Below are 113,842 nucleotides of genomic sequence, written 5' to 3'. Positions count from 1 at the left end.
CGAGCGCGGGCAGCCCCACGCCTGCGGCGGCGCTGGGGCGTAACCCAGTGGGCATCGGCACCACTTGTGCTCACACCTCCCTCCGACGCCGCGTCGTCCTCATGATCGGCCATGACACCCTACCTAGCCGCAACCGGCCATGAGCCGATCCGCGCGCCGACGGAGCAGTCGGGGCGGCTGCGCGCCGGCGATCGCCGCGCGGCTGTCCGGCGCCGACCCGCTAGGTGGCCTGCAACGTCAGCGGCGGGCCTGGATCGGGCGACAGCGGCACGTTCTCGCGCTGCATGAGCCAGCCGGCGATGTTGTGGAACAGCGGGGCCGCCGAGTGGCCCGGCGTGCCGTCGGCGTTGCGCTCCGGGTTGTCCATCATGATGCCGATGACATACCTGGGGTTGTCGACGGTGGCCATTCCGGCGAACGTGATCCAGTAGACGTTGTCGAAGTAGCAGCCGCAGGCCGGGTTGATCTGTTGCGCGGTGCCCGTCTTGCCGGCCATCTGATAGCCCGTCACCGCTCCCGCGGCCCCGGTGCCCTGCTGGTAACCCATCGGGTCCTTTTGCACGACGGCACGCAGCATGTTGCGCACGGTCTGCGCCGTCTGCGGCGACACCACTCGCACGCCTTCCGGGCGCGGCTCTTCGGTGCGCGTGCCGTCGGGGGCGATGGTGGCCTTGATGATCCGCGGCGGTATCCGCAGGCCGTCGTTCGCGATCGTCTGGTACATCCCGGTCATCTGCAACAGCGTCATCGAAAGACCTTGCCCGATGGGCAGGTTCGAGAAGGTGCTACCCGACCACTGGTCGATCGGGGGCACCAGTCCGGCGCTTTCACCCGGCAGGCCGACGTTGGTGCGTTGCCCCAGACCGAACTTGCGGACCATGTCGTAGAAGCGCTCCGGCCCGACGCGCTGCGCGAGCATCAAAGTGCCGACGTTGGAGGACTTTCCGAACACGCCGGTGGTGGTGTACGGCATCACTCCGTGCTCCCACGCGTCGTGGATGGACACCCCGCCCATCTGGATGGTGCCGGGAACCTGCAACACCTCGTCGGGATTGGTCAGCCCGTACTCGATGACCGACGACGCGGTGATCACCTTGTTCACCGAGCCGGGCTCGAACGGCGAGGACACCGCCAGGTTGCCCAGCTGCTTATCGCCCTGACGCCCGATGTCCTGGGAGGGGTCAAAGGTGTTGTCGTTGGCCATGGCCAGCACTTCACCGGTCTTGGCGTCGAGCACGACGGCCGAAACATTATGCGCGCCAGACACATTCTTGGCCTGCTGCACCTGCTGCTGCACGTAGAACTGGATGTCGTCGTCCAGGGTCAGCTGGACCATCGAGCCGTTGACCGCCCGGTGCCGATTGCGGTAGCTGCCCGGGATGACCACACCGTCGGAGCCGCGGTCGTAGGTGACCGAGCCGTCGGTGCCGGACAACACCGAATCCATCGCCTCTTCCAGACCCAGCAGGCCGTGACCGTCCCAGTCGATGCCGCCGACGATGTTGGCCGCCAGCGATCCGCCCGGATACTGGCGCAGATCCTGGCGTTCGGAACCGACCTCGGGATACTTGTCCGAGATCGCGCTGGCGACAGCGGGATCGACGGCGCGCGCCAGATAGACGAAGTTGTCGTCGGTTTGCAGCTTCTTCAAGACGGTCGCCGAGTCCGGTTTGTTGCCCAGCCGGCTGGACACCTCTTTGGCGATATCGCGCAACCGCTGCTGCGGATCCGGGGCGGTCGAGTTCTTGGCCCTGGCTTCCTCTAGTTGCTTGCGGATCCGTTTCGGCTGAAACGTCAGCGCCCGCGACTCGATGGTGAAGGCAAGCTGGTCCTTTTGGCGGTCGATGATGCTGCCGCGCACCGCTTTTTCCACATCGGTGACCTTGAGCTGACCGGCGGCCTGGGCGCGCAGCGACGACGCGTTGGTCACCTGCAGGACGAACAATTGGGCGGCGGCCATCAGCATCAACACCAGGATGACCACGTTGCCCGCGCGATGCCGGAAGACGAACGACCCGCCGCGGCTGGTCAATTCCACGATCTGGCGGGTGCGGCGCTGCCGCGCCGAGTGCCCGGCCGCCGCCTCGGACCGTTGTGCCGCCCCGGCGGCTTTGGCTTGCTTGGCCTTCCGGAACCGCTTCGGCTCGCGAACGTCCGTTTTCTGCGGCTTCACGCGCCGCTTCGGTTGCCGTACGCCCTTGGCCTGCACGTCCTTACGGGGACCACGTGTCGGCCGTGCGGACTGCGACCGTCGTGCCCGCGGGGAGTCACCGCGGCTCACCTGGGCCCACCTGGCGGCGCGACGACCGCGGCACCGGGCAGGCCGTTAGCCGGCCCGGTCGGGGCCACCGGTTGGGCCGGCGCCGCCGGACGGCCCAGCTGCAACGGGACCGGGATCTCAGCGGGCAACGGCGCGGGCACCTGGCCCGGAGCCGGAATCGGCAGCCCGCCCAAGGGAATCGGTACCTCGGCCGGGGCTGGCGGAGTCGCGGGTCCGCCCGGCGTGGGCAACCCCGGAGTCGGCAATCCCGGAGTCGGCAACCCCGGCAGCGCGCCGGGAGCGCGTCCGGTGACCGGGCCGGTCGCCGGTGCAGCGGGCAGGCCGGGCAGTGCACCCGTCGCCGGTCCGCCTGGCATGCCGGGCAGCGTACCCGGCACCGGCAGCCCGGGGGCGGCAGGCGCGCCGGGCACTGGGGGCGCCACAGGCGGCAGGTGCTGCCCGCCCACCGTCGACGCGCCGTCGGGGGCGCGCAGCAGCGCTTCGGGCCCGGACCTGGCCGGGGCGGGGCCACCGGGGGCCGGCCCGACCAGAGTCGAGACCTCCGGGGGCGCGGCCGCCGGCTTGGGGGGTTGCGGCATTTCGTCGGGAAGCTTGCTGTTCAGCGGCGGCGGCGGAACGCCGTCGGCCGGCTTGGGTGTGCCGACCACCACCCAGTTCCCGGACGGGTCCTGGACCAGGTGTGCGGTGTCCCTGCTCGGGATCATGCCCTGCTTGCGGGCCGCCTCCGCCAGCGCCGGGGCGGCCTCCGCCTCGCGCACGTCGCGCTCGAGCGCTTCCTTCTGCTGCTGCAGCAACCGGGTCCGCTCCCGGGCGTGGCTCAACTTGTAGGAACGCTCGGCGGAGTCGGTGGACAGCCACAGCGTGAGCCCGAGGCCGATGCCCAGCGCACCGATGATCAGGACGACGAACGGAACCTTGCTGGCCAACGTCCGCGGCCGCAGGTCGATCGACGCCAGCCGGGCGGCCAACCGTTCGGTCAGGCGGGGACGAACCACCTTGGGCGCCTTGGCTTTCCGCGCCTTTGCCCGCGCCTTGGCCTGGCTGGTGCTCTTGGGGCGGGCCTGGCGGTCGACGGGCCTTGCCATCGGGCTGGTCTGCGGTCCGGACTTGGGCGCGCGCGTTTCGCGGGCGGGCGCCGAGCTCCGGCCGCTGCGGGTGCGCCGCGCCGATCCCGATTCGGCCGCGGGACGAGTGCTGCGCCGGGCAGAACCGTCGCGTGCGCCCCGACGGTCGCTGCCACCGCGCCGTTTCGACGTCTCGCGTTCCGCTCTCATGCCTCGCCTTTCCCGCTAACCTGCCCTGACTTCGTTCGGTGCAGAGCCCGCAACCGCACTGCGGCACTGCGTGGATTGCGTTCGACCTCGGCGGCGTCGGCGCGTTCGGCGCCGTGCGTCAAAGACCGGAAGCGCGGCTCATGGCCGGGAAGCTCGACCGGCAGGTCCACCGGGGTGCGCGACGCGACCGCCTGGGCGAAGAGCCGCTTGACGATCCGGTCCTCCAGCGACTGGTAGGCCAGCACCACGATGCGACCGCCGACGTCCAGCGCGTCCAGGGCGGCAGGGAGGGCGCGGCGCAGGGTGTCCAGTTCGTCGTTGACCGCGACCCGCAGCGCCTGGAAGGTGCGCTTGGCCGGATGTCCGCCGGTGCGCCGGGCGGCGGCCGGAATCGCTTCGTACAGCAGGGCCACCAGGTCCGACGTCGACGTGAACGGCTGACGGGAACGCCGGCGCACGATGTGCGCGGCGATGCGACGTGCGAACCGCTCTTCGCCGTAGCGGTGCAGAATGTTCGCCAGCTCCGCCTCGTCGTAGGTGTTGACGATGTCGGCCGCGGTCAGCGGCGACGAGGGGTCCATCCGCATGTCCAGCGGCGCGTCCTGGGCGTAGGCGAAGCCCCGCTCCGCGCGATCCAGCTGCATGGACGACACCCCGAGGTCGAATAGCATTCCATCCACCGATTCGGTTGCCGCATAACCGGATTCGTCCAGCGCCGTGGCGATCCCGTCGTAGCGCGCGTGCACCGGCGTGACCCGGTCGGCAAAGCGCGCCAGCCGGGCCCGGGCGATGCCCAGCGCGCTGGGGTCGCGGTCGAGTCCGATCAGCCGCAGCCCCGGCAGGTCGGTGAGGAATCGTTCCGCATGCCCTCCGGCGCCGAGGGTGGCGTCGAGCAGCGTCGCCCCAGACCCGTCGGGGCGGTGACGGGTCAGCGCGGGGGTGAGCAGTTCGACGCAGCGATCCAGCAGGACGGGGACATGCCCGTGGTCGTCGGAACTCGAATTCTCTGCCACCGCAACGCCTCCACGGATCTGCCGGCACGGGTGCTCGGGAAGGCGGGCGGCCCCTGCATCGAGGTCTCTGACCGAAGTCGCGAACCTGGCGTTGGGGAAGTACGCCAGGGTCGGTTCGGGCAGAGGCCACGTTGCACGGGCATGCGCCTCAGATGATGTCGCCGAGTGCTTCATCGCTGGCCGCGGAGAAGTTCTCTTCGTGGGTCTGCTGGTAGTCCTGCCAGGCCTGGGCATCCCAGATCTCGAGGTTGTCGATCGCGCCGATGACCACGCAGTCCTTCGAAAGGTTCGCGTAGCGCCGGTGATCGGCCGATAACGTGATCCGGCCCTGCGCGTCGGGATGCTGCTCGTCGGTGCCTGCCGCGAGGTTGCGGAGGAACGCCCGGGCCTCGGGGTTGCTCCGCGAGGCCTTGCTCGCGCGGCGGGCCAATTGCTCGAATTCCGCCCGCGGATAGACGGCGAGGCTGTGGTCCTGACTCTTGGTGACCATCAACCCCCCTGCCAGCGCGTCGCGAAACTTGGCGGGCAGCGTCAGCCGCCCCTTGTCGTCGAGTTTGGGCGTGTAGGTGCCGAGAAACACCAGCTCACCTCCCCTTTGGGGTCACCCAAACGCTGCAGCCACCATACCCCACAATCCCCCACTCTGCCCCATTCTTGAGGCGTCGTCGTGGCGTTTCCGGGGTTATTCGACGTCAGGACGCTGTCAATGCGCCGCATGAGGTGTGTCGAGGGCATGCACGGGCTTGCTCGAGGGCATCGGGTGAAGGGCGCTTACCAGGCAAAACACGCCAAGTGGGGCGTCGTGGGGGACTCTAGTGGGCCGCGGTGGGGCACGACTGCCACGACGCGCCTCGGTTAGGGCTCGATTGGGCTGCGAAACGGCATCGACGGTTGATGGTCAAGCGGGGAAGGGTCGACGCCACCGAATACTGGAGAAACAAAACGGGGCAGCCGATGGCTACCCCGAGTGCGTGGCTGCGCCTAGTTGTCGAAGCGGCGGCGGAACCGGTCCTCCATGCGGCTGGTGAACGAACCGCCGCCCTTGTTGCGGCGCTGACGCAGTGAGGTGGGCGCCGGCCCGGAATGATCGGTCCTGCCGGACAACCGTGGACCGGTGATCGCGAAGATCACTCCGCCGAACATGACGATGAACCCGAAGACGCTGAGAATCGGGAAGTTTCCGATCATCGTTGCCTTGAACGCCACCCCGGAGACCAGCATCGCCAAACCGATGACGAACAGTGCCACGCCCTGCAGCCGCCGACGGGCGGTAGGTGCACGAAACCCTCCACCGCGAACACTTGACGCGAATTTGGGGTCCTCGGCGTAGAGCGCGCTCTCGATCTGATCGAGCATCCGCTGCTCATGATCGGAGAGTGGCATTCGTCCCTCCTTGCCGACGGTGTGGCACGTGGCTATCGGTGTAACACGCGGATGCCCGTTGGGAGGGCATTAATTCAATGATACGAGGTCGATCTGCCCCATACCACTGGTTCGCCGCCGATTCTATCCCGCCCGCCTGACGGCGCTCGGCCAGACCGCAACGGCCGTGCGCTACAACCGGCTTCCCGAACCGGGACGGCGCACCGGTCCGGTGCCACGACCGCCCGCCCGGCCGTCGCAGCCGGGTCCGATAATGGGCAAAGAGACACCGGCCACAGCGACCACATGATGCCGACACCGCTTCCTAGGCCCGACGACGGATGAGGAGGACACCGCGAGTTGGCGATATTCCTCATCGATCTGCTTCCCAACGACATGGAGCGTCGCCTGGGTGATGCCCTGGCGGTGTACGTCGATGCGATGCGCTACCCGCGGGGCACCGAGAATCAGCGCGCCGCGATGTGGCTCGAGCACATCCGGCGGCGGGGCTGGCAGGGCGCCGGCGTCGTCGAAACCCGGGAAGCCGAAGACGCAGGCGCACAACCGCCCTCGGCGGAGGACTTGGCCAGCGCCCCGCTGCTCGGCGTGGCCTACGGCTACCCCGGTGCGCCCGGGCAATGGTGGCAGCAGCAGGTCGTGCTGGGCATGCAGCGCGGCGGCTCGCCGCCCCAGGAGATCTCCCGGCTGATGGACAGTTACTTCGAGTTGACCGAGCTGCACATCCATCCCCGCGCTCAGGGCCGCGGCCTGGGCGAGGCGTTGGCCCGACGGCTGCTGGCGGGTCGCGCCGAACAGAATGTGCTGCTCTCCACGCCGGAAACCAATGGTGAGCCCAACCGCGCCTGGCGGTTGTACCGGCGCCTGGGCTTCACCGATGTCATCCGCGGCTACCACTTCGCCGGCGACCCGCGGGCGTTCGCGATCCTGGGCCGCAAGCTCCCTCTGTAACACCCCAACTCGGCACACATCGGACGACTCCACTAACTGGCACATCGGATCTGGCACGATGACCTGGTGCGAGCCAGCTCTCCCCCGTCCAGCAGCCGAGGATCCCGAGCGTTTCGAGCTCGGCGGCGCCGCCTGACGGCCTTCGCGATGTTGCTGCTGCTGGTGCCGCTGGCCACCGGGTGCCTGCGGGTCAGGGCCTCGCTCACCATCTCCCCCGACGACCTGGTGTCCGGCGAGATCGTCGCCGCCGCCAAGCCCAAGACCTCCAAGGACACCGGTCCACAACTCGACAGCAACAACCTGCCGTTCAGCCAGAAGGTGGCGGTGTCGAACTACGACAGCGACGGCTACGTCGGCTCGCAGGCGGTGTTCTCCGATCTGACGTTCGCGGAGTTGCCGCAGCTGGCCAACATGAACTCCGACGCCTCCGGGGTGAACCTGACACTGCGTCGCAACGGCAACCTGGTGCTCCTGGAGGGCCGGGCGGACCTGACCTCGCTGACCGACCCCGAGGCCGACGTGGAGCTTACCGTGGCCTTCCCCGGCGTGGTGACCTCCACCAACGGCGATCGAGTCGAACCCGAGGTGGTGGCGTGGAAGCTCAAACCGGGCGTGGTGAGCACCATGACCGCCCAGGCCCGCTACACCGACCCCAACACCCGGTCCTTCACCGGAGCGGTGGTGTGGCTGTGCATCGCGTCGTTCGCGGCCGCGGGCGTGGTGGGGCTGTTGGCGTGGGTCAGCCGGGATCGCTCACCGCGGTTGACCGCGCCGCGCGACCAACCGCCGCCAAGCTAGCTGTACTGCCCGGCCGGTGACCAATAGGCGAGCATCTCAGCGAACGTCTGGAAGGCCGGCCCGGAATTCCCATAGGTCGCCTCGAGATGGATGCTCAGCGGGAAGCCGAGCCCGGCGACCCCGTCGATGACGCGTTTATAGAGGTCGACCATCTGCTGGCGCTTCTGCGCGGGTTCGCCCGCGGCCAGCTTCTTGACGAACTCCTGCTCGGCCGCCACCGCCGGATTGCCCGGGTCCTGAATGAGCCAATTGATCAGTCCGACCCGGCTCTCCATCTTCGGCACGAAGCCGAAAGACAGCAGGATCTCCGGCCGGTGGTCTGTCGTTTTCGCGAACTCGGTCAAAAAGCCCACGATCGCGTCGGAGTACAGCAGCTGGGTCATGCCGTAGGTGGCGCCCTGGTCGCACTTGAAGTTGAACCTGCCCTGTTCGCCGTCCCGGGTGGGGATCAGGATGACACCGCGGTTGGTCACCAGCTCGCGGTAGATCGACAGGGCGTCCGTGGGGGCCACGCCGGAGCCCTCGCCGTCGTTCATGGTGCGCGGAACGCCGACGAAGACAACGCCTTCCATGCCGGCAGACGTCAGCTCGGACAGCCGCGCCCGCAGCGACGGCTCGTCCATGAAGGCGGTGACCTGCGTGCACAGGCCCTTGATGCCGGGCAGTTCCGGTTTGACGACCGACCAGAAGTCCAGCACGTCCAACTTGGGTTTCATCTGAATGGGCCGGTCGTCGTCCTCGGCGATGATCCCCGGAATCATCACGTGCCGGATCCGGCCGTCGAGGCCGGACTCGGCGGAATTCCGCACCACTTTCTGCGCCTCTTCGAGTGCCCGCTCCCGACCTTCGTCGGCGTTCGGCGGCACCAGCTCGAGCGCAATGGTGTTGAGGGTCACGCGGCTTCTCTCCATCTGACGACTCCCGGGGGGCGCCCTGCGGGACGCGCGGATTCCGCGCGAGCCCCAGCGCACCCGCCAGCATAGGGGCGGGTTAGTGAGGCAGGCGAAGCAACTGGGTCCGGTGGCCCGGGTCATGTGCGGGGTGACACCGGTGGGGCGGCGAATACACTGGTCGGGCCTGGAACACCCAGTCAGCCGAGCAGAAAGGGGTGCCGCGCTGAGCCTAGGAGCTTCAGAAGCAGCGGCAACCGTCGAGTTGACCGGGGCCATCACCGACCAATTGCGGCGGTACATGCATGACCGGCGCACCGAGACCGCGTACATCGGTGAGGATTACAGCGGTCTGATTGCCGCGCTGGAAGATTTCGTGCTCAACGGGGGCAAGCGGCTACGGCCCTTGTTCGCCTATTGGGGGTGGCGCGCCGTGACCACCGAAGCCCCCGATGAGCAAGTGCTGCTGCTGTTTTCCGCTCTCGAGCTGCTGCACGCCTGCGCGCTGGTGCACGACGACGTGATCGACGACTCCTCTACCCGCCGCGGCCGGCCGACCACGCACGTGCAGTTCGCGAAGCTCCATCGCGACCGGCACTGGCAGGGCTCCCCGGAGCAGTTCGGCATATCGGCCGCCATCCTGCTCGGCGATCTCGCGCTGGCGTGGGCCGACGACATCGTCTTCGGTGTCGACTTGACGCCCCAGGCCCAAAAGCGGGTGCGGCGGGTGTGGGCCAACATCCGCACCGAGGTGCTCGGCGGGCAGTACCTCGACATCGTCGCCGAGGCCAGCGCGGCCGCCTCGATCGCCTCGGCAATGAACGTCGACACCTTCAAAACGGCCTGCTACACGGTGTCTCGGCCGCTTCAGCTCGGGGCGGCCGCCGCGGCCGACCGGCCCGACGTCCACGACGCCTTCAGCCAATTCGGGACGGACCTGGGGGTGGCGTTTCAGCTGCGCGACGACGTCCTGGGGGTTTTCGGCGACCCGGCCGTCACCGGCAAACCGTCCGGGGACGATCTGAGATCGGGCAAGCGCACCGTGCTGCTGGCCGAGGCGGTGGAGCTGGCGGAGAAGTCAGACCCGTTGGCGGCCAACCTGTTACGGACCTCGGTTGGGGCCCGATTGACCGACGCGCAGGTGGATCAGCTGCGCGACGTCATCGAGGCGGTGGGCGCCCTGGCCGCGGCCGAACAACGAATCGCCGCGCTGACCCAGCGGGCGCTGGCCACCCTGGCGGCCGCGCCCATCAACACCGCGGCCAAAGCGGGGCTGTCCGAATTGGCCAAGCTGGCCACGAACCGGTCGGCCTGAACCGGTGACGACGCCCACGGACACCCCTGCAGCGGATTCGCCGGCCGCCAAACCCGCTCGGGGAGAATGGTTTTCACAGCTGAAGGCATTCGTCGCCGCCGCCGACTCCGGACCGGCGAAGCTGGGCTTGCTGGGATCGGTGCTGATCACCCTGGGCGGATTGGGCGCCGGCAGCACCCGGCAGCACGATCCGCTGCTCGAGTCGATGCACATGTCCTGGTTGCGTTTTGGCCACGGCCTGGTGCTGTCGTCGATCGTGTTATGGACCGGCGTCGGCCTGATGCTGATCGCGTGGCTGAGCCTGGGCCGTCGGGTGCTGGGCGGCGAGGCGAGCGAGTTCGTCATGAAAGCCACGACCGGCTTCTGGCTGGCGCCGCTGCTGGTGTCGGTGCCCGTCTTCAGCCGGGACACCTACTCGTATCTGGCGCAGGGCGCACTGCTGCGCGACGGCCTGGATCCGTACGCGGTCGGTCCCGTCGCCAACCCGAACAGCTTGCTGGACAACGTCAGTCCCATCTGGTCGATCACGACCGCGCCCTATGGCCCCGTGTTCATCCTGGTGGCGAAGATCATCACCATCATCGTGGGCAACAACGTGGTGGCGGGCACCGCGTTGCTGCGGCTGTGCATGCTGCCCGGGCTGCTGTTGCTGGTCTGGGCGACGCCCCGCGTGGCGCGCCATCTGGGCGCCGACGGTCCGACGGCGCTGTGGATCTGTGTGCTCAACCCGCTGGTGCTCATCCATCTGATGGGCGGGGTGCACAACGAGATGTTGATGGTGGGCTTGATGGCCGCCGGTGTCGCGCTGACGTTCGGTGGCCGCCACGTTGCCGGCATCACGCTCATCACGGTCGCCATCGCGGTCAAAGCCACCGCGGGCATTGCGCTGCCGTTTTTGGTGTGGGTGTGGATGCGGCATCTGCGCGATCGGCGGGGATATCGGCCAATGCCAGCGTTTTTCGCCGCGACGGCGTTATCGCTGTTGATCTTCGCCGTCGTCTTCGCGATCGTGTCGGCAGTCGCCGGCGTCGGTCTGGGATGGCTGACCGCGCTGGCCGGATCGGTGAAGATCATCAACTGGCTGACGGTGCCGACCGCGGCCGCCAACCTGATCCACGCGATCGGCAGCGGGTTCTTCCCGGTGAGCTTCTATCCGATCCTTCGGGTCACCCGGCTGGTCGGCATCGCGGTCATCGCTATTTCGCTGCCGCTGCTGTGGTGGCGCTTCCGCCGCGACGACCGGGCCGCGCTGACCGGCATCGCGTGGTCGATGCTGATCGTGGTGCTGTTCGTGCCGGCCGCCCTGCCCTGGTACTACTCGTGGCCGCTGGCGATCGTGGCCCCGCTCGCGCAGTCGCGACGGGCGGTCGCGATCATCGGCGGCTTGTCGACCTGGGTGATGGTGATCTTCAAACCCGATGGCTCGCACGGCATGTACTCGTGGCTGCACTTCTCGCTGGCCACCGCCTGCGCGCTGATCGCGTGGTACAGCCTGTACCGGGCTCGCGCACAACAGGACGAAGGAGCCGACGTCACGGTCGGATGAGCGATCGGGCTCAGTAGGCCATCGCCTGCGCCCGGCGCACGACCTCTCGCGCCTGGTGGGCGTGCAGGGCGTCGACGGGACGGGCGTTGTTGAGGGCATCCCGGCTGCCGTCGCGGGTGACCGTCAGCGAGGGGTCCCTGGTGAACAACCAGCGCACGATCTCCGTGTCGTGATAGCCGCCGTCGTGCAGGATCGTCAACAAACCCGGCAGGCTCTTGACCACCTCACCGGATTTGGTGAAGAACAGCTGCGGGACCACGAGGCCCTCGTCGCGCCGGACCGCAACCAGGTGCCCATCCCGAAGTTGCTGATGCACCTTGGTGACCGGCACCCCCATCAATTCGGCGACCCGCTTCAAATCGTAAATCGGCTCGTCGGGCTCCAGCACATCGTCGCCGGCAGGAATACTGCTCATCCGGGCAAGTGTATGCCTAGATGCCGGCCTTGAGCCCGTGTTCTGCCGGGCAATCCCGGGGGCGCACATACGATGGCCCCGTGGCCAAAGCTGAACCGCCCGGCCCGTCCCCGCGAGCGGGTCAGACCCCCGCCTCCGGCCGGGCGGGCCCGCACCGTCACCCGCGCGAAGGCGGGCCGGCCGACCCGTTGGACAGCGCTTTGCTGGACGGCCGCTACCGGGTTCAGTCCCGGATCGCCAGCGGCGGCACGTCCACGGTGTATCGCGGCCTGGACACCCGGCTCGACCGGCCCGTCGCGGTGAAGGTGATGGATTCCCGCTACGCCGGCGACGCGCAATTCCTGACCCGGTTTCAGCGCGAGGCCCAAACCGTGGCCAGGCTCAAGGATCCCGGGCTGGTGGCGGTCTACGACCAGGGCCTGGACGGCCGACACCCGTTTCTGGTGATGGAGCTCATCGAGGGTGGCACGCTGCGGGAGTTGCTGGGCGAACGCGGGCCCATGCCGCCGTACGCCGTGGCGGCGGTGCTTCGTCCGGTGCTCGGCGGGCTGGCCGCCGCGCACCGGGCCGGCCTGGTGCATCGCGACGTCAAGCCCGAGAACGTGCTGATCTCCGACGACGGCGAGGTCAAGATCGCCGACTTCGGGTTGGTCCGGGCCGTCGCGGCGGCCGGAATCACCTCTAGCAGCGTGATTTTGGGCACCGCGGCCTACCTGTCGCCCGAGCAGGTGCGCGACGGCGACGCCAGTCCGCGCAGCGACGTCTACTCCGCGGGGATCATGACCTATGAGCTGCTGACCGGACGCACGCCGTTCACCGGCGATTCGGCCTTGTCGCTTGCCTACCAGCGGCTGGACAGCGACGTGCCGGCGCCCAGCGCGGCCATCGACGGTGTGCCCGCGCAGTTCGACGAGTTCGTGGGGCGTGCGACGGCCCGCGACCCGGCCGAGCGCTATGCCGACGCGGTCGAGATGCGGGCCGACCTCGAGGCGATCGCCGAAGAGCTTGCGCTGCCCGACTTCTCCGTGCCGGCGCCTCAAAACTCCGCACAACACCGGTCGGCGGCGCTGCAGCGCAGCCGGGCCACCCAGCGCCCGGCCACTGCGCCGCAGCCCGGGCCGCAGCCGGTGCGTCAACCCACTCGCCAGATGACGCGGGGTCCCGAGGATTGGTCGGAGCCGGAACTGCAGACCGGCGATGAGCCCGACGAAGACTACGAATACGAGCCTGTCACAGGCGAATTCGCGGGAATCCCGATCAGCGAATTCGTGTGGGCGCGCCAGCACGGCCGGCGCATGGTGCTGGTCTGGGTGGCGCTGGTGCTGGCGATCACCGGGTTGGCCGCCGCTGCGGCGTGGACCATCGGGAGCAACCTCAACGGACTGGTGGCCGGGTAGGGGGCCCGGCCAACACCTCTGCAGGAAGTCAGTCGCGCAGCATCTCGGCGACGAGGAAGGCCAACTCCAGCGATTGCTGGGTGTTCAGCCTTGGGTCGCAAGCGGTTTCGTAACGTCCGACCAAGTCGTTGTCCGAAATGTCTTGCGCCCCACCAAGACACTCGGTGACGTTCTCGCCGGTGATCTCGACGTGGATACCGCCCGGGTGGGTGCCCAGCGCGCGGTGCACCTCGAAGAAGCCCTGCACCTCGTCGACGATGCGGTCGAAGTGGCGGGTTTTGTAGCCGTTGGACGACTCGTGGGTGTTGCCGTGCATCGGGTCGCACTGCCAGATCACCTGGTGACCGGTGGCCTGGACCTTCTCCACGATCGGGGGCAGCAGGTCGCGAACCTTGTTGTTGCCCATCCGGCTCACCAAGGTCAGCCGGCCGGGCTTGTTGTGCGGGTCGAGCCGCTCGACGTATTCGACGGCCAGTTCCGGGGTGATCGTCGGGCCGATCTTGACGCCGATCGGGTTGGCGATCACCTCGGCGAAGGCGACGTGGGCTCCGTCGAGCTGGCGGGTGCGCTCGCCGATCCACACGGTGTGCGCCGACAGGTCGTACAGCTGCGCTTCGCCGCCGTCGCTCTCGGAAAGGCGCAGCATGGATCGCTCGTAGTCGAGCACCAAAGCCTCGTGGCTGGCGTAGATCTCGGCGGTCTGCAGGTTGCGGTCGGCCACCCCGCAGGCGCTCATGAAGCGCAGGCCGCGGTCGATCTCGGTGGCCAGCGCCTCGTACCGGGCGCCGGCCGGCGACGTCCGCACGAATTCCCGGTTCCAGTCGTGCACCGAATGCAGCGAGGCCAATCCCGAGGACGTCAGCGCCCGAACCAGGTTCATCGCCGCACTGGCGTTGGCGTAGGCGCGCACGAGTCGCGACGGGTCGTGCTCGCGCACGGCGGCGTCCGGGGCGAAGCCGTTGATCATGTCGCCCCGGTAAGACTTCAGACCCAGCGCGTCGATGTCGGCCGATCGCGGCTTGGCGTACTGCCCCGCGATGCGGGCCACCTTGACCACCGGCATGCTCGAGCCGTAGGTCAGGACCACCGCCATCTGCAGCAGGGTGCGCACGTTGGCGCGAATGTGGGGTTCGGTGTTCTCGGTGAACGTCTCCGCGCAGTCGCCGCCCTGCAGCAGGAACGCCTCGCCCCGCGCAACCTGGGCGAGCTGCTCCTGCAACCGGACGATCTCCGACGGCACCGTCACCGGCGGCACGCTTTCCAGGACAGTGCGCATCGCCGTCGCCTGCTCGGCAGGCCAGCTGGGCTGCTGGGCGGCCGGTTTGGCCAGCGCGGCGTCCAACCGGGCCCGCAGATCGGTCGGCAGCGGCGGCAAGGGCGGCAGCTGATCGATCGGTATGTCGACGGTCCAGTTCATCGGTCCATCTTAGCGGGGGTGCGGGCGCCCCCGGTCGGGGCTGATCTGCGCGAACGCGACTCGGCCCGCGGTCTTAGTCGCCGGCTGTGATGAGCCGGTACCTGCGCAGCTGATCCCGCGCGTCGACCAGCGCGTCGTGCGCATCGGATGACCGTGGCGGCATCCGCGGGCTGCCCCGGTCTTCCCATAGCTGCCGCAGTTCGCGGGTGAAGCGGGGGATGGACCGCGGCAACTCCGGCATGGTCCCCCACAACTGGCACAGGGCCACATGGTCGTAGGCCGCCACCCACGCCCACAGCTCGATCGGCTCGGGGGCGGTCCCCTCAGAATCCACGCCGAAGAAGGCCTCCAGGTCTTCCCGGATCTGCCGGCGAGAGCGCCACTGCTGCGAGGCCGGCGGCGGCAACTTGGGCAGCACGTTGGCACGCACCCAGGGCCCGGCTCGCTCGGGGTCGAATTCCGTGGACACCGCGTAGTACTCCCGGCCGTCTTCCGCGGCCACGCCGATCGAGATCAGCTCGATGGTGCGGCCGTCCTCGATGAACTCGGTGTCGTAGAAATACCGCACCCGGGGAAGCCTAGCTGGACGTTGCCGACGGCGAGCGCCGCAACGGCGCGTGCAAGAGCCGGTCCGTTCGGCTCAGGCCGCGAGCTACCGACTGATCAGGATGGGCCCGGTGGGCGCCGGCGCGGGGTGGACCTCGTGGTCGAGCCTCGCGTCGACGGTGCGTTCGTCGGGCAACCGCGGTGTGCCGGCGATCGCGCACTGCAAGTACAGCTTGGCCCGCACTACGGGGCGGCGCAGCGTCCGCTCGCGTTGCAGCGCGCGGCGCATCTTGTCCGGCCGCGTGGAGTACCGCCAGCGAGCCCACGGGGCGTGCGGGCGCGACAGCCGGATGGCGCCGATGACCAGCAGGACGACCAGGAACATGCCCAGCAGACCGGTCCACACCTTGCCCTTGAGCACCACCACGACCGCCATCGGCAGCGTCAACGCCATCGCGCTGCCCACCACGGCCCGCAGCACGGTCGAGTCGGCGCCGTGCCAGATCGGCAGGAAGAACATCAGCGGGTGCAGTCCCATGATCAACAGCCCGGCGACCGCCACCGCGGCGAACACCGCGTCCACCGAGGTCCGGCCGTCCTCGGACCAGTAGACGTCGGACAGATGCAGGATCAGCGCGTACTCGTCCAGGACCAGAGCGGCCCCGATCCCGAAAAGCGTTGCGGCAAGGATGAACTCGGGCTCATGCCCATCGATGGACAAGGTGACCAGCATCAAGCCGGAGAGCAGGGTCAGCACGACCCCGAAGGTCACGTGGTGGATGTGCACTCCCCCGACGTGGACGTTGCGCGGGTGCCACCACCGGGTGGGGCGTCCGGTGGCGGCGCGGTGGCGGATGAAACGCACGAAGGTGCGCGTGACGAAAAAGGTCAGGATGAAGGCGACCAGGCAGCACAGCAGGGGCAGGTGGCCACTGTCGTGAACATCATGGGCGAACCATCGGGTCACCTCGGTCACGAACGAATGGAGCACTATTGAAACCTACGCCTGTCTGCGTCCGAGTCGTGGGACCCGCCCTGCACCAGGCGGGTCGGGCCCCGCGCACCCATTACGCTGTTGTGCGACATGAGTACACGGCAGGCGCCCGGCGTGGGCAATCGACCCGGGTGGGTGCTGTGGCCGCTGGCGTGGCTGGCGGCCGCCGCGGGGCTGGGTTACGCCGCGTGGCAGCTGTTCGGGCACACGCCCTATCGCATCGACATCGACGTCTATCAGATGGGCGCCCGGGCCTGGATGGACGGCCACCCGTTGTACCGCGGCGAGGTGCTGTTCCACACGCCGATCGTGGATCTGCCGTTCACCTATCCGCCGCTGGCGGCCATCGCGTTCTGCCCGTTCGCCTGGATGCACATGCCCACCGCCAGCGTCGCGATCACCGCTTTGACGCTGGTGCTGCTCATCGTGTCGACCGTGCTGGTGCTGGCCCGCCTGGGCGTGTGGAGCGCGTCGGCGGCGCTGCCCGGCCCGGCCTGGCTGCGCAGGTTGTGGCTGGGCATCGTTGCCGCGGCGGCGGCGTCTATCTGGCTGGAACCGATCAGCTCGAACTTCGCCTACGGCCAGATCAACGTCGTGTTGATGACGCTGGTGATCGCCGATTGCTTCCCGCGGCGCACGCCGTGGCCGCGCGGTCTGCTGCTGGGCCTGGGCATGGCGTTGAAGCTGACCCCGGCCGTGTTCCTGCTGTATTTCCTGCTGCGGCGGGACAACCGCGCGGCGCTGACCGCGCTGGCGTCGTTTGTGGGGGCGACGCTGCTCGGCTTCGTCCTGGCCTGGAACGACTCCTGGGAGTACTGGACGCATACCGTGCATCACACCGACCGGATCGGTTCCGCGTCGCTGAACACCGACCAGAACATCGCCGGTGCCCTGGCCCGACTGGGGCTGGGAGACCAGGAACGGTCCCTGCTCTGGGTGGCCGCGTCGCTGCTGGTGCTCGCGATGACGGTCTGGGCGATGCGGCGGGCGCTGCGCGCCGATGAGCCCACGCTTGCGGTGGTATGCGTCGCGCTGTTCGGGTTGGTGGTGTCGCCGGTGTCCTGGTCGCACCACTGGGTCTGGGTGCTGCCGGCGGTGCTGGTGACCGGCGTCGTGGGCTGGCGGCGCCGCAACGCGGCGCTGGTGGTGGTCAGCGCTGTCGGAGTGGCGCTGATGCGCTGGTCGCCGATCGACCTGATGCCCAAGCATCACGAGGCCAGCGCGGCATGGTGGCGTCAGCTGGCCGGAATGTCATACGTATGGTGGGCGCTGGCCGTCGTCGTCACGGTCGGAGTCACCGTCGCCGCCCGCGGGGGCGCGCGGGATGCGGCCCCGCAGGAGTTGACGCCGGTTACCGCGGCCGGCTAACCGGCGGCGGTCTCGGGAATCCGCACGGCCTCCCCGTTGTCCGCGTCGCCGCTACCGCCCTTTTTCAGGCTCGCCGCGTAGATGTCGACGTATTCCTGGCCGGACAACCCCATCAGCTCGTAGATCACCTCGTCGGTCACGGCCCGCTCGATGAAGCGGTTGCCGGCCAGCCCGTCGAACCGGGAGAAGTCCATCGGCTTGCCGAAGCGGACGGTGACCCGGCCGAACCGCAGCATGTTCGTCCCCGGCGGGTTGACGACGTTGGTGCCGATCATCGCGACCGGGATCACCGGAACGCCGGTCTCCAGGGCCAGCCGCGCCAGCCCCGTCTTGCCCTTGTACAGCCGCCCGTCCGGCGAGCGCGTGCCCTCGGGATACATGCCCAGCAACTTGCCCTGGCTCAGCACCTGCTTGGCGGTGTTCAGCGCGGCCTGGGCGCTGTCGGCATCGGTGCGATCGATCGGCACCTGACCGACGGCGGTGAAGAACCAACGCTGGAACAAGCCCTTCAGACCGGTGCCGGTGAAATACTCCGACTTGGCCAGGAAGGTGATTCGGCGCCGCACCACCAGCGGAAGGTAGAAGCTGTCCATCACCGCCAAGTGGTTGCTGGCCAGTATCACCGGCCCCGAACTCGGAACGTGTTCTAACCCTTCAACTTTCGGCCGCCCCAGGAGTGACAGCAGCGGGCCGAGGAGCACGTACTTGAATAGCCAGTACCACATGGCGCTCCCTCTCGGCTGCAGGCGCTGATGTTCTGCGCCAACTGTACCCATCCCCATCGGCAGGGACCACCTGCGACGCAGCCCGCTCACTCCTCGAGCGTGACCGGGATGGGCTGATAACGGGTTCTCGGCATGGCGTCGTTGGCGTCCCCCGGCGGGGCGGGGCCGCCGCCGGGGGGACCGTTCGGCGGCTGCGGCGTCGGTTTGGCGGTCCGGTCGATGTCGTTGACGATGTCGCGGACCACCTCGAGCAGGGCGACGCTGTGGTCGGCGATCGCGGTGAGCAGCGGGTGCTGCTCGCCGGTTGCCAACGCGGCCAGCGCGCACACCGGGCACCAGATCTGCTGACACTTGCCGGTGCCGACGCCCGCGCCGGCCGTCAGCGCCGCCGCCGCGCGCACCGCGGGGTCGATGCCGTCCAGGATTGTCTGGGCGAGCCTGCGCAGTTCCGGACCGATGTCGGAATGAGCCCCACTCACTTAGGCCACACCTCCGGATCTGGTCGAAAACGCACCGTCAACTCGCTACCCCGCAGATGTGCGTCCAAGACGGTGCATCGCCGAAGTACTGATGCCAACTTAACCCTGCGCCGCAATCCCCCGGCGCTGATGATCAGATCATCGTCGACGCGGCCTAACGTCAGGGCTGACGGATCGAGTTGCGGCAACGCCAGCCGCATTCGGTAGACGGACCCTAGCCCCGTGCCGGACTCGAGGTCGACAGTGGGCCGCAGCGGACCCGGCGGCGCCGTGCCGCCCCGGCGCCGCGCGGCATCGAGCAGCCCACTCAGCGCCTTGGCACCGATCGGTTCACCGGACAGGTGCGGGGTCATCACCAGCGCCACCTCACCGATGGTGGCGTCGAGCTCGTCGAGCACGCCCTGCTGCTCGACGATGCGCTCGGTATACCAGTAGAAGGCCGGGTGTTCGGGCAGGTTGCGGTACTCGTACGAGTCGTCTTGCAACAGAACCTGGTTGACGATCAGCTCTTCGACGCGCACCCCCATCAGGGCCAGTGAGCCCAGGGTTCGGGCCGCCTCGGCCGCGACCACCCGCTCGGGGGTCAGCACCAGGTGCGCGCTGACCAGATCGCCATCGGTGAGCAACGTGCTGAGCGATTCCACATGAGAGCTGATCCGCTCCAGCAGTTCGACCACCGCGGCGGACCGGGTGTCGTCGGCGCCGACGGACAGCCGGCGATGTCGCGGCCACGCCCGCTCGACATACAGCCCGAAGGTGGCGGGCAGGGTCAACATCCGCAGGGCATCGGCGGTCGACGCGCAGTCGACCACCACGCGGTCCCATTCTCCCGAGCGGGCCAGCTCGCCGACGGCATGCAGACCGAGCACTTCCTGAACACCCGGTAACGCCGAAAGCTCCTCGGGCGCAATGGTATCCAGCTCCGAATCGGGAAGGCGCCGGTCCAGCGCGGCGACCACCTCGTGCCACCGGGCCTCGAGCAGCGCCAGCGTGTCCAACGCCAGTGCGTCGAGGAACCCGCCGCCGGCCTCCGCGTCATCGGCGAGCACCCGAACCGCTTCGCCCTGGCTCGGCGGGACGGCGATGCCCAGGACGTCACCCAGCGAGTGCGCCTGGTCGGTGGAGACCACAAGCACTCGCTGCCCGGCGCTCGCCGCACCCACGGCGGTGGCGCAAGCCAGGGTGGATTTCCCTACCCCGCCTTTGCCGACGAAAAGGCTGATCCGGGCCGGGGCGGGCGCTCCGAATTCAGTGGACTCACTCAGCCTCGACTCGTTTCTTCAGATCCTTCAGCGCGGTGTCGGTCAACCGGCGCTCGGCCTTGCGCTTGAGCAGGCCGATCATCGGCATGGCCAGGTCAACGGATAGTTCATAGGTGACTTCGGTACCAGATCCTTTGGCCGCCAACCGATATGAGCCTTCAAGGGAACGCAGCAGCGAGCTCGACACCAGCGTCCAGCTCACGGACTGGCGGTCTTTGGGCCACTTGTAGGACATCACCATCGTGTCCTTGATCACCGTGGCGTCCATGACGATCCGCGCGACTTTGGGGTAGCCGTCGGCGTCCTTCTCCTGAACCTCGGCTTCCTTGTACTCTGAGATCCACTGCGGATAGGAATCGATATCCGCGATCACCTGCATGACGGTGCCCGGGTCGGCTTCGATATAGATGGTTTGCGTCGTCTTCTCCGCCACCTGGTTGCTGCCCTCTCTCCCGCGAACGGATCGACCCCTCCGATGGTGGGGGACCCCTCGGGTCTCGGTCCGACACGGTACTCTCTGCGCGGACCCGACCCGGCTAAACTACCGGAGAAACTCCGACCGGACGTGACCGTTCCAGTGTCGCCTTGACCTCGAACGCCATTTTCTTGCCCGCCACCCGACGGCGGTGCGTCATCTTCGACAAGTTCATCTTGGCGAGCTGCCAGGCCGCCACCCCGGTGGGTTCGGCGTGCAGGAAATAGTGCAGCACGACGCCGTCCAGCGACGGCTCCAGCCAGATCTCCATGGTCCCGGTCAGCGCGCCGGTGACCGCCCACCGGATGCCCTTTTCCCCGCGCTCCTCGACGACCTGCAGCCGCAGGTCCGGCCACCAGCGGCGCCAGTTCGACCGATGGGCGACCGCGGCCCCGACCCGCGCGCCGTCGGCGGCGACAAACGTCTCATCCGCGATCTGGATGCTGTTCATGACCACAGCTTCACACACCGGCCCGCGGTGCCCCGCCGAGGGCGCTCGGGACGTCATAGCGGGCAATGGCCGTGCTGGGTCAACGCGCGGATTAGGCTGGTCGGCAGCAACCCGGCTCCCGGGAATCTTCACGAGGTCAATCGAGGTCATAAGAGTGCGTGAGTACAGCGTCCCCGCCCGCTTTTCCGTCGGCGAACAGGACAACATCGCCGCGATGGTCTTCGAACACGAGCGCGACGACCCCAACTTCGTCATCTACCAGCGTCAAGTCGAGGGTGAGTGGACCGACGTCACCTGCGCCGAGGCGGCTGACCAGATCCGCTCCGCCGCACTTGGTTTGATCTCCCTGGGCGTGCAGGCCGGCGACCGGGTGTCCATCTTCTCGGCCACCCGCTACGAATGGGCGATCCTCGACCTGGCGATCCTGGCGGTGGGCGCGGTCACCGTGCCCATCTACGAGACGTCGTCGGCCGAGCAGGTCCGCTGGGTGCTGCAGGACTCCGAGGCGGTACTGGCGTTCGCCGAGACCGACGAGCACGCCGCGATGGTCACGGAGCTGACCGCCGAACTGCCCGCGCTACGCCGGGTGCTGCACATCGACGGTTCGGGCCCCAGGGCGCTCGACCAGCTGGTGGAGGCCGGCGCATCGGTGGAACCGGCCGAGCTGACCGCACGCCTCGAGGCACTGCGGGCCAAGGACCCGGCGACCCTCATCTACACGTCGGGCACCACCGGGCGGCCCAAGGGCTGCCAGCTGACGCACTCGAATCTGCTGTACGAAAGCCGCGGCGCCAAGGAGAGCCTGCCGACCTTGCTCGACGAGGGACAGCGGCTGCTGGTCTTTTTGCCCCTGGCGCACGTGTTGGCGCGCTCACTGACGTTGTCCGCGTTCGCCAACAAGGTCACCGTCGGCTTCACCAGCGACATCAAGAACCTGGTGCCGCTGTTCGCGGTGTTCAAGCCGACGGTGGTGGTTTCGGTGCCGCGGGTGTTCGAGAAGGTCTACAACACCGCCGAGCAGAACGCCTCCAACGACGGCAAGGGCCGCATCTTCGCGACGGCCGTGCAGACCGCCGTCGACTGGAGCGAAGCGCAGGACCGCGGCCGCCGCGGGCTCGCGCTGCGCGCGAAGCACGCCGTGTTCGACCGGCTGGTGTACAACAAATTGCGCGCCGCGCTGGGCGGCGACTGCCACGCGGCCGTCTCCGGCGGCGCGCCGCTGGGCTCGCGGCTGGGGCACTTCTATCGCGGCGTGGGCCTGACCATCCACGAGGGTTACGGCCTGACCGAGACCAGCTCGGCGATCACCGTCAACCAGGTCGGCAATGTCAAGATCGGCACCGTCGGAACGTTGGTGCCCGGCAACAGCATGCGCATCGCCGACGACGGCGAGCTCTTGGTGCGCGGCGGTGTGGTGTTCAGCGGCTACTGGCGCAACGAGCAGGCCACCGAAGACGCGTTCAGCGACGGCTGGTTCCGGACCGGCGATCTGGGCGTGCTCGACGAAGACGGCTTCTTGAAGATCACCGGGCGCAAGAAGGAGATCATCGTGACCGCCGGGGGCAAGAACGTCGCGCCGGCCGTTCTGGAGGACCGGCTGCGGGCGCATCCGTTGATCAGCCAGGCGATGGTCGTCGGGGACAACAAGCCGTTCGTCGGCGCGTTGATCACCATCGACCCGGAAGCGTTCGACGGCTGGAAGCAGCGCAACCAGAAGGGGGCCGGCGCGTCGGTGAGCGATCTGACCACCGATCCCGACCTGGTCGCCGAGGTGGACGCGGCGATCAAGGACGCCAATCAGGCGGTGTCGCACGCCGAGTCGATTCGCAAGTTCCGCATCCTGCCGGTCGACTTCACCGAGGACACCGGCGAACTCACGCCGACGATGAAGGTCAAGCGCAACGTGGTCGCCGAGAAGTTCGCCTCCGACATCGAGGCCATCTACGAGAAGGACTGAACCCTTTAGCGCTCGAGCTGGGGGCGCCTCCCGCTAGCCGCGAGCGTCACGCTGGCGTGCCGCCGTCGTGTGAGCGTCACGCTGGCGTGACGCCGGCGCGCGATTCAGCCGAGCAGCGTGCCCAACCGCTCCGCCAGGGCGTCCCAGCGCCATTGGGCCGTCACCCAGTCGCGCCCGGCCGCGCCCATCGCGGCGGCCCGGTCGCGATCGGTCAGCAACCCGGTGACGGCGTCGACGATCTCGTCGACCCCGCGGCCGTCGACGACCAGCCCGGTCTTGTTGTGCTGCACGGCTTCTGGCGCTCCCCCGGATTTGCCGGCGATCACCGGCACCCCGGTTGCCGACGCCTCGAGGAATACGATGCCCAGTCCCTCGACGTCCAGCCCGGCGCCGCGGGTGCGGCACGGCATCGCGAACACGTCCGCCAGCGCGTGGTGCATGGGCAACTCGGCTGCCGGTACACCGCCGGTGAAGGTCACGTCGTCAGCCACCCCGCACTCGCGTGCCAGCGCGCGCAGCGAATCCGCATAGGGGCCGCCCCCCACGATGACCAAGGCGACGCCCTCGACGCGGCGCCGGATCGACGGCAGGGCTCTGATGAGCATGTCCTGGCCTTTACGCGGCACCAGCCGGGACACGCACACCACGGTGGGCCGCTCCCCCAGCCCGTAGCGCTCACGCAAACGCGCGCGGCCCGCCGGATCGGGCCGAAACCGATCGATGTCCACTCCGGGCGGCAGGTGCTCCAGCGAAGCCTTGGGGCCGAACGCCGGCGCGAAGCGCGAACGGGTGTAGCGGCTGACGAAGGTGACGACGTCGGTGTCGTCGCCGATGCGGCGCAGCACCGAGCGCGCGACCGGGAGCATCGACCACCCGACCTCGTGGCCGTGCGTGCTGGCCAGCACCCGGCTCGCCCCGGCCCCCCTGGCGCGCTGGGCCAGCAGCGCCAGCGGTGCGGCCGCGCCGAACCAGACGGTGTCGATGTCCTCTTCGGCGATCAGCCGCCGCATCCGGGCATCGACCGCCGGGCCGGGCAGCATTAGCGTGCCCAGGTGGCGCACCACCCGATACTTGGCCGCCTCGTCGTAAGCCTCGGCGCCCTTCCAGTGCGGCGCGTACACCGTCACCGAGTGCGACCCGGTGGCGGCCAGCCGGCCGACGAACTCGCCGAGATACGACTGGATGCCGCCCGGTCGGGGCGGAAAGTCGTTGGTTACCAGCAGGACCCGACTCACCTGCGCCAGGCTAGCTTGGCGACGACGGGGGCCATGCAGACGGTCCGAGCTGGGCCGCGGTCGCGCGCCGGGCGGGCGGGCCTAGTGGGAAAGCCACTGCTGCCAGCGCGTGAGCAGGGCCGCCGGGCTGGTGCCCAGCACGTCTTGACTAGCGGCGGCCATATCGGCGTGCCGGATGCCGCAGGTGGCCAGGTAGAGGTCGCGCAACTTCGGCGGCCCATAGGCGTCGGCGACGAATCGGGCGAACAACCACGCGCGGTCGTAGGCCAGCGAGCGCTGCGTCCCCGGCTCGTCCAGGTCGCTGTCGGCGGGCAGCGTCATGGGTAGCAAGCCGTCGGCGGGCATCGGCGTAGGTGGGCGGCCGACGAAATCGGCCACCCCCTCGGTGAGCCAGCGGGGTGCATCCGAGACGGTGTCGGTGCGGGCAGCGTAGTGAAACAGCTCGTGGGTCAACACGATTCGCAACGAGGCGGCGCTCATCCCGGCGGCGCCCGGCGCGAACACGATCCGCTGGCCGACGGCAACGTGGCGGGCGGGGTCGACGCGGTCGGCGACCGTCACGGCCGCGATATCGGCCCACTGGGACGCGGGTCCCCCGCCGGCGGCGGCGCGGAATTCCTCGTCCGTTCCGGCCGCGACCACGGAGATCTCGCGGGGCCAGTCGGCGCCCCAAAACGACTCGACCGCGGTGATCGCCGCACCCATGTCCGCGGCCACCCGAGCCAGCAACCGGTCACTGGCGGGCCCGCCGAGGCCCAACAACCGCACGATGCGATCGCCGGCGGTGATCGACTTGGTTGACGCACCGATCTGGCTGCGGGCGGGCATGACCAGCTGGGCGGGTCGGATCCGGCTCTCGCGCACGGCATCGAACGGCACGGCCGCGACCACAAGGAGCTCGAGGACGAACAGCCAAGCCAGCAGCAGCGGGAGCCGCCGGCGCCGCGGTCGAGCGTCTCTAGTAACGGCGGGCGTCGTGGATCGGGCCTGCGGAGCCCATCGGCACCACCCGCACCGGCACGCCGTAGGTGGAGGAATGGATCACCATGCCGTCGCCGACGTAGATGCCGCTGTGCGACGCGTCGTTGTAGAAGGTCACCACGTCGCCGGGCTGCAGGTCCGACAGCGCCACCGGCTGACCGCCCTGGGCCTGCGCCTGGCTGGAGTGCGGCAGCGAGATGCCGGCCTGCTGGAACGCCCACATCACCAACCCAGAGCAGTCGAACGCCCCCGGTGAGGCGCCGCCCCACACGTAAGACGAACCGACCTGGGTCAGCGCGGCCTGCACGACGGTGGCGCGGTCGCCGCCGCCGACACCGCCGGGCGCCATGCCGGGCATGCCCGGCATCCCGCCGGCGGGCGGAGCCTCACCGGGCGCCTGCCCTGGGGGTGTGCCCGGGGGCGCCGCTTCCGGCGCCGGGGCACCCGGGCCGGGTGCGGCCGCCGGCGCAGCGGGTCCCGGATTGGCCAGCGCGGTGCGCTGGTCGGCGGTCAACGAAAGGTACTGCGACTTGACGACGGCGATCTGCACCTGCAGCTGGCTCTGCTTGGACTGCAGGCTGGCCCGCACCGCGGCGGCCTGCTCGGCCGCGCTCTTGGCGTCGGCGGCCGACTTGGCGGACTCGCGCTCGGCCTTGGCGGCCCGCTCCCCGGCGATCCGGTAGCTCTTCATCTGGCTGGCCATCTGCGCGGCCATCACCCGCTGCACCGCCAGCTTGTCGATCAGGCCCTGCGGCGAGCCGGCGGTCAGGATGGCCTCCATGCCGTCGACGTGGCCGCCCATGTAGGTCGCGGCTGCCAGCTTGTTGACGGAATCCTGATACGACGACAGATGCGCCTTGGCCGCGTCGACCGCGGCCTGGTCGTCGGTGTGCTTCTTGTCCGCGGCGCGCTGCGCGGCCAGCTTGTCGTTCAGGTCGAGCTGCGCGCTGTGCATCGCCTCGGTGGTCTGCTCGGCCTGGCGGGACAGTTCGTTGAGTTTTGCCGTGGCGTCTTCGGCCGGGTCGGCCCACGCGGGGCCGGTGATGACGCCGGAGAAGATCGCGAAGCCAGCTAGTGCCCCTATGGCCGAACGTGTGAGGACACGCGCAACCGGGTACCTAGAGTCAAGCCTCAAGATTTGCTTCCTTAAACGGCCATCGACGAATTCGGGTCGTCGAGCTGGTTTAGGTCTCAAACAGGTTACGAAACGATATCGGCGTTTGTCCAAAGCGAGCGGTTAAGAAATTAGAAAGAATTCTGTCATTTCTATGTGAATCGTTTCGCTGGCTCGAGGACCTTTGTGGGACAAGGCAATTAGGCTACACCAGATCCTCGATCCCGACGAATCGGGACCAGACGAAGTCGCGGCGCCAGGCCAACCTCGGCAAGAACCTCCAAAGCCGCCCGTTCATCCTGCAATAAAGTATCCGGGACCCCGAGTATCACACTGACGACGCAGTCGCGGCAGCCGGGGCCGCGCACCGCACACTCGTCGCAATCGATCACCACCGGCGTCCCCGGCTCCGGCGGCGTCATCCCGATGTCGTTAGGTCCAGGTCTTGGTGCCATCGGATCGGTCCTCTCGCTCTGACTTCGGCGCACACCGCGCCGCACTGACCGAACCGTAACCGCGGGCACCGACACGTATCCGCCCCGCATTCCGCCCGCGCCCGGCGTGGCAGGCGCGCTGGTGTCGGTCGGCGCCCTTAACGTCACCGCCGTGGCTTCCAGGGGTGCGACCCAGCTGAGCTTCGCCGACGTGGGGTCGCCGTTCACGCCCGACGAACTCTCGCTGCGCGAAACGACGTTCGTCGTGGTCGACCTGGAGACCACCGGCGGGCGCACCAAAAGCACCGGCGGAGCCGTTCCCGACGCGATCACCGAAATCGGGGCGGTCAAGGTGCGCGGCGGCGCGGTGCTCGGCGAGTTCGCCACCCTGGTGGACCCGCAGCGCAGCATTCCGCCGCAGATCGTGCAGCTCACCGGGATCACCACCGCAATGGTCACCGACGCGCCGACCATCGACGCGGTGCTGCCGATGTTCTTGGAGTTCGCCGGGTTCGATCGCGGAGCCGTGCTCGTCGCCCACAATGCCGGGTTCGACGCCGGCTTCCTGCGCGCCGCCGCGCAGCAGTGCGATATCGCGTGGCCGCGGCCGCCGGTGTTGTGTACGGTCCGGCTGGCCCGCCGGGTGCTCAGCCGGGAGGAAGCGCCCAGCGTGCGGCTCGCCTCCCTGGCGCGGCTGTTCGCGGTAACCACCCAACCCACGCACCGCGCCCTCGACGACGCGCGCGCCACCGTCGACGTGTTGCACGCCCTCATCGAGCGAGTGGGTAACCAGGGCGTGCACACCTATGCCGACCTGCGCGCCTACCTGCCGGACGTGACACCCACTCAGCGCCGCAAGCGGGTGCTCGCCGAGGGCCTGCCGCGCCGGCCCGGCGTGTATCTGTTCCGGGGGCCGGCGGGCGAAGTGCTGTACATCGGCACCGCGGTGGACCTGCGACGACGGGTCAATCAGTACTTCACCGGGGCCGACCCCCGGGGCCGGATGAAGGAGATGGTCGCGCTGGCCGGCGCGGTCGACCACGTCGAATGCGCCCACGCCCTGGAGGCCGGCGTGCGGGAACTGCGGCTGCTGGCCGCCCACGCCCCGCCGTACAACCGGCGGTCCCGATTCCCGCACCGATGGTGGTGGGTGGCGTTGACCGAGGAGGCCTTCCCCCGCCTGGCGGTGGTGCGGGCGCCGCGGCACGACCGCGCCGTCGGCCCGTTCCGGGCCCGCGCCGACGCCGCGGACGTGGCCGCCCTGCTGGCCCGGTTCACCGGGTTGCGCACCTGCACCAACCGGCTGGGGCGCTCGGCGCTGCACGGGCCGCTGTGCGCCGAGGCGGAGGTGTCGCCCTGTCCGGCCGCGCGTGACGCCACCGCCATTCAGTACGCCGCCGCCGTGGCGCGGGTCGCGGCGTTGATCGACGGCGCGGACAACGCCGCGCTGGCCGCGGCCGTGGACCAGGTCGGCGCGCTCGCCGAGCGGCATCACTTCGAGAGCGCCGCGCGACTGCGCGACCGCGCCGTCACCGCGATCGAGACGCTATGGCGCGGCCAACGGCTGCGCGCCCTGGTTGCGTTGCCCGAGCTGGTCGCCGCCGCCCCCGATGGGCAGGGTGGCTATCACCTGGCCGTCATCCGCCATGGCCAACTCGCCGCGGCGGGCTGCGCCCGGCGTGGGGTGCCGCCGATGCCGGTCATCGACGCGATCGTCGCTGGGGCACAAGCGATTTTGCTCACGCCCGGCCCTTTGGGCGGCGCACTGGTCGAGGAGACCGCGCTCATCATGCGCTGGCTGACGACGGCGGGGGCGCGCATCGTTCGGGTCGCCGAGGACGGCTGGGCGTCTCCCCTGCGATCGGCGGGCGCCTGGTCGGCGTGGGCCGCGTCGGCGCGCTCGGCGCGACTGGCCGCAGAACAGCTTTCGGCGCAGGAACTCCGGGGATCAGACCTGCTGTCCGAACCTCACCCATCGCGCGAGCAGTTGTTCGGCCGCACCCGAGTCGATGGCCTTACCGGCGCGGGCCAGCCCGTCCTCCCACGCCGGCAACCATTCAGCGCGGCTGGATAACCCCGCGTGCGCGACGATCGCGCCGGCGGCGTTGAGCACGACGGCGTCGCGCACCGGGCCCTTGCCGCCGGCCAGCACCGCTCGCACCTCGGCCGCGTTGGCCTGCGCGTCGCCACCCAGCAGGTCGTCGAGATCGGCTCGGGGAAAACCGAATCCGGCCGGATCGAAGGTCAGCTTGTCCACAGTGCCGGCCTGCACCCGCCAGATCGTGCTGGTCGTGGTGGTCGTCAGCTCGTCGAGCCCGTCGTCGCCGTGCACCACCAGCACACTGGACCGGCGGGCGGCGAACACACCGGCCATCACCTCGGAGAGACCCTCGAACGCGCAGCCGATCAATCCGGCCCGCGGTCTGGCCGGATTGGTAAGCGGCCCAAGGAGATTGAACACCGTCGGCACACCGATCTCGCGGCGCACCGCGGAGGTGTGCCGGTAGGACGGGTGGAACAGCGGCGCGAAGCAGAACCCGATGCCGACCTCGGCGAGGCTGCGTGCGACGTCTTCGGGCCCGAGGTCGATCCGGATGCCGAGCGCCTCGAGCGTGTCGGCGCCGCCGGACAGCGACGAGGCCGCCCGGTTGCCGTGTTTGACCACCGGCACGCCGGCGGCCGCGGCGACGATGGCCGCCATCGTGGACAGGTTCACCGTGTTGACGCCGTCGCCACCGGTACCGACGATGTCGACGGTGTCGTCGCGGATGGCCCCGGCCGGCATCGGCAGCGCGTGGTTGAGCATCACGTCGGCCAGCTCGATGACTTCGGCCGAGGTGGGGATCTTCACCTGCATCGCCACCGCGAAGGCCGCGATCTGGGCGGGGCTGGCATCGCCGGCCATGATCTGGTCCATGGCCCAGGCGGCCTGCCCGCGCGCCAGGTCCTGACCGCCGGTCAGCCGAGACAGGACCCGCGGCCACGATGTCGCGGACGCGCCGGGCGCCTCAGATGACAAAGCCACGCGCCGATGGTCCCACGCGGACCACGCGTAGCCCCAACCTCCACCGCGAGCCTTCCGGCGCGCTCGCCGGCGCGACGCGTTGGACATCAATTGCCGCCCCGGGTGGAGTTCAACAACTACAAAGCGTCATACTTGCGGATGTGACCAGCGCTGCCGCTACTTCGGGTACTGCAATTACGTCGCGGGTGCATTCGCTGAACCGACCCAACATGGTCAGCGTCGGCACCATCGTTTGGCTTTCCAGCGAGCTGATGTTCTTTGCTGGTCTCTTCGCGATGTACTTCACCGCCCGCGCCCAATCGGGTGGAAAGTGGCCGCCGCCGCCGACCGAGCTGAACCTGTACCAGGCCGTCCCGGTCACATTGGTGCTGATCGCGTCGTCGTTCACCTGCCAGATGGGGGTGTTCGCGGCCGAGCGCGGCGACGTGTTCGGGCTGCGCCGCTGGTACGTGCTGACCTTCCTGATGGGCCTGTTCTTCGTTTGCGGCCAGGGCTACGAGTACTACCACCTGATGTCGCACGGGACCACCATCCCCGGGAGCGCCTACGGCAGCGTGTTCTACCTGGCCACCGGATTCCACGGCCTGCACGTCACCGGCGGGTTGATCGCCTTCATCTTCTTGCTGGCCCGCACCGCGATGAGCAAGTTCACACCGGCGCAGGCTACGGCCAGCATCGTCGTCTCGTACTACTGGCATTTCGTCGACATCGTGTGGATCGCGCTGTTCGCCGTGATCTATTTCATCCGATGAGCAGGCGCTGGACGAACAGGAGTGCTCGGTTGAAGAAACTGGGATCTACCCGATCCGGTGCGGCCAAGCCGCCACACGGGCAGCGTGACCGTTCGCGGCGGCGGCTGCGTCGGCGGCTGTCCGGCGGCCTGCTGCTGCTGATAGCGCTGACCATCGCCGGCGGTTTGGCCGCCATCCTGACTCCGCGGCCGCAGGTGGCCGTCGCCGACGAGTCGAACTCGGCACTGCTGCGCACCGGCAAGCAGTTGTTCGACACGTCGTGCGTGTCCTGCCACGGGGCCAACCTGCAGGGCGTCCCCGACCGCGGGCCCAGCCTGATCGGCGTGGGCGAGGAAGCCGTCTACTTCCAGGTGTCGACCGGCCGGATGCCGGCGATGACCGGTGAGGCTCAGGCGCCGCGCAAGGAACCGATCTTCGACGAGGGGCAGGTCGACGCTCTGGGCGCCTACGTCCAGGCCAACGGCGGCGGCCCGACCACGGTGCGTAACCCGGACGGCAGCCTGGCGATGCGCTCGCTGCGTGGCCAGGACCTGGGCCGCGGCGGCGACCTGTTCCGGCTGAACTGCTCGTCGTGCCACAACTTCACCGGCAAGGGCGGGGCGCTGTCGTCGGGCAAGTACGCGCCGGATCTGGAGCCCGCCAACGAGCAGCAGATCCTGGCGGCCATGCGGACCGGCCCGCAGAACATGCCGAAATTCTCCGACCGTCAGCTGTCTTTCGAGGCTAAGAAGGACATCATCGGCTACATCAAGGCGGTGACCGAGGAGCGCCAGCCGGGCGGCTACGGCCTGGGTGGATTCGGGCCCGCACCCGAGGGTATGGCCGCCTGGATCATCGGGATGGTCGCCGCCATCGGGCTGGCACTGTGGATTGGGGCACGAGCATGAGCCGCGCCGAGACGATGCAGAGCGCAGCGATGAGGAGGAGCGGCGCAAAATGAGCGACGCCTTGGATCAGGGAGCCGGTCGCGGCTCTGACACCGGCGGGAGCCCGCACGGCGTCGGCCAGAGGGAGCCCGACGACGCGGCGCTGGCCGCCATGTCGCAGCAGGAACTGGTGGCGTTAGGCGGCAAGCTGGACGGCGTCGAAACGGTGTTCAAGGAACCCCGTTGGCCTATCGAGGGCACCAAGGCCGAAAAGCGCGCCGAGCGCGGGGTTGCCCTCTGGCTTTTGCTGGGTGGCTTCTTCGGGCTGGCACTGCTGCTGATCTTCTTGTTCTGGCCGTGGGAGTACAAGCCCAAGGAGGAGGCCGGGAGCTTCCTCTACGACCTGACCACCCCGCTGTACGGGCTGACGTTCGGGATGGCGATCCTGTCAATCGGGATCGGCGTCATCCTGTATCAGAAACGCTTTATCCCGGAAGAGATTTCGATCCAGGAGCGCCACGACGGCGCCTCGCGGGACGTTGACCGCAAAACGGTGGTGGCGAACCTGGCCGACGCGTACGGGGGTTCGACCGTCGGGCGGCGCAAGCTGATCGGCCTTTCGCTGGGGATGGGGCTGGGCGCGTTCGGGCTTTCCACCCTGGTGGCGTTTGCTGGCGGATTGATCAAGAACCCGTGGAAGCCGGTGGTGCAGACCGCCGACGGCAAGAAGGCCGTGCTGTTCACCTCCGGGTGGACCCCGCGCTATCACGGCGAAACGATCTATCTGGCGCGCGCCACCGGCTCCGCCTCGACGTCGCCGTTCGTCAAGATGCGGCCTGAGGATCTCGACGCCGGCGGCATGGAAACCGTCTTCCCCTGGCGGGAGTCCGACGGCGACGGCACCACCCCGGAATCGCAGGAGAGGCTGCGGGCCATCAACCAGGGTGTGCGAAACCCCGTGATGCTCATCCGAGTTCGGCCCACCGACATGGGGCGCGTGGTCAAGCGACAGGGTCAGGAAAGCTTCAACTTCGGCGAATTCTTCGCCTATACCAAGGTCTGCTCGCACCTGGGATGCCCCGCATCCCTGTACGAGGAGCAGTCCTACCGGATCTTGTGCCCATGCCACCAGTCGCAGTTCGACGCGCTGCACTTCGCGAAGCCGATTTTCGGGCCGGCCGCGCGTGCGTTGGCGCAACTGCCGATCACGATCGACACCAACGGGTATCTGGTCGCCAACGGTGACTTCGTCGAGCCCGTCGGACCGGCATTCTGGGAGAGGACGACAACATGAGTCCGAAATTCAGCCCCCCGAAGATCGGCGATGTCCTGGCCCGTCAGGGCGAGGACATCGACACGCGTTACCACCCGTCGGCGGCGGTTCGCAGACAGCTCAACAAGGTGTTCCCCACCCACTGGTCGTTCCTCTTGGGTGAGATCGCGATGTACAGCTTCATCGTGCTGCTGCTCACCGGTGTGTACCTGACGCTGTTCTTCGACCCGTCCATGGGTGAGATCACCTACAACGGCGCGTATCAGCCGCTGCGCGGCGTGGACATGTCGAAGGCCTTCGCATCGACGCTCGACATCTCCTTCGAGGTGCGCGGCGGTCTGTTCGTCCGGCAGGTCCACCACTGGGCCGCACTGATTTTCGCCGCGTCGATCATGGTGCACTTGGCCCGCATCTTCTTCACCGGCGCCTTCCGGCGGCCACGCGAGGCCAACTGGGTGATCGGCTCGCTGCTGCTGATCCTGGCCATGTTCGAGGGTTACTTCGGTTACTCGCTCCCCGACGACCTGTTGTCGGGCATCGGGTTGCGCGCCGCGCTGTCCTCGATCACGTTGGGTATGCCGGTGATCGGCACCTGGTTGCACTGGGCCCTGTTCGGCGGTGACTTCCCCTGCGGTGGCGTCGGAAACGAATGCGCCACAGCGGGTTACATCATCCCGCGGATGTATGCCCTGCACATCCTGCTGCTGCCGGGCATCATCCTGGCGCTGATCGGGCTGCACCTGGCCATGGTGTGGTTCCAGAAGCACACCCAGTTCCCCGGACCCGGACGCACCGAGCACAACGTGGTCGGCGTGCGAGTGATGCCGGTGTTCGCCGTCAAGTCCGGCGCATTCTTCGCCGCGATCGTCGGCGTGCTGGGCCTGCTGGGTGGCCTGCTGCAGATCAACCCGATCTGGAACCTGGGCCCCTACAAGCCTTCTCACGTCTCGGCCGGTTCGCAGCCCGACTTCTACATGATGTGGACCGAAGGCCTGGCGCGTATCTGGCCGCCATGGGAGTTCTACTTCTGGCACCACACCGTCCCCGCGGCCGTGTGGGTGGCGTTGATCATGGGCCTGATCTTCGTCCTGCTGATCATCTACCCGTTCCTGGAAAAGCGGTTCAGCGGTGACTACGCGCACCACAACCTGCTGCAGCGGCCGCGCGACGTGCCGGTGCGCACGTCGATCGGCGCGATGGCGATCGCGTTCTACATGTTGCTGACGCTGTGCGCGATGAACGACATCATCGCGTTCAAGTTCGACATCTCGCTGAACGCGACGACGTGGATCGGGCGCATCGGCATGGTGATCGTTCCGCCGGTTGTCTATTTCATCACCTACCGGTGGTGCATCGGACTGCAGCGCAGCGACCGCGCGGTGCTCGAGCACGGCATCGAGACCGGCATCATCAAGCGACTGCCGCACGGTGCCTACATCGAGCTGCACCAGCCGCTCGGCCCGGTCGACGACCACGGCCACCCGCTGCCGCTGGCCTACCAGGGGGCGGCTCTGCCCAAGAAGATGAACAAGCTGGGCTCGGGCGGAACTCCGGGCAGCGGCAGCTTCCTGCGCGCCGACCCGTTGTCCGAGGATGCGGCGTTGCGAGAGGCGGCGCACCGCTCTGAGCGACGCGCCCTGACCGCACTGCGCGAACACCAGGACGGCCTGAACGGTTCGACGAACGGCTCGACGAACGGTTCGACGAACGGCGAAGGCGCCGAGCACTAGCCCATTTCCCTGCCGAGCGACGCCGCCCGCGATTGCGTGGGCGGCGCACCGGCAGCTTGTGACCGCGAGACTTAAGCCATAGCGACGCCGCACGGCGTGTCGTCTGTGTGGTTTACGTGTCGACGCCGCCGCCGCGCGAACCCCCGACGCCAACCAGGCCGAGGCGCCCGCCCCGGTTCGGGTGGCTACTGCTCGGCGACGGCCTCGCGCAGCTGGCGGATGTGCAGCCACTCCACCGCCGGCATGGCCGCGGTGATGACGCCGGCGAACCCATATCCGACCCACGACGCGCCATCATGACCGACCGCCATCAGATAGGTCGCCGTGGCGACCGCGATCAGTGCGGCGCCCATCGTGCCGGTCAGTATCACGGTGCCGCGCAACCAGATTCGGTCCACCGCCTCGCCCGACCACTCGGCCCCCGAGGCGGACGTCGCCGTTTGCGCCGTGGCGGTTCCGGTGCGCGGGGTACCGGTCCCCAGGCGCATCGACGGCCTTGCCGGTCCACGCGCGGGCGCGGTCATCGCCTGAGCCGCCGGCTCGGACTGCGACATCCGCCGGGCGCGCAACAGGATGGGGATCGCGGCCGCGATGATCAGCGCCGAAACGACGATGACGGCGTACAGCACCCAGGTGGTGTGCGGGCTGCTGGCCGCCTTGTGAAAGCCCCTGCCCAGGTCCGCCAGTGCGACGGCGGCCGCCACGCTGACGCCCAGCAGCACGAGGTAGATGGCGGCGCACGCGCCCATCAGGATGCGGTCCACGACCTCGGGCGCGACGGTGTCGTCACCGACGTCGCGCCGGTAAGCCGAATATCTGCTGACCATCAGCAGCTCGTCTGCGGGGAGTCGTTGCTGTTCGACGAGAGCACCGTTCCATCGCTGGTGGTGATCGAACAATTGAGCCTGCTGACCCGGAACAGGCTGGACGCCTCGACCGATCCCACGTCCGATTGCGAGATCGGGGTGACCGTCATCGACCACGGGATGTACACGTTGTGCTGGGTGCGCCGCCGGCCGGACGCGTCGACGTAGGTCACCGAAATGATGTCTCCTGGGGCTTTGGTGCCGGTCACCGAGTAGGTGACCTGACGCGGTCCCGCCGGCGTGGTGGGCGGCGGTGGCGCGGCCGCTGTGGACGTCGCCGGCGGTGGCGCCGGCGCGGGTGCGGGCGGGGGCGGCGGTGCCGGAGAAGGCGTCACCGTCACAGTCTGGGTCTCCGTTGCCGGCGGGGGCGGCGGTTCGGTGGTGGACGGCGGCGGGGGTGGCGGCGGCGGTGGCGGTTTGGTGGTCGTGATCTCGTCCTGCAGCGGCGGCGTGGACGGGGCGGTGGTGGTTCCGGGGTTGGCGAGTTTGGTGGTATCGGTGCGCGCGAACAGCAGCGATACCGACACGACGAGCGCGATCGCGGCCACGATGGCGGCGACCCCCACCACCCACGGCCAGCGCGCGGTACTGCGCCCGTCGTCGGCGTCGGAGGACTCGTCGAAGTCGTCGTAGTCGTAGAGCCGCAGATCGGCCGGCACGTAGGGGCCGGTGCTGAAATGCTCGGACTCCGGAGCGGAGTAGGCCCTCGAGTACACGTCCGTCTCGTCGGTCTGGTTCGCGGCGGCCTGTTCGGCCCTGTCCGCGAAGGGTTCCGGCTCGCCCTCGACATCGCCGCCGGGGCCGGGTTGCAGATCGTCGCCCAGCGCATCGCCCGAAGGCGGTTCGTGGCTGACCGGGTCGGCAGGGTCGGGTTCGTCAGGATCCCATCCCGGGGGTCTCGACCCGCTCATCTCTGCCTTTGCCTACCCTGTTCGACTGCCTCACCCGCGCGCAAGAATCCGCGATCGCATCGTTGCGGGCGCGCTGGGACGCTCCTCATTTGCCTGGGCAAAACACTACCGAACCCCAAAGGGGCAAAGCCGTCGTGGCGAAGGGCCCACCAATCACGTGATCTGATTGTGACCTTTATGCCGCGATTCAGTGCTTCTCGGGACCGAGGTAGTACTCGAAGACCAGCCCGGCCACCGACGTCAGGACGAACATGATTCCGGCGACGATCAGCCACGGCAGCCACAGCGCGATGCCCACCGCGACCACCGAGCCCGACAGCGCCACCAGAATCGGCCACCAGCTGTGCGGGCTGAAGAAGCCCAATTCGCCTGCTCCATCGCTGATCTCAGCGCCTTCGTAGTCCTCCGGCCGGGTGTCCAGCCGGCGCGCCACAAAGCGGAAAAACGTCGCCGTGATCATCGCAAGGCCACCGGTCAGCACCAGCGCGGTGGTGCCCGCCCACTCCACACCACCGGTGGCGAAGATCGCGGTCAGCACCCCGTAGAGCACCGCAACCACAATGAAGAACCCGGCAATGAATTCGAATAGCCTGGCTTCGATATGCATTTGGTGTCCTAACCTACTGGCTTCCGGCCAATTGACCGCGCTTGGTGTCGAACGGGTGGGTGGTCACCGCGAGCGGGGCCTGCCCGATCGCCTGCAATGCCTCGGCGTTGCTCTTTCCGCCCATCCGCTGTTGCAGGTAGGCCTTGAAGTCGTTGGGCGTCACCACCCGAACCTCGAAGTTCATCATCGAGTGATAGGTGCCACAGAACTCCGCGCAGTGGCCCACGAACGCGCCCGGCGTCTGGATCTCCTCGGTCTGGAAGACGTGCACCGAGTTGTTCGCGTCGGCGTTCGGGATGACGTCGCGCTTGAACAGGAACTCGGGCACCCAGAACGTGTGAACCACGTCCGCGGACGCCAGATCGAATTCGATGCGCTTGCCCGTGGGCAACACCAGCACCGGGATCTCGTCGCTGGAACCCAGCGTCTCGACCTTGTCGAAGTTCAGGTATTGGCGGTCCGAGGTGTTGAAGCCGCGGACGGCACCGACGCGCTCCTCACCGTGCGCGTCCTTGCCCTCCGGCTTGGAGAGCATGGCCTTCTTGCGCTCGGGGTCCGTGCCGTCGTAGGTCAGCGTGCCGTCCTTGAAGGCGACGCGTTGATAGCCGAACTTCCAGTTCCACTGGAAGGCCGTGACGTCGATCACTACCTCGGGGTCCTTGGCCAGGTGCAGCATCTTCTCCTGCACGACCACGGTGAAATAGAACAGCACCGAGATGATGAGGAACGGCGTCACGGTGAGCGCCAGCTCCAGCGGCATGTTGTAGCCGAACTGGCGGGGCAGCTCGGTGTCGGTCGCCTTCTTGCGGTGGAAGGCGGACGCCCAGAAGATCAGCCCGAACACGATGCCGCCGACGACGAGCGAGGCGATCACCGCGCCGATCCACAGTTCGCGGTTGAGGTGCGCCTCCGGGGTGATGCCCCGCGGCCAGCCCAGGGCCAGCGCGTCCGCCCAGCTGCTGCATCCGCTCAGGAACAACGCCAGCACGCCCAACGTCAAGGCGAGCGCGAAGGGCCGAAGACGACGCGAAAGGCCCTGCCCCGCGCCCCCGGAACGGCGCCGAAAGCTGCCCTGCGACAAACGGTGCGAACGGTCCTGCTCGCGAGGGGTCACGTTAGCGCCTCCTGCTCGGATATCGAATACTACGCAGCGTAGACCACGCTCCTGAGCCCGGCGACGAAACCCCGGCCCGCCAGTCTGCCCGGCCATAGCCCACGTGCCGGGTGTGACGTCCACGCACGCCGGGAAAGTGCGGCATACTGGGGCGCCGTGTGTGGTCTGCTCGCGTTCGTTGCCGCCCCGGAGGGCTCGGATGATGAAGCCGCCGCCGCCCGAGCCGACGCCGCCGTCGCGCGCGCGTCGCATTCGATGCGCCACCGCGGGCCCGACGAGCCCGGCACGTGGGTGGACCCGGACACCGACGGCTCCGCCGTTTTCGGCTTCAACCGGCTGTCCATCATCGACATCGCGCATTCGCATCAACCGCTGCGCTGGGGGCCGCCCGAGGCACCCGACCGCTACGTGCTGGTGTTCAACGGCGAGATCTACAACTACCTCGAGCTGCGCGACGAACTGGCCACCCGACACGGCGCCACCTTCGCCACCGACGGCGACGGCGAGGCCATCGTCGTCGGCTATCACTACTGGGGCACCGACGTACTGGCGCGGCTGCGCGGCATGTTCGCGTTCGCGCTATGGGACACAGAGACGCGTGAATTGTTCTGCGCGCGAGACCCTTTCGGCATCAAGCCACTGTTCATGGCGACCGGCGCCGGCGGCACCGCGGTGGCCAGTGAGAAGAAGTGCCTGCTGGACCTGGCCGAGCTGATCGGGTTCGACACCGGGATCGACGAGCGGGCGGTGCAGCACTACACGGTCCTGCAGTACGTGCCCGAGCCCGAGACGCTGCACCGCGGGGTGCGCCGGCTGGAATCGGGCTGCTACGCCCGAATCCGTCCCGACCGGCTGCAACCGGAGGTCACCCGGTATTTCGCGCCACGCTTTACCGCCGTTCCGATGACCCGCGACACCGAACAGGCCCGCTACGACGAGATCACCGCGGTGCTCGAGGACTCGGTGGCCAAGCACATGCGCGCCGACGTGACCGTCGGGGCGTTTCTGTCCGGGGGGATCGACTCCACCGCCATCGCGGCGCTGGCCATCCGGCACAACCCCCGGCTGATCACGTTCACCACCGGTTTCGAGCGCGAGGGCTTCTCCGAGATCGACGTCGCGGTGGCCTCGGCCGAGGCGATCGGCGCCCGCCACATCGCCAAGGTGGTCAAGCCCGACGAGTTCGTCGCCGCCCTGCCGGAGATCGTCTGGTACCTCGACGAGCCGGTGGCCGACCCCGCGCTGGTGCCGCTGTTCTTCGTCGCCCGGGAGGCCCGCAAGCACGTCAAGGTGGTGCTGTCCGGCGAAGGGGCCGACGAGCTGTTCGGCGGCTACACGATTTACCGGGAGCCGCTGTCGCTGAAGCCCTTCAACTACCTGCCGCGGCCGCTGCGGCGGTCGATGGGCAAGGTGTCCAAACCCCTGCCGGAGGGCATGCGGGGCAAGAGCCTGCTGCACCGCGGCTCGCTGACGCTCGAGGAGCGCTACTACGGCAATGCCCGCAGCTTCTCCGACGCGCAGCTGCGCGACGTGCTGCCCATCTTCCGCCAGGAATGGACCCACACCGACGTCACCGCGTCGCTGTATGCCGAATCGGCCGGTTGGGATCCGGTGGCCCGCATGCAGCACATCGACCTGTTCACCTGGCTGCGCGGCGACATCTTGGTCAAGGCCGACAAGATGACCATGGCCAACTCGCTGGAGCTTCGGGTGCCGTTCCTGGATCCCGAGGTGTTCGCCGTCGCCTCGCGGCTGCCGGTCGAGGCCAAGATCACCCGCGCGACGACGAAGTACGCGCTGCGGCGCGCGCTGGAGCCGATCGTTCCGGCGCACGTGCTGCACCGGCCCAAGCTCGGGTTCCCGGTCCCGATCCGGCACTGGTTGCGCGCGGGCGAGCTGCTGGAGTGGGCGTACGCGATGGTGGACTCCGCGAAGGACGGGCAGGCCGATCGCCTGGTCGACCTCGCCGCGGTGCGCCGGATGCTCGACGAGCATCGCAACGGCGTCAGCGATCACAGCCGTCGGCTGTGGACACTGCTGATCTTCATGCTCTGGCACGCGATCTTCGTCGAGCACAGCGTGGTGCCACAGATCAGCGAGCCGGTGTACCCCGTCGAGTTATGACCTGCGAGCAGACACGAAAGTGCCGCGACACGCCGATTTTTGGGTGCTTTCGCGCCCGCTCGCCGAACTGACTAGGCGAGGACCGCGGCGATCTCGGCGGCCGCCTCGTCGCCGTAGGCGTCAGCGAGTCGGGTCTTGGCGACCGCGGCGTCCCACGTCCACTCCTGGGTTCCGGTGGACTCCAGCACCAAAACGGCGACCAGCGAGCCGAGCTGAGCCGACCGCTCGAGGCTCAGCCCGGCGGTGCGGCCGGTGAGGAAGCCGGCCCTGAACGCGTCGCCGACGCCGGTGGGGTCGGTCTGGCTGGTCTCGGGCACCACGCCGACGTGGGTGGTCGTCCCGTCGCGCTCGACGATGTCGACGCCCTTGGCGCCCAGCGTGGTCACCCGCAGGTCGACCTTCTTCTGCACGTCGGCCTCGGACCAGCCGGTCTTGGAGAGCAGCAGTTCCCACTCGTAGTCGTTGGTGAACAGGTAGGCGGCCCCGTCGACGAGCTTGTCGATCTCCTCGCCGGACAGGCGCGGCAGCTGCTGGGACGGGTCGGCGGCGAACGGCAGGCCGAGCTTGCGGCACTCCTCGGTGTGCACCACCATCGCGTCCGGGTCGTTGGCGCCGATGATCACCAGGTCCGGCTTGCCCGCGGACGCGACGTCGGCGAGCTTGATGTTGCGGGCCTCCGACATGGCACCGGGATAAAAGGATGCGATCTGGGCCATGTCCTCATCGGTCGTGCAGACGAAGCGTGCGGTTTTCGCGGTCTGCGAGATCAGCACGTGGTCGCAGTTGACGCCGTGGGACTGCAGCCATTCGCGGTACTCGCCGAAGTCGTCGCCGGCCGCACCCACCAGCGCCACGTCGCCGCCCAGCACGCCGATGGCGAAGGCGATGTTGCCCGCCACGCCGCCGCGGTGGATCACCAGGTCGTCAACCAGAAAACTCAGGGACACCTTCTGCAGGTGCTCGGCCAGCAGGTGCTCGGAAAACCGGCCGGGGAACCGCATCAGATTGTCGGTTGCAATCGAACCTGTCACCGCGATCGTCACGAAAACTCCATCCTTCGTTAGTAAGGTTATCTAGCTTACTCACGGGCCCCGACCGTCGCTGTGTGCGCGGCCGGCGCGAGGCAGTGCGCTAGCCTCCCTAGGGAACTCACTCAAGTCGCCGGGATCACATTGCTCGGGCCGCAACCCGATTGCAGTCCCGTCTACCACCGTAGGAGAACCACGATGGCAGGTCCGCACTCGCCGAACCACACCGTCGGCGGCGGCGACGGCGGACCGGGTGGACCTGAGCCCTCTAGCCAATCCCAGCCACTCGAGTTTCCCGACGACGCCGCGGGCTTCACCTCGGCTCCGCAGGCAGGACCTGGTGCCGCCAATTATGCCGGGCAGCCGCCCGCGCCGGTCCCGTACCCGCGATCCAAGCGGCGGCTGATCGTCGGCATCGTGCTGGCCATCGCGCTCGTCGCGGTGCTGACGGTGGCCATCGTGTACGGGGTCCGCACCAACGGGGCCAACACCGGGGCCACCTTCTCCGAGGGCGCGGCCAAGACGGCCATCCAGGGCTATCTGGACGCGCTCGAGCACCGCGACATCGACGAGATCGCCCGCAATGCGCTGTGCGGTTTGTACGACGGCGTCCAGGACAAACGATCCGACCAGGCCCTGGCCAAGCTCAGCAGTGACGCGTTCCGCAAGCAGTTCTCCGAGGTCGAGCTGACCTCGATCGACAAGATCGTGTACCTGTCGCAGTACCAGGCGCAGGCCTTGTTCACCATGCGGGTTTCACCGGTGAGCGGCGGCCCGATGCACGGGCAGGTGCAGGGCATCGCGCAGCTGCTGTTCCAGCGCGGTCAGATCATGGTGTGCTCGTACGTGCTGCGCACCGGCGGCTCGTACTAGACACACTCCGTCAGCCGGACCACACGGCCCGACTGACGGAGTTGCGGGGTCTAGTCGATCAGTTGAACGAGTCGCCGCAGGCGCACGATCCCGTGGCGTTGGGGTTGTCGATGGTGAAGCCCTGCTTCTCGATGGTGTCCACGAAGTCGATGGACGCGCCTTCGACGTAGGGCGCGCTCATCCGGTCCACCGTCAGCTTCACTCCCCCGAACTCCACCGTCAGGTCGCCGTCCAGCGCGCGGTCGTCGAAGAAGAGGTTGTAGCGCAGGCCGGCGCACCCGCCGGGCTGCACCGCGATGCGCAGCGCGAGGTCGTCGCGGCCCTCCTGGTCCAGCAGGGACTTTGCCTTGGTGGCGGCGGCCTCGGTCAGGATCACGCCGTGGGTCGTGGTGGCGTTCGACTCGTTTTGCACCGTCATTGCTTCTCCTACATGCCTCATCGTTGGGTGGGGTCGATCAAGCCCGCAATCGCCGGCTTGCGCCGGGCGATCCGGACCGCCCGAAAGTCCACTCCATCAACGGTACCTTGCAGGACCGGTATTCCCGAGTCGCGCCGCAACCACGGACGCCAGCCCCATGAGCTGGTTGGCCGCGTCGGCCTGCGCCAGGCGCACCGATCCGGCGTGCTCGGCGATGGATAACGCCGCCATGATCCCCGCCGAGCGCACGGTCGCGTTGTCCAGGCCGACTTGGCCGGCCAGCACGACCACCGGAATCCCCCGCGGCCGGGCCGCGTCGGCGAGAAATCCGACCACCTTGCCGTGCAGGGACTGCTCGTCGAACCGGCCCTCACCGGTGACGATCATCTCGGCGGTGTCCAGGTCGTCGGACAGCCGGGTGTGTTCGGCGATGATGGCCGCGCCGGACTCGCAGCGCCCGCCGAGCGCCAAGAGCCCGGCGCCGATGCCGCCTGCGGCCGCGGCGCCCGGCTCGGCGCTCACGTCGCGCCCGGCCACCGCCTCCAGGATCAGCGCCCACGCCTGCAGGCGAACCTCCAGTGCGGCCACGGTTGCCGTGTCGGCGCCCTTCTGCGGTCCGAACACCCGGGCCGCCCCCCACGGTCCCAGCAGCGGGTATTCGGTGTCGGAGGCAGCGATCAGCTCCACGTCCGCCAGTTTCCGGCGGGCGGACTCCAGCCCGCCGAGTTCGGAGATCATGCCCTGTCCGCCGTCGGTGCAGGCGCTGCCGCCCAGCCCGACCACGATCCGCGTCGCCCCCACCCGCAACGCCTCGGCGATCAGCTGTCCCACGCCTTTGCTGTGCGCCGCCATGGCGGTCTCCGGACTGGGCGCCCGGCCGATCAACGCCAAACCGCACGCTTGCGCGCATTCCAGGTAGGCGGTGGCCGAGCCGCTATCGAACACCCAATCGGCTTCGGCGGTGGCTTTCAGCGGTCCGGTCACCCGCAGCCGCCGCATCTCCCCCAGCCGGCTGGCCAGGACCTCGACGAAGCCGGGGCCACCGTCGGATTGCGGGGCGACGATGAACCGGTCGCCGGGACGCGACCGCGTCCAGCCGGTCGCGATGGCGGCGGAGGCCTCCAGGGCCGACATGCTGTCGCCGTAGCAGTCCGGGGCCACCAGAACTTGCATAGCGGGCAATTGAAGACGGCCGGGGGCCAGGCCGGGACCCCCGTCGGAGCCCATTGACCCGTTGTCCATCAAAGGCAGCCGTTCATCTCGTGTAAGAGTAGGGCCAAGCGAGTCACCAAGCAGGTCTAATAGGAAGGCATTCCGGGCGAATTCCGGCGCGAACCGTCCGCGAAGTAACCTGGCCACTGTGAAGCTGTTGGGCCGCAAGAAAGGCCAGGACACCGAGCTCGACGAGAGCGCCGCCGCGCCGGCCGCCTCCGGGCTTGCCGGCGCGTCAGGCGCCGCACGCGATGCGCAGCGGACGGGCCCCAAGGGGCGGCCCACGCCCAAACGCAATGAGGCCCGCCGCAACGCCAAAAAGGGGCCGATCGCGCCCGCGCCCATGACGGCCTCCGAGGCGCGGGCCCGCCGCAAATCACTGGCCGGTCCCAAGCTCAGCCGCGAGGAGCGCCGGGCGGACAAGGCCGCCGGCCGGGCCCGCATGTCGGAGCGCCGGGAGCGGATGATGGCCGGCGAAGAGGGCTACCTGTTACCTCGCGACCAGGGGCCCATCCGCCGCTACGTTCGCGACGTGGTGGACTCCCGGCGCAATCTGCTGGGCCTGTTCATGCCGTCGACCCTGTTCTTGATGTTCATCATGTTCGGCGTGCCGCAGCTGCAGCTGTGGATATCGCCGGCCATGTTGGTGTTGATGGCCGTGATGAGCGTCGACGGCCTGATCCTGGGCCGCAAGGTGAGCAGGCTGGTCGACACGAAATTCCCGAGCAACACCGAAAGCCGTTGGAAGCTAGGCCTTTACGCCGCCGGCCGGGCGTCTCAGATGCGCCGGATGCGGACGCCACGGGCCCAGGTCAAGCACGGCGCCAGTGTCGATTAAAGTTCGCCGGAAGGCGGGCTGACACCGGTGCGCACCCTGGTGCTCGGCGGGATCAGGTCAGGCAAATCGCGGTGGGCGGAAAAAGCCATTGCCGACGGATTGCGGGCCGGGCAGGCGGTTCACTACCTGGCGCCCGGGCCGGCCGGCCACGACGATGCGGCCTGGGCGCACCGGATCGCCGAGCATCGCAGCCGCCGGCCCGCGCACTGGTCGACGATCGAAACCGACGACATCGCAACGCAATTGCGCCAATCGCCGGACACCCCCACACTGGTCGACGATCTGGGCACCTGGCTGACCGGCGCCCTGGACCGCACCAACGCCTGGGATGACGGCTCGGTGGCGGCCCCCGTCGATGAGGTGCTGGTCGCGGTCGGCGACTTCGCTTCCCCACTGGTGCTGGTCAGCCCCGAGGTCGGGCTGACGATCGTTCCCGCCACCGCGTCCGGACGCCGGTTCGCCGACGAACTCGGCAGCCTCAACCAGCGCCTGGCGCGGCTGTGCGACCGAGTGGTGCTGGTGGTGGCCGGGCAGCCGGTCCGGATCAAACCGTCGGGGGCCTGATGGAATTCGCCGCCGTGTCACCGCCCGATGCCGGGGTCGCCGCCGTCGCCCGTGCCCGCCAGGACACCCTGACCAAGCCCAAGGGCGCGCTGGGCCGCCTCGAGGATTTGTCGGTGTGGGTCTCAGCGTGCCAAGGACAGTGCCCGCCAAGGCAATTCGAGCGCGCCCGGGTGGTGGTGTTCGCGGGTGACCACGGTGTCGCCCGCTCGGGGGTGTCGGCGTACCCACCGGAGGTGACCGCGCAGATGGTCGCCAACTTCGATGCCGGCGGGGCCGCGATCAACGCCCTGGCCGACATCGCCGGGGCAACGGTGCGGGTCGCCGACCTGGCTGTGGACGCGGACCCGCTGACCGAACGGATCGGCGCCCATAAGGTGCGACGCGCCAGCGGCGACATCCGGGTCGAGGACGCGTTGAGCGACGAGGAGACGGCGCGGGCGCTCGAGGCCGGCGCCGCCATCGCCGACGAGGAGGTCGACGCCGGGGCCGACCTGTTGATGGCCGGCGACATGGGGATCGGAAATACCACGGCCGCAACGGTATTGGTGGCGGCGTTGACGAACGCCGAGCCGGTCGTCGCGGTGGGGTTCGGCACCGGGATCGATGACGCCGGGTGGGCCCGCAAGACGGCCGCGGTGCGCGATGCCCTGTTTCGGGCGCGGCAGGTGTTGCCGGATCCGGTCGCGCTGCTGCGCAGCGCGGGCGGCGCCGACCTGGCCGCGATGGCCGGATTCTGCGCGCAGGCCGCGGTCCGGCGCACACCGTTGCTGCTCGACGGCATGGCGGTGACGGCGGCCGCGCTGGTCGCCGAGCACCTGGCGCCGGGCGCCCGGTTGTGGTGGCAGGCCGGTCACCGGTCCACCGAACCCGCTCACCCGCTGGCGCTGACGGCGCTGGATTTGGAGCCGATTCTCGACCTGCGCATGCGCCTGGGCGAGGGCACCGGCGCTGCGCTCGCGCTGCCGGTGCTGCGCGCCGCGGTGGCCGCCCTGTCGTCGATGGCGACCTTCACCCAAGCCGGTGTATCCAACCGCGCCGACGGCCCAAATCAGGCCGCTCGTCCGTCGTGATCCGTTCTCTGGCAACGGCTTTCGCGTTCGGGACGGTGCTGCCCGTTCCGGGTAATGCCCCGATGGGTCGCGGCGCCATGACCGCGCTGCCGGCGGTGGGCGCCGCCCTCGGGGCGTTGGCCGCGGCGGTGACGTGGGGTGGGACTCATGCGTTCGGCCGGTCCAGCCCGCTGCCCGGAGTGCTCGCGATCGCGGTGCTGCTGCTGGTGACCCGTGGCCTGCATCTCGACGGCGTCGCCGATACCGCCGACGGCCTGGGCTGTTACGGGCCGCCGCAGCGCGCGCTGGCGGTGATGCGCGAAGGATCGACCGGGCCGTTCGGCGTCGCCGCCGTGGTGATGGTGATCCTGCTGCAGGCGCTGGCGTTTTCGGCGCTGGGGGCCACGGGTCAAGCCCTCCCCGCGGTGGCCGTGGCGGTTTTCGCGGGCCGGGTGGCCGCGGTGCTGGCCGGCCACCGGTCGGTGCCGGCGGCCGATGGGAGCGCCCTGGGAGCGCGGGTCGCCGCAAGCCAGCCGACCGCGGTGGTGGCGGCCTGGGTCGCGGCGCTGCTGGCCGTTTCGGTGGTAGCCGGGCCGCGGCCGTGGCAGGGACCGGTGGCGGTGCTGGCGGGCCTGGGCTGCGGGGCGCTGCTGGTGCGGCACTGCGTTCGCCGGTTCGGCGGCATCACCGGTGACGTGCTGGGCGCCGCGATCGAATTGACCGTGACGGTGGCCGCGGTGCTGCTCGCGGGCCTGGTGCGGTTCTAGCTGAGCGCGTCAGCCCAGCTTTGCCATCCAGCCGTGAGTGTCGGCGAACGTGCCACGCTGAATGCCGGTCAGGGTATCGCGCAGCGCCATCGTCACCTCGCCGGGTTGGCCGTCGGCGACGGTGAACTCGGTGTCGCCGTACTTCACCTGAGAGACCGGGGTGATGACCGCGGCGGTGCCGCAGGCGAACACCTCGGTGATCTCCCCGGCGGCGGCCTTCTTCTGCCATTCGTCGATGTCGATCCGGCGTTCCTCGATGGCGAACCCGGCGTCAATGGCCAGCTGCAGCAACGAGTTTCGGGTGATGCCGGGCAGCAGCGAGCCGGACAGCTCCGGGGTGACCAGTCGCGCCGACCCGCCGCTGCCGAACACGAAGAAGATGTTCATCCCGCCCATCTCTTCGACGAAGCGCCGTTCGACGGCGTCCAGCCACACCACTTGATCGCAGTCGTTGGCCGCGGCCTCGACCTGCGCCGACAGCGAGGCCGCGTAGTTGCCGCCGAACTTTGCCGCGCCCGTCCCGCCGGGGCTGGCCCGCACGTACTCCGTCGACACCCAGACGGTGACCGGGCTGACGCCCCCCTTGAAGTAGGCGCCGGCCGGCGAGGCGATCAGCAGGTATCGGTAGCGCTTGGACGGACGCACCCCCAATCCGGGCTCGGTGGCGATGACGAACGGGCGCAGGTACAACGCCTCCTCGCCGCCGGCGGCCGGAACCCACGCGTTGTCGACGGCGATGAGCTGGCGCAGCGATTCCATGAACAGCTCTTCGGGCAGCTCCGGGATGGCGAGCCGGCGCGCCGAGGACCGTAGCCGGGCGGCGTTGGCCTCGGCGCGAAACGACACGATCGAGCCGTCGGCCCAGCGGTAGGCCTTGAGTCCCTCGAAGATCTCCTGCGCGTAGTGCAGCACGATCGCCGACGGGTCCAGCTCGATGGGGCCGTACGGGATGACCCGGGCGTTGTGCCAACCTCCGCCGGTCTCGTCGTAGTCGATCGACACCATGTGATCGGTGAAGTACTTGCCGAAACCGGGCTCGGCCAGGATGGTTTCGCGTTCGTCATCGGTTGCCGGGTTTGCCGAGCGCGAAACCGTGAACTCGAGGGAGCCACTGGTCATTGGCCGATTGTATATCCGCCAAACGAATCGGATTTCGCCGCGCAAGCGGCGCGGCTAACGCGTTTTCACCGCGACGAACGGCGGGCGCACGACTTCACACGCGGCGCGACGGCCGCGGACGTCGACGGTGATCTGCTGACCGTCCTTCACTCCGGCATCGGTGTCGATCAGCGCCAGCGCGATCCCGGCCTGCAGCGTCGGGGAGAACGTGCCCGAGGTGGTGACTCCCACCGGAGTGTCGCCGGCGAGCACCGTCAGCCCCGCGCGCAGCACGCCGCGGTCCACCATCCGCAGCCCGCGCAGCAGCCGCGTCGGGCCCGCCTCCTTCTCGGCCAGCAGGGCGTCGCGGCCGAAGAACGCTTCCTTCTTCCAGCCGATCGCCCAGCCGCAGCGGGCCTGCAGCGGGGAGATGTCGAGTGCGAGTTCGTGGCCGTGCAGCGGATAACCCATTTCGGTGCGCAGGGTGTCGCGCGCGCCCAGGCCGGCCGGCTCGCCCCCGGCAGCCCTGACCGCCGCGGCCAGGGCGTCGAACACCACACCGGCGGAGTCCCACGGCGGCAGCAGCTCGTAGCCGTGCTCTCCCGTGTAGCCGGTGCGGCAGACCCGCACCGGCACGCCGGAGAACGACGTGTCCGCGTACGCCATGTAATCCATGTCGGTGGGCAGACCCAGCTCGCCGAGCACGTCGACCGATCGCGGTCCCTGCACGGCCAGCACCGTGTACGCGCGGTGCTGATTGGTGATCGTCAGCCCGGTCGGCGCGGCGGCCTGCAGCGCGTCGACGACGGCGGCGGTGTTGGCGGCGTTGGGCACCAGGAAGATCTCGTCGTCGTCGACGTAGTAGGCGATCAGGTCGTCGACGACGCCGCCGGATTCGGTGCAGCACAACGTGTACTGCGCCTTGCCCGGCCCGATGCGATTCAGGTCGTTGGTGAGCGCGGCGTTGACGAACTGCGCCGCCCCCGGCCCGCGGACCATCGCCTTGCCGAGATGGCTGACATCAAAGAGGCCGACCGCGTTGCGGGTCGCATTGTGCTCGCTGACGGTGCCGGCATACGACACCGGCATGAGCCAGCCGCCGAACTCGGCGAAGCTCGCGCCCAGATCGCGATGACGGTCTTCCAGCGGTCCGTGCTGCAGCTCGCTCACGGCGTCCCACCCTAATCCGCTCCGATGCTGGCACACTTGGGCAGGTGTCCGAGTCGTACGACTTCGACGAGCTTGCGGCCGCCGGGATCGCAAACCCGCGAGAACGCGCCGACCTGATCAAGTACCTCGGCGATCTTGGCTTCACGGTCGACGACATGGTCGAAGCCGAGCGGCGCGGCCGGCTGTTCGGGCTTGCCGGTGATGTCCTGGCCTGGTCGGGCCGCCCGATCTACACCGTGCGAGCCGCGGCCTCCCAACTCGGCATACCGGCCGAAGAGGTGGCGCACGCCTGGGCTTTGCTCGGCCTGACGGTCGCCGGTCCCGACGTTCCCGTGCTGAGCCAGGCCGACGTCGACGCCCTGTCGACCTGGGTCGCGCTCAAGGTGGTGGTCGGTGAGGACGGCGCGCACGGCATGCTGCGGGTCCTCGGCGCCGCGATGGCGCGGCTCGCGGAGGCCGAGTCGACGGCGATCCGCGCCGGGACGCCGGACATCCAGATGACCCACACCCACGACGAGCTCGCCACGGCGCAGGCCTACCGCGCGGTCGCGGAGTTCGTCCCCCGCATCGGTCCGCTGATCGACGTCGTGCACCGCCACCACCTGACCGGCGCCCGGACCCACTTCGAGGGCGTCCTTCGCGACACCTCGGCGAGCGTGGTGTGCGGGATCGGTTTTGCCGATCTGTCCGGCTTCACCGTGCTCACCAACGCACTTACCCCCGCGCAGTTGTCCGACCTGCTGAACGAGTTCGCCGGAACCGTCTCAGACGTCGTCCTTCGCGATGGCGGCCGGGTGGTGAAGTTCATCGGCGACGAGGTGATGTGGGTGAGCGCGTCGCCCGAGCAACTCGTCAGGGCGGCGGTCGATCTCGTCGACCATCCGCGGGCGCGCGAGGAAGGTCTGCAGGTGCGCGCCGGCCTTGCCTACGGCAGCGTCCTGGCGATCAACGGCGACTACTTCGGCGGCCCGGTCAACTTGGCGGCGCGACTCGTGGCGGCCGCGAATCCGAACCAGATTCTTGCCGACTCGGCGCTGCACGACGAGTTGCCGGACTGGCCCGCGGATGCTTACGGCCCGTTGCTGCTCAAGGGATTTGACGACCCGGTGCCGGCTTTCGAGCTGAGGGGCCGGACGCCACCGAGCTAAGACCGCTCCGCGGTGACTAGGGTGGTTACGCGTGAGTACCGAACCCGGATATCAGGCCCCTTCCGTCACCGTCGCCTCCTCGCTGCCCCGGCGGGCCGCCGCGTCCACCGTGCTGATCGTGCCCGTCGTCTCGACCGGCGAGGACGACAAGCCGGGGGCGGCCGTTGCGGCGGCCGAGCCGTTCCTGTCGTCCGGGGCGGTCGCTGAGATCGAATCGGGTCTGCGTGCGCTGGAGGCCACCGGCGGCGCCGAACAGGTGCATCGGTTGGTGGTGCCGTCGCTGCCGGTGTCCAGCGTGCTGACGATCGGCCTGGGCAAACCGCGGTCGGAGTGGCCGGCCGACACCATCCGTCGGGCCGCCGGTGTCGCCGCGCGCTCGCTCGGCAAGACCGAAGCGGTGATCACCACGCTGGCCGAACTGCCCGGCGCGGGCGTCGTTGCGGCCACCGTCGAGGGCCTGATCCTGGGCAGCTACCGCTTCACCGAATTCCGCAGCGACAAGACGGCCCCGAAAGACCAGGGGCTGGGCAAGATCACGGTGCTCGCCACCGCGAAGGACGCCAAGGACGACGCCGCCCACGCGGCCGCGGTGGCGACCGCCGTCGCCACCGCGCGCGACTTCGTCAACACTCCGCCCAGCCACCTGTTCCCCGCCGAATTCGCCAGGCGTGCAAAAGCTTTGGGCGAGTCCGTCGGCCTCGAGGTGGAAGTCTTGGACGACAAGGCGCTGCAGAAGGGCGGCTACGGCGGGATCATCGGCGTCGGGCAGGGCTCGTCACGCCCGCCACGGCTGGTCCGCCTGACCCACCGCGGTGCGAAGCTGGCCAAGAAATCGAAGCAAACCAAGCGAGTCGCGCTGGTCGGCAAGGGCGTCACGTTCGACACCGGCGGCATCTCGATCAAGCCGGCCGCGGGCATGCACCACATGACCTCGGACATGGGCGGTGCAGCCGCCGTGATCGCGACCGTCGCACTGGCCGCGCAGCGCAAACTCCCGATCGACGTGATCGCCACCGTGCCGATGGCCGAGAACATGCCGTCGGCCACGGCGCAGCGCCCGGGCGACGTCCTGACGCAGTACGGCGGCATCACGGTCGAGGTGCAGAACACCGACGCCGAGGGCCGGCTCATTTTGGCCGACGCCATCGTGCGGGCGTGCGAGGACAAACCCGATTACCTGATCGAGACGTCCACGCTGACCGGCGCGCAGACGGTGGCGCTGGGCGCCCGGGTCCCCGGGGTGATGGGCAGTGACGAGTTCCGCGACCGCGTCGCATCGATCTCGCAGCAGGTCGGCGAGAACGGCTGGCCGATGCCGCTGCCCGACGAACTCAAGGAAGACCTGAAGTCCACGGTCGCCGACCTGTCGAACATCAGCGGGCAACGCTTCGCCGGCATGCTGGTGGCCGGAGTGTTCCTGCGTGAATTCGTCGCCGACGGCGTGAGCTGGGCCCACATCGACGTGGCCGGACCGGCCTACAACACCGGCAGCCCGTGGGGCTACTCCCCCAAGGGCTCCACCGGCGTGCCGACACGGACCATGTTCGCGGTGCTCGAGGACATCGCCGAAAACGGTTAGCCGGTCAGCCTTCTGATCACCGCGCGGCCCAATTTGCGGCGTGGCCAGCCGGTGGCGCCGTCGGCGGCCAGTGCGGCATTCGCCGCATTACGCCCGCACGCACCGTGCACCGAGCCACCCGGCGTCGCCGATGCGCTGCCCAAATAGAGCCGCTCGACCGGTGTTTCGGCGCGGCCCATGCCGGGCGCGGGCCGGAAGACCAACATCTGTTGCAGCTGCGCGGTTCCGCCGTTGAGCGCCCCCAGATGCAGGTTGGCGTCGCTGGCCTCGAGATCCGACGGCCGCTGCACGAACCGGTCGACCACCGCCGAACCGAAGCCCGGCGCGTGCTCTTCGATGACCCGGTCCACCGCCGCGGCCAACTTCTCCGCTGCAGCGTCGTCAAATACATTTCGCGGCAAATGCGTGTAGGCCCAGACACTTTCGGTTCCGGCCGGCGATCTGCTGGGATCCGCGGTGGTGGTCTGGCCCAACAACATGAACGGATGCTCGGGTATGACGCGGGTGTTCAGGTCGGCCATCCAGCGCACCAGCCCGTCCCCGTCGGCTCCCAAGTGCACGGTGCCCACCGACCGCAGATTCTGGGCTCGCCATGGAACTGGTGTTGCCAGCGCATAATTGACTTTCACCACCGGCGGATCCCACTCGTAATGTTGAAGGTCGCGACGCAGTGCCGGCGGCACCGCGTCCGCGGGCAGCATGTCACAGAACAATCGGGGGGCCGTCACGTCGGCCACCACGGCGCGGCGCGCAGCCACCGATCGGCCCTGCGCGGTGGTCACGCCGACCGCCCGGCCGCCCCGCACCTGGATGCGAGAAACGTTCTGGTTGCACTCGATTCGGGCTCCGGCCGAGCGGGCGCGATTCACCAGCGCCGCGGTGAGCTGACCCGATCCGCCGACCGGCACCGGCCAGCCGTGATCCTGGGCCAGCATCGTCATCAGGAAACCCATGGCGCCGCTGATCGGCGCGTCCGGCGGAACATCGGCGTGCATTGCATTGCCCAACAGCAACACTCGCGGCGCCTCACCCTCGAACAGTTGACTGGCCATGGCGTTGGCCGGCTGCACCAGCAGACGCGCCACCCGAAGCGCTTCCGGCGTGCCGAGTCGGCGCAACAGCCCGAGCAGCGGACGCACCGGCGGGAAGGGCGCCAGCATGGCGTCCAGCAGTGGGGCCTTGATCTTGTTCCACAGCTCCACCAGCCGCCACCAGTTCTCGCCGTCGGCGGGTGCTCGCCGCGCGAATTCCGCTGCGGTCTGGGCCGGATCGTGGTACACGATCGGCGGGTCGTCGTCGGCGGCGCTGCGCGGGTGACCAACCACCGTGGGCGCATGCGACCACCGCAACCCGTGGTCCTCCAGGTGCAGCGCCGTCATCGCCGGGGATGCCACCGTCATCGGATAGTAGGAGCTGAACAGGTCGGTGATGTATCCCGGCGTCAGCTCGGCGCTGCGTACGGCTCCGCCCGGTTCGGGCTGGGCTTCCAGCACCAGCACGTCCCAGCCCGCGTCGGCCAGCATCGACGCCGCCACCAGTCCGTGGTGTCCCGCCCCGATGACTACGGCATCGACGGTGTCGCCCACGGTCACTTCACCTGGCTCGGCTCCAGGCGTTCCGACAGAGCCGCCAACCGCCACAAGCACTCCTTGTTGCGCGGATAGGCCGCCGCCAGCGCAAGCGAATCTGGAACGGCTGCCATCGGCCCTTCGGCGGGCACCTCGATCATCTCGATCCGGCAGCCCTCGGGAATCTCGTGCAACAGCATGGTGATTCGCGCGGCACCCAGCGGACCCAGCCGGGCAAGCAGCACCAGCTTGTGGGGCGGTTCGCACTCCTCGACGATGGTCGCGTCGTTGATCACCATCGGCCAAATCCCGATTGAATGCCTGATCGAGGATCCCGGCTCCGGCCAGTTCGGATCCACGGCCCGCATACGACTGTTCCCCACCACCCACTGGGTGTAGGTCCAGCCCTGGGCCAACACCTCCCACACCCGCTCACACGACTCGGGCACCTCACGCGTTGCAGTGATCACCTGTAATCCCTTCATGTCTTTCGTTACCGCGGCGGATACCCGGCAATCGAGGGGTTATTCGACCTCAGCCTCGGGTTTACCGGCGCGTGCCTGCGGATAATCTCCCTAGCGGTCGAAATGCTGGACGACGAAAGGCGAAACCATGACGGTGCGACGGTTGATCATCGGTGTGGGCGCCGTGCTGCTGCTGGCCGGAATCATCGGACTGCTGGCGCCAGTGTCGGTCTCCGACAGCAACGGCCATTCGGTCGGCTGCGGAAACGCCGTGGCGACCGACCTTTCCGCGGCCAGAAGCGCCAACAACAGCAATGGGTCCAATATCCCCATTCTCAACCAGATCATCCCCCACACCGATTACGTCGCGCAGTGCCAATCGTCGGTTGGCAGCAGGCGCGCGTGGGCGATACCGCTGGCCGTGCTCGGGGTCATCGCGATCGGCGCGACGTTGTTGACGGGACGTCGTGGGGCGGCAGCACCTGGCGTTTAGTTCGCCTCAGATCACCCGGATGCGCGCGGCGTTGCGCAGCCCCTGCGGCGCGACACGCGAAAGCCCGTACAGCGCATAGGCTTCCGGCGCCACCGGACGAATCGGTTTCTTCTTCTGGACCGACGACAGGATCGCGTTGGCGACCTTGTCGGGGCCGTAGCGCCGCAGCGCGAACATCTTGCCCAGTTGGCCGCGCCGGCCGTCGACGGCGTCGGCCTGCTTGCCGGCGGGCGCGTCGAACCTCGTGGTGTTGATGATGTTGGTGTCGATGACCCCGGGGCAGATCGTGGTCAGGCCCACCCCGGCGGCGTCGAGTTCGGCGCGCAGGCAGTCCGAGAACATGTAGGTCGCCGCCTTCGACGTGCAGTACGCGCTCAGCGACTGCAGCGGCGCGTAGGCCGCCATCGACGACACGTTGACGATGTAGCCGCCTGTGCCGCGCTCGACCATCCGCCGCGCGAACGACCGGCACCCATTGACCACACCGCCCAGGTTGACGTCGAGCACCCGGTCGAACTGTTCGGCGGGGGTGTCCAGGAATCCACCCGCGTGCCCGATGCCGGCGTTGTTGACGACGATGTCGGGCACGCCGTGTTCGGCGCTGACCCGCTCGGCGAACGACTCCACCGCCTGCGCGTCGGACACGTCGAGCACATACGCGTGCGCGACGCCACCGCGGGTGGCGATCTCGGCTGCGGTGGCCTTGACGGCGGCTTCGTCGATGTCGCTGATCACCAGCTCGGCGCCTTCGCGGGCGAAGGCTAACGCGGTCTCGCGGCCGATTCCGCTGCCGGCTCCGGTGACCGACACCAGGGTGTCCCCGAACGAGCCGCGGGGACGCCCCACCTGCGCGCGCAGCAGCGCGCGGCTGGGCTGCCCGCCCTCGGCCTGGTCGGCGAACTCGCGCACCGCGGCCGCCATCACCTGAGGATGCGACATCGGCGAGAAGTGACCGGCCTGGATGTCGCGGCGCCACAGCCGCGGCACGAAGCGCGGCGTGTGGTCGTAGCCGTAGGGCCGCACGTACTTGTCCTTGGTGTTGACGATGAGTTGCACGGGCACGTCGATGACCGCGACGCCCTGCTTGCGACCGGAGAACGACCGAAAGTAGTTGGCGGGGTAGGTCTTCACCGATTGCGCGGCATCCCTGGCGAGTTTCTCGGAGTGGTGGATCTGCTCGACGGGGAGGTTGTCGACGGCGTTGCGCCGCAGCGCCGGCACCGACAGAGTCAGCCGCAGCAACAGCGGCGCGAGCACCGGGATCGAGAAGAAGATCATGTAGGTCAGCCGCAGCGCCTGGCTGATCGCCCGGATGAAGGTACGCGGCTTCCAGGGTGCGCGCAGGCCGCTGAAGATGTAATCGACCAGCTGGTCCTGAGCGGGGCCGGACACCGACGTGAACGTGGCGACCCGGTCACTGGCGCCCGGGCGCTTCAGGTAGTGCCATACCCCCACCGAGCCCCAGTCGTGGGCCAGCACGTGCACGGGCCGGCCCGGGCTCAGTTCGCCGGTCACCGCCGCGAAGTCGTCGGCGAAGCGGTCCATGCTGTAGGCCGACACCGGCTTGGGCACCGACGACATGCCGACACCGCGGTTGTCGTAGCGGATGATCCGGAATCGGTCGGCGAGCAGCGGCACGACCCCGTCCCACAGCACATGCGAATCGGGGAAGCCGTGCACCAGCACGACGGTCGGGCCCTCGGGGTTGCCCTCTTCGTACACCGCGATGCGGGCGCCGTCGGCGCTGTCGACGAAACGCTGCGGTAGTTGTTGTGTTGGCGGCATCTCCGACCTCCCCGCTCTGGCTGCAGTCGCCACACCGTAGCAAGCGTGATCGGTGTCACCCGCCCGACGCGGGGTATCTGCCCTGGATGTGTGCCGACGAGGGCGCAGTGACAGGATAGTTTGGATTGCGACTGCGCCTTCCGCAAGCGAGCTGATCGACCCGCCCGACCCACGAGCGATCGAGGAGTCAACAACGATGGCCTTCTCCGTCCAGATGCCGGCACTCGGTGAGAGCGTCACCGAGGGGACGGTCACCCGCTGGCTCAAGCAGGAAGGCGACACGGTCGAGCTCGACGAGCCGCTCGTCGAGGTGTCCACCGACAAGGTCGACACCGAAATCCCCTCGCCTGCCGCGGGTGTGCTGACCAAGATCGTCGCTCAGGAGGACGACACGGTCGAGGTGGGCGGCGAGCTCGCCGTCATCGGCGACGCCTCCGAGGGTGGCGCGGCGGGTGGCGACTCGCAGCCGGCCGCGCCGGCGCCCAGCGATCCGGAGCCGCAGGCGCAGCCCGAGCCCGAGCCCCAGCCGGAGCCGCAGCCCCAGGCCCAGCCGGCGTCCCCGCCCACCCAGCCAAGCTCCGGTGGCGGCGACGCGACTCCGGTGTTGATGCCCGAACTCGGCGAGTCGGTGACCGAGGGCACCGTGACCCGCTGGCTCAAGAAGGTCGGTGATTCGGTCCAGGTCGACGACGCCCTGGTGGAAGTGTCCACCGACAAGGTCGACACCGAGATCCCGTCACCGGTGGCGGGTGTCCTGATCAGCATCACCGCCGAGGAAGACGCCACCGTGCCGGTCGGTGGCGAGCTGGCGCGCGTCGGCGCCCGTTCCGACGCCGCCGCGCCCGCGGCACCTGCCGCTCCTGCGCCCCCGCCCGCGCCGGCTCCCGAACCCAAGCCGCAACCGGCGCCCCAGCCCCAGGCGCAGCCCAAGCCCGAACCCACGCCTGCCCCTGCGCCGCAGCCCAAGCCCGCGCCGGAGCCGAAAGCCCAACCGGCGCAGCCCCAACCGGCGGCCCAGCCGGCGAGCTCCGGGACCGACGGCACTCCGTATGTGACGCCGCTGGTGCGAAAACTGGCCGCCGAAAACAACATCGACCTCAACTCGGTCACGGGCACCGGGGTGGGCGGCCGCATCCGCAAGCAAGACGTGCTGGCCGCCGCCCAACAGAAGCAACAGGCCACCCAGGCGCCCGCGGCCGCGCCGGCCCCTGCGGCCGCCGCCCCCAAGGCCGCCGCGGCGCCCGCGCCGGCTCCGGCGCTGGCGCACCTGCGCGGCACCACCCAGAAGGCCAGCCGGATCCGGCAGATCACCGCGAACAAAACGCGGGAATCCCTGCAGGCGACAGCCCAACTCACCCAGACCCACGAGGTCGACATGACCAGGCTGGTCGGGTTGCGGGCCAGGGCCAAGGCGGCTTTCGCCGAGCGCGAGGGGGTGAATCTGACCTTCCTGCCGTTCATCGCCCGAGCCGTGATCGACGCGCTGAAGGTCCACCCCAACGTCAACGCGAGCTACAACGAGGCCACCAAGGAGATCACCTACTACGACGCCGAGCACCTCGGCTTCGCGGTCGACACCGAACAGGGCCTGCTCTCCCCCGTCGTGCACAACGCGGGCGACCTGTCCCTGGCCGGGCTGGCCAGGGCGATCGCCGACATCGCCGCGCGTGCCCGGTCGGGCGACCTGAAGCCCGACGAGCTGTCCGGCGGCACCTTCACCATCACCAACATCGGTAGCCAGGGCGCGCTGTTCGACACCCCGATCCTGGTTCCGCCGCAGGCCGCCATGCTGGGCACCGGCGCGATCGTCAAGCGCCCGCGGGTGATCGTCGACGAGTTCGGCAACGAATCGATCGGCGTCCGCTCGATCTGCTACCTCCCCCTGACCTATGACCACCGACTCATCGACGGCGCAGACGCCGGCCGGTTCCTGACCACCATCAAGCACCGGCTCGAAGAGGGAGCCTTCGAGGCCGACCTCGGCCTATAAGAAGGACAAGCGAAACGTGGCTCGCGCTGGTCAGAACGCCGTCATCGCGATTGCGGGTTCGTCCGGCCTGATCGGCTCCGCCCTCACCGCCGCCCTGCGCGCCGCCGATCACCGGGTGTTGCGCATCGTGCGCCGGGCCCCGGCGAACGCCGACGAGCTGCACTGGGATCCCGAGACCGGTGACCTCGATCCCGATACGCTCGGCGACGTCGACGCCGTCGTCAACCTGTGCGGTGTCAACATCAGCAGGCGGCGCTGGTCGGGCGCGTTCAAGCAGAGTCTGCGCGACAGCCGCATCACTCCCACCGAAGTATTGGCGCGTGCGGTCGCCGACGCTGGTGTCGCGGCGATGGTCAACGCCAGCGCGGTGGGCTTCTACGGCAACACCAAGGACCGCGTTGTCGATGAAAATGACCGTGCGGGAACGGGTTTCCTGGCCAGGCTGTGCGAGGACTGGGAAGCCGCCACGCTGCCCGCCCAGTACGGCGGCGCCCGGGTGGTGCTGGCCCGCACCGGGCTGGTGTTCTCCTCCGCCGGTGGCGCGTTGGGCCGGTTGCGGCCGTTGTTTCGCGCCGGGCTGGGCGCCCGGCTGGGCAGCGGGCGGCAGTACATGTCGTGGATCACGCTCGAAGACGAAGTGCGTGCGCTGTTGTTCGCCATTTTCGAGCCCGAGCTGACCGGCCCGGTGAACATGACCGGGCCCGCTCCGGTCACCAACGCCGAGTTCACCACCGCGTTCGGGCGGGCGGTCAACCGCCCAACCCCGTTGATGGTGCCCGGTTTTGCGATCCGGGCCGCGCTGGGCGAGTTCGCCGACGAGGGCCTGCTGATGGGGCAGCGCGCCATCCCGTCCGCGCTGGAGCGTGCCGGTTTCGCCTTCCACCACAACACCATTGGCGAGGCGCTCGCCTACGCGACCGCCCGGCGCGACCACGACTAGCTCCGCGCTTGCGTGCATTCCGCGCGCCGAGCTGGGGACACGCCAGCGTGACGCCGCGGGACCAGCGTGGCACCAGCGTGACGCGCATCGCAGCCGCCGCAGGGGTAGCGTCGCGAACGTGATCGATTCCATCCGGTCCAGCCAGGCCTTGATCGATGTCCGCCACTTGGGCACGGTCGACTACCGCGTGGCCTGGCAGCAGCAGCGCGATCTGGCCGAGGCCCGGGTGGCCGGCGGCAGCGACACACTGCTGCTGCTGGAGCATCCCGCGGTCTACACCGCGGGGCGGCGCACCGAGCCGCACGAGAGGCCGGTCGACGGCACGCCCGTCGTCGACACCGACCGTGGCGGCAAGATCACCTGGCACGGTCCCGGCCAGTTGGTCGGGTATCCGATCATCGGGCTGGCCGAACCGCTCGACGTGGTCGACTACGTGCGGCGCCTGGAAGAGGCGCTGATCAAGGTCTGCGCCGACCTCGGCCTGGACGCTGGCCGGGTTCCCGGGCGGTCCGGGGTGTGGGTGCCGGGCGACGAGGGCCGGCCCGACCGCAAAGTGGCCGCCATCGGCGTCCGGGTGTCGCGCGCGACGACCCTGCACGGGTTCGCGCTCAACTGCGACTGCGATCTGAAGGCGTTCCGCGCCATCGTGCCGTGCGGCATCAGCGACGCCGGGGTGACGTCACTGTCGGCCGAGCTGCGCCGCCCGGTGTCGGTCGACGATGTCCAGACGGCGGTCGGCGACGCCGTCTGTGACGCCCTGGACGGGGTGCTGCCGGTCCGTGACCACCTCGCCGCGCGCGTAGCATCAGCGATGTGACTGTCGCACCGGAGGGACGCAAGCTTTTGCGCCTGGAGGTGCGCAACGCCGAGACCCCCATCGAGCGCAAACCGCCGTGGATCAGGGTGCGGGCCCGGATGGGGCCGGAGTACACCCAGCTCAAGAGCCTGGTCCGGCACGAAGGGCTGCACACGGTGTGCGAGGAGGCCGGCTGCCCCAACATCTTCGAATGCTGGGAGGACCGGGAGGCCACCTTCCTGATCGGCGGTGATCAGTGCACCCGCCGCTGCGACTTCTGCCAGATCGACACCGGAAAGCCCGCGCAGCTGGATCGCGACGAGCCCCGGCGGGTCGCCGACAGCGTGCGCACGATGGGCCTGCGCTACGCCACCGTCACCGGGGTGGCCCGCGACGACCTGCCCGACGGCGGGGCCTGGTTGTACGCCGAGACCGTGCGCGCCATCAAGGAACTCAACCCGTCGACCGGCGTCGAGCTGTTGATCCCCGACTTCAACGGCGAGCCCACCCGGCTCGCCGAGGTGTTCGAGTCGCGCCCGGAAGTGTTGGCGCACAACGTCGAAACGGTGCCACGCATCTTCAAACGGATCCGGCCGGCTTTCACCTACCGGCGCAGCCTCGACGTGCTGACCGCGGCGCGCGGCTTCGGCCTGGTCACCAAGAGCAACCTCATCCTCGGTATGGGCGAGACCCCACAAGAGGTGCACACCGCGCTTGCCGACCTGCACGACGCCGGCTGCGACATCATCACCATCACCCAGTACCTGCGCCCGTCGGCCCGTCACCACCCCGTGGAGCGCTGGGTGAAGCCGGAGGAATTCGTCGAGTTCGCGCACTACGCCGAGGAGTTGGGCTTCGCCGGGGTGCTGGCCGGGCCGCTGGTCCGCTCGTCCTACCGCGCGGGACGGCTCTACGAGCAAGCCGCCCGCAGCCGCGCCGACGACGCCGCGGCACGGTAGCGGCGTCGGCCGGTCTCGGCCCTACGTATTCTTTGACTATGGCTAAACCCCGCAATGCCGCTGAGAACAAGGCCGCCCGGGCGGAGGCGCAGGCTGCCCGCAAGGCCGCCGCGCGGGAGCGCCGCACCCAGCTGTGGCAGGCGTTCAAGATTCAGCGCCAAGAGGACAAGCGCCTCCTGCCCTACATGATCGGCGCCTTCCTGCTGATCGTCGGTATCTCGGTCGGGGTCGGTATCTGGGCCGGCGGGCTGACGATGATCACCCTGATCCCGCTCGGCGTGGTGCTGGGCGGCCTGGTCGCCTTCATCGTGTTCGGCCGCCGCGCCCAGAAATCGGTCTACCGCAAAGCCGAAGGCCAAACCGGGGCTGCCGCATGGGCTTTGGATAACTTGCGGGGCAAGTGGCGGGTGACCCCGGGGGTGGCCGCGACCGGCCACTTAGACGCCGTTCACCGGGTGATCGGCCGGCCCGGCGTCATCCTGGTCGGCGAGGGAGCCGCCACGCGGGTTCGACCGCTGCTGGCGCAGGAGAAGAAGCGCACCGCCCGGCTGATCGGGGACGTGCCGATCTACGACATCATCGTCGGCAACGGGCAGGACGAGGTGCCGCTGGCCAAGCTGGAGCGCCACCTCACCCGGCTGCCGGCCAACATCACCGTCAAGCAGATGGACACGCTTGAGTCGCGGTTGACCGCGCTCGGGTCGCGGGCCGGCGCCGCCGTCCTGCCCAAGGGGCCGCTGCCCAACTCGGGCAAGATGCGCGGCGTACAGCGCACGGTCCGCCGCAAGTAGTTCGGCGCCATCAGGTCAGCGCCGATCGTAAGCGCGGCGAAGCCGGGCGCAACGGGTCGGCGCCATCAGGTCAGCGCCGCACCACGGCCGTCGCGGTCAGCCGGTCCTGCATTCCGCGGCCGTCGAAGTCGGTGAACAACGCAGGCACCACGGTCCCGACCAGCACGCCGCGCACCACGGCCCGGCCCAGGCCAACCGACCCGCGCCCGTCGACCGTCACGACCTGCAGCCGTAGCGCCAGCTGCCCAGGGGTGAACCCGAACAGTCGCAGAAAGACCACGCCCAGCACGAACCAGATCACCAGGACGGCGGTGGCCAGCGCCGGTTGGGAGAACCAGCCGAGCCGCATGGCCAGCGCGGCCAAACCGTAGGAAATCAGCCAGTCGATCATCAACGCGCCCAACCGCCGCCCCATCGGCGCCAGGGAGCCCGGTCCGCTCTGCGGAAATCCGAGCTTTTCCCCGGGGTATGCGGATCGCGATTCCGCCATCATCGGCGCGGACCGGAGTCCGAATGACTGGCCGAAACGGCATGGTAAGCAGGGCTGGCGGTGCGCCAGGACACCGGAAAAGATACGATCTTGCGATCCATGGCCCCACAATAGAACCCGCGCCGAAGTGGCCACTTCTAGCGTGTGGCATGGTCACGTAACGTGCGCGCAACATCGGGTTGACTGACGGGCAACATCTGCTCCATAGCGTCAGGCCGCGGATCTCACCAAGTAAAGGAGCACTCTGTGACGGAAACGACGCCCGACGACGTCTTCAAGCTCGCCAAGGACGAAAACGTCGAATTTGTCGACGTCCGGTTCTGTGACCTGCCCGGCATCATGCAGCATTTCACAATCCCGATTTCGTTCTTCGACGAGAGCGTTTTTGAGGACGGCCTGGCCTTCGATGGCTCGTCGATTCGCGGATTCCAGTCCATTCACGAATCCGACATGCTGCTCCTCCCCGATCCCGCGACGGCGCAGATCGACTTGTTCCGCGAAGCCAAGACGCTGAACCTCAACTTCTTCGTGCACGACCCGTTCACGCTCGAGCCGTACTCGCGCGACCCGCGCAACATCGCCCGCAAGGCCGAGAACTACCTGATCAGCACCGGAGTGGCCGACACCGCCTACTTCGGCGCCGAGGCGGAGTTCTACATCTTCGACTCGGTGAGCTTCGACTCGCGCACCAACGGCTCGTTCTACGAGATCGACGCGATCGCGGGCTGGTGGAACACCGGCTCGCCGAATGAGCTGGACGGCAGCCCGAACCGGGGCTACAAGGTGCGCCCGAAGGGTGGCTACTTCCCCGTCGCCCCGGTCGACCACTACGTCGACCTCCGCGACAAGATGCTGTCCAACCTGATCACGGCCGGCTTCAGCCTGGAGAAGGGCCACCACGAGGTAGGCACCGGCGGCCAGGCCGAGATCAACTACAAGTTCAACACGCTGCTGCACGCGGCCGACGACATGATGCTCTACAAGTATATCGTCAAGAACACGGCCTGGCAGAACGGCAAGACCGTCACGTTCATGCCCAAGCCGCTGTTCGGCGACAACGGCTCCGGCATGCACACCCACCAGTCGCTGTGGAAGGACGGCAGCCCGCTGATGTACGACGAGACCGGGTATGCCGGCCTGTCGGACACCGCCCGCCACTACATCGGCGGCCTGCTGCACCACGCGCCGTCGCTGCTGGCGTTCACCAACCCCACCGTGAACTCTTACAAGCGTCTGGTGCCGGGCTACGAGGCGCCGATCAACCTGGTCTACAGCCAGCGCAACCGGTCGGCGTGTGTCCGCATCCCGATCACCGGCACCAACCCGAAGGCCAAGCGGCTCGAGTTCCGTTGCCCCGACTCGTCGGGCAACCCGTACCTGGCGTTCTCGGCCATGCTGATGGCCGGCCTGGACGGCATCAAGAACAAGATCGAGCCGCAGGCCCCAGTCGACAAGGACCTCTACGAGCTGCCACCCGAGGAGGCTGCCAACATTCCGCAGGCGCCCACGCAGCTGTCCGCGGTAATCGACCGGCTGGAAGAAGACCACGAATACCTCACCGAGGGCGGCGTGTTCACGCCCGACCTCATCGAGACGTGGATCAACTTCAAGCGCGAGAACGAAATCCTGCCGGTCCAGATCCGGCCGCACCCTTACGAATTCGCGCTGTACTACGACGTGTAAGCCGGCTGACGGCTACGAGCCGGAACGCTCTGAGTCGTAGCGCCGCAGTAGTTCCGAATGGGTCCATCCGCTTCGCGATCACCGCACCGATCGCCGAGCGGGTGGACTCATCGGCATGCTGCGAGTGCGGCCGGTGGTCTGTCGGTGCAATCCGGCGCCGCTGTGGTGTATGTCAGAGAAGCGTTGACGACGTTCTGTACTGCCGGGCCAGTTCCGCTGCGCACCAATAGATTTCGGGGCCAGCGGCAAGTCGGGTGCGAAGCCGTGACTGTTCCCGAAGCCGTTGCGCGGGCGCATCGGCAGCCCCCCGAGCCGTTTAGAAGTTATTGCAGGTATCGAAGCTTCGCTGCAGAACTCCGATGTATGGCTGGCTATCCGGATCGCTCACTATCTGCTGGGCCAATTGCCTCCGTTGGCTGGGCGACCCAGCGATGAATTGACGCAAACCCGCCTGCGCATCTGGCGAATTGTTGAAAATCGCGGCGAGCGTTGGGTCTTGCGCGTTCAAGGCAGCGACGAGCTGGTCATACGTGCAGGTGGTGTTGACGGCGGGACTCAAGTCGGGGTCTGCAGACGCGACCCCGGCCCCAGCGGTGAACGCCAGCGTCAAACCACCAACTGCAATGCCGAGTCTGGTCAATGACAGTTTGGTCATGTGTGAACTCCTTCCCTGACCGCGCAGACTTTAACGCAACCCGACGACCAGGGAGGCGATATCCGAATCTCAGCCGGCAGGGGCGCTCGCCGGAGTCGAGGGCCCGGGCGATTTGGTGAGAACTGCCCGCGCCCTGCCGGCAGCAAATCTCGACGTCGGTCGTCAGGTCGACGACGAACCGGCGAAAATCGTCATTCAGCCGTCAATCAGCCGACTGGCGCGACGTAGACGGGAGCGGGGGCGAGGTCGATCATTATGCAGCCCGTCGACCCCAACATCACACCGGTCAGCATTGCGGCCAATGCGACAACTTTCAGCATCTTCTTGGTGCTCTTCGTCCTCATCGATCACACCTTTCTTCCAGCCACATCGTCCGGGCACCTGAGTACCGCGACCATTGAATGCTAACGCTGCCATTGGGCGTGTGTGCAATATTGGGCGAAACGCTGGAGGGCCGCTTGTTGACGGCTCGAAGTACGCGCCTATGCCGCCGGCGTTCGAGTACGACATTTGGGCTACCGGAGAGCGCCCCGGTATCCGCCACCGGCCCACCTGACGGGCGGGTCGGAGAACCCCTACGCCTTCGCGACTTCTCGGACAGGGGTGAAGCGCGTCAGCTCGTAGCGTTCGTCGAGCAGCGCATCCGCCGCGTCTATCGACGGCAACGGACCGCCGTGTTCTCGAGCCGCACGGCGCAGTGCCGCCACGGATCGCAGTTCGGCGTCGATAATCCTGATATCACGCGCCATTGCGTGTGTTTACCCGCCGACCGCGTTGTTAATCGCATTTGTTGAGTCCGCAACGGCAATGGCCGTCAAGCTATTGTTTCGTCGCGACGAACCAGCCGCAGCAGCGCATCTTTTTCAGGGTGCAGGGGGCCCACAGTGCCGTTGTCCTTGACTAGTTGCTCGGCGACCACGCACATCTGCGTGCACGTTTCGCGTGAGATGCTGCGAAGCACTTTCATCGCTTGTTCGGCGTCGAGATCGAACCGGTTCATGATGACGTCGAGGGCTTGCTCGATGAGCTCAGCGGGCGAGAGCTGACTCGCATTGGAATGGTCGGTCATCATGCTTTTCCAATCTGGCCGAAGCCGCCCGGTCATGAGCAAAGCCGGCTTCGGCCTATGGCCCAATTATGCTCCGATTTTTCGTGCCGTGAGCGGGCCGACCCGGGGTCCCCGCGACAATAGCCAGGCCCCTGCGCCACTTTTCATGTCGCGCCGCTAGCCGTCGAGTGCCAGATCCTTGCGGAAGCGTTGCATGCCATCGATCTTGTCGTCCAGGCTGGCGTGCGGCCCGGCGTAGAACATCCACGGCATCGTGATGATGCCGGTGATGCCCGCATCCTCGACCCGCTGATAGTCGGCGGTGGTGAACGCGTCGGTCAGCGGCGTCAGGATGGTGAAATCGTCCATGGCCAAACCGTTTTCGGCGCGCATCTCCCGCAGCCTCCCGACCGCGTCGATGGCCTGCTCGGACTTGATCAAATCGCCGATCCAGCCGTCGTTGCGGGCCGCACGCCGCAGCGCGATGTCGGACAGGCCGCCGACATAGACCGGAATTGGTGGCGGCGTCGGCTGCATTTCGAGCCGCGGTGCCCGATAGAACTGGCCCTCGAACTCCGTCCAGCCCGGCGCCCACAGCGCCCGCATCAGCTCGATGATCTCGTCGGTGCGCTTGCCACGAGCCTCGAATTGCTCGCCCATCAAGGCGAATTCCTCACGGCACCACCCCACGCCGATACCCAGCTCCACCCGGCCGGACGCCAAAACCGCCGCGGTGCCAATGGCTTTCGCCGCCGAGTACGGGTTGCGCATCGCGGGGATATAGACGGTGTTGACGAACCGCAACCTCGTGGTGACCTGCGCCAGCGCACCGACGAGGACCCAGGGATCGGGCCAGTCGGTGAAGGGCTGCCAGCGCCGCTGGCCGTCTTTGGTGTACGGGTACGGCGTGTCCAGGGTCTCCAGATTGACGACGTGGTCGGGGATACCGATCCCGTCATAGCCCAGCTCGTCGGCGGCCTTGGCAAGCTCGATGATCTCGCGGGTGTTCAGGAAGGCGCTGCTGATGTAGAACTTCACTGCGTCTCCTGCGCCCAGGCCGGCTCGATGAAGACGCCCTCGGCCTCGACCGTGACGCCGGCGGCATCCGAAATGGTGCCGCGCGCAAAGACTTTGCGGCCCTCCTTGCCGTCGACCCACGCCTCGCAGCGAAGCGGGCCCAGCGGGGTGCCGCGCAGATACTTCACCGTGATGGTTCCGGTGAAACGCGCCTTCGACAGCCCCTCGCTGGCCGCCTCGCCGAGCATGTGGTCGAGCACCAGGGCGCTGACGCCACCGTGCACCAGTTTGGGCGGGCCCTCGTAGGCCGAACCGAGGGTGAATTCGCTCCAGCAGCGGCCTTCGCCTTCGTGCTGCACGACGATCGGCGGGGCGATGGGGTTGCAGACGCCGATAGCTGCGTTGCCCAACGGCAGCGGGCGTCCGTTGACGCGATAGCTCACCCCGAGCGGGCGGGTGCGCTGCCGCAACGATGCGGTGACGGCCTCGATCGCTTTCCTGGCCTCGGCGACAACCTCGTCGTCCGCCTCGGTCCGGATGGTGGCGTCGACGAGCTCGCGGACCGCACCGGCCAGCGGAGCATACAGCGCGGTCACCCGCTCGGCCTCCGCCGCGCTGAGCACCTCGAATATGGCGTCCAACGCGCCGGCCTCCTGACTCAACTTCCAAACACCTTGCGCACCACCGCTTTTGCTCGTCGTGTCACCCGAAGATAGCTGTCCAGGAATTCGCCGCCCTCATCCGTCGGCCAGCCCGCGGCCACGGCGACCGCGTTGAGCTGGCGGCCGGGGCCGGGCAGCTGGTCGGTGGGCTTACCGCGGACCAGCACCAGCGCGTTGCGCGCCCGGGTCGCCGTCAGCCAGGCCTGCCTCAACAGCTCCACCTCGTCGGCGGGCACCAGGTCGGCCGCAGCGATCGCGTCGAGGCACTGCAAGGTCGAGGTGTTGTGCAGCGCCGGGATCTCGTGAGCGTGCCGCAATTGCAGCAGCTGCACGGTCCACTCGACGTCGGCCAGTCCCCCACGCCCCAGCTTGGTGTGGGTGTTGGGGTCCGCGCCGCGCGGCAACCGCTCGGAATCCACACGGGCCTTGATCCGCCGGATCTCCTGCATCGCTTCGCTGGACACCCCGTCCGACGGATACCGCGTCTTGTCGGCGATCAGCAGGAACCGCTGCCCCAACTCTGCGTCGCCGGCAACCGAGTGCGCCCGCAACAGCGCCTGAATCTCCCACGGCTGCGCCCACTGCTCGTAGTACGCGGCGTAGGAGGCCAGGGTGCGCACCAGCGGACCCTGGCGGCCCTCGGGCCGCAGGTTGGCGTCGACCTCCAGCGGCGGGTCGACGCTGGGCGTCCCCAGCAGCGCCCGCACCTGCTCGGCGACACCCGTCGCCCAGCGCACCGCCACCGAATCCTCAACACCGGAGGCGGGTTCGCACACGAACATGACGTCGGCGTCGGATCCGTAACCCAACTCGGCGCCGCCCAGCCGGCCCATGCCGATGACCGCGATCGCGGCCGGCGCCTTCCCGTTCACGGGCAAATTGGCCCGGATCATCGCCTCCAGCGCCGCCTGCAGGACCGCCACCCAGACCGAGGTCAGCGCCGCGCACACGTCGGTGACCTCGAGCATGCCGAGCAGGTCGGCGGATGCGATGCGGGCCAACTCGCGGCGCCGCAGCGTGCGCGCCCCGGCGATCGCCCGCACCGGGTCGGAGTAACGGCCGGCCGATGCGACCAGCGCGCGGGCCACCGCGGCGGGCTCGGTCTCGAGCAGCCTCGGGCCGGACGGCCCGTCGCTGTAATCCTGAATGACCCGCGGCGCTCGCATCAGCAGGTCCGGCACGTACGCCGAGGTCCCCAGCACTTGCATGAGCCGGCGGGCCACCGCGGGCTTGTCGCGCAGCGTGGCCAGATACCAGCTTTCGCCGGACAGCGCCTCGGACAGCCGCCGGTACGCCAGCAGCCCGCCATCGGGATCGGGCGAGTACGACATCCAGTTCAGCAACCGGGGCAGTAGTACCGACTGCACGCGGCCGCGCCGCCCGCTGTGGTTGACCAGGGCCGACATGTGCTTCAGCGCGGTCTGCGGGCCCTCGTAACCCAGCGCCGCCAGTTGGCGCTCGGCGGCTTCGGAGGTCATGCCGCGGGCGATGTCCAGCCCGGCCGGGCCGATGGACTCCAGGAGCGGCTGATAGAAGAGCTTGGCGTGCAGCTGGGAAACCCGCAGGTTCTGGTGTCGCAATTCCTCGCGCAGCACCCCGGCCGCGTCGTGGCGCCCGTCCGGCCGGATGTGGGCGGCCCGCGCCAGCCAGCGCACCGCCTCCTCGTCGTCGGCCTCGGGCAGCAAGTGGGTGCGCTTGAGCCGCTGCAGCTGCAACCGGTGCTCGAGGAGCCGAAGGAACTCGTAGGAGGCGGTGAGGTTGGCCGCGTCCTCGCGTCCGATGTAGCCGCCCTGGCCCAGCGCGGCCAGCGCGTCCACCGTCGACGCCACGTGCAGCGAGTCGTCGCCGCGGCCGTGCACCAGCTGCAGGAGCTGCACGGCGAATTCCACGTCGCGCAATCCGCCGCTGCCGAGCTTGATCTCGCGGCCGCGGACCTCGGCGGGCACCAGTTGTTCGACCCGGCGGCGCATGGCCTGCACCTCGACCACGAAGTCCTCACGCTCGCAGGCGACCCAGACCATCGGCATCAGCGCGTCCAAATAGCGCCGCCCGAGCTCCGCGTCGCCCACCGCCGCACGGGCTTTCAGCAGCGCCTGGAACTCCCAGGTCTTCGCCCACCGCTGGTAGTAGGCGATGTGCGACTCGACGGTGCGAACCAGTTCACCGCTGCGCCCCTCCGGCCGCAGCCCGGCGTCGACTTGGAAGAACGCCTCGGAGGCCAGCCGCATCATCTCGCTGGCCACCCGGGTGGTGACCGCGTCGGCCTGCTCGCCGACGAAGATGACGTCGACGTCGCTGACGTAATTCAGTTCTCGGGCACCGCATTTGCCCATCGCGATGACCGCCAGCCGTGGCGGCGTCCGGTCGCCGCACACGCTGTTCTCGGCCACCCGCAGCGCGGCGGCCAGCGCGGCATCGGCCAGGTCCGACAGGTGGGCCGCCACCACGGTGAACGGGACCACCGGTTCGTCCTCGACCGTCGCGGCCAAATCCAGCGCCGCCAGTATCAGCAGTTGGTCGCGGTACAGCGTGCGCAGGCGCACCATCGCCGAGCCCGGCGCCGCCAGCGATTCGTCGACGCACTCGGTGAACATGGCGCACAGCTGGTCGTGGGTGGGGAGTTTGACGTTGCCGCGCAAGAGCTTCCAGGAGCCAGCCTGGGCGATCAGGTGATCACCAAGGGCCAGCGACGAGCCGAGCACGCCGAACAGCCGGCCGCGCAGCGGGCGCTCGGCGAGCAACGCGGCATTGAGCTGATCCCATCCGGCATCGGGGTTCTCCGACAACCGGACCAGGGCGAGCAGCGCGGCGTCGGGGTCCGCCGCCCGCGACAGCGACCAGAGCAGATCGACGTGGGCCTGATCGTCGTGCTCGTACCAACCCAGCTGCGCCATGCGTTCGGCCGCTTGCGGATCGACCAACCCGAGCCGGCCGACGCTGGGCAGCCTGGGGCGCTGCGTCGCGGGTTTGGTCACGACCACGACCGTAGCGCAACCAGCCGATCTTCAGCCTGATCGGCGCCCGATACGGGCTACAGCGAGAGGTACGTCCTCAGTTCGTACGGGGTGACGTGGCTGCGATAGTTGGCCCACTCCGTGCGCTTATTGCGCAGGAAGAAGTCAAATACGTGCTCCCCCAAGGTTTCCGCGACCAGCTCGGAGGACTCCATGGCGCGAAGCGCGCTGTCCAGGCTGGTCGGCAGCTCGCGATAGCCCATCGCGATGCGTTCCTCGGCGGTCAAGTCCCACACGTTGTCCTCGGCCTGCGGGCCAAGCACGTAGCCCTTCTCCACCCCGCGCAGTCCGGCGGCCAGCAGCACGGCGAAGGCCAGGTACGGATTGCACGCGGAGTCGGGGCTGCGCACCTCGACGCGCCGCGACGACGTCTTGTGGGGCGTGTACATGGGCACCCGCACCAGCGCGGACCGGTTGGCCGCACCCCACGATGCGGCGGTCGGCGCCTCGCCGCCCCCAACCAATCGCTTGTACGAGTTGACCCATTGGTTGGTGACCGCGCTGATCTCCGAGGCGTGCTCGAGGATCCCGGCGATGAAGGACTTACCGACATCCGAGAGCTGCAGCGGGTCGTCGGGGCTGTGGAACGCGTTGACGTCACCCTCGAACAGGCTCATGTGGGTGTGCATCGCCGAGCCGGGATGCTGCCCGAACGGCTTGGGCATGAAGGTCGCGCGGGCGCCGTTCTCGATCGCGACCTCCTTGATGACGTAGCGGAACGTCATCACATTGTCGGCCATCGACAGGGCGTCGGCGAACCGCAGGTCGATCTCCTGCTGGCCGGGCGCGCCCTCGTGGTGGCTGAATTCCACCGAGATGCCCATGAATTCCAAGGCTTCGATCGCGTGGCGGCGGAAGTTCGACGCGGAGTCGTGAACGGCCTGATCGAAGTAGCCGGCGTTGTCGACGGGATCCGGCGGCGTCCCGTCGTCCGGGCCCGGCTTGAGCAGGAAGAATTCGATCTCCGGGTGGACGTAGCAGGAAAAGCCCAGGTCGTTGGCCTTCTGCAGCTGCCGGCGCAGCACGTGCCGCGGATCGGCCCACGACGGCGATCCGTCCGGCATGGTGATGTCGCAGAACATCCGCGCCGAGTGGTGGTGGCCGCTGGGCGAGGCCCACGGCAGCACCTGGAAGGTGGACGGGTCGGGGTTGGCCACGGTGTCGGATTCCGAGACCCGCGAGAAGCCCTCGATCGAGGATCCGTCGAAGCCGATGCCCTCTTCGAAGGCGCCTTCGAGCTCGGCTGGGGCGATGGCGACCGACTTGAGGAAACCGAGCACATCGGTGAACCACAGCCGAACGAAGCGGATGTCCCGTTCCTCGAGGGTGCGGAGGACGAATTCCTTCTGTCGATCCATATCCCGAACAGTATGCAACTGCTGTTAATTCTGTGTTACCGGATCAGTACGGATGTGCTGTGACCTGGCCTCCAGGTCGGACTCGAGCCGCTCTTGCGGACCGACCGCCCGTCTACGGGCGCTCCTCGATGACGCACTGAACGATCCCGTTGGCGAGCTGAGGGTTGAATCCCTTGTGGGAAACCTTTTGGGCTTCAGCAGCCGGTGTGACACCGGAGTTGAGATCCTGCTTGATTTCGCCGATGAGCTGCAAGTTCTGCGGGTCGGCTTCCCCGATCGGTTCCGTAATCTTGCCCACGCAGCGGCGGTAACCACTGAAATCAGCGTGAGCAGACGCGCCCATCAGCACAGCCGGGGCGATCAACAGGACGGCGACGGCTAGCCCGGCCGTGACAGCGAGATAGATGAAACGCATGGTCAGGGGAATACCCAGCCCTCACCCCGGATAATCAGCAAACGATTCGACGCCGATCGCGCGGTCCGGCGGTCGTCAGGGCTGGCAGCGGTAGGAGGCCGGCGGCGGCGTTCCGGCGACCAAATACCGGACGACGGCGTCGTCCACGCATTGGTGGCCGTTGAAAACCGCGGTGTGCTGCGTGCCGTCATAGGTGATCAGCGGCCCACCGAGTTGGTGGGCCAGGTTCACGCCGGCCTGATACGGCGTTGCCGGATCATGCGTGGTGGAGACGACGACGACCTTGCCGGGCGCCATCGGCGGCGCGGCGTGCGGCGCCGACGTGGGCGGCACCGGCCACAGCGCGCAGACATCGCGGGGAGCGTTGCCGGTGAACTGCCCGTAGCTCAGGAACGGCGCGGCCTGGCGGATGCGCTGATCGGCACTCACCCAGCTGGCCTGGTCCGTCGGGTTCGGCGCGTCGACGCAGCGGATCGCGTTGAATGCGTCCTGGTCGTTGGAGTAGTGCCCGTCTTTGTCGCGGCCGTCGTAGTCGTCGGCGAGCAGCAGCAGGTCGCCCGCGTCGGTGCCGCGGGCCAGGCCGAGCAGGCCGCTGGTCAGGTATTTCCAGTGCGCGGGCGTGTAAAGGGCGTTGATGGTGCCGGTGGTCGCGTCGGCATAGCTCAGGCCGCGCGGGTCCGCGGTGCGACCGGGCTTGGTCGCCAGCGGGTTGACCAGCGCGTGGTACCGGTTGACGAATTGGGCCGGGTCGGTGCCCAGCGGGCAGCCCGGTGAGCGGGCGCAGTCGGCGGCGTAGTCATTGAACGCGGTTTGGAATCCCGCCATTTGGTTGACGTTCTCGTCGATCGGCCCGACGGTCGGGTCGATGGCGCCGTCGAGCACCATCGTGCGCACGTGGTTGCTGAACTTCTCCAGGTAGGCGGTGCCCAGCTCGGTGCCGTAGCTGTAGCCCAGGTAGTTGATCTGGTCGTCGCCCAGCGTTTGGCGGACGGCATCCATGTCGCGGGCGACCGAGGCGGTGCCGGCGTTGGCCAGAAACGCAGCCCCCATCCGGTCGACGCATTGCTGGGCCAGCTGGCGGTAGAGCTGCTCGATGTGCGCCACGCCGCCCGGGCTGTAGTCGACCATCGGCTCACGCCGGTACGCGTCGAATTCGGCGTCGGTGCGGCAGCGCAGCGAGGGGGTCGAATGGCCCACGCCGCGCGGATCGAAGCCGACCAGGTCGAAATTGCGCCTGATTGAAGAGTCCTCGAGGTTCGGGGCCATCGAGGACACCATGTCGACCGCCGAGCCGCCGGGACCGCCGGGATTGACCAGAAGGGATCCGATCCGTTGTCCCGTCGCGGGTATCCGGATCACCGCCAGCTTGGCCTGCGCGCCGGCGGGGTTGCTGTAGTCGATCGGTACCGACACGGTGGTGCACTGCGCGGTGGGGATATCGCTTGTGTCACCGACGAATTGGCTGCAGCTGCCCCACCCTTGCGGCACCGCGGCCGACGGCGGATTCGGGGTCGGCGTCTGCCCGGCGCCCGGTTCCGGCGTGGCGCCGGCAGGGGGCGACACGACGACGCACGGACCGCTGACGATCAGCAAGGAGAACAGCGCCGAGCTCAACGATCTCAGGCGCGACATGGCTGTCATCGTTGCAGGCCCGGGTACCCGTGGCAGCGCGAAACGGTTACGCCTTGGTCTCGGCTGCCGGCGTCGCCGAGCGTGCACTGACGGCGAGAAATCGGCGAAAAGCTCGCCGTGAGTGCACGTTCGGCGCCAGCCGCCTGCCTAACACTTGGCGCCGTCGGGCGGAATGGAACCGCCGACCAGATACGCCGTCACGTAGTTGTCGATGCAGCCGTCGCCCTGGAAGACGACGGTGTGTTGGGTGCCGTCGTAGGTGAGCAGCGAGCTGCGCAGCTCGTTGGCCAGATCGACGCCGGCCTTGTACGGGGTGGCCGGATCGTGGGTCGTGGACACGACCACCGTGGGCGCCAGGCCGGGCGCGGAAATGGTGTGCGGCTTGCTGGTCGGCGGCACCGGCCAGAATGCGCAGGTGCCCAGCGGTGCGTTGCCGGTGAACTGCCCGTAGCTCATGAACGGTGCGACCTCGCGGGAGCGGCGGTCTTCGTCAATCACCTTGGCGCGGTCGGTGATCGGCGGCTGGTCGACGCAGTTGACCGCGACCCGCGCGTCGGTCGCGTTGGTGTAGTGGCCGTGCGAGTCGCGGCGCATGTACATGTCGGCCAGGGCGAGCAGGGTGTCGCCGTGGTGGTCGACGAGCTCGGAAAGACCGTCGGTCAGGTGATGCCACAGGTTCGGCGAATACAGGGCCATGATGGTGCCGATGATCGCGTCGCTGTAGCCCAGGCCGCGGGGATCGTTCGTCGGGACGGGCCGGCCCACCATGGGGTTGTTCGGGTCGACCAGAGGGTCGACCAGACTGTGGTAGACGTCCACCGCCTTGGCCGGGTCGGTGCCCAGCGGGCAGGTCGGCTGCTTCGCGCAGTCGGCGGCGTAGTTGTTGAAGGCGTCCTGGAATCCCTTGGCCTGACGAAGGTCGGCTTCGATCTGATCGGCGTTGGGGTCGACGGCTCCGTCCAGGATCATGGCCCGCACGTTGTGCGGGAAGGCTTCCGCGTAGGCCGAGCCGATCCGGGTGCCATAGGAGTAGCCGAGGTAGGTGAGCTTTTCGTCACCGAGCGCCGCGCGGATGGCGTCGAGATCCCGTGCGACGTTGACGGTGCCGACATTGGCCAGAAAATCCTTACCCATCTTGTCGACGCAGCGACTCACGAACTGCTTCGTTTCGTCCTCCATGTGGGCGACCCCGGCCGGGCTGTAGTCGACGTTGGGCTCCGTGCGCAGCCGATCGTTGTCGGCGTCGGAGTTGCACCAGACCGCCGGCCGCGACGACCCCACCCCGCGGGGGTCGAAGCCGACGAGGTCGAATCGCTCGCGAACCTTCTTCGGCAACGACTGGACGACGCCCAGCGCCGCCTCGATGCCGGACTCGCCCGGCCCGCCGGGGTTGATCACCAGCGAGCCGATCTTGTCTCCGGTCGCGGGGAAACGAATCATGGCCAGCGTTGCCACGTCGCCGTCGAGGTGGTCGTAGTCGACCGGCACGGCCAGTTTGCCGCACAACGCGCCGGCGGGGAGTTTGACCTTGGGGTTCGCGGTGCGGCATGGCGTCCACTCGACGGCCTGGCCCAGCTTCGGCCCGGACATGACGGCGCGTCCCACCACGACGCGGACACAGCCCGCCAGAAGCAGCGCGACGGCAGCCATCGACGTCCAGATCAGCAGCGTGCGCGCGATATCGCCGCGGCGAGACAGCCCCATGCCAACCTATGCTGCCAGAGGAAACCTGAGATCATGATTAGCGGCACCCGCCGCCCGGTCACCCCGCGAGCGAGCAACTCCTCCCTCCCCCGCAACCGGCGCGCATGGTATGTCTCACACCGCCGCGACGGTGCGACCGCGTAAAAGAAATGGCAGAATCAGAGGGTCAAACGAACCCGGGGACCTTCAAAGGCCTCGAGGATCGAACCGACCACCCTTAGGGACAATGATGTCTGAGCACAACGTTTACGGTGCCAACTCGCCCGCGCAGCCCGAAAAGGCGAGACCCAAGATCCGCACCCATCACCTGCAGAAGATGAAGGCCGAAGGCCACAAGTGGGCCATGCTCACGGCCTACGACTATTCGACCGCCCGCATTTTCGACGAGGCGGGCATCCCGGTCCTGCTGGTCGGCGACTCCGCGGCCAACGTGGTCTACGGCTACGACACCACCGTGCCCGTGTCGATCGACGAGTTGATTCCGCTGGTGCGCGGCGTGGTGCGGGGTGCCCCGCACGCGCTCGTCGTCGCCGACCTGCCGTTCGGCAGCTACGAGGCCGGGCCCGCCGCGGCCCTGGCCGCCGCCACCCGGTTCATGAAGGAGGGCGGCGCGCACGCGGTCAAGCTGGAGGGCGGCGAGCGGGTGGCCGAGCAGATCGCTTGCCTGACCGCCGCCGGCATCCCGGTGATGGCGCACGTCGGGTTCACCCCGCAGAGCGTCAACAGCCTCGGCGGGTTCCGGGTGCAGGGACGCGGTGACGCGGCGGAGCAGACGGTGCACGACGCGATCGCCGTCGCCGAGGCCGGCGCGTTCTCCGTCGTCATGGAGATGGTGCCGGCCGAGCTGGCCACCCAGATCACGGGCAAGCTGACCATCCCGACCATCGGGATCGGCGCCGGACCGAACTGCGATGGCCAGGTGCTGGTTTGGCAGGACATGGCCGGTATGAGCGGCGGCAAAGCGGCCCGCTTCGTCAAGCGGTTCGCGGACATCGGTGGGGAATTGCGCCGCGCGGCAACGCAATATGCCCAAGAGGTGGCCGCCGGGGTGTTCCCCGCCGACGAGCACTGCTTTTAGATCCACCCCTGGCGCGTCAACGCGCTAGTTTGCACGCTCCTGGCTGCGATTCACGGTCAGCGCCTGGTTGACCACGTTATTGCCGTCGCAACCAAACCGCTGAAAAGCGTTGCGGTACATGGATGTACGATGGCTCGCGGGGGCGATCCGAACTATCAGGGGTGGACCACATCGACCGGGGGAACCGCGGTGACTTCGTGCACCGTCGAATGGTGCTGACGTTGCCGCTGCTGATGGCGGGAGGCATGGCTTTGGCCCCAACACCGCGGGCGTCCGCCGAACCGCCTCGGACCTCGCCGCAAGCAAGCAGGTGGTCGCCCGAGCGCGCCAACCGCTGGTATCAGGCGCAAGGCTGGCCGGTCGGCGCGAACTACATCACCTCCAATGCCATTAATCAGCTGGAGATGTTCCAGCGCGAAACCTTCGACCCCAGGCGCATCGACACCGAACTGGGCTGGGCGCGGGTCAACGGGTTCAACGCGATCCGGGTCTTCCTGCACGACCAGCTCTGGGCGCAGGATCATCGCGGGTTTCAGGGCCGTCTGTCCCAGTTCGTCGACATCGCCGCCCGTCACGGGATCAAACCGCTGTTCGTTTTGTTCGATTCGTGCTGGGATCCGTTCCCCCAGGCGGGTCCACAGCGTGCGCCTCGGCCGGGCATCCACAACTCCGGCTGGGTGCAGAGCCCGGGCGCGGCGCGCCTGGACGATCGCGGCTACCTGCACACCATGCGCGGCTATGTCACCGGAGTACTGACGCAGTTCCGCGCTGACGATCGCATCCTGGGCTGGGACCTGTGGAACGAGCCCGACAACCCCGCGGACGCTTACGCCTCGGTCGAACGCAAAGACAAGGTGGACCTGGTCGCCCAGTTGCTGCCCCAGGTGTTCGAGTGGGCGCGGCTGGTTGATCCCTGCCAGCCGTTGACCAGTGGCGTCTGGCACGGCGAGTGGGCCGACGTGGGACGCCGCAGCGTCATCAGTGGCATCCAGCTCGACAACTCCGACATCATCACGTTCCACAACTATGGCGAGCCGGCGGAGTTCGAGAGACGCATCGCCGAGCTCGTCCCGTTGGGCCGCCCGATCCTGTGCACCGAGTACATGGCCCGCCCACTGGGCAGCACGGTGCAGGGCATCCTGCCGATCGCGAAGCGTGCCGGAGTCGGCGCGTTCAATTGGGGTCTGGTCGCCGGAAAGACGCAGACCTTCTTCCCCTGGGATTCCTGGGACCACCCGGACCCGGACCCGGCGATGCCGCAGGAGTGGTTTCACGACCTGCTGGGTCCGGACGGACGGCCATTCCGCGACGCCGAGATGCAGACGATCCTGGAGTTGAGCGACCTGGCGATGCACCTGCAGCCGCCGCCACCACCGGCCGGCTGAGGACGATCGGTCAGCGGCCGCCGTTACGGCTGGGCGCCTCACTGACCGTCCGATCCGCGGCGGGCGCGTCGCTTCGGTATGGCAGGCTATGGGTGCTCATCTCCCACCGTCCACCATGTTCACGGCCGCCGTGACGCGTCCGCAACGGAGCCGAAGAAGATGCCTGCAAAAGCGCCGCAGCCCTCGCGTTATCTCGAGGTCGAGCGCAAGTTCGACGTAGTGGAATCCACCGTGTCACCGTCGTTCGACGGGATCGCCGCGGTTGCCCACGTCGAGAAGTCGCCGGCGCACACCCTGGACGCGACGTACTTCGACACCCCCATCCACGATTTGGCGCGCAACAAGATCACACTGCGCCGCCGTACCGGTGGCTCGGACGCGGGCTGGCACCTGAAGCTGCCGGCCGGTCCGGACTCCCGAACCGAGGTCCGCCTCCCGCTGGACGCCTCGGGCGGAAACGATTCGGTGCCCAACGAGCTGACGGATGTGGTGCTGGCAATCGTCCGCGACCGTCCGATGCAGCCCGTCGCGCGCATCACCACCCGGCGCGAGAGCCAAGTGCTCTACGACGCCGCGGGCACCGCGCTGGCCGAGTTCAGCAACGACCATGTCACCGCGTGGTCGACCCGCGGATCCGACGACACCGACTCGGCGCCAACCGAACAGGAATGGCGGGAGTGGGAATTGGAGCTCCTCGAAGCGAGCGGGCTCGCCAACGGGACAGCCGGCGTTGAGCTGCTGAACCGATTGGGCAACCGGCTGTTGGACGCCGGCGCCGTACCGGCGGGTCACGGGTCCAAGCTGGCGCGCGTGCTCGGCGCCGCGCCGCCCGACGGCGCCCAGCCGTCCGAGGATCCGCTGCAGCGCGCGATCGCCGAGCAGGTTCGCGAGCTTGTGGTGTGGGATCGCGCCGTTCGTGCCGACGCCTACGACGCCATTCACCAGATGCGGGTGACCACCCGCAAGCTGCGCAGCCTGCTGCGCGACTACCAGGAGTCGTTCGCCCTGCCCGACGAGGGGTGGGTCATGGACGAGTTGCGGGAGCTCGCCGGAATCCTGGGTGTGGCCCGCGACGCCGAGGTGCTCGCCGAGCGATACGAGCGCGGTTTGGACGCGCTCGCACCGGAATTGGTGCGCGGACCGGTGCGCGAACGCCTGGTCGGGGGTGCCCAGCGGCGCTACCAGATCGGGCTGCGCCGGTCCTTGATCGCCATGCGGTCGCAGCGATACTTCCGCCTGCTGGACTCCCTCGATCTGATAGCGGCCGAGACCCCCGGCGCCGCCGTGGTCGACGAACAGGCCCCGGTAACCATCGACGCCGCGTATACGAAGGTACGCAAGGCTCAGAAGGCCGCCGCGCGGGTCGACCGAGAACACCCGGACGACCGGCACCAACGCGACGAGGCAATACATCGAATCCGTAAGCGCGCCAAGCGACTTCGCTATACCGCCGCCGCCACCGGCGCCGCCGGGGTGTCCGAAGAGGCCAAGGCGGTGCAGTCGCTGCTCGGTGACCATCAAGACAGCGTCGTCAGCCGCGAGCATCTGCGTCAGGAGGCCGAAGCCGCGCATGCCGCCGGCGAGGACACCTTCACCTACGGGCTGCTGTATCAGCGCGAGGCCGACTTGGCCGACCGGTGCCGCGACGAACTCGACGACGCCTTGCGCAAACTCGCCAAAGCGGTCCGCAAGGCGGGGCATTAGAAGGCGGACGAGTTGGCCTGTAAGCCGGATTCTGTTCCCCGCCGCCGCGCATAAGCAACGGCGGCGCGGCGGCGACCATCCATCTGGACACACCGTCACCGGGTGCCTCGAGCGGCCTACCCGCAGGCTCGGGCGAGCAGCCCTCGAACGCCTGCGCGGCCGCACCTTCCGGTGCGGCCTTCTTGGCCTTGCTTCGGGTGGGGTTTGCCTAGCCATCCCGGTCACCCGGGATGCTGGTGCGCTCTTACCGCACCGTTTCACCCTTACCACCGCGGGGGTGGCGGTCTGTTTTCTGTGGCACTTTCCCGCGAGTCACCTCGGATTGCCGTTAGCAATCACCCTGCTCTGTGAAGTCCGGACTTTCCTCGAACCGCTTGCGACGGTCCGCGGCCGCCCGGCCAACTCGTCCGCGACGAACCACGGTACTACCTGCGGGATGCCGGTGCCAGCAACAACCGCTTGCGCGGCTCTATGGTGGACCAGATGGACCAGTGGAAAAAGCGCGTCGACACAGGCGATTGGGACGCCATCGCCACCGCGGCCGACGAATACGGCGGCGCGCTGTTGCCGCGGCTGGTCACGCCCGCCGAAGCGGTCCGGCTGCGCAGGCTCTACGCCCACGACGACCTGTTTCGGTCGACCATCGACATGGCGCCCAAACGCTATGGCGCAGGCCAATACCGCTATTTCCGCGCGCCCTACCCCGAACCGATCGAACGGCTCAAACAGGCGCTCTACCCCCGGCTGCTGCCGATAGCGCGCGACTGGTGGGGCAAGCTCGGCCGGGAAGCACCTTGGCCGGACAGCCTCGACGACTGGCTGGCGACCTGTCACGCGGCCGGCCAGGGTAGATCGACCGCGCTGATGCTGAAATACGGTGCGGGCGACTGGAATGCGTTGCATCGCGATCTGTACGGTGAGTTGGTTTTCCCGCTCCAGGTGGTCATCAATCTGAGCAATCCCGACACCGACTACACCGGCGGCGAGTTCCTGCTCGTCGAACAACGGCTGCGGGCCCAATCCCGCGGCATGGCAACACAACTGCCGCAGGGACACGGGTATGTGTTCACCACCCGGGAACGACCGGTGCCCTCGGCCCGGGGTTGGTCCGCGGCGCCGGTGCGCCACGGCGTCTCGGTCGTTCGCTCCGGTGAGCGTTACGCCATGGGGCTGATTTTCCACGACGCGGCGTAGGGGGGCTAGCCGGATCGTCTCAGGATCATCACGTTGTCGGCCATGGTGCCGACTTCCCCATTCGGACCCACCATTTCTCGCTCGACGGCCTCGGTGCGCACCCGCGTCCAGCGCGACGCGTTCAGGTGCAGCGACGCGAGGACCTCCTCGATGTCTTCGAAATGGTGATCGTGATGTTCCGCCCACGGCGGGGGCGCTCCGTGGTCGACGATCAACAGCACACCGCCGCGATTCACGCGCTCGGCCGCCCGTTGCAGCACCCCGTCGCGCTCCAGTCGCGCCGGCGAGTGCAAGTACTGCGCGGACACCAGGTCGAAGGTCCCGTCGGGGAAGCTCTCGTTGAGGTCATGGCGCTGAAAGTCGATGTGGGCGAGCATGTTCCGAGCCGACGCAGCCTGGGTGGCGCGCTGCAACGCGGTGGCCGAGATGTAGACGGCCACCACTTCCCAGCCCTGCTCGGCCAGCCATAGCGCGTCGGCCCCCTCACCGCAGCCCAGGTCGAGGGCCCGGCCGACGGCAGATCGGTGGCCGCCTCGGCCAGGCGGGGATTGACCCGTCCGCTCCACACCCGCTCCGCCGAGCGGTAGCGCTCCTCCCAGAGCCGCTGGGCATCATCTGATTTGCATGAGTTCTCCACACCGCGAGCTTGCCCACCCGGCACGGCGTTTGCCAAGCTGAATTGCCATGCAGGCAAAAAGCACACCCGACATCGACCTCCTGGTGCGCCGGCGACTACGAGAACTGCGCGTGCAGCGCGGCCTCACGCTGCAGGAGGTGGGCGAGCGCGCCGGGATAGACGTCTCGACGCTCAGCCGCCTCGAATCCGGGAAGCGCCGGCTGGCACTGGATCACCTGCCGCGCCTGGCCCGGGCCCTGTCCGTCAGCACCGACGAGCTGTTGCAGGCGCCGCCGACGCCCGACCCGCGGGTGCGCGGGACCGCGCATACCCACCACGGCGTCACCTACTGGCCGCTCACCCGCCAGGGCCCCGCCGGGGGCCTGCACGCGTTCAAGGTCCGGGTCAGCGCGCGCCGCCGCACCCCACCCGCCGAGCTGCCGGTGCACGAGGGCCGGGACTGGATGTATGTGCTTTCGGGCCGGATGCGACTCATCCTGGGCGAACGCGACTTCACCATCGACCCGGGCCAAGCCGTCGAGTTCTCGACATGGACCCCGCACTGGTTCGGTGTGGTGGACGGGCCGGTGGAAGCCATCGTCATCTTCGGACCGCACGGCGAGCGGCTCCACCTGCATAGTTGACCCGTATTAGCCCATTGCCCAATAGGCGCGTCGGTGCCAGGCTGACCGCATGACAGAAGCCGAAAGTTTCGTCGATCAGACGCGGACGGGACTCGCGGAGCCGCAACCGATGTATAAGGCGCTGCGCGAAACCAGCCCCGTATTCCGGTCGCCGCAGGCGGTCGTTCTCAGCCGCCTGGCCGACATCGAGATGGCGCTCAAACACACCGAGCTGTTCTCGTCGAACATGGACGCGGTCGACCTGGGTAACGTGCGGCCGCTGATCCCGCTCCAAATCGATCCGCCCGAGCATGCGAAGTACCGGCGCATTCTCGATCCCCTCTTCACTCCGCGGGAGATGGCCCGACGCGAACCAGGCGTCACCGAGCTGGTCAACGAGATGATCGATCGCTTCGCCGACCGGGGCGAGTGCGACTTCCACACCGAGTTCGCGGTGCCGCTGCCCTGCACCGTCTTTCTGCAGCTGCTCGGCTTGCCGCTCGACGACCTCGACAAATTCCTGGTGTGGAAGGACGGCGTGATCCGCCCGGAGGGCGACTCCGGTTTCGACCGCCGCCACGAAAGCTCGGCGGGCATGGCCCAGCAAATCTACGAATACTTCGACCGGGCCATCGACGACCACATCGCCAGCCCCCGCGACGATGTGTTGTCCGCAATGATCGCGGCGAACTTCAAAGAAGACGCGGCCCAACCGCTGTCGCGCGACGAGCTGCTCGACATCTGCTTCCTGTTCCTCATCGCCGGACTGGACACGGTCACCGACTCGCTCGACTGCTTCTTCGTGTACCTGGCGCGCCACCCCCATCACCGTCGTCAACTTGTCGAGCGGCCCGACGTCCTGCCCGGTGCGGTCGAGGAGTTGTTGCGTTGGGAAACACCTGTGCCCGGCGTCGCCCGGGTCGCCATCCAGGACGTCGAGGTCGGCGGGTGTCCGATCAGCAAGGGCGAACGGGTCAGCCCATTGCTGGGGGCGGCCAACACCGACCCGGCCGAGTTCCCCGACCCGGAGCTGGTGGACTTCACCCGCAACCCCAACCGGCACCGGGCGTTCGGCGGCGGGCCGCACCGTTGCCTCGGCTCGCACCTGGCCCGCATGGAGCTGCGGGTGGCGCTGCGCGAATTCCACCGGCGGATACCGGATTACGAGATCAAGCCCGGCGCCGAGCTGTCCTACACCGCGGCGCTGCGCTCGGTCGAGTCGCTGCCGCTGGTCTTTCCGGTGTCATGACCCGCGTAGCCGTCGATCCCGACCGCTGCACCGGGCACGGACGCTGCTACACCCTGGCGCCCGACGTCTTTGACGCCGACGAGGTCGGACATTGCGTGGTGCTCGTCGACGAGGTGTCCGGCGAGCTGGAATCGCAGGCCGTCACCGCCGAACAGAACTGCCCCGAAAGTGCCATCACGCTGGGTCGTTGACGCGTGGGTCCGAGGCCAAACGTCGGCTGTGGCATCGCGCTAGAACACGCCGCGCCGGGGTAACCCCCGGGTATGGCCATGAACGTCGCTCACAAGCTGATCAGTTCACATCTGGAATCCGGGGAGATGTCGCCGGGAGAAGAGATCGCGATCCGCATCGATCAGACGCTGACCCAGGATGCGACCGGCACGCTGGTGATGCAGGAACTCGAGGCGCTCGGGCTGGATCGCGCCCGCACCGAGGTGAGCGTCCAGTACGTCGACCACAACCTGCTACAGGGCGACGAGAAGAACGCCGAGGATCACGAATACCTGCGCACCGCGGCGCAACGCTTCGGGCTGTGGTTCTCCAAACCGGGCAACGGAGTCTCGCACCCGACTCACATGCAGCGCTTCGGCATCCCCGGCAAGACGATGGTGGGCTCCGACTCCCACACTCCGGCGGCCGGATCGCTGGGCATGCTCGCGATCGGCGTCGGCGGCCTCGAGGTGGCGCTCGCGATTACCGGGCGGCCCCTGCACATCCGGATGCCCGAGGTATGGGGTGTGCGGCTCGACGGCGAGCTGCCCCAATGGTGTTCGGCCAAAGACGTGATCCTGGAGATGTTGCGCCGCCACGACGTCAAGGGCGGGGTGAACCGGATCATCGAGTATCACGGCCCCGGCCTGGCGACGCTGACGGCGATGGACCGCCACGTCATCGCCAACATGGGAGCCGAACTCGGCGCGACGACGACGGTGTTTCCCAGCGACGACGCCGTTCGCGAGTTTTTGCGCGCCGAGGAACGCGAGGACGACTGGATGGAGTTGCAGGCCGACGACGACGCGGGCTACGACGTCGAGGACACGATCGACCTGTCGCAGATCGAGCCGCTGATCGCCAAACCGTCGTCGCCGGGCAACGTGGTACCGGTTCGCGAGGTGGCCGGCGAGGAGATCGCCCAGGCGGTGATCGGTTCGAGCGCCAACCCCGGGCTGCGCGATTTCGCGATCGCGGCCGCGATGGTGGCGGGACGCCAGACGGCCCCGCAGGTCAGCTTCGACATCAACCCGACGTCGCGCGAGATCCTGGCCGATCTGACCAAGATGGGCGCGACGCTGGACTTGGTGGTGGCCGGGGCGCGCATCCACCAGGCGGGCTGCATGGGGTGCATCGGCATGGGCCAGGCGCCCGCGGTCGGTCGCAACTCGCTACGCACGATGCCCCGCAACTTCCCCGGCCGGTCTGGCACCAAGGAGGACGCGGTCTGGCTGTGCTCCCCCGAGACCGCGGCGGCATCGGCGCTGACGGGAGTGATCACCGATCCGCGGGACTGGGCCAAAGAGGAGCAGATGGAGTACCCGAAACTCGATCTGCCCGAGCACAACTCCGTCAACACCGCAATGCTGGTTCCTCCGCTCGACATCGAAGAGGCACAACGTGTCGAACCGGTGAAGGGGCCCAACATCTCCAGCCTGCCCGAGTTGTCGCCGCTGCCAGACGAACTCGAGGCTCCGGTGCTACTCAAGGTCGGCGACAACATCTCCACCGACGAGATCTCGCCGGCCGGCGTGCAGGCGCTTCCGCTTCGGTCCAACATCCCGAAGCTCGCAATGTTCAGCTTCACCCGGATCGACGACTCCTACCCCGAGCGGGCTCAACAGGCCGACGACAGCGGGCACGTCATCGTCGCCGGGGAGAACTACGGCCAAGGCTCCTCGCGCGAGCATGCCGCGATCGCACCGCGTTACCTCGGGTTGCGCGTTGTCATCGCCAAGTCCTTCGCGCGCATCCACTGGCAAAACCTGGCCAACTATGGAATTTTGGCGCTCGAGTTCGAAAACCCCGATGACTACGACTCGATCGACCAGGACGACACGCTGCGCTTCCAGAATCTGAACGCGATCGACAAAGACAATGTGCTGCAGGTCGACAATGCCGGCAAGGATTCATCATTCGCGGTGCGGCATCGACTCTCGCCACGACAGGTCAAGGACGTGTTGGCCGGCGGGCTGATCCCGCGACTCAACCAGGAGCAGGAGTGACGTCTACAGGTAGTCCGTCTGGTTCACCAACCGCACCGAAGACGCTCCGTCGGAATAGAACTCGGCGATGCTCAACGATGCCAGGTCGAGGTGCAGGCGGTACAGGATGCCGGGGCCGGCGTCCAGCGCCTCGCGGAGCAACATCTTGATCGGTGTCACGTGCGACACCACCAGCACCGTCGTGCCCTGCTGGGCGGCGACGATCCGGTCACGAAGCCGCGACACGCGCTCGGCCACCGCGTCGAAGCTCTCCCCGCCCGGGGGTGCGGTGCCGGTGTCGCGCAGCCAGCGACCATGCAGCTCGGGATCGCGCTCGGCCGCCTCGGCGAACGTCAGCCCCTCCCAGGAGCCGAAATCCGTCTCGATCAAGTCGTCGTCGACGGTCACGTCCAGGCCCAGTGCCTTGGCCGCCGCCGCCGCGGTGTCATAAGCCCGTTGCAGCGGCGAGGCGAACACCGCCGAAATCCCGCCCCGCTGCGCCAGATAGCGCGCAGCCGCGTCGGCCTGCCGCCGCCCCAGCTCGGTCAGCGCCGGGTTGCCGCGACCCGAATACCGGCGCTGCACCGACAACTCGGTCTGGCCGTGCCGCAGCAGCAGCAGTCGGGTCGGGGTGCCGCGCGCGCCGGTCCAGCCGGGCGCCGACGGGGCGGGTTCGGGTTTTGCCGCCGGGGCGGATTGTTGTGCCGGCTCGGGCTTTTGCGTCGCGTCGTCGACCTCGGCCGCGGCGTCCATCGCCTCGTTGGCCAACCGGTCGGCGTGCGTGTTGCGCTCCCGCGGAATCCACGAGTAGCTGATCCGCTCGAAGCGTCGCGCCCGGTTCCGGGCTTCGGCATGCAGCTCGACCAGGTCGGGGTGCTTGACCTTCCACCGACCCGACATCTGTTCCACCAGCAGCTTGGAATCCAGGTACACCGCGGCCTCGGTGGCGCCCAAATTCAGGGCGTCGTCCAAACCGGCTATCAGACCACGGTATTCGGCAACGTTGTTGGTTGCCCGGCCGATCGCCTGCTTGGCCTCCGCCAGCACGGTCGCTCGGTCCTGGGTCCATACCACCGCACCGTATCCGGCGGGCCCGGGGTTACCGCGTGACCCGCCGTCGGCCTCGATGACGACCTTCACTGGTCGAAACCCTTGACCCGCAACAGGATCGCGCCACATTCGGGGCAGCGCACCACATCGTCTTCGGCCGCCGCCGAGATGCGGGACAACTCGCCGCGGTCGATCTCGAGTCGGCAGGCCCCGCACCGGCGCCCGATCAGCTGTCCCGCGCCCGCGCCTCCCCCGGCGCGCTGGCGTTCGTACAGGGCGGCCAGCGCCGGATCCAGCTCGGCGCTCAGCGAGTCACGCCGCGAGGACTGCAGCTCGCGGGCCTCGCTGATCTCGGCGACCGCGGCGTCGAGAGCCTCGCGCGCGCCGGCCATCTCGGCCTCCAGTGACGTCAGCGTCTGCTGCTCACGGTCCAGCTCAGATTGCAGCTCCTCGCGACGTTCCATCACCTCCAGCAGCGAGTCCTCCAGGCTGGTTTGACGACGCTGCAGGGTCTCCAGCTCGTGCTGTAGATCCGACAGTTGCTTGGCGTCGGTCGCGCCCGACTGCAGCAGCGAGCGGTCGCGGTCTTCCCGCTTGCGCACCGCGTCGATCTCGGCCTCGAGCCGCGAGGCGTGGGCGTCGATGTCTTCCAAGGCGATGCGCAGCGTGGCCAGCCGGTCGCCCGCCGCTTCGACTTCCTTCTGCAACCGCTCGCAGGTCTCTTGTTCCGGCAGATGCGTGGCCCGGTGCGTGATCCGGGACAGCTCGGCATCCAATTTCGATAATTCCAGCAACGAACGCTGCTGTGCCACTTCGGCTTTCATGACCCGTCCCCCCCGGACTCGTTGTCAGCGTGCTCGACGTTCCACGGGTCGGTGCGAATCGAGCTCACTCGCACCGGGAGTTCCGCACCGAAACGCGACCGCAGCAACCCGGCGGCCTGTTCACACCAAGGGAATTCACTTGCCCAATGTGCCACATCGATCAGAGCCACATCGGAGGCGCGGCGATGTTCGTCGGCCGGATGGTGCCGCAGGTCGGCCGTGACATAGGCCTGCACACCGGCACCGGCCGCCGCGGCCAGCAACGAATCTCCGGCGCCACCGCAGACGGCGACCCGCGACACCGGCGTATCGGGGTCGCCCGCCGCTCGCACTCCCCAGGATGTCCGCGGCAACGCCGTCTGCACACGGGAGACGAAGTCGCGCAACGGTTCCGGGCGTGCCAGCGTCGCGATGCGGCCCAGCCCGGTGTCGCCGGGTGGGGGCACCAGCGCGAAGATGTCGAACGCGGGCTCCTCGTAGGGGTGGGCGGCGCGCATCGCCGCCAGCACCGCGGCCCGGGATCGCGCGGGCGCGACGACCTCGAACCGGTCTTCGGCCACCCGCTCGACCTTCCCGACGCTGCCCAGCGCGGGCGAGGCGCCTTCGTGCGGCAGGAACTGCCCGATGCCGCTGACGGTCCAGCTGCAGTGCGAATAGTCCCCGATGTGGCCGGCGCCGGCCGCAAACACCGCCTCCCGCACCGCTTCCGCGTTCTCGCCGGGCACGTAGACGACCCACTTGTCGAGGTCGGGCGCGCCCGTCGCCGGTTCGAGCACGGCCTCGACGGTCAGGCTCAGCGCCTCGGCCAGCGCATCGGAGACGCCCGGGCGAGCCGAATCGGCATTGGTGTGCGCGGTGAACAGAGAACGCCCCGTCTGGATCAACCGGTGCACCAGCGCGCCCTTGGGGGTGCTGGCCGCCACGGAGTCCACCCCGCGCAACAGCAGTGGGTGATGGGCCAACAGCAGGCTCGCCCGGGGAACCGCGTCGACGACGGCCGGCGTCGGGTCGACCGCGACGGTCACCGAGTGCAGCTCGTCGTCGGGGTCACCGCACACCAGCCCCACCGAATCCCACGATTCCGCGAGCCGCGGCGGGTAGGCCTCGTCGAGCACCGCGATGACCTCGGCCAGCTTCACGCTCACCGCTGCCCCCCGAGGTGTCCCGTCGCTTCCGAGATGGCTTGCACCAACCGCGGCCACTCGCTACGCACCGCCGCCCGCAGGTACCGCTCGTCCAAGCCGACGAACGTATCACAGCGGCGAACGGCAATTCCCCTGTCATGCAGACTTTTTCGGAGCCGGACCGCGTCCGGCGTGCGGAACAGCACGAACGGCGCCTGGCCGTCGACCACCTCGGCGCCCACCGACGCCAGGCCCGCCACCATCTGGGCGCGCAGCCGCGCCAATCGCGTCGCGCCGGCCGCCGCGGCGCTGACCGCCTGCCGACCGCAACACTGCGCGATGGCCGTCAGTTGCAGCGTGCCCACCGGCCAGTGCGCCCGCTGCACGGTCAGCCGCGCCAACACCTCGGGGGAACCGAGCGCGTAGCCCACCCGCAACCCGGCCAGTGCCCACGTCTTGGTCAGGCTGCGCAACACCAGCACGTCGGGCAGCGCGTCGCCGGCCAGCGACTGCGGCTCACCGGGAATCGAGTCGGCGAAGGCCTCGTCGACCACCAGGATCCGCCCGGGCCGGCGCAACGCCAGCAGTTGTTCGCGGGTGTGCAACACCGAGGTGGGGTTGGTCGGGTTACCCACCACGACGAGGTCGGCGTCGTCGGGGACGGCCGCACCGGCCAGGCCGAACGGCGGCTCCAGCACGACGTGGTGCACCGGCACCCCGGCCGCGGTCAGGGCGACGGCGGGCTCGGTGAACGCCGGCGCGATGATCGCCGCCCGGCGCGGACGCAGGTTGGCCAGCAGCGCGAAGGCCTCGGCCACGCCGGCCAGCGGCAGCACCTCGTCGCGGGTCCGGCCGTGCCGCTCGGCGGCCGCGTCCTGGGCCCGGTGGACGTCGTCGAGGCTCGGGTAGCGCGCCAGATCGGGCAGCCGCTCGGCCAGTCGTCGCAGCAGCCACTCCGGCGGGCGGCCGTGCCTGACGTTGACGGCGAAATCCAGCATCCCGGGCGCGACGGCCTGATCACCGTGGTAGCGCGCCGCAGGCGGGCTCAGGTTCAGACTCGCCATCCGTGAAACACTAGTGCGCCGGCCGGTCCGCCCGGCGATGCATCGGCAACACCGTCACACCCGGCCCCGCCCATCAAGGACAATGGTGAGGTGACAGGCACAAGGCCGGCCGAACGCGAGGCCCCCGGGGCGCAGCTGGTGATCTTCGATCTCGACGGCACGCTGACCGACTCCGCGGAGGGGATCGTCGCCAGCTTCCTGCATGCGCTCGACCACATCGGCGCCCCGGTGCCGCCCGGCGACCTCGTCGCGCAGATCGTCGGCCCGCCGATGGACGACACGTTCCGGGCGATGGAGCTCGGCGCCGACGCCGAGGAGGCCATCGCCGCGTTTCGCGCCGAATACGGCGCTCGGGGCTGGGCGATGAACGCGCTCTTCGACGGGATCGAGGCGCTGCTGGTGGATCTGCGCGCCGCCGGCGTCCGGCTGGCGGTCGCCACCTCGAAGCTGGAGCCCACGGCGCGGCGCATCCTCGCTCATTTCGGGCTCGACCAGCACTTCGAGGTCATCGCCGGCGCCAGCCCCGACGGTTCGCGCAAGACCAAGGTCGACGTGCTGGCCCATGCCCTGGCGCAGCTGCGGCCCCTGCCCGAGCGGGTGCGCATGGTCGGCGACCGCAGCCACGACGTGCACGGCGCGGCCGCGCACGGCATCGACACGGTGGTGGTCGGCTGGGGCTACGGCAAAGCCGATTTCCCCGACCGCGCAGCCGCGAGCGACGCCGCCGAATCCGGCGTGACGCACGCCTCGACCATCGACGAACTGCGGAGGGCACTGGGTGTCTAGTCGCGAGGCGCTGCACGTCACGTTCGTGTGCACCGGCAACATCTGCCGTTCGGTGATGGCCGAGAAGATGTTCGCCGACCAGCTGCGCCGGCGGGGCCTGGCCGACGCGGTGCGGGTGAGCAGCGCCGGCACCGGCAACTGGCATGTGGGCGAGCGCGCCGACGAGCGGGCGGCCGGCGTGCTGCGCGCCCACGGCTACGCGTGCGAGCACCGCGCCGCACAGGTCGACGCCGAGCACCTGGGCGCCGATCTGGTGGTGGCCCTGGACCGCAACCACGCCCGGATGCTGCGGCACCTGGGCGCGGACGAGGATCGCGTCCGGATGCTGCGGTCCTTCGACCCGCGCAGCGGCGCCCACACCCCCGACGTGGACGATCCCTACTACGGCGACACCGAAGACTTCGAACGCGTCTACGCCGTCATCGAGGCCGCGCTGCCCGGCCTGCACGACTGGGTCGACGAACGGCTCGCGCAGAACGGATCCCCTTGATGCGCCGGTTGCCCTTCCCGCTGCGCCCGGGCTGGATCGTGCTGGCGCTGGTGGTCCTCGCCTTCGCGTACCTGTGCTTCACGGTGCTCGCGCCCTGGCAGCTGGGCAAGCACAGCAGGACGTCGCAGGAGAACCGCCAGATCGAAGCTTCGCTGAACACCGCGCCGGTTCCGTTGAAAACGCTACTGCCGCAGCAGAATTCGGCGGCTCCCGGCGCGCAGTGGCGCCAGGTCACCGCAACCGGGCACTATCTGCCGGACGTGCAAGTGCTGGCCCGGTTGCGGGTGATCGACTCGAAGCCGGCGTTCGAGGTGCTGGCGCCGTTCGTCGTCGACGGCGGACCGACCGTCCTGGTCGACCGCGGCTATGTGCGTCCTTTGGAGGGGTCTCACGTCCCGCCGATACCCCGCCCGCCCGCGCAGACGGTGACCATCACGGCGCGGCTGCGCAACTCCGAGACCGCCGCGGCGAACAAGGATCCGTTCGTGGGCGACGGTGTGCAGCAGGTCTATTCGATCGACACCGAACAGGTCGCCGTGCTGACCAAGACCCCACTGGCCGGGTCCTACCTGCAACTGATCGACGGTCAGCCCGGTGGGCTCGGCGTGGTAGGCGTGCCGCAGCTGGACGCGGGCCCGTTCCTGTCCTACGGCATCCAGTGGATCGCGTTCGGCATCCTCGCACCCATCGGCTTGGGCTACTTCGCCTACTCGGAGATCCGCGCCCGGCGACAGGAGAAACAACCCCGGCCGGCGCCCGAGGCAGCGCCCACCCCCGAAGCGACCCAGGCGCCCGAGGCGCCGCAGTCCGTCGAGGCCAAACTCGCCGACCGCTACGGCCGCCGGCGGTAACCCGACAGATACGTCAACAGTCCGGCCAACACCGCGGCACCCGCTTGCACCAGCGACGACAGCGTCACGGCGCGCCGCAGGTCGGCCACCGTCGGCTCGCGGCCATCGCCGAGCGTGGGCCGGATCTGCAGTCCGTGCTGGTAGTGCGTGGGACCGCCCAGGCGCACGCCCAGCGCCCCGGCGAAGGCGGCCTCGACGACGCCGGCGTTGGGGCTGGGGTGACGGGCGGCATCGCGGCGCCAGGCCCGGGCCGCGCCCGCCGGTGATCCCCCGACCACCGGCGCCAGCAGCACCGTCAGCGACGCGGTCACCCGCGCGGCGAGGAAGTTGGCGGTGTCATCCAATCTCGCCGCGGCCCAACCGAACCGGAGATACCGCGGCGAGCGATAGCCGACCATCGAGTCCAGGGTGTTGATGCCGCGATATACCAGGACCGCGGGCAAGCCGCCGACCGCCGCGAACAGCAGCGGTGCCACTTGGGCGTCGGAGGTGTTCTCGGCGATCGATTCCAGCGACGCACGGGTCAGGCCCGCGCCGTTCAGCGACGCCGGGTCACGCCCGCACAACGACGGCAGCAGCGCACGCGCGGCCTCGACGTCGCCATGTCCCAGCCGCTCCGACATGTCCAGTCCGGTGCGGGCCAACGAGGTGCCACCCAGCGAGACCCAGGTGGCCGCGGCCGTCGCCGCGATCGGCCACACCCGGGCGCTCCGCGCGGCGGCCTGCTGCATCGCCAGGCCGAGCACGCCCACCGCCCCGATCAGCGCCCCGACATGGACCGCGCCGGCGATCCGGCTGTCGCGATAGGTCACCTTCTCCAGCGCGGCGGCGGTACGGCCGAACAGCGCGACGGGATGGCCCCGTCGCGGGTCGCCCAGCGCGCGGTCGGCCAAATAGCCGATCGCCACGCCCGCGACTCGAGCCTGCCTCGCAACCACCTCGGCAGCGTCTCACACCCTCGCGCCCCGCCTCGGCTAGGTGCTGACCGCCCAGGCGCGCCCATTATCAGGCGGATATAACGTCAGATCATTGATCGTGCCGATCCGGCGATGGTCTACTCGAAGGCATGAGGCCCAGCAGGCGAGGTCGGCGGTGAAGCGGCCCGCGACCCGCGTCGCCGACCTGCTGAACCCGGCGGCGTTGTTGTTGCCCGCCGCGAACGTCATCATGCAGTTGTCGTTGCCCGGCGTCGGCTATGGCGTGCTGGAAAGCCCGGTGGACAGCGGCAACGTCTACAAGCATCCCTTCAAGCGGGCCCGCACCACCGGCACCTATCTGGCGGTCGCGGCCATCGGGACCGAGTCCGACCGGGCGATGATCCGCGCCGCCGTCGACGGCGCGCACCGGCAAGTGCGATCGACGTCGTCAAGTCCGGTGTCCTACAACGCATTCGACCCGAAGCTGCAGCTGTGGGTGGCGGCCTGCCTGTACCGGTACTTCGTTGAGCAACACGAGTTCCTGTACGGCCCGCTGGACGACGCGACCGCCGACGCCGTCTATCAAGACGGCAAGCGGCTAGGCACCACGTTGCAGGTGCCCGAGAGCATGTGGCCGCCAGACCGGGCCGCCTTTGATGCGTACTGGAAGCGTTCGCTCGAAGAACTGCGCATCGACCCCCCGGTGCGCGAACATCTGCACGGGGTGGCTGCCATGGCGTTTCTGCCCTGGCCCTTGCGGGTGCTGGGGGGGCCGCTCAACCTGTTCGCGACGACTGGCTTTTTGGCTCCGCAGTTTCGGGCGATGATGCAGCTGGACTGGTCGCCGCGCCAGCAGCGCCGGTTCGAATGGCTGCTTTCGGCGCTGCGGCTGGCCGACCTGTTCATCCTCCATGACGCCTGGATCCTCCTGTATCGAATCTACCTGTGGGACATGCGGTTTCGCGCCCGGCGCGGCTGGCGGATCGTCTAGCGGGCACAGGGTCGTTTCGAGGGGAAAATCTTCCTCGTCAATAGGCGAGCCCGTACCGCGCAAAGCGGACTAGCGTGGCAAGGCATGACGTTTCCACCGCTCAACCACGTCGCGGTCACGGTGCGCGACATCGACATCAGCGGCCCGTGGTATCGCAACCTGCTCGGCGCCGACCCGATCCTCGACGAACACACCGATGCCGGATTTCACCATCAGGTGTGGATGCTCGACGGGGGCACGATATTCGGCATCCATCAGCACGACCGCGAGGCACCCGACGAAAAGTTCAGCGAACATCGCGTCGGTCTCGACCATGTCGGCTTCGGTTGCGCCAGCCGCGCCGAGCTGGAGAACTGGGTCACCCGGCTGGGTGAACTGGGCATCGAGCACGGCGGCATCGTGGATGCGCCGTACGGCTCCGGGCTGAGTTTCCGCGACCCCGACGGCATCGCCCTGGAGTTGTTCGCCCCACCCGGCTGATCGTCAGCGCACCGTCGCGAAGAACGCGCGCACGTCCTCGACGAACAGCTCCGGTTGTTCGAACGCAGCGAAATGCCCGCCCCGCGGCATGTCCGTCCAGTGGGTGATGTTGTAGACCGGCTCGCACCAGCTACGAGGCGCCTTGAGCAGCTCACCGGGGAAAGCCGCGACGCCCGTTGGCAATTCGACGCGATCCCCGCCGCCCCAGACCGCAAAGCTCTCCCAGTACAGGCGGGCCGAGGACGCGGCGGTGTTGGTCACCCAGTACACCATCACATTGTCGAGCAGCTCGTCGCGGCTGACCGCGTTCTCGGGATGCCCGTCGCAATCGGCCCAGTCCCAGAACTTTTCGACGATCCAGGCCAGCTGCCCCACAGGCGAATCAGCCAAGCCGTAGCCCAGTGTCTGCGGCCGGGTGGACTGTTGCTTGGAATAGCCGGTGCCCCACTTGCGGTGGTTGGCCAACCCAGCGAGCGCCCGTTGCTCCTCGTCGGTCGGGTTGGTCAGCGAGTCCTTGGTGGGCCGGCCGACCGGCATGTTCAGGTGGATCGCCAGGCAGTGGCCTCCCCTGTGGCTACTGTTGCGGCCGATCTGTGTCGTGACGGCGGCGCCCCAGTCGCCGCCCTGGGCGCCGTAGCGGTCGTACCCCAAGCGCAGCATGAGCGTTTCCCACGCCTCGGCAATCTTTTCCACGCCCCAGCCGGTCTCGGTGGGTTTTCCGGAGAACCCATATCCCGGAAGCGATGGACATACCACGTGGAAGGCGTCCTCGGCGCGGCCCGACGCGGGATTGGTCAACGGCTCGATCACCTTGTGGAACTCCACGATCGAACCCGGCCAGCCGTGCGTGATCACGAGCGGGAAGGCGTCGGCGTGCGGCGACCGCTGATGGATGAAATGGATGTCCAGGCCGTCGATTTCGGTGGTGAACTGATCGAAACGGTTGAGCGCGGCCTCCCGCGCTCGCCAATCGTAGTGGTTGGCCCAGTAGTCGGCCAGCTCGCGGGTGTAGGCCAACGGCACGCCCTGGCTCCAGTCGTCCACGCATTCGGCCTCCGGCCAACGCGTACGGGCCAGCCGCGATCGCAGATCGTCGAGAACGTCGTCAGGAACCTCGATGCGGAACGGTTTCACGCGTTCATAGTGCCTGCGGCCGCGTGACCGGCGGCACGCACCCCGGCGCCGTCAGAGCGCTCGCAGGCCGCTGAGGGTCCGGCCGATCAGTTCACGTCGTTCGTCGATCGACATCGAGTCACCGAGGGGTGCGTGCACCCTCAGATAGCCCTGTGTCACCAGTTCGCCGACCAGGAACCGCGTCGCACCGAGCGGCAGGGACAGCCGAGCGGCGATCTCTGCGACCGAGGGACTCTGCACGCAATAGGTCAGGATCTGGCCCCGCACATCGTTTCTCGGCCAGCGCGGCGGCTTCGCTGTGGTGTCGAGCGCTTCGACCGGAGCCTCGAGTGCGAGTTCGACACCGGCGTCGGTGCGGCCTCCCGTCAGCGCGTACGGCCGGACCAGGCTCGGCTCGTTCGCGGTCTCTGATTCCGTGCCTTTGTCCTCCGACTGCCGAGGCGCGTCGGAATGCTTCCCCCCGGCATGCGGCGAACTATGGGCACCCATGTGGTGCTGCAGGAACCACAAGGTCTGGTCGGCATGCACCGATGCCCGCAGCTCGCTGGAGACCACCTTGAGCACGGTCCGATCGGTGTCGATGACGAACGTGGTCCGTCTGACCGGGAGCAACCGGGCCAGCAGGCCACGGCGCCGGGTGTGCCGGCCGCGCCGGGCCTCGTCACGCGCGGCGACGGATCTACGCAGCTTGGCGAACCTGCCTCGGCGCACCCCGAACAGCTCGGACACCACGCCGTCCGCGTCGGAGAGCAGCGGATAGTCGAACGAGCGCTGTTGGGCGAAGTGGGCCTGCCTGTCGACGGTGTCGGTGCTGATACCCACCCGCTGGGCGCCCACCGTCACGAATTCGTTGCTGAGGTCCCGAAAATGACAGGCCTGGGCCGTACAGATCGGTGATGATGCGAGTGGGAAGAAGAACAGCACAACCGGCCCTTCGGCAAGGAGCGCGGACAGCGCCCGGGGCCGACCGGTGTGATCAAACAAAGTGAAGTCAGGCGCCTTCTCGCCCGCGATCATCGGCAAAGACTAACGCCGGGGCGCTTTGCGCGAAGCACACTCGGATAATTCGGTCTGTCAACCGGAGGTTGCCGATTGTTACAAATTGTTTCGTCGGCCACGAACCGCCCAGCGCATCTGGGACGATTTCGAATTTATGAAGCTCGTTCTGATGATTTCCGGCGTGGCGGCCGTCATTGGCTTGGCGGTGCCCGCGCACGCCGATGACACCGACGACGCGTTCCTCGCGTCGCTCAATTCGGCCGGCTTCACCTATAACGATCCGGCGCAGGTCATCCAGGCCGCCCACTATGTGTGCTCGGCGGCTGGGGGCGGCACGGCGATGGCGGATATCGCCAAGGCGATGACGTCGAAGGCGGCCGCACTGACCGAAGAGAAAGCGGAGAAATTCACCGCGATCGCGGCCAGCGCCTACTGTCCGGACGCGATCTCGTCGACCACCACGACGACGGCCGCCAGTTCGTAAGCGAGCGATTCGGCGCGGTCACGCCGCCGCGCGCAAATGTCGGTGGGCGCGGACGGTATCGAACCGCCGACCGCTGGTGTGTAAAACCAGAGCTCTACCACTGAGCTACGCGCCCGTTGCCCCGGGCAGGCTACCCGTCCGAAGGCCAAGTTCCCAAAATTTCCAGCCCCGCTCAGCCCCGCAGTGCGGCCAGGGCATCGGTCCAGAGCCGCTGATCGCGGGACTCGCCGGGCTGTTTCATCTCGGCGAAGCGGATGATCCCGGACCGATCGACGACGAACGTCCCGCGGTTGGAGTAACCGGCGTCCTCGTTGAACACGCCATAGCTCTGGCTGACCGCGCCATGGGGCCAGAAGTCCGACAACACCGGGAAGGTGAAACCGCTGTCCAGCGACCAGACCCGGTGGGTCGGCGGAGGTCCCACCGAGATCGCCAGCGCCGCGCTGTCGTCGTTTTCGAAATCGGGCAGGTGGTCGCGCAACAGGTCCAGCTCGCCCTGGCAAATCCCGGTGAATGCCAGCGGGAAGAACACCAGCAGTACGTTCTTGGCGTCCCGATAGGAGCTCAGCGTGACGCGTTGTTGATTCTGGTCGCGCAAGGTGAAATCCGGGGCGGCTGTGCCGACGGGCAGCATCAACGCTTCCCGGCACGGGATTTGGGCTGCACCAGCCGGCTGGCGCTCCAGTCCCCCAGGTTGACCGACGAGGTCGGCATCAAACCGGCGGTGGGCGCGGCCTCAGCGATTTCGGCCGGCAACACATGCCCGGGCTTGCCGGTTTTGGGCGTCAGCACCCAGATCACGCCGTCCTCGGCCAGCGGGCCGATCGCATCCATCAGGGTGTCCACCAGGTCGCCGTCACCGTCTCGCCACCACAGCAGAACGACGTCGACTACCTCGTCGGTGTCTTCGTCGAGCAAGTCGCTGCCGCAGGCCTCCTCGACCGCGGCGCGGATCTCGTCATCGGTGTCTTCATCCCAGCCCCACTCCTGGACAACTTGGTCGGGTTGGATGCCCAATTTGCGAGCGTAGCTCGGGGCGTGATCCGCCGCGACCACCGTGGAGCCTCCTTAATGTCCGCACGCGATGCGATTGAGGATTATCGTCGCACAGCCAGAACCCGGTCCATACTTCCGCACCATCACGTTGCCAGACACAGTTTCACCGCGTTCTTCTTCGTGTCGTTGAGCTGGTCGACCCGTTTGTTGAATTCGCCGGTTCCCGCGTGCGTCCCGATGGCGTTGGCCACCGCGCGCGCGGCGTCGATGTAGGCGTTGAAGGCGTCCTTTATCTGCTGCGACATCGCATCGCTGAAGCTATTGCCCACCGTGGTGGCGCTGTCGTTGAGGGCGTCGATGGCCGGGCCTTCGGTCGGGCCGGTGCCGCGGCCGGCGTTGAACGCCTTCACGAACTCGTTGGTCTTGTCGATCGCGTTCTTGCTGGTGGTGATCAGCGTGGCGCAGGCGGTGCGCACGGCCTTGGTGGTCAGCGATTGCTGCCGCTGTGACTCCCGCACGCTCGAGGTCACCGACGACGCCGACACCGACGCGGACACCGACTGCCGGTAGGCCGGCGCCACCTTGGTGTCGGGCGTGGCCGTGCCGTTGGTGACGGAGGTGCACCCGACGATGCCCATCAGGGCCACGGCCACACATCCCAGCGCCAAGGCCCCGCGCTGGGGCAAAGCCTTCACCTGCGTCTGAGGGACGGCACCCCACCGGATGAGCACACGGCTGACGTTACCGGGTGGGTTGCCCGACTGCCCCATACCCGCCGAGTTCGTGTTCGCCGCGCCACGCTTCGCCGGCGAGCCGACGTCGGCTATCCGCGCGAGACACGGGTGCGGCACGATGGTGGCAGGGTGCGACCCACCCGTTACGGCACACATTCCGCCAACAACAGGAGTAGTGCGTTGACAACTGAGTTCGTGCGCCACGATCTGGCCACAAACCCCCACAGCGCAACCGAACCCGACCGCGTTCGGGTGATCCGCGAGGGGGTGGCCTCCTACCTGCCCGACATCGATCCCGAAGAGACGTCGGAGTGGCTGGAGTCCTTCGATGAGCTGCTGGAGCGCTCCGGCCCGTCGCGGGCGCGTTACCTGATGCTGCGATTGCTGGAACGGGCCGGCGAGCAGCGCGTCGCGGTCCCGTCGCTGACGTCCACCGACTACGTCAACACCATTCCGACCGAACTCGAGCCGTGGTTCCCCGGCGACGAGGACGTGGAGCGGCGCTATCGCGCGTGGATCCGGTGGAACGCGGCGATCATGGTGCACCGCGCCCAGCGCCCGGGAGTCGGTGTGGGCGGCCACATTTCGACTTACGCCTCGTCGGCGGCGCTCTACGAGGTCGGGTTCAACCACTTCTTTCGCGGTAAATCGCACCCCGGCGGCGGCGACCAGGTGTTCATCCAGGGCCACGCGTCCCCGGGCATCTATGCCCGCGCGTTCCTGGAAGGCCGGTTGACCGCCGACCGGATGGACGGCTTCCGGCAGGAGCACAGCCACGCCGGCGGCGGGCTGCCGTCGTACCCGCACCCGCGGTTGATGCCCGACTTCTGGGAGTTCCCCACGGTCTCGATGGGGCTCGGTCCGCTCAACGCGATCTACCAGGCGCGGTTCAACCACTACCTGCACGACCGCGGCATCAAGGACACGTCCGACCAGCACGTGTGGTGCTTCCTGGGCGACGGCGAGATGGACGAGCCGGAGAGCCGGGGCCTGGCGCACGTGGGCGCGCTGGAGGGCTTGGACAACCTGACGTTCGTGATCAACTGCAACCTGCAGCGCCTCGACGGCCCGGTGCGCGGCAACGGCAAGATCATTCAGGAGCTGGAGTCGTTTTTCCGTGGCGCCGGCTGGAACGTCATCAAGGTGGTCTGGGGCCGCGAGTGGGACGCCCTGCTGCATGCCGACCGCGACGGCGCGCTGGTCAATCTGATGAACACCACCCCGGACGGCGACTACCAGACGTACAAGGCCAATGACGGTGCGTACGTGCGCGATCACTTCTTCGGCCGCGACCCGCGCACCAAGGCGCTCGTGGAGCACATGAGCGATTCCGAGATCTGGAACCTCAAGCGCGGCGGCCACGACTACCGCAAGGTCTACGCCGCCTACCGCGCCGCCGTCGACCACAAGGGCCAGCCCACGGTCATCCTGGCCAAGACCATCAAGGGCTATTCGCTGGGCGCACATTTCCAGGGCCGCAACGCCACCCACCAGATGAAAAAGCTTGCGCTGCAAGACCTTAAGGACTTCCGCGATGCGATCCGGATCCCGATCAGCGACGCCCAGCTGGAAGAGGATCCCTACCTGCCGCCCTACTATCACCCCGGCTCCGACGCCGAGGAGATCCGCTACATGGTCGACCGCCGGCGCACCCTCGGGGGCTTTTTGCCCGAGCGGCGGACCAAGGCGAAGGCGCTGCGGCTGCCAGGCCGCGAAACCTACGCCGCGCTGAAAAAGGGGTCGGGAAACCAGGAGGTCGCGACCACCATGGCGACGGTGCGGACCTTCAAGGAAGTGTTGCGGGACAAAGAAGTTGGCCCGCGGATCGTGCCGATAATCCCCGACGAGGCGCGCACCTTCGGGATGGACTCCTGGTTCCCGTCGCTGAAGATCTACAACCGCAACGGCCAGCTGTACACCGCAGTGGACGCCGAGCTGATGCTGGCCTACAAGGAAAGCGAAGGCGGCCACATCCTGCACGAGGGCATCAACGAGGCCGGGTCGGTGGGGTCGTTCATTGCGGTCGGCACGTCGTATGCGACGCACAACGAGCCGATGATCCCGATCTACATCTTCTATTCGATGTTCGGCTTCCAGCGCACCGGCGACGGCCTGTGGGCCGCCGCCGACCAGATGACACGCGGGTTCTTGCTCGGGGCCACCGCGGGGCGCACCACGCTGACGGGCGAGGGCCTGCAGCACGCCGACGGCCACTCGCTGCTGCTCGCCAGCACCAACCCCGCCGTGGTCGCCTACGACCCGGCCTTCGCCTACGAGATCGCCTACATCGTGGAGAGCGGCCTGGCGCGAATGTTCGGGGAGAACCCCGAAGACGTGTTCTTCTACATCACCGTCTACAACGAGCCGTACGTGCAGCCGCCCGAGCCGGAGAACTTCGACCCCGAGGGCGTGCTGCGCGGCCTCTACCGTTACCGCGTCGCCACCGAGCAGCGGACCAATAAGGCGCAGATCCTGGCGTCCGGGGTGGCAATGCCGTCGGCGCTCAATGCCGCCGACATGCTCGCCGCGGAGTGGGACGTCGCCGCCGACGTGTGGTCGGTGACCAGCTGGGGCGAGCTGAACCGCGACGGTGTGGCCGTCGACAGGGCGAGGCTGCGCCATCCGGACCGGCCGGCCGGCGTCCCGTACGTCACCGAGGCCCTCGAGAACGCGAGCGGGCCGATTGTCGCGGTGTCGGATTGGATGCGTGCCGTTCCCGAGCAGATCCGGCCCTGGGTCCCAGGCACCTACGTCACCCTGGGCACCGACGGGTTCGGCTTCTCGGACACCCGGCCGGCGGCGCGGCGGTATTTCAACACCGACGCCGAATCGCAGGTCGTCGCGGTGCTGGAGGCGCTGGCGCGCGACGGTGAGATCGACCCCTCGGTGCCGATCGCCGCGGCCCGCCAGTACCAGATCGACGACGTACAGGCCGCCCCCGAGCAGACGTCGGACCCGGGGGTGGCCTGACGGGCGGCACGGCCCCGGCCACCCGCCCGCCCAGCGTGAAGTTATCTTCACGCTGGGCACCGAGCGTGAAGATAACTTCACGCTCGACGTCCGCCCCCAACGCCGCGAACAACACGCGCCGGCTTTGGGGGAAACTTCCAGAAATGGCGCGTAGGTTTTAGGGGTGAATGACAACCCCTTCGCCGGTCCGTTCGCCAAGCAGCCGCGATCGCCACTGGAGCTGCTGGATACCGTGCCGGACTCCGTCCTGCGCCGGCTGAAGCAGTACTCCGGCCGGCTGGCCACCGAAGCGGTCTCGGTGATGGGCGACCGGTTGCCGTTCTTCGCCGACCTGGAAGCCTCGCAGCGGGCCAGCATGGCGCTGGTCGTGCAGACGGCCATCAACAACTTCGCGGAGTGGATGCAGGACCCGCACAGCAACGTCAGCCACACCGCGCAGGCCTTCGAACTGGTACCCCAAGACCTCGCCCGCCGCATCGCGCTGCGCCACAGCGTCGACATGGCGCGCGTGACCATGGACTTCTTCGAGGAAGTGGTCCCGCTGCTGGCCCGCTCCGAAGAGCAGCTGACCGCGCTGACCGTGGGCATCCTCAAATACAGCCGCGACCTGGCGTTCACCGCCGCCACCGCCTACGCGAACGCGGCCGAAGCACGCGGCACCTGGGACAGCCGGATGGAAGCCAGCGTCGTCGACGCGGTGGTCCGCGGCGACACCGGCCCCGAGCTGCTGTCCCGCGCCGCGGCGCTGAACTGGGACACCACCGCCCCGGCGACGGTCGTCGTCGGCACCCCGGCCCCCGGCCGCGACGGATCGACCGGCCCGGACGACAGCGAGCGCGCCAGTCAGCACGTCCGCGATATCGCGGCCCAGCACGGGCGCGCGGCCCTCACCGACGTGCACGGCACCTGGCTGGTGGCGATCGTGTCCGGCCAACTGTCACCAACCGACAAATTCCTCGGCGACCTGCTGGCGGCCTTCGCCGACGGCCCCGTGGTCGTCGGACCCACCGCGCCGATGCTGACGGCGGCCTACCACAGCGCCAGCGAGGCGATCTCCGGCATGAACGCCGTGGGTGGCTGGCGCGGTGCGCCGCGGCCGGTGCCGGCCCGCGAGCTGCTGCCCGAACGGGCCCTGATGGGCGACGCGTCCGCGATCGTGGCCCTGCATACCGACGTGATGGGCCCGCTGGCCGACGCGGGTCCCACGCTGATCGAGACGCTTGACGCTTACTTAGATTGTGGCGGCGCGATTGAGGCCTGTGCCAGAAAGTTGTTCGTTCATCCAAACACCGTGCGCTACCGACTCAAGCGGATCACCGACTTCACCGGCCGCGATCCCATGCAGCCGCGAGACGCATATGTGCTGCGAGTGGCGGCGACGGTCGGCCAGCTCAACTACCCCATCAATCCGCCAAGCGCCGACAACAACGCCATGCCGGCGGTTCCGCTGCCGGTCAGAGGGGTCGCCGCGCGCCAATCCGGGTGACAGTGACCCAGGCAACAGATCGCGGCGCGATATCAAACCCGTAGCTTAAGGAGCTGTTTTGTAGGGAGTTCACAAAAACCTAAGACGAGGTTCATAATCTGATACACCCGCCAAAACCGTTTCCACAGTGTTCTCTTAAACACGTGATTGCATTGCTTGCGCCCGGACAGGGTTCGCAGACCGAGGGGATGCTGTCGCCGTGGCTCGAACTCGCCGGCGCTGCTGACCAGTTGGCGCTGTGGTCCAAGGCCAGTGGCCTCGACCTCGTGCGCCTGGGCACCACTGCATCGACCGAAGAGATCACCGACACTGCGGTCACCCAGCCGCTGGTCGTCGCCGCCACGCTGCTGGCCCATCAGGAGCTGACCAAACGTGGCCTGCTGTCGGATGCGGAACTGGTCGTCGCCGGCCACTCGGTCGGCGAGATCGCCGCATACGCGATCGCCGGCGTGATCGCCGCCGACGACGCCGTCGCGCTGGCCGCCACCCGTGGCGCCGAGATGGCCAAGGCTTGCGCCGTCGAGCCCACCGGCATGTCGGCGGTGCTCGGCGGGGACGAGGGCGAGGTTCTTGCCCGGCTCGAGCAGCTCGACCTGTTTCCCGCCAACCGCAACGCCGCGGGCCAGATAGTCGCCGCCGGCTCGCTGTCCGCGCTGGAGAAGCTGGCCGAGGACCCGCCGGAGAAGGCCCGGGTGCGCGCCCTGGGTGTGGCCGGAGCGTTCCACACCAAGTACATGGCGTCGGCGCTCGACGGCTACGCCGCCGCGGCGGCCGCTGTCCAGACGTCCGAGCCAACCGCCACCCTGCTGTCGAACCGCGACGGCAAGCCGGTCGCGTCGGCGGCCGCGGCGATGGAGGCGCTGGTCGCCCAGCTGACCCAGCCGGTGCGCTGGGACCTGTGCACCGCGACGCTGCGTGACCTGGAAGTCACTGCGGCCGTGGAGTTCCCGCCCGCGGGCACGCTCACCGGCATCGCCAAACGAGAACTTCGGGGGATCACGGCTCGCGCCGTCAAGTCTCCCGCAGACCTGGACGCATTGGCCGAGCTCTAAAGCCAGCTCGACCAGTTGCACAACCAGTACAACCGCATAGCACGTCAATTCGACTAACACACAACACATTACGAAGGGAAGCACGCTGTGGCCGTCAGCCAGGAAGAAATCATCGCCGGTATCGCCGAGATCATCGAAGAGGTAACCGGTATCGAGCCCTCCGAGGTCACCCCGGAGAAGTCCTTCGTCGACGACCTGGACATCGACTCGCTGTCGATGGTCGAGATCGCCGTTCAGACCGAGGACAAGTACGGCGTCAAGATCCCCGACGAGGACCTCGCCGGTCTTCGCACCGTCGGTGACGTCGTCTCCTACATCCAGAAGCTCGAGGAAGAGAACCCCGAGGCTGCCGAGGCGCTGCGCGCCAAGCTGGAGACCGAGAACCCCGAGGCGGTCGCGAACGTCAAGTCGAGGCTGGAAGCGGACAGCAAGTGAGCAAGCCTTCCACTGCTAATGGCGGTTACCCCAGCGTTGTGGTAACCGCCGTCTCGGCGACGACATCGATCGCGCCGGACATCGAGAGCACGTGGAAGGGTTTGTTGGCCGGCGAGAGCGGCATCCACGTCCTCGAAGACGAGTTCATCACCAAGTGGGACCTGCCCGTCAAGATCGGTGGACACCTCAAGGAGCCCATCGACGAACACATGAGCAGGCTCGACTTGCGCCGCATGTCCTACGTACAGCGGTTGGCCAAACTGCTCAGCGGTCAGTTGTGGGAGAGCGCCGGCAGTCCGGAGGTCGACCCCGACCGGTTCTCGGTCGTGGTCGGCACCGGGCTCGGCGGCGCCGAACGGATCGTGGAGAGCTACGACCTGATGAACGAGGGTGGCCCCCGCAAGGTGTCGCCGCTCGCGGTTCAGATGATCATGCCCAACGGCGCCGCGGCGGTGGTGGGCCTGCAGCTCGGCGCTCGCGCCGGGGTCATCACCCCGGTCTCGGCCTGCTCGTCGGGCTCGGAGGCGATCGCGCACGCGTGGCGTCAGATCGTCATGGGCGACGCCGACTTCGCCGTCTGCGGCGGTGTCGAGGGTCCCATCGAAGCGCTGCCGATCGCGGCGTTCTCGATGATGCGGGCCATGTCGACGCGCAACGATGAGCCTGAGCGCGCATCGCGGCCGTTCGACAAGGACCGCGACGGCTTCGTGTTCGGTGAAGCCGGGGCGATGATGATCATCGAGACCGAAGAGCACGCCAAGGCCCGGGGCGCCAAGCCACTGGCCCGGTTGCTGGGTGCCGGCATCACCTCGGACGCCTTCCACATGGTGGCGCCCGCGGCGGACGGCGTCCGTGCCGGCCGGGCGATGACGAGGTCGCTCGAGCTGGCGGGGTTGTCGCCGGCGGACATTGACCACGTCAACGCGCACGGCACCGCGACGCCGATCGGCGACACGGCCGAGGCCAACGCCATTCGGGTCGCCGGTTGCCAGGAAGCGGCGGTGTACGCACCGAAGTCGGCTCTGGGGCACTCCATTGGTGCCGTCGGAGCTCTGGAGTCTGTTCTCACGGTATTGAGCCTTCGGGACGGCGTGATACCGCCAACACTCAACTACGAAACACCCGATCCCGAGATCGATTTGGACGTTGTCGCGGGCGAACCCCGCTACGGCGATTTCCGTTACGCGATCAACAACTCATTCGGGTTCGGTGGCCACAACGTGGCACTCGCCTTCGGGCGTTACTGAGCACGGAAGGAACGTTCGCAAGACCCATGACAGAGCTGGTTACCGGGAAAACGCTCCCGAACGTGGTCGTCACTGGCATCGCCATGACGACCGCGTTGGCTACTGATGCCGAGAACACCTGGAAGCTGTTGTTGGACAGCCAAAGTGGTATCCGCAAACTCGAGGATCCGTTCGTCGAGGAGTTCGACCTGCCGGTGCGCATCGGCGGGCATTTGCTGGAGGAATTCGACAGCCAAATGACCCGCATCGAGTTGCGCCGGACGGGCTACCTGCAGCGGATGTCCACCATTCTGGGCCGCCGGGTCTGGGAGAACGCCGGCTCCCCCGAGGTCGACAGCAATCGCCTGATGGTGTCGATCGGAACCGGTCTGGGTTCGTCGGAGGAGATGGTCTTCAGCTACGACGACATGCGCGCTCGTGGCATGAAGGCCGTTTCTCCGCTGGGCGTTCAGAAGTACATGCCCAACGGCGCCTCGGCGGCGGTGGGACTCGAGCGCCAGGCCAAGGCCGGGGTGATCACGCCGGTGTCGGCCTGCGCGTCGGGTTCTGAGGGCGTGGCGCAGGCGTGGCGCAACATCGTGTTCGGCGAGGCCGACATCGCGATCTGCGGCGGTGTGGAAACGCGTATCGAAGCGGTGCCCATTGCGGCGTTCGCCCAGATGCGCATCGTGATGTCGACCAAGAACGACGACCCGGCGGGCGCGTGTCGCCCGTTCGACCGCGACCGCACCGGCTTCGTGTTCGGCGAGGCCGGCGCGCTGATGGTCATCGAGACCGAGGAACACGCCAAAGCCCGCGGCGCCAACATCTTGGCCCGCATCATGGGCGCCAGCATCACCTCCGACGGCTACCACATGGTGGCGCCGGACCCCAACGGCGAACGCGCCGGGCACGCCATGAGCCGGGCCATCCAGCTCGCGGGCCTGTCCCCCAGCGATATTCACCACGTCAACGCCCACGCCACCGGCACCTCCGTCGGTGACGTCGCCGAGAGCAAGGCCATCAACAACGCGCTGGGCGCTCACGGCGGCAACGCGGCCGTCTATGCCCCCAAAGCCGCGCTGGGCCACTCGGTGGGCGCGGTCGGAGCCGTGGAATCCATCCTGACCGTGCTCGCGCTGCGCGACCAGGTGGTCCCGCCCACGCTCAACCTGGAAAACCTCGACCCCGAAATCGACCTCGACGTCGTGGCCGGCAAACCACGGCCGGGCAACTACGAGTACGCGATCAACAACTCGTTCGGGTTCGGCGGACACAACGTGGCCATCGCCTTCGGGCGGTACTAAACCCGAGCAACACCGAATATCAGGAGACCTGCGATGACAATCACGGCCCCCGAGACGGTTGGCGAGTCGCTCGACCCTCGCGACCCGCTGTTGCGCTTGAGCAATTTCTTCGACGATGACTCCGTCGAGCTGCTGCACGAGCGCGATCGTTCCGGCGTGCTTGCCGCCGCGGGAACCGTGAACGGCGTGCGCACCATCGCGTTCTGCACCGACGGCACCGTCATGGGCGGCGCGATGGGCATCGAGGGGTGCACGCACATCGTCAACGCCTACGACACCGCCATCGAGGAGCAGAGCCCGATCGTGGGCATCTGGCACTCCGGCGGTGCCCGGCTGGCCGAGGGTGTCAAGGCACTCCACGCGGTCGGCCTGGTCTTCGAGGCGATGATCCGGGCGTCCGGCTACATCCCGCAGATCTCGGTGGTCGTCGGCTTCGCCGCCGGCGGCGCCGCCTACGGGCCGGCCCTGACCGACGTCATCGTGATGGCCCCGGAAAGCCGGGTGTTCGTCACCGGGCCCGACGTGGTGCGCAGCGTCACCGGCGAGGACGTGGACATGTGCTCGCTCGGCGGCCCGGAAACCCACCACAAGAAGTCCGGGGTGTGCCACATCGTCGCCGACGACGAGCTCGACGCCTACGAGCGCGGCCGCCGGTTGGTCGGGTTGTTCTGCCAGCAAGGGCATTTCGACCGGGACAAGGCCGAGGCCGGTGACACCGACATCCACGCGCTGTTGCCCGAGTCGTCGCGGCGCGCCTACGACGTGCGCCCAATCGTGGCCGCGATCCTCGACGCCGAGACGCCGTTCGACGAGTTCCAGGCCAACTGGGCGCCGTCGATGGTGATCGGCCTGGGCCGGCTGTCCGGCCGCACGGTCGGCGTGCTGGCCAACAACCCGCTGCGGTTGGGCGGTTGCCTGAACTCCGAAAGTGCCGAGAAGGCGGCACGTTTCGTGCGACTCTGCGACGCCTTCGGCATTCCGCTGGTCGTGGTCGTCGACGTGCCCGGCTACCTGCCCGGTGTCGACCAGGAGTGGGGCGGCGTGGTGCGCCGCGGCGCCAAGCTGTTGCATGCGTTCGGCGAGTGCACGGTTCCGCGTGTCACTCTGGTCACCCGAAAGACCTACGGCGGGGCCTACATCGCGATGAACTCACGGTCGCTCAACGCGACCAAGGTGTACGCGTGGCCGGACGCCGAGGTCGCGGTGATGGGCGCCAAGGCCGCCGTCGGCATTCTGCACAAGAAGAAGCTGGCCGCCGCGGCGGACCACGAGCGCGAAGCGCTGCACGACGAGCTGGCCGCCGAGCACGAGCGGATCGCGGGCGGCGTGGACAGCGCCATCGAGATCGGCGTCGTCGACGAGAAGATCGACCCGTCGCACACCCGCAGCAAGCTCACCGAGGCGCTGGCCCAGGCGCCCGCCCGCCGCGGTCGCCACAAGAACATCCCGCTGTAACTTTTTCTCGCGAGCAGACGCAAAAGCCCCCGACGCACGGCGTGTCGCGGGGCTTTTGCGTCTGCTCGCGCCCTAGCGCCCGCGGCCCAGGATCGCCGAAAGGGCTTGCCGCAGTTCCCCTTCGGGATCGACGGGGAGTTCCTCGGCGCGCCACCCGACGAAGTCGTCCGGCCGGATCAGCAGCGCGCCCTCCGGCGGCAGCCCGGTGACCGCCGCCCACTCGTCGCTGTAGAAGCGGTGCGCGGCCAGCGACGCCGAAGTCGCTGCCGCACACCAGCGCTCGTCCCCGGACAGCACGGTGAATCGGGGTCCCAGCAGATCGAGCGTCGAGACTCCCTCGCGCACCCAGACGTGCGGCAGCCGGGTGCCGGGCTGGGCGCGCAATTCCTCCACCAAGCCGCCGCCGTCCGCGTCAGCTGTCACCACCGCGGCCGAACGGTACCGGTACCCGATGAGCAGGGCGAACATCGAGCGCTCCTCGTCGGCCGGCAATTGCGGCGCATCGCCACCCGCCCGCAGCAGCGCCGCCGACGGCCCGGTGAGCGACTGACGCGCGGCGAATCGGCCCACCGGATGACGCTCGGCCTGGTAAGTCGCCAACAGCTCCGGCGCGGCGGTGCCGCGCAGGACGGCAGCGAGTTTCCACGCCAGGTTGTGTGCGCTTTGGATGGCGGTGTTGGCACCTCCGGCTTTGAACGGCGGCATGGTATGCGCCGAATCGCCGACGAGAAATGCTCGCCCGCAATCGAATTGGTCGGCCACTCGTTCGTATGGTTGCCACGCCGCGACCTCGATGATGTCGATGTCGATCGGTTCGCCGATCGCCTTGGTCAGCACCTCGCGGCAGCGCTGCGGGGTGAACTGTTCGGCCGTCTCGCCTGCGCCGGGAAAGTAGGTGGTGATGAACATGCCGAGATCGCCCTCGGCGACCAGGAATATGCCATCCACGTCGTCGTTTTTGACCTGCACGCCGTCACCGTCGTGCAACTCCGGGATGAAGTGCCGCCATGGCGCCCGGAAGTAGACGAACACGACATAGATGGGCAGGGCGCCGTACCCGGATGTGGTGATGCCCAGCCATTCGCGGATGGGGCTGTGCACGCCGTCGGCGGCCACCAGATAGTCGGCGCGGATGGTCTCCGACTCTCCCGACTCCGCGTCGTGCACCACCGCGGTGACTCCGGTTTCGTCCATCTCGATCGAGGACAGTGCCGTGCCATAGCGCACTTCGCTGCCGCCCCGTCTCGTCGCGTCGCGCAGGATCGGCTCGAGCCGGCTCTGCGGGCAATACTGCGCCGCCGGCTCGGGGCTGACCTCGTCCAGGCCGGCGAAGATCGCGTCGACGTCGAGCGCCGGCTCTTGCGCGGCGCTGTTGAGCGTGCGCTTGAGCACCAGCGCCGAGACGTGTTCGGCGACTTCTCGCACCTCGTCGCCAAGCCCCAAGCCGCGCAGAATCTCCGAGCTGCGGAAACTCAGGTTGCGGGCCTTCGGGTAGAGGAAGAATTCCCGTCGCTTCTCGACCAGGAGCGAGCGCACGCCGTGCTGGGCCAGCAGCGTCGACGTCGCGAGGCCGCCGACGCCGGCTCCGACGATCAAAACCGGGACACGCGTCGTCATCGCATTCACCTCCGAAGGCAGTATTTTGACAGAGACTACCATTCGATATTGACTCTCATATAGCCGCAGTTTGCTGCGTGTCGGACGGCTTCCAGAAATTCCAGCTAAAGGCCGTTGCGCCATCAGCAGGAGTGGGTAAACAACGCTCAACGCGTCTGCAGTTGGTGACGTCCTAATCGAAAGGGGCATCGGATGGGTCGTGAAGAGGGTGGCCGGTGGGACGTCGGCATCCAGGACAATGCGGTTCGCCTCGAGCGCATCTCCGATGGCGACGAGCGTGTATTCGATGATTCGCTCTCGGCCGAAGAGGCCCGTGACCTCGCCGGCCTGTTGACGAAGTTCGCAACCAAGCTCGAAGAGGCCGCGGATTCCGACGAGACCGAGGGCTCGAAGGGCGGCGACGACTCCAAGGACTCGAAGGACGACGAGGACTCCAAGGACTCCAAGGACGACGACTCCAAAGACTCCAATGACGATGACGACGAGGACGACTCCGACGACGATGACTCCGAGGACGACGAGGACGACGAGGACTCCAAGGACTCCAAGAAGTCGTCGGACTAGGCGCCTGGCGCCGCTTAGCCGACGCGCGCCAAGAACTCGGTTGCCACCGGAACAACGCGCTCCCGGTCGCGCGCCACCAACCCGATCCGGGTCCGCCGATCGACGATGTCGGAGACATCCAGCGCGCCCTCATGGGTTATCGCGTATTCGAATTCCGCCCTGCTGACGTCGATTCCCTCGACGACCGGTTCGGTGGGGCGTTCGCAGGTGGCGGAGGCAATCACCTTGGACGCCTCAGCCCCGTAACGCTGCACCAGTGACACCGGCAGCGCGGTGTCCGTCGCGGCGATCACCCCGGGGTTCGCCGGCGCTCCGATCAGCGGCAGATTGCGGGTCCGGCATTTCGCGGCGCGCAGCCGCCGTACCCGGATCGCGCGGTCCAGCACATCCTGTGCCATATAGCGGTATTCGGTGAGCTTGCCGCCGATCACGCTGATCACCCCCGACGCCGACTCCACGACGGCATGTTCGCGGGAGACGTCGGCGGTGCGGCCTTCGCCGGTGTCGATCAAGGGCCGTAGCCCGGCGTAGGCGCCGATCACGTCGGTGGCGGTGAGCCCGGTCCCCAATCCGGTGTTCACCGTGTCGAGCAGGAACGTGATCTCCTCGACCGAGGGTTCGGGCACATCGGGAATGGCGCCGGGAGCCGCCTCGTCGGTCAGCCCCAGATAGACGCGGCCCAGCTGTTCGGGCATGGCGAAAACGAAGCGGTTGAGTTCACCGGGAATCGGAATGGTCAGCGCCGCAGTCGGATTCCCGAAGGCCTGGGCATCGAACACCAGGTGCGTGCCGCGGCTGGGCCGCAACCGCAGCGAGCCGTCGATCTCGGCCGCCCACACCCCGGCCGCGTTGATGACGGCGCCCGCCGACACGTCGAACGATCCCCCTCCGCGCATGTCGGTCAGTCGCACCGAGGTCCCGGTGGCCCGCGATGCCGACACGTGGGTCAAAACTCGGGCGCCATGCTGCGCCGCGGTACGGGCGACCGCGGTGACCAGTCGGGCGTCGTCGATCAGTTGACCGTCGTAGGCCAGGAAGCCACCGTCCAGACCGTCGCGTCGCACGGTGGGCGCCATCTGCACGACACGCCCTGGCGAGATCCGGCGCGAGCGGGGCAGGGTCGACGCCGGGGTGCCGGCGAGGAACCGCAACGCGTCACCGGCCAAAAACCCGCCGCGCACCAGCGCCCGCTTGCCCGAACTCATCGACGGCAGCAACGGCACCAATTGGGGCATCGCACGAACCAGGTGAGGGGCGTTGCGCGTCATCAAGATTCCCCGCTCGATGGCGCTCCGGCGGGCAATGCCGACGTTGCCAGTCGCCAGGTAGCGCAGCCCGCCGTGGACCAGCTTGGAACTCCACCGGCTGGTGCCGAACGCGAGATCGTGCTTTTCCACCAGCGCCACCCGCAACCCGCGCGCCGCGGCATCCAACGCGATCCCGGCACCGGTGATGCCGCCGCCGATCACCACCACGTCCAACGGCTCACCGTCGGCGAGTGCGGTCAGATCGGCCGCGCGGCGCGTGGCATTCAAGGCGGTCGGGTCAGGTATCACGACAGATATCCATTCAGTGCGTGGGCAAGTTCGGTGACCAGCGCATCGGCGTCGAGCATCGACTCGACGATCCCGGCCGACTGAATGGTCGATTGCGCGATCAGCAGCACCATGGTCGCCATCTGGACGGGGTCCCCGCGCCGGACGCTACCGTGCCGTTGAGCCGCCCGCAGCCGGGCGGCAAGCGCGTCGATCAGCATGCGCTGGCTCGTCCCCAGGCGTTCGGTGATGTACGTCGACGCGAGATCCGAGTGCAGTACCGACATCACCAATCGGTCGGCCCGCAACAGATTGGTCACCGTGACTATTTGTCGCACAAGCGATTCGCGATCCTCCCCGAGTAACGGCGCGTCGCGCATCGCTTCGGTGATGTGCTGGGTCAACAGCGCCGCCACGATCGACTGTGTGTCCGGCCACCGCCGGTACACCGTCGGCCTGCTGACGCCGGCGCGTCGGGCTATTTCGGCTAGCGTCACCCGGTCCACGCCGAAGTCCACCACGCAGCTGCCCGCCGCCGCGAGGATCCGCTCGCCGGTGTCCAGCTCTTTGTTACGGATTGACAGCATGTGTAATACTGTAACGCATGACCGACCCTCAGGGGCTTTTGCCACCGATGAAATGGAACGCATGGGGAGATCCCGCCGCGGCCAAGCCGCTGTCGGAGGGGATCCGGTCATTGCTGCAACAGGCCGTGGGGGTCGAGGGGTCCCGCACGGCCGAACTGCAACCCGACCAGGTGCAATTGCGCCCGTCGGCGTTGTCGCAGTCCGATCACAAGGCCCTGGCCGCCATCGTCGGCGCCGAATACTGTCGGACCGCGGACCCCGATCGGTTGCTGCATGCGGGCGGCAAGTCAACCATTGACCTGCTCAACCGCGCGCAGCGTGGCGTGCAGGATGCGCCCGACGCGATTTTGCTGCCAGGTGACGACGACGCCGTTGCCGCGATCCTGCGCCACTGCACGCAACACCGCATCGCCGTCGTGCCCTTCGGCGGAGGCACCAGTGTGGTCGGCGGCCTCAACCCCGACCGTGGGGAGTTCTCCGCCGTCGTCTCGCTGGATCTGCGGCGCTTCGACCAACTGATCTCGCTGGACGACGTGTCCGGCCAGGCCGTTTTCGGGGCCGGGGTCACCGGCCCGGAAGCCGAACGACTCCTTGGCGCACAAGGCTTTTCGCTCGGCCATTTCCCGCAGAGCTTCGAGTACGCCACCATCGGCGGCTTCGCCGCGACGCGCTCCTCCGGTCAGGACTCGGCGGGCTACGGCCGGTTCAACGACATGGTGCGCGGGCTACGGGTGGTCACTCCGGTGGGCACCATGGACCTGGGTCGCGCGCCGGAATCCGCCGCGGGTCCCGACCTGCGCCAGCTGTTGATCGGCTCGGAGGGCACCCTGGGCGTCATCACCCAGGTACGGCTGCGCGTGCACCGCGCGCCGGAAGCCGTCCGCTACGAGGCGTGGTCGTTCCCCGATTTCGAGACCGGGGCCGCGGCCCTGCGCGCCGTCACCCAGAATGCCACCGGCCCCACCGTCATTCGGCTCTCCGACGAAGCCGAGACCGGAGTGAACCTGGCCACCACCGAGTCGATCGGCGAGTCCCAGATCACCGGCGGATGCCTGGCCATCACCGCCTTCGAGGGCACCAAGGAACACGTCGAAAGCCGGCACGCCGAAACCAGCGCTCTGCTGGCGGCGCGGGGCGGAACCTCGTTTGGCGACGGTCCGGCGCAGGCGTGGGAGCGCGGCCGGTTCGGCGCACCGTACCTGCGCGATTCCCTGCTCGCGGCGGGTGCGCTGTGCGAAACGCTGGAGACCGCCACCAACTGGTCGAACGTTCCCGCGCTCAAAGCCGCTGTCACCCAAGCACTTACCGACGCGCTCGCCGCGACAGGCACTCCCGCCTTGGTGATGTGCCACATCTCCCACGTCTACGCAGAAGGCGCCTCGTTGTACTTCACCGTCGTCGCCGGGCAACGGGGCAACCCGATCGAGCAATGGAAGGCCGCCAAAAAGGCGGCGTCGGATGCCATC

General features: G+C 68.4%; 107 protein-coding genes, 1 tRNA gene, 1 other RNA gene and 2 pseudogenes (2 of these 111 cut by a window edge). 50 read left to right on the top strand and 61 right to left on the bottom strand.

The annotated features are described in order from the left end of the window. From AC5Y4T_RS04870 to AC5Y4T_RS04845, 6 genes are all read right to left on the bottom strand, one after another. Positions 1-55: the beginning of a UDP-N-acetylmuramoyl-L-alanyl-D-glutamate--2,6-diaminopimelate ligase gene (locus AC5Y4T_RS04870; RefSeq protein ID WP_499952320.1), read on the bottom strand. The gene continues 1,490 nt to the left of window position 1, outside the view; 55 of the gene's 1,545 nt are visible here — the first part of the coding sequence; its start codon is at positions 53-55; its stop codon lies beyond the left edge, outside the window. A gap of 165 nt (positions 56-220) precedes the next feature. Continuing rightward, positions 221-2,281 (bottom strand): peptidoglycan D,D-transpeptidase FtsI family protein, encoded by a 2,061-nt coding sequence (locus AC5Y4T_RS04865; protein WP_499952319.1) that lies wholly within the window; start codon positions 2,279-2,281, stop codon positions 221-223. Beyond that, entirely contained in the window at positions 2,278-3,555 is a 1,278-nt protein-coding gene (gene ftsL / locus AC5Y4T_RS04860; protein ID WP_499949800.1) for a cell division protein FtsL, read from the bottom strand. The genes AC5Y4T_RS04865 and ftsL overlap by 4 nt, the downstream gene beginning before the upstream one ends. Then, entirely contained in the window at positions 3,552-4,742 is a 1,191-nt protein-coding gene (rsmH, locus tag AC5Y4T_RS04855) for a 16S rRNA (cytosine(1402)-N(4))-methyltransferase RsmH (protein ID WP_499952318.1), read from the bottom strand. The genes ftsL and rsmH overlap by 4 nt, the downstream gene beginning before the upstream one ends. Beyond that, positions 4,717-5,148, bottom strand: a complete 432-nt coding sequence (mraZ, locus tag AC5Y4T_RS04850; RefSeq protein ID WP_067352892.1) for a division/cell wall cluster transcriptional repressor MraZ — start codon at positions 5,146-5,148, stop codon at positions 4,717-4,719. Before mraZ ends, rsmH begins: the two co-directional genes overlap by 26 nt. A 401-nt stretch (positions 5,149-5,549) precedes the next feature. Next, a complete protein-coding gene (locus AC5Y4T_RS04845; protein WP_499915993.1) occupies positions 5,550-5,951 on the bottom strand; it encodes an SCO2097 family morphological protein in 402 nt (133 codons plus the stop codon). A gap of 339 nt (positions 5,952-6,290) precedes the next feature. On the opposite strand from AC5Y4T_RS04845, the gene AC5Y4T_RS04840 reads away from it, so the two are divergent. Both AC5Y4T_RS04840 and lppM read left to right on the top strand, forming a co-directional pair. Further along, positions 6,291-6,899, top strand: coding sequence for a GNAT family N-acetyltransferase (locus AC5Y4T_RS04840; RefSeq protein WP_499915991.1), 609 nt, complete (start codon positions 6,291-6,293; stop codon positions 6,897-6,899). Between the two features lie 147 nt (positions 6,900-7,046). Beyond that, the gene (lppM, locus tag AC5Y4T_RS04835) at positions 7,047-7,697 is read left to right on the top strand and encodes a lipoprotein LppM (RefSeq protein ID WP_499952317.1); all 651 of its coding nucleotides are present in this window, start codon (positions 7,047-7,049) and stop codon (positions 7,695-7,697) included. On the opposite strand, the gene AC5Y4T_RS04830 is transcribed toward lppM, so the two are convergent. Further along, positions 7,694-8,593 (bottom strand): mycobacterial-type methylenetetrahydrofolate reductase, encoded by a 900-nt coding sequence (locus AC5Y4T_RS04830; protein WP_499916743.1) that lies wholly within the window; start codon positions 8,591-8,593, stop codon positions 7,694-7,696. The two genes, lppM and AC5Y4T_RS04830, sit on opposite strands and share 4 nt — an antisense overlap. Positions 8,594-8,852: 259 nt before the next feature. On the opposite strand from AC5Y4T_RS04830, the gene idsA2 reads away from it, so the two are divergent. Continuing rightward, positions 8,853-9,902, top strand: coding sequence for a bifunctional (2E,6E)-farnesyl/geranyl diphosphate synthase (idsA2, locus tag AC5Y4T_RS04825; protein WP_499915987.1), 1,050 nt, complete (start codon positions 8,853-8,855; stop codon positions 9,900-9,902). Positions 9,903-9,906: 4 nt separating this feature from the next. Continuing rightward, positions 9,907-11,448, top strand: a complete 1,542-nt coding sequence (locus AC5Y4T_RS04820) for an alpha-(1->6)-mannopyranosyltransferase A (protein WP_499915985.1) — start codon at positions 9,907-9,909, stop codon at positions 11,446-11,448. 10 nt (positions 11,449-11,458) lie between these two features. Here AC5Y4T_RS04820 and AC5Y4T_RS04815 read toward each other — a convergent pair whose 3' ends face one another. Continuing rightward, on the bottom strand, positions 11,459-11,863 hold the full coding sequence (locus AC5Y4T_RS04815; protein WP_499915983.1) for an Rv2175c family DNA-binding protein: 405 nt from the start codon (positions 11,861-11,863) through the stop codon (positions 11,459-11,461). A gap of 188 nt (positions 11,864-12,051) precedes the next feature. Here AC5Y4T_RS04815 and AC5Y4T_RS04810 point away from each other — a divergent pair, with 188 nt between their 5' ends. Beyond that, a complete protein-coding gene (locus tag AC5Y4T_RS04810; RefSeq protein ID WP_499916741.1) occupies positions 12,052-13,260 on the top strand; it encodes a protein kinase domain-containing protein in 1,209 nt (402 codons plus the stop codon). 28 nt (positions 13,261-13,288) lie between these two features. Here AC5Y4T_RS04810 and AC5Y4T_RS04805 read toward each other — a convergent pair whose 3' ends face one another. The 3 genes from AC5Y4T_RS04805 to AC5Y4T_RS04795 all read right to left on the bottom strand — a co-directional run bounded on the left by AC5Y4T_RS04805 (position 13,289) and on the right by AC5Y4T_RS04795 (position 16,199). After that, a complete protein-coding gene (locus tag AC5Y4T_RS04805; RefSeq protein WP_499915981.1) occupies positions 13,289-14,677 on the bottom strand; it encodes a class II 3-deoxy-7-phosphoheptulonate synthase in 1,389 nt (462 codons plus the stop codon). Positions 14,678-14,750: 73 nt separating this feature from the next. Then, positions 14,751-15,245 carry a polyadenylate-specific 3'-exoribonuclease AS gene (locus AC5Y4T_RS04800; RefSeq protein WP_499915979.1) on the bottom strand — a complete coding sequence of 165 codons (495 nt, stop codon included), beginning with the start codon at positions 15,243-15,245 and terminating at the stop codon, positions 14,751-14,753. A gap of 84 nt (positions 15,246-15,329) precedes the next feature. Continuing rightward, positions 15,330-16,199 carry a hypothetical protein gene (locus AC5Y4T_RS04795; RefSeq protein ID WP_499916739.1) on the bottom strand — a complete coding sequence of 290 codons (870 nt, stop codon included), beginning with the start codon at positions 16,197-16,199 and terminating at the stop codon, positions 15,330-15,332. Positions 16,200-16,307: 108 nt separating this feature from the next. Here AC5Y4T_RS04795 and AC5Y4T_RS04790 point away from each other — a divergent pair, with 108 nt between their 5' ends. Then, positions 16,308-17,585 (top strand): glycosyltransferase 87 family protein, encoded by a 1,278-nt coding sequence (locus tag AC5Y4T_RS04790; RefSeq protein WP_499952316.1) that lies wholly within the window; start codon positions 16,308-16,310, stop codon positions 17,583-17,585. Here AC5Y4T_RS04790 and AC5Y4T_RS04785 read toward each other — a convergent pair. The 5 genes from AC5Y4T_RS04785 to AC5Y4T_RS04765 all read right to left on the bottom strand — a co-directional run bounded on the left by AC5Y4T_RS04785 (position 17,582) and on the right by AC5Y4T_RS04765 (position 20,977). Next, a complete protein-coding gene (locus tag AC5Y4T_RS04785) occupies positions 17,582-18,310 on the bottom strand; it encodes a lysophospholipid acyltransferase family protein (protein ID WP_499952315.1) in 729 nt (242 codons plus the stop codon). The genes AC5Y4T_RS04790 and AC5Y4T_RS04785 overlap by 4 nt on opposite strands. Before the next feature lie 86 nt (positions 18,311-18,396). Further along, positions 18,397-18,789, bottom strand: a complete 393-nt coding sequence (locus tag AC5Y4T_RS04780; protein WP_499952314.1) for a hypothetical protein — start codon at positions 18,787-18,789, stop codon at positions 18,397-18,399. Then, on the bottom strand, positions 18,786-20,054 hold the full coding sequence (locus AC5Y4T_RS04775; RefSeq protein WP_499952340.1) for an ArsA family ATPase: 1,269 nt from the start codon (positions 20,052-20,054) through the stop codon (positions 18,786-18,788). Before AC5Y4T_RS04775 ends, AC5Y4T_RS04780 begins: the two co-directional genes overlap by 4 nt. Continuing rightward, on the bottom strand, positions 20,047-20,484 hold the full coding sequence (locus AC5Y4T_RS04770; protein WP_499949787.1) for an SRPBCC family protein: 438 nt from the start codon (positions 20,482-20,484) through the stop codon (positions 20,047-20,049). The genes AC5Y4T_RS04775 and AC5Y4T_RS04770 overlap by 8 nt, the downstream gene beginning before the upstream one ends. A 103-nt stretch (positions 20,485-20,587) precedes the next feature. Then, complete coding sequence (locus AC5Y4T_RS04765) at positions 20,588-20,977, bottom strand: polyketide cyclase / dehydrase and lipid transport (RefSeq protein ID WP_499952313.1); 390 nt, start codon at positions 20,975-20,977, stop codon at positions 20,588-20,590. Between the two features lie 154 nt (positions 20,978-21,131). On the opposite strand from AC5Y4T_RS04765, the gene AC5Y4T_RS04760 reads away from it, so the two are divergent. Continuing rightward, positions 21,132-22,934 carry an AMP-dependent synthetase/ligase gene (locus AC5Y4T_RS04760; protein WP_499952312.1) on the top strand — a complete coding sequence of 601 codons (1,803 nt, stop codon included), beginning with the start codon at positions 21,132-21,134 and terminating at the stop codon, positions 22,932-22,934. 104 nt (positions 22,935-23,038) lie between these two features. Here the strand turns inward: AC5Y4T_RS04760 and pimB are convergent, their stop codons facing one another. The 4 genes from pimB to AC5Y4T_RS04740 all read right to left on the bottom strand — a co-directional run bounded on the left by pimB (position 23,039) and on the right by AC5Y4T_RS04740 (position 26,719). Continuing rightward, positions 23,039-24,169 carry a GDP-mannose-dependent alpha-(1-6)-phosphatidylinositol monomannoside mannosyltransferase gene (gene pimB / locus AC5Y4T_RS04755; RefSeq protein ID WP_499952311.1) on the bottom strand — a complete coding sequence of 377 codons (1,131 nt, stop codon included), beginning with the start codon at positions 24,167-24,169 and terminating at the stop codon, positions 23,039-23,041. Between the two features lie 81 nt (positions 24,170-24,250). Beyond that, entirely contained in the window at positions 24,251-25,081 is an 831-nt protein-coding gene (locus AC5Y4T_RS04750) for a hypothetical protein (protein WP_499952339.1), read from the bottom strand. 46 nt (positions 25,082-25,127) lie between these two features. Beyond that, entirely contained in the window at positions 25,128-26,285 is a 1,158-nt protein-coding gene (gene ripC, locus AC5Y4T_RS04745) for a peptidoglycan hydrolase RipC (protein ID WP_499952310.1), read from the bottom strand. A 179-nt stretch (positions 26,286-26,464) separates the two neighbouring features. After that, entirely contained in the window at positions 26,465-26,719 is a 255-nt protein-coding gene (locus AC5Y4T_RS04740; protein WP_499950621.1) for a hypothetical protein, read from the bottom strand. Positions 26,720-26,825: 106 nt separating this feature from the next. Here AC5Y4T_RS04740 and AC5Y4T_RS04735 point away from each other — a divergent pair. Then, positions 26,826-28,709: pseudogene (locus tag AC5Y4T_RS04735) on the top strand (DEDD exonuclease domain-containing protein); the annotation flags it as partial. On the opposite strand, the gene trpD reads toward AC5Y4T_RS04735, so the two are convergent. After that, a complete protein-coding gene (gene trpD / locus AC5Y4T_RS04730; RefSeq protein ID WP_499915959.1) occupies positions 28,647-29,723 on the bottom strand; it encodes an anthranilate phosphoribosyltransferase in 1,077 nt (358 codons plus the stop codon). The pseudogene AC5Y4T_RS04735 and the gene trpD overlap by 63 nt on opposite strands. 140 nt (positions 29,724-29,863) lie before the next feature. Here trpD and ctaE point away from each other — a divergent pair, with 140 nt between their 5' ends. From ctaE to qcrB, 4 genes are read left to right on the top strand one after another with little or no spacing between them, the layout of a single operon-like run. Next, complete coding sequence (ctaE, locus tag AC5Y4T_RS04725) at positions 29,864-30,475, top strand: aa3-type cytochrome oxidase subunit III (protein ID WP_082971318.1); 612 nt, start codon at positions 29,864-29,866, stop codon at positions 30,473-30,475. A gap of 29 nt (positions 30,476-30,504) precedes the next feature. Then, the gene (gene qcrC / locus AC5Y4T_RS04720) at positions 30,505-31,362 is read left to right on the top strand and encodes a cytochrome bc1 complex diheme cytochrome c subunit (protein ID WP_499915957.1); all 858 of its coding nucleotides are present in this window, start codon (positions 30,505-30,507) and stop codon (positions 31,360-31,362) included. Positions 31,363-31,411: 49 nt separating this feature from the next. Further along, a complete protein-coding gene (qcrA, locus tag AC5Y4T_RS04715; RefSeq protein WP_499915955.1) occupies positions 31,412-32,635 on the top strand; it encodes a cytochrome bc1 complex Rieske iron-sulfur subunit in 1,224 nt (407 codons plus the stop codon). Next, positions 32,632-34,344 (top strand): cytochrome bc1 complex cytochrome b subunit, encoded by a 1,713-nt coding sequence (gene qcrB, locus AC5Y4T_RS04710; protein ID WP_499952309.1) that lies wholly within the window; start codon positions 32,632-32,634, stop codon positions 34,342-34,344. The genes qcrA and qcrB overlap by 4 nt, the downstream gene beginning before the upstream one ends. Positions 34,345-34,529: 185 nt before the next feature. Here the strand turns inward: qcrB and AC5Y4T_RS04705 are convergent, their stop codons facing one another. The 4 genes from AC5Y4T_RS04705 to ctaC form a co-directional block, all read right to left on the bottom strand. Next, a complete protein-coding gene (locus AC5Y4T_RS04705; protein ID WP_499952308.1) occupies positions 34,530-35,171 on the bottom strand; it encodes a DUF2561 family protein in 642 nt (213 codons plus the stop codon). Then, a complete protein-coding gene (locus AC5Y4T_RS04700) occupies positions 35,171-36,121 on the bottom strand; it encodes an MmpS family transport accessory protein (protein ID WP_499952307.1) in 951 nt (316 codons plus the stop codon). The genes AC5Y4T_RS04705 and AC5Y4T_RS04700 overlap by 1 nt, the downstream gene beginning before the upstream one ends. A gap of 187 nt (positions 36,122-36,308) precedes the next feature. Further along, positions 36,309-36,728: a cytochrome c oxidase subunit 4 gene (locus tag AC5Y4T_RS04695; RefSeq protein ID WP_499915947.1), complete on the bottom strand. Its 420-nt coding sequence runs from the start codon at positions 36,726-36,728 to the stop codon at positions 36,309-36,311. A 13-nt stretch (positions 36,729-36,741) separates the two neighbouring features. Continuing rightward, positions 36,742-37,809 (bottom strand): aa3-type cytochrome oxidase subunit II, encoded by a 1,068-nt coding sequence (gene ctaC, locus AC5Y4T_RS04690; RefSeq protein ID WP_499952338.1) that lies wholly within the window; start codon positions 37,807-37,809, stop codon positions 36,742-36,744. A 189-nt stretch (positions 37,810-37,998) separates the two neighbouring features. Between ctaC and asnB the strand changes: the two genes are divergently transcribed. Beyond that, positions 37,999-39,966 carry an asparagine synthase (glutamine-hydrolyzing) gene (gene asnB / locus AC5Y4T_RS04685; protein WP_499952306.1) on the top strand — a complete coding sequence of 656 codons (1,968 nt, stop codon included), beginning with the start codon at positions 37,999-38,001 and terminating at the stop codon, positions 39,964-39,966. A gap of 71 nt (positions 39,967-40,037) precedes the next feature. Here asnB and AC5Y4T_RS04680 read toward each other — a convergent pair whose 3' ends face one another. Continuing rightward, positions 40,038-41,009 (bottom strand): carbohydrate kinase family protein, encoded by a 972-nt coding sequence (locus AC5Y4T_RS04680; RefSeq protein WP_499950628.1) that lies wholly within the window; start codon positions 41,007-41,009, stop codon positions 40,038-40,040. 183 nt (positions 41,010-41,192) lie between these two features. Between AC5Y4T_RS04680 and AC5Y4T_RS04675 the strand changes: the two genes are divergently transcribed. Then, positions 41,193-41,867: an Rv0361 family membrane protein gene (locus tag AC5Y4T_RS04675; RefSeq protein WP_499952305.1), complete on the top strand. Its 675-nt coding sequence runs from the start codon at positions 41,193-41,195 to the stop codon at positions 41,865-41,867. Positions 41,868-41,925: 58 nt separating this feature from the next. On the opposite strand, the gene AC5Y4T_RS04670 is transcribed toward AC5Y4T_RS04675, so the two are convergent. Together AC5Y4T_RS04670 and AC5Y4T_RS04665 are read right to left on the bottom strand one after the other, a co-directional pair. Next, positions 41,926-42,285, bottom strand: coding sequence for a HesB/IscA family protein (locus tag AC5Y4T_RS04670; protein WP_067125889.1), 360 nt, complete (start codon positions 42,283-42,285; stop codon positions 41,926-41,928). 96 nt (positions 42,286-42,381) lie between these two features. After that, the gene (locus AC5Y4T_RS04665) at positions 42,382-43,458 is read right to left on the bottom strand and encodes a glycerate kinase family protein (RefSeq protein ID WP_499915937.1); all 1,077 of its coding nucleotides are present in this window, start codon (positions 43,456-43,458) and stop codon (positions 42,382-42,384) included. A gap of 187 nt (positions 43,459-43,645) precedes the next feature. Between AC5Y4T_RS04665 and AC5Y4T_RS04660 the strand changes: the two genes are divergently transcribed. The 4 genes from AC5Y4T_RS04660 to AC5Y4T_RS04645 are packed head-to-tail and all read left to right on the top strand — an operon-like array spanning position 43,646 to position 46,715. Then, positions 43,646-44,335 carry a DUF3043 domain-containing protein gene (locus AC5Y4T_RS04660; protein ID WP_499915935.1) on the top strand — a complete coding sequence of 230 codons (690 nt, stop codon included), beginning with the start codon at positions 43,646-43,648 and terminating at the stop codon, positions 44,333-44,335. Positions 44,336-44,362: 27 nt separating this feature from the next. After that, positions 44,363-44,899, top strand: a complete 537-nt coding sequence (locus AC5Y4T_RS04655) for a bifunctional adenosylcobinamide kinase/adenosylcobinamide-phosphate guanylyltransferase (RefSeq protein WP_499915933.1) — start codon at positions 44,363-44,365, stop codon at positions 44,897-44,899. Next, complete coding sequence (cobT, locus tag AC5Y4T_RS04650) at positions 44,896-45,969, top strand: nicotinate-nucleotide--dimethylbenzimidazole phosphoribosyltransferase (protein WP_499916734.1); 1,074 nt, start codon at positions 44,896-44,898, stop codon at positions 45,967-45,969. Before AC5Y4T_RS04655 ends, cobT begins: the two co-directional genes overlap by 4 nt. Next, positions 45,966-46,715 carry an adenosylcobinamide-GDP ribazoletransferase gene (locus tag AC5Y4T_RS04645; RefSeq protein WP_499915931.1) on the top strand — a complete coding sequence of 250 codons (750 nt, stop codon included), beginning with the start codon at positions 45,966-45,968 and terminating at the stop codon, positions 46,713-46,715. The genes cobT and AC5Y4T_RS04645 overlap by 4 nt, the downstream gene beginning before the upstream one ends. 9 nt (positions 46,716-46,724) lie before the next feature. On the opposite strand, the gene AC5Y4T_RS04640 is transcribed toward AC5Y4T_RS04645, so the two are convergent. Both AC5Y4T_RS04640 and gcvT read right to left on the bottom strand, forming a co-directional pair. After that, entirely contained in the window at positions 46,725-47,834 is a 1,110-nt protein-coding gene (locus AC5Y4T_RS04640; RefSeq protein ID WP_499952304.1) for a branched-chain amino acid aminotransferase, read from the bottom strand. Between the two features lie 54 nt (positions 47,835-47,888). After that, positions 47,889-48,983 carry a glycine cleavage system aminomethyltransferase GcvT gene (gene gcvT, locus AC5Y4T_RS04635; RefSeq protein WP_499952303.1) on the bottom strand — a complete coding sequence of 365 codons (1,095 nt, stop codon included), beginning with the start codon at positions 48,981-48,983 and terminating at the stop codon, positions 47,889-47,891. A 44-nt stretch (positions 48,984-49,027) separates the two neighbouring features. Between gcvT and AC5Y4T_RS04630 the strand changes: the two genes are divergently transcribed. Both AC5Y4T_RS04630 and AC5Y4T_RS04625 read left to right on the top strand, forming a co-directional pair. After that, positions 49,028-50,131: an adenylate/guanylate cyclase domain-containing protein gene (locus AC5Y4T_RS04630; protein ID WP_499952302.1), complete on the top strand. Its 1,104-nt coding sequence runs from the start codon at positions 49,028-49,030 to the stop codon at positions 50,129-50,131. Positions 50,132-50,162: 31 nt separating this feature from the next. Further along, positions 50,163-51,710: a leucyl aminopeptidase gene (locus AC5Y4T_RS04625; protein ID WP_499952301.1), complete on the top strand. Its 1,548-nt coding sequence runs from the start codon at positions 50,163-50,165 to the stop codon at positions 51,708-51,710. On the opposite strand, the gene AC5Y4T_RS04620 is transcribed toward AC5Y4T_RS04625, so the two are convergent. Both AC5Y4T_RS04620 and AC5Y4T_RS04615 read right to left on the bottom strand, forming a co-directional pair. Then, entirely contained in the window at positions 51,707-53,302 is a 1,596-nt protein-coding gene (locus AC5Y4T_RS04620; protein ID WP_499952300.1) for a phytoene desaturase family protein, read from the bottom strand. The genes AC5Y4T_RS04625 and AC5Y4T_RS04620 overlap by 4 nt on opposite strands. After that, positions 53,299-53,748: an SRPBCC family protein gene (locus AC5Y4T_RS04615; protein WP_499915920.1), complete on the bottom strand. Its 450-nt coding sequence runs from the start codon at positions 53,746-53,748 to the stop codon at positions 53,299-53,301. The genes AC5Y4T_RS04620 and AC5Y4T_RS04615 overlap by 4 nt, the downstream gene beginning before the upstream one ends. 142 nt (positions 53,749-53,890) lie before the next feature. Between AC5Y4T_RS04615 and AC5Y4T_RS04610 the strand changes: the two genes are divergently transcribed. Beyond that, positions 53,891-54,235, top strand: coding sequence for an aminopeptidase (locus AC5Y4T_RS04610; RefSeq protein ID WP_499915918.1), 345 nt, complete (start codon positions 53,891-53,893; stop codon positions 54,233-54,235). Between the two features lie 6 nt (positions 54,236-54,241). Here the strand turns inward: AC5Y4T_RS04610 and AC5Y4T_RS04605 are convergent, their stop codons facing one another. Beyond that, the gene (locus tag AC5Y4T_RS04605; protein WP_499952299.1) at positions 54,242-56,020 is read right to left on the bottom strand and encodes an SDR family oxidoreductase; all 1,779 of its coding nucleotides are present in this window, start codon (positions 56,018-56,020) and stop codon (positions 54,242-54,244) included. 196 nt (positions 56,021-56,216) lie between these two features. Between AC5Y4T_RS04605 and sucB the strand changes: the two genes are divergently transcribed. The 5 genes from sucB (at position 56,217) to AC5Y4T_RS04580 (ending at position 61,496) form a co-directional block, all read left to right on the top strand. Then, positions 56,217-58,010, top strand: coding sequence for a 2-oxoglutarate dehydrogenase, E2 component, dihydrolipoamide succinyltransferase (gene sucB / locus AC5Y4T_RS04600; protein ID WP_499915914.1), 1,794 nt, complete (start codon positions 56,217-56,219; stop codon positions 58,008-58,010). A gap of 16 nt (positions 58,011-58,026) precedes the next feature. Continuing rightward, positions 58,027-58,950, top strand: a complete 924-nt coding sequence (locus AC5Y4T_RS04595) for a TIGR01777 family oxidoreductase (protein WP_499915913.1) — start codon at positions 58,027-58,029, stop codon at positions 58,948-58,950. Between the two features lie 118 nt (positions 58,951-59,068). Beyond that, positions 59,069-59,767, top strand: a complete 699-nt coding sequence (gene lipB / locus AC5Y4T_RS04590; protein ID WP_499915911.1) for a lipoyl(octanoyl) transferase LipB — start codon at positions 59,069-59,071, stop codon at positions 59,765-59,767. Continuing rightward, positions 59,764-60,705, top strand: a complete 942-nt coding sequence (gene lipA / locus AC5Y4T_RS04585) for a lipoyl synthase (protein WP_499915909.1) — start codon at positions 59,764-59,766, stop codon at positions 60,703-60,705. Before lipB ends, lipA begins: the two co-directional genes overlap by 4 nt. 38 nt (positions 60,706-60,743) lie before the next feature. After that, entirely contained in the window at positions 60,744-61,496 is a 753-nt protein-coding gene (locus AC5Y4T_RS04580; RefSeq protein ID WP_499915907.1) for a DUF4191 domain-containing protein, read from the top strand. Between the two features lie 70 nt (positions 61,497-61,566). Here the strand turns inward: AC5Y4T_RS04580 and AC5Y4T_RS04575 are convergent, their stop codons facing one another. Further along, a complete protein-coding gene (locus tag AC5Y4T_RS04575) occupies positions 61,567-61,989 on the bottom strand; it encodes an RDD family protein (protein WP_067349554.1) in 423 nt (140 codons plus the stop codon). A 243-nt stretch (positions 61,990-62,232) separates the two neighbouring features. Here AC5Y4T_RS04575 and glnA (AC5Y4T_RS04570) point away from each other — a divergent pair, with 243 nt between their 5' ends. Next, positions 62,233-63,669, top strand: a complete 1,437-nt coding sequence (gene glnA / locus AC5Y4T_RS04570) for a type I glutamate--ammonia ligase (protein ID WP_499915905.1) — start codon at positions 62,233-62,235, stop codon at positions 63,667-63,669. 316 nt (positions 63,670-63,985) lie between these two features. Here the strand turns inward: glnA (AC5Y4T_RS04570) and AC5Y4T_RS04565 are convergent, their stop codons facing one another. The 11 genes from AC5Y4T_RS04565 to AC5Y4T_RS04515 form a co-directional block, all read right to left on the bottom strand. Continuing rightward, on the bottom strand, positions 63,986-64,324 hold the full coding sequence (locus AC5Y4T_RS04565) for a hemophore-related protein (protein WP_499915903.1): 339 nt from the start codon (positions 64,322-64,324) through the stop codon (positions 63,986-63,988). 206 nt (positions 64,325-64,530) lie between these two features. Further along, the gene (locus AC5Y4T_RS04560) at positions 64,531-64,668 is read right to left on the bottom strand and encodes a hypothetical protein (RefSeq protein WP_499952298.1); all 138 of its coding nucleotides are present in this window, start codon (positions 64,666-64,668) and stop codon (positions 64,531-64,533) included. 231 nt (positions 64,669-64,899) lie between these two features. Then, a complete protein-coding gene (locus tag AC5Y4T_RS04555; protein WP_499915899.1) occupies positions 64,900-65,073 on the bottom strand; it encodes a hypothetical protein in 174 nt (57 codons plus the stop codon). A gap of 65 nt (positions 65,074-65,138) precedes the next feature. Then, positions 65,139-65,396, bottom strand: a complete 258-nt coding sequence (locus AC5Y4T_RS04550; RefSeq protein ID WP_499952297.1) for an ANTAR domain-containing protein — start codon at positions 65,394-65,396, stop codon at positions 65,139-65,141. Positions 65,397-65,549: 153 nt separating this feature from the next. Beyond that, a complete protein-coding gene (locus tag AC5Y4T_RS04545) occupies positions 65,550-66,410 on the bottom strand; it encodes a TIGR03619 family F420-dependent LLM class oxidoreductase (protein WP_499915895.1) in 861 nt (286 codons plus the stop codon). Then, complete coding sequence (locus AC5Y4T_RS04540) at positions 66,407-67,051, bottom strand: PaaI family thioesterase (protein WP_499950643.1); 645 nt, start codon at positions 67,049-67,051, stop codon at positions 66,407-66,409. Before AC5Y4T_RS04540 ends, AC5Y4T_RS04545 begins: the two co-directional genes overlap by 4 nt. Continuing rightward, the gene (locus AC5Y4T_RS04535; RefSeq protein ID WP_499952296.1) at positions 67,048-70,032 is read right to left on the bottom strand and encodes a bifunctional [glutamine synthetase] adenylyltransferase/[glutamine synthetase]-adenylyl-L-tyrosine phosphorylase; all 2,985 of its coding nucleotides are present in this window, start codon (positions 70,030-70,032) and stop codon (positions 67,048-67,050) included. The genes AC5Y4T_RS04540 and AC5Y4T_RS04535 overlap by 4 nt, the downstream gene beginning before the upstream one ends. A 50-nt stretch (positions 70,033-70,082) precedes the next feature. After that, on the bottom strand, positions 70,083-71,423 hold the full coding sequence (gene glnA / locus AC5Y4T_RS04530; RefSeq protein ID WP_499915889.1) for a type I glutamate--ammonia ligase: 1,341 nt from the start codon (positions 71,421-71,423) through the stop codon (positions 70,083-70,085). A gap of 112 nt (positions 71,424-71,535) precedes the next feature. Further along, positions 71,536-71,838, bottom strand: coding sequence for a hypothetical protein (locus AC5Y4T_RS04525; protein WP_499915887.1), 303 nt, complete (start codon positions 71,836-71,838; stop codon positions 71,536-71,538). A 75-nt stretch (positions 71,839-71,913) separates the two neighbouring features. Beyond that, entirely contained in the window at positions 71,914-73,479 is a 1,566-nt protein-coding gene (locus tag AC5Y4T_RS04520) for an alpha/beta hydrolase (protein WP_499952295.1), read from the bottom strand. Positions 73,480-73,617: 138 nt separating this feature from the next. Beyond that, entirely contained in the window at positions 73,618-75,174 is a 1,557-nt protein-coding gene (locus AC5Y4T_RS04515; protein ID WP_499952294.1) for an alpha/beta hydrolase, read from the bottom strand. A gap of 229 nt (positions 75,175-75,403) precedes the next feature. Between AC5Y4T_RS04515 and panB the strand changes: the two genes are divergently transcribed. The 3 genes from panB (at position 75,404) to AC5Y4T_RS04500 (ending at position 79,341) form a co-directional block, all read left to right on the top strand. Continuing rightward, on the top strand, positions 75,404-76,252 hold the full coding sequence (panB, locus tag AC5Y4T_RS04510) for a 3-methyl-2-oxobutanoate hydroxymethyltransferase (RefSeq protein WP_499952337.1): 849 nt from the start codon (positions 75,404-75,406) through the stop codon (positions 76,250-76,252). 197 nt (positions 76,253-76,449) lie between these two features. Further along, a complete protein-coding gene (locus AC5Y4T_RS04505; RefSeq protein ID WP_499952336.1) occupies positions 76,450-77,637 on the top strand; it encodes a glycoside hydrolase 5 family protein in 1,188 nt (395 codons plus the stop codon). A gap of 159 nt (positions 77,638-77,796) precedes the next feature. After that, on the top strand, positions 77,797-79,341 hold the full coding sequence (locus AC5Y4T_RS04500) for a CYTH and CHAD domain-containing protein (RefSeq protein WP_499952293.1): 1,545 nt from the start codon (positions 77,797-77,799) through the stop codon (positions 79,339-79,341). A 4-nt stretch (positions 79,342-79,345) separates the two neighbouring features. Here the strand turns inward: AC5Y4T_RS04500 and rnpB are convergent. Next, an RNA gene (rnpB, locus tag AC5Y4T_RS04495) (RNase P RNA component class A) lies at positions 79,346-79,747 on the bottom strand. A gap of 77 nt (positions 79,748-79,824) precedes the next feature. On the opposite strand from rnpB, the gene AC5Y4T_RS04490 reads away from it, so the two are divergent. Continuing rightward, on the top strand, positions 79,825-80,535 hold the full coding sequence (locus AC5Y4T_RS04490) for a 2OG-Fe(II) oxygenase (protein WP_499952292.1): 711 nt from the start codon (positions 79,825-79,827) through the stop codon (positions 80,533-80,535). A gap of 5 nt (positions 80,536-80,540) precedes the next feature. Here AC5Y4T_RS04490 and AC5Y4T_RS04485 read toward each other — a convergent pair. Then, positions 80,541-81,172, bottom strand: a pseudogene (locus tag AC5Y4T_RS04485) (class I SAM-dependent methyltransferase). A gap of 47 nt (positions 81,173-81,219) precedes the next feature. Here AC5Y4T_RS04485 and AC5Y4T_RS04480 point away from each other — a divergent pair. From AC5Y4T_RS04480 to AC5Y4T_RS04465, 4 genes are all read left to right on the top strand, one after another. Further along, on the top strand, positions 81,220-81,795 hold the full coding sequence (locus AC5Y4T_RS04480) for a helix-turn-helix domain-containing protein (protein ID WP_499952291.1): 576 nt from the start codon (positions 81,220-81,222) through the stop codon (positions 81,793-81,795). Between the two features lie 49 nt (positions 81,796-81,844). After that, positions 81,845-83,023 (top strand): cytochrome P450, encoded by a 1,179-nt coding sequence (locus AC5Y4T_RS04475; protein WP_499915873.1) that lies wholly within the window; start codon positions 81,845-81,847, stop codon positions 83,021-83,023. Further along, positions 83,020-83,214, top strand: coding sequence for a ferredoxin (locus tag AC5Y4T_RS04470; protein ID WP_499915871.1), 195 nt, complete (start codon positions 83,020-83,022; stop codon positions 83,212-83,214). Before AC5Y4T_RS04475 ends, AC5Y4T_RS04470 begins: the two co-directional genes overlap by 4 nt. Before the next feature lie 72 nt (positions 83,215-83,286). Further along, positions 83,287-85,239 carry an aconitate hydratase gene (locus tag AC5Y4T_RS04465; protein WP_499915869.1) on the top strand — a complete coding sequence of 651 codons (1,953 nt, stop codon included), beginning with the start codon at positions 83,287-83,289 and terminating at the stop codon, positions 85,237-85,239. A 3-nt stretch (positions 85,240-85,242) separates the two neighbouring features. Here the strand turns inward: AC5Y4T_RS04465 and AC5Y4T_RS04460 are convergent, their stop codons facing one another. Genes AC5Y4T_RS04460 through cobC form a run of 4 tightly spaced genes read right to left on the bottom strand, consistent with a single transcriptional unit; the run spans position 85,243 to position 89,280 of the window. Continuing rightward, positions 85,243-86,358, bottom strand: a complete 1,116-nt coding sequence (locus AC5Y4T_RS04460) for a bifunctional RNase H/acid phosphatase (RefSeq protein WP_499915868.1) — start codon at positions 86,356-86,358, stop codon at positions 85,243-85,245. Further along, positions 86,355-87,092, bottom strand: coding sequence for a zinc ribbon domain-containing protein (locus tag AC5Y4T_RS04455; RefSeq protein ID WP_499915866.1), 738 nt, complete (start codon positions 87,090-87,092; stop codon positions 86,355-86,357). Before AC5Y4T_RS04455 ends, AC5Y4T_RS04460 begins: the two co-directional genes overlap by 4 nt. Further along, on the bottom strand, positions 87,089-88,237 hold the full coding sequence (locus AC5Y4T_RS04450) for a Nif3-like dinuclear metal center hexameric protein (protein WP_499915864.1): 1,149 nt from the start codon (positions 88,235-88,237) through the stop codon (positions 87,089-87,091). Before AC5Y4T_RS04450 ends, AC5Y4T_RS04455 begins: the two co-directional genes overlap by 4 nt. Continuing rightward, positions 88,234-89,280, bottom strand: coding sequence for an Rv2231c family histidinol phosphate aminotransferase CobC (gene cobC / locus AC5Y4T_RS04445; protein ID WP_499915862.1), 1,047 nt, complete (start codon positions 89,278-89,280; stop codon positions 88,234-88,236). Before cobC ends, AC5Y4T_RS04450 begins: the two co-directional genes overlap by 4 nt. Positions 89,281-89,370: 90 nt before the next feature. Between cobC and AC5Y4T_RS04440 the strand changes: the two genes are divergently transcribed. Genes AC5Y4T_RS04440 through AC5Y4T_RS04430 form a run of 3 tightly spaced genes read left to right on the top strand, consistent with a single transcriptional unit; the run spans position 89,371 to position 91,407 of the window. Then, entirely contained in the window at positions 89,371-90,066 is a 696-nt protein-coding gene (locus AC5Y4T_RS04440; protein WP_499915860.1) for an HAD-IA family hydrolase, read from the top strand. Continuing rightward, the gene (locus AC5Y4T_RS04435; RefSeq protein WP_499915858.1) at positions 90,059-90,556 is read left to right on the top strand and encodes a low molecular weight protein-tyrosine-phosphatase; all 498 of its coding nucleotides are present in this window, start codon (positions 90,059-90,061) and stop codon (positions 90,554-90,556) included. The genes AC5Y4T_RS04440 and AC5Y4T_RS04435 overlap by 8 nt, the downstream gene beginning before the upstream one ends. After that, entirely contained in the window at positions 90,556-91,407 is an 852-nt protein-coding gene (locus tag AC5Y4T_RS04430; RefSeq protein ID WP_499915856.1) for an SURF1 family cytochrome oxidase biogenesis protein, read from the top strand. Before AC5Y4T_RS04435 ends, AC5Y4T_RS04430 begins: the two co-directional genes overlap by 1 nt. Here AC5Y4T_RS04430 and AC5Y4T_RS04425 read toward each other — a convergent pair. Next, positions 91,389-92,345: a cobalamin biosynthesis protein gene (locus AC5Y4T_RS04425; protein ID WP_499915854.1), complete on the bottom strand. Its 957-nt coding sequence runs from the start codon at positions 92,343-92,345 to the stop codon at positions 91,389-91,391. The two genes, AC5Y4T_RS04430 and AC5Y4T_RS04425, sit on opposite strands and share 19 nt — an antisense overlap. 154 nt (positions 92,346-92,499) lie before the next feature. Between AC5Y4T_RS04425 and AC5Y4T_RS04420 the strand changes: the two genes are divergently transcribed. Both AC5Y4T_RS04420 and AC5Y4T_RS04415 read left to right on the top strand, forming a co-directional pair. Continuing rightward, positions 92,500-93,315 carry an oxygenase MpaB family protein gene (locus tag AC5Y4T_RS04420; RefSeq protein WP_499915853.1) on the top strand — a complete coding sequence of 272 codons (816 nt, stop codon included), beginning with the start codon at positions 92,500-92,502 and terminating at the stop codon, positions 93,313-93,315. A gap of 84 nt (positions 93,316-93,399) precedes the next feature. Next, entirely contained in the window at positions 93,400-93,795 is a 396-nt protein-coding gene (locus tag AC5Y4T_RS04415; protein WP_499915851.1) for a VOC family protein, read from the top strand. 3 nt (positions 93,796-93,798) lie between these two features. Here AC5Y4T_RS04415 and AC5Y4T_RS04410 read toward each other — a convergent pair whose 3' ends face one another. Next, positions 93,799-94,929, bottom strand: a complete 1,131-nt coding sequence (locus AC5Y4T_RS04410) for an epoxide hydrolase family protein (RefSeq protein ID WP_499915849.1) — start codon at positions 94,927-94,929, stop codon at positions 93,799-93,801. A gap of 51 nt (positions 94,930-94,980) precedes the next feature. Beyond that, positions 94,981-95,946, bottom strand: coding sequence for a redoxin domain-containing protein (locus tag AC5Y4T_RS04405; RefSeq protein ID WP_499915847.1), 966 nt, complete (start codon positions 95,944-95,946; stop codon positions 94,981-94,983). A gap of 25 nt (positions 95,947-95,971) precedes the next feature. Between AC5Y4T_RS04405 and AC5Y4T_RS04400 the strand changes: the two genes are divergently transcribed. Further along, complete coding sequence (locus tag AC5Y4T_RS04400) at positions 95,972-96,412, top strand: DUF732 domain-containing protein (RefSeq protein ID WP_499952290.1); 441 nt, start codon at positions 95,972-95,974, stop codon at positions 96,410-96,412. Positions 96,413-96,455: 43 nt separating this feature from the next. Here the strand turns inward: AC5Y4T_RS04400 and AC5Y4T_RS04395 are convergent. The 4 genes from AC5Y4T_RS04395 to AC5Y4T_RS04380 form a co-directional block, all read right to left on the bottom strand. Beyond that, positions 96,456-96,527 (bottom strand) — tRNA-Val (locus tag AC5Y4T_RS04395). A 57-nt stretch (positions 96,528-96,584) separates the two neighbouring features. Next, positions 96,585-97,046 (bottom strand): peroxiredoxin, encoded by a 462-nt coding sequence (locus AC5Y4T_RS04390; RefSeq protein WP_499915843.1) that lies wholly within the window; start codon positions 97,044-97,046, stop codon positions 96,585-96,587. Continuing rightward, positions 97,046-97,468 (bottom strand): DUF3052 domain-containing protein, encoded by a 423-nt coding sequence (locus AC5Y4T_RS04385; RefSeq protein ID WP_499915841.1) that lies wholly within the window; start codon positions 97,466-97,468, stop codon positions 97,046-97,048. Before AC5Y4T_RS04385 ends, AC5Y4T_RS04390 begins: the two co-directional genes overlap by 1 nt. An 83-nt stretch (positions 97,469-97,551) precedes the next feature. Further along, positions 97,552-98,139: an Rv2240c family protein gene (locus AC5Y4T_RS04380; RefSeq protein ID WP_499915839.1), complete on the bottom strand. Its 588-nt coding sequence runs from the start codon at positions 98,137-98,139 to the stop codon at positions 97,552-97,554. A 183-nt stretch (positions 98,140-98,322) separates the two neighbouring features. Here AC5Y4T_RS04380 and aceE point away from each other — a divergent pair, with 183 nt between their 5' ends. From aceE to AC5Y4T_RS04345, 7 genes are all read left to right on the top strand, one after another. Beyond that, positions 98,323-101,112: a pyruvate dehydrogenase (acetyl-transferring), homodimeric type gene (gene aceE, locus AC5Y4T_RS04375; RefSeq protein WP_499915837.1), complete on the top strand. Its 2,790-nt coding sequence runs from the start codon at positions 98,323-98,325 to the stop codon at positions 101,110-101,112. Between the two features lie 163 nt (positions 101,113-101,275). Next, positions 101,276-102,598: a PucR family transcriptional regulator gene (locus AC5Y4T_RS04370; RefSeq protein ID WP_499915835.1), complete on the top strand. Its 1,323-nt coding sequence runs from the start codon at positions 101,276-101,278 to the stop codon at positions 102,596-102,598. Between the two features lie 143 nt (positions 102,599-102,741). Then, positions 102,742-103,650 (top strand): ACP S-malonyltransferase, encoded by a 909-nt coding sequence (locus tag AC5Y4T_RS04365; RefSeq protein WP_499915834.1) that lies wholly within the window; start codon positions 102,742-102,744, stop codon positions 103,648-103,650. Positions 103,651-103,737: 87 nt separating this feature from the next. Further along, positions 103,738-104,085, top strand: coding sequence for a meromycolate extension acyl carrier protein AcpM (gene acpM / locus AC5Y4T_RS04360; protein WP_007770614.1), 348 nt, complete (start codon positions 103,738-103,740; stop codon positions 104,083-104,085). Beyond that, complete coding sequence (gene kasA, locus AC5Y4T_RS04355; protein WP_499915833.1) at positions 104,082-105,332, top strand: 3-oxoacyl-ACP synthase KasA; 1,251 nt, start codon at positions 104,082-104,084, stop codon at positions 105,330-105,332. The genes acpM and kasA overlap by 4 nt, the downstream gene beginning before the upstream one ends. A 26-nt stretch (positions 105,333-105,358) precedes the next feature. Beyond that, complete coding sequence (gene kasB, locus AC5Y4T_RS04350; RefSeq protein ID WP_499952289.1) at positions 105,359-106,618, top strand: 3-oxoacyl-ACP synthase KasB; 1,260 nt, start codon at positions 105,359-105,361, stop codon at positions 106,616-106,618. Between the two features lie 33 nt (positions 106,619-106,651). Next, positions 106,652-108,073 carry an acyl-CoA carboxylase subunit beta gene (locus tag AC5Y4T_RS04345; RefSeq protein ID WP_499915829.1) on the top strand — a complete coding sequence of 474 codons (1,422 nt, stop codon included), beginning with the start codon at positions 106,652-106,654 and terminating at the stop codon, positions 108,071-108,073. Positions 108,074-108,145: 72 nt separating this feature from the next. Here the strand turns inward: AC5Y4T_RS04345 and AC5Y4T_RS04340 are convergent, their stop codons facing one another. Further along, the gene (locus AC5Y4T_RS04340) at positions 108,146-109,690 is read right to left on the bottom strand and encodes an FAD-dependent monooxygenase (protein WP_499915827.1); all 1,545 of its coding nucleotides are present in this window, start codon (positions 109,688-109,690) and stop codon (positions 108,146-108,148) included. 192 nt (positions 109,691-109,882) lie between these two features. Here AC5Y4T_RS04340 and AC5Y4T_RS04335 point away from each other — a divergent pair, with 192 nt between their 5' ends. Continuing rightward, entirely contained in the window at positions 109,883-110,254 is a 372-nt protein-coding gene (locus AC5Y4T_RS04335) for a hypothetical protein (RefSeq protein ID WP_499915825.1), read from the top strand. 14 nt (positions 110,255-110,268) lie between these two features. On the opposite strand, the gene AC5Y4T_RS04330 is transcribed toward AC5Y4T_RS04335, so the two are convergent. Then, positions 110,269-111,810, bottom strand: coding sequence for a glycerol-3-phosphate dehydrogenase/oxidase (locus AC5Y4T_RS04330; RefSeq protein WP_499915823.1), 1,542 nt, complete (start codon positions 111,808-111,810; stop codon positions 110,269-110,271). Further along, the gene (locus AC5Y4T_RS04325) at positions 111,807-112,376 is read right to left on the bottom strand and encodes a TetR/AcrR family transcriptional regulator (RefSeq protein WP_499915821.1); all 570 of its coding nucleotides are present in this window, start codon (positions 112,374-112,376) and stop codon (positions 111,807-111,809) included. The genes AC5Y4T_RS04330 and AC5Y4T_RS04325 overlap by 4 nt, the downstream gene beginning before the upstream one ends. Positions 112,377-112,423: 47 nt before the next feature. Here AC5Y4T_RS04325 and AC5Y4T_RS04320 point away from each other — a divergent pair, with 47 nt between their 5' ends. After that, positions 112,424-113,842, top strand: the 5' portion of a protein-coding gene (locus AC5Y4T_RS04320) for an FAD-binding oxidoreductase (RefSeq protein WP_499916728.1). 162 nt of this gene lie beyond the right edge of the window; the window shows 1,419 of its 1,581 coding nt (coding positions 1-1,419); it begins with the start codon at positions 112,424-112,426; its stop codon lies beyond the right edge, outside the window.

The sequence above is a fragment of the Mycobacterium sp. NGS11 genome, from assembly GCF_059813315.1.
This window is presented reverse-complemented; position numbering and strand designations above follow the sequence as displayed.

Bases quoted from the DNA above. Each gene is read 5' to 3' on its own strand.
- AC5Y4T_RS04575 (WP_067349554.1), bottom strand. From the start codon at position 61,989: ATGATGGCGGAATCGCGATCCGCATACCCCGGGGAAAAGCTCGGATTT.
- AC5Y4T_RS04455 (WP_499915866.1), bottom strand. From the start codon at position 87,092: ATGAAAGCCGAAGTGGCACAGCAGCGTTCGTTGCTGGAATTATCGAAA.
- AC5Y4T_RS04670 (WP_067125889.1), bottom strand. From the start codon at position 42,285: ATGACGGTGCAAAACGAGTCGAACGCCACCACGACCCACGGCGTGATC.
- AC5Y4T_RS04700 (WP_499952307.1), bottom strand. From the start codon at position 36,121: ATGAGCGGGTCGAGACCCCCGGGATGGGATCCTGACGAACCCGACCCT.
- AC5Y4T_RS04805 (WP_499915981.1), bottom strand. From the start codon at position 14,677: ATGAACTGGACCGTCGACATACCGATCGATCAGCTGCCGCCCTTGCCG.
- AC5Y4T_RS04765 (WP_499952313.1), bottom strand. From the start codon at position 20,977: ATGAACAGCATCCAGATCGCGGATGAGACGTTTGTCGCCGCCGACGGC.
- AC5Y4T_RS04675 (WP_499952305.1), top strand. From the start codon at position 41,193: ATGGCAGGTCCGCACTCGCCGAACCACACCGTCGGCGGCGGCGACGGC.
- qcrB (WP_499952309.1), top strand. From the start codon at position 32,632: ATGAGTCCGAAATTCAGCCCCCCGAAGATCGGCGATGTCCTGGCCCGT.
- AC5Y4T_RS04430 (WP_499915856.1), top strand. From the start codon at position 90,556: ATGCGCCGGTTGCCCTTCCCGCTGCGCCCGGGCTGGATCGTGCTGGCG.
- AC5Y4T_RS04665 (WP_499915937.1), bottom strand. From the start codon at position 43,458: ATGCAAGTTCTGGTGGCCCCGGACTGCTACGGCGACAGCATGTCGGCC.
- AC5Y4T_RS04480 (WP_499952291.1), top strand. From the start codon at position 81,220: ATGCAGGCAAAAAGCACACCCGACATCGACCTCCTGGTGCGCCGGCGA.
- AC5Y4T_RS04610 (WP_499915918.1), top strand. From the start codon at position 53,891: ATGACGGTGCGACGGTTGATCATCGGTGTGGGCGCCGTGCTGCTGCTG.
- sucB (WP_499915914.1), top strand. From the start codon at position 56,217: ATGGCCTTCTCCGTCCAGATGCCGGCACTCGGTGAGAGCGTCACCGAG.
- AC5Y4T_RS04345 (WP_499915829.1), top strand. From the start codon at position 106,652: ATGACAATCACGGCCCCCGAGACGGTTGGCGAGTCGCTCGACCCTCGC.
- rsmH (WP_499952318.1), bottom strand. From the start codon at position 4,742: ATGAAGCACTCGGCGACATCATCTGAGGCGCATGCCCGTGCAACGTGG.
- lppM (WP_499952317.1), top strand. From the start codon at position 7,047: ATGTTGCTGCTGCTGGTGCCGCTGGCCACCGGGTGCCTGCGGGTCAGG.
- AC5Y4T_RS04785 (WP_499952315.1), bottom strand. From the start codon at position 18,310: ATGTGGTACTGGCTATTCAAGTACGTGCTCCTCGGCCCGCTGCTGTCA.
- AC5Y4T_RS04390 (WP_499915843.1), bottom strand. From the start codon at position 97,046: ATGCTGCCCGTCGGCACAGCCGCCCCGGATTTCACCTTGCGCGACCAG.
- AC5Y4T_RS04705 (WP_499952308.1), bottom strand. From the start codon at position 35,171: ATGGTCAGCAGATATTCGGCTTACCGGCGCGACGTCGGTGACGACACC.
- AC5Y4T_RS04520 (WP_499952295.1), bottom strand. From the start codon at position 73,479: ATGACAGCCATGTCGCGCCTGAGATCGTTGAGCTCGGCGCTGTTCTCC.
- AC5Y4T_RS04560 (WP_499952298.1), bottom strand. From the start codon at position 64,668: ATGAGGACGAAGAGCACCAAGAAGATGCTGAAAGTTGTCGCATTGGCC.
- kasB (WP_499952289.1), top strand. From the start codon at position 105,359: ATGACAGAGCTGGTTACCGGGAAAACGCTCCCGAACGTGGTCGTCACT.
- AC5Y4T_RS04605 (WP_499952299.1), bottom strand. From the start codon at position 56,020: ATGCCGCCAACACAACAACTACCGCAGCGTTTCGTCGACAGCGCCGAC.
- AC5Y4T_RS04790 (WP_499952316.1), top strand. From the start codon at position 16,308: ATGAGTACACGGCAGGCGCCCGGCGTGGGCAATCGACCCGGGTGGGTG.
- AC5Y4T_RS04550 (WP_499952297.1), bottom strand. From the start codon at position 65,396: ATGATGACCGACCATTCCAATGCGAGTCAGCTCTCGCCCGCTGAGCTC.
- AC5Y4T_RS04515 (WP_499952294.1), bottom strand. From the start codon at position 75,174: ATGGGGCTGTCTCGCCGCGGCGATATCGCGCGCACGCTGCTGATCTGG.
- AC5Y4T_RS04335 (WP_499915825.1), top strand. From the start codon at position 109,883: ATGGGTCGTGAAGAGGGTGGCCGGTGGGACGTCGGCATCCAGGACAAT.
- AC5Y4T_RS04740 (WP_499950621.1), bottom strand. From the start codon at position 26,719: ATGGCACCAAGACCTGGACCTAACGACATCGGGATGACGCCGCCGGAG.
- AC5Y4T_RS04525 (WP_499915887.1), bottom strand. From the start codon at position 71,838: ATGCGTTTCATCTATCTCGCTGTCACGGCCGGGCTAGCCGTCGCCGTC.
- AC5Y4T_RS04490 (WP_499952292.1), top strand. From the start codon at position 79,825: ATGGACCAGTGGAAAAAGCGCGTCGACACAGGCGATTGGGACGCCATC.
- AC5Y4T_RS04470 (WP_499915871.1), top strand. From the start codon at position 83,020: ATGACCCGCGTAGCCGTCGATCCCGACCGCTGCACCGGGCACGGACGC.
- AC5Y4T_RS04695 (WP_499915947.1), bottom strand. From the start codon at position 36,728: ATGCATATCGAAGCCAGGCTATTCGAATTCATTGCCGGGTTCTTCATT.
- glnA (WP_499915889.1), bottom strand. From the start codon at position 71,423: ATGGATCGACAGAAGGAATTCGTCCTCCGCACCCTCGAGGAACGGGAC.
- AC5Y4T_RS04555 (WP_499915899.1), bottom strand. From the start codon at position 65,073: ATGGCGCGTGATATCAGGATTATCGACGCCGAACTGCGATCCGTGGCG.
- AC5Y4T_RS04405 (WP_499915847.1), bottom strand. From the start codon at position 95,946: ATGATCGCGGGCGAGAAGGCGCCTGACTTCACTTTGTTTGATCACACC.
- AC5Y4T_RS04815 (WP_499915983.1), bottom strand. From the start codon at position 11,863: ATGAGCAGTATTCCTGCCGGCGACGATGTGCTGGAGCCCGACGAGCCG.
- AC5Y4T_RS04565 (WP_499915903.1), bottom strand. From the start codon at position 64,324: ATGACCAAACTGTCATTGACCAGACTCGGCATTGCAGTTGGTGGTTTG.
- ftsL (WP_499949800.1), bottom strand. From the start codon at position 3,555: ATGAGAGCGGAACGCGAGACGTCGAAACGGCGCGGTGGCAGCGACCGT.
- cobC (WP_499915862.1), bottom strand. From the start codon at position 89,280: ATGGCGAGTCTGAACCTGAGCCCGCCTGCGGCGCGCTACCACGGTGAT.
- AC5Y4T_RS04340 (WP_499915827.1), bottom strand. From the start codon at position 109,690: ATGACGACGCGTGTCCCGGTTTTGATCGTCGGAGCCGGCGTCGGCGGC.
- AC5Y4T_RS04415 (WP_499915851.1), top strand. From the start codon at position 93,400: ATGACGTTTCCACCGCTCAACCACGTCGCGGTCACGGTGCGCGACATC.
- AC5Y4T_RS04475 (WP_499915873.1), top strand. From the start codon at position 81,845: ATGACAGAAGCCGAAAGTTTCGTCGATCAGACGCGGACGGGACTCGCG.
- AC5Y4T_RS04465 (WP_499915869.1), top strand. From the start codon at position 83,287: ATGGCCATGAACGTCGCTCACAAGCTGATCAGTTCACATCTGGAATCC.
- AC5Y4T_RS04325 (WP_499915821.1), bottom strand. From the start codon at position 112,376: ATGCTGTCAATCCGTAACAAAGAGCTGGACACCGGCGAGCGGATCCTC.
- AC5Y4T_RS04500 (WP_499952293.1), top strand. From the start codon at position 77,797: ATGCCTGCAAAAGCGCCGCAGCCCTCGCGTTATCTCGAGGTCGAGCGC.
- qcrA (WP_499915955.1), top strand. From the start codon at position 31,412: ATGAGCGACGCCTTGGATCAGGGAGCCGGTCGCGGCTCTGACACCGGC.
- AC5Y4T_RS04580 (WP_499915907.1), top strand. From the start codon at position 60,744: ATGGCTAAACCCCGCAATGCCGCTGAGAACAAGGCCGCCCGGGCGGAG.
- AC5Y4T_RS04845 (WP_499915993.1), bottom strand. From the start codon at position 5,951: ATGCCACTCTCCGATCATGAGCAGCGGATGCTCGATCAGATCGAGAGC.
- panB (WP_499952337.1), top strand. From the start codon at position 75,404: ATGTCTGAGCACAACGTTTACGGTGCCAACTCGCCCGCGCAGCCCGAA.
- AC5Y4T_RS04640 (WP_499952304.1), bottom strand. From the start codon at position 47,834: ATGACCAGTGGCTCCCTCGAGTTCACGGTTTCGCGCTCGGCAAACCCG.